The 115343-nt window shown below is 70.0% G+C and carries 88 protein-coding genes, 1 tRNA gene and 4 pseudogenes (1 of these 93 running past the window's edge); 52 read left to right on the top strand and 41 right to left on the bottom strand.

Features of this window, described 5'->3' with window-relative positions; translation table 11 throughout:
- The 5 genes from HND91_RS18685 to HND91_RS18665 form a co-directional block, all read left to right on the top strand.
- Nucleotides 1-985, top strand: partial view of a UxaA family hydrolase gene (locus tag HND91_RS18685; protein ID WP_181708119.1) — the 3' portion only. The gene continues 539 nt to the left of window position 1, outside the view; only the last 985 of its 1524 coding nucleotides appear in the window; the start codon falls outside the window, past its left edge; the stop codon is at nt 983-985.
- Between the two features lie 86 nt (nt 986-1071).
- The gene (locus HND91_RS18680) at nt 1072-1842 is read left to right on the top strand and encodes a FadR/GntR family transcriptional regulator (protein ID WP_181708118.1); all 771 of its coding nucleotides are present in this window, start codon (nt 1072-1074) and stop codon (nt 1840-1842) included.
- 210 nt (nt 1843-2052) lie between these two features.
- Entirely contained in the window at nt 2053-2889 is an 837-nt protein-coding gene (kduI, locus tag HND91_RS18675; protein WP_181708117.1) for a 5-dehydro-4-deoxy-D-glucuronate isomerase, read from the top strand.
- Nucleotides 2886-3650 (top strand): 2-dehydro-3-deoxy-D-gluconate 5-dehydrogenase KduD, encoded by a 765-nt coding sequence (gene kduD / locus HND91_RS18670; protein WP_181708116.1) that lies wholly within the window; start codon nt 2886-2888, stop codon nt 3648-3650. The genes kduI and kduD overlap by 4 nt, the downstream gene beginning before the upstream one ends.
- A 17-nt stretch (nt 3651-3667) precedes the next feature.
- Complete coding sequence (locus tag HND91_RS18665; protein ID WP_181708115.1) at nt 3668-4012, top strand: cupin domain-containing protein; 345 nt, start codon at nt 3668-3670, stop codon at nt 4010-4012.
- Nucleotides 4013-4093: 81 nt separating this feature from the next.
- On the opposite strand, the gene HND91_RS18660 is transcribed toward HND91_RS18665, so the two are convergent.
- Together HND91_RS18660 and HND91_RS18655 are read right to left on the bottom strand one after the other, a co-directional pair.
- Nucleotides 4094-6025, bottom strand: coding sequence for a DUF6030 family protein (locus HND91_RS18660; protein ID WP_181708114.1), 1932 nt, complete (start codon nt 6023-6025; stop codon nt 4094-4096).
- 167 nt (nt 6026-6192) lie between these two features.
- Nucleotides 6193-6618 carry an organic hydroperoxide resistance protein gene (locus HND91_RS18655; RefSeq protein ID WP_181708113.1) on the bottom strand — a complete coding sequence of 142 codons (426 nt, stop codon included), beginning with the start codon at nt 6616-6618 and terminating at the stop codon, nt 6193-6195.
- 195 nt (nt 6619-6813) lie between these two features.
- Between HND91_RS18655 and HND91_RS18650 the strand changes: the two genes are divergently transcribed.
- The 4 genes from HND91_RS18650 (at nt 6814) to HND91_RS18635 (ending at nt 11605) form a co-directional block, all read left to right on the top strand.
- Nucleotides 6814-7308, top strand: coding sequence for a MarR family winged helix-turn-helix transcriptional regulator (locus HND91_RS18650; RefSeq protein WP_181708112.1), 495 nt, complete (start codon nt 6814-6816; stop codon nt 7306-7308).
- A gap of 59 nt (nt 7309-7367) precedes the next feature.
- Nucleotides 7368-7928: a glutathione-regulated potassium-efflux system oxidoreductase KefF gene (gene kefF / locus HND91_RS18645; RefSeq protein WP_181708111.1), complete on the top strand. Its 561-nt coding sequence runs from the start codon at nt 7368-7370 to the stop codon at nt 7926-7928.
- 21 nt (nt 7929-7949) lie between these two features.
- The gene (locus HND91_RS18640) at nt 7950-9824 is read left to right on the top strand and encodes a monovalent cation:proton antiporter-2 (CPA2) family protein (protein ID WP_181708110.1); all 1875 of its coding nucleotides are present in this window, start codon (nt 7950-7952) and stop codon (nt 9822-9824) included.
- A gap of 272 nt (nt 9825-10096) precedes the next feature.
- Nucleotides 10097-11605 carry a DEAD/DEAH box helicase gene (locus HND91_RS18635; RefSeq protein WP_181708109.1) on the top strand — a complete coding sequence of 503 codons (1509 nt, stop codon included), beginning with the start codon at nt 10097-10099 and terminating at the stop codon, nt 11603-11605.
- Between the two features lie 89 nt (nt 11606-11694).
- On the opposite strand, the gene HND91_RS18630 is transcribed toward HND91_RS18635, so the two are convergent.
- Nucleotides 11695-13767 carry a methyl-accepting chemotaxis protein gene (locus HND91_RS18630; protein ID WP_181708108.1) on the bottom strand — a complete coding sequence of 691 codons (2073 nt, stop codon included), beginning with the start codon at nt 13765-13767 and terminating at the stop codon, nt 11695-11697.
- Between the two features lie 107 nt (nt 13768-13874).
- Nucleotides 13875-15347, bottom strand: a complete 1473-nt coding sequence (locus tag HND91_RS18625; RefSeq protein WP_181708107.1) for a helicase HerA domain-containing protein — start codon at nt 15345-15347, stop codon at nt 13875-13877.
- A gap of 366 nt (nt 15348-15713) precedes the next feature.
- Between HND91_RS18625 and HND91_RS18620 the strand changes: the two genes are divergently transcribed.
- Nucleotides 15714-16016: a hypothetical protein gene (locus HND91_RS18620; protein ID WP_181708106.1), complete on the top strand. Its 303-nt coding sequence runs from the start codon at nt 15714-15716 to the stop codon at nt 16014-16016.
- A gap of 93 nt (nt 16017-16109) precedes the next feature.
- On the opposite strand, the gene rhaI is transcribed toward HND91_RS18620, so the two are convergent.
- On the bottom strand, nt 16110-17402 hold the full coding sequence (rhaI, locus tag HND91_RS18615; protein ID WP_181708105.1) for an L-rhamnose catabolism isomerase: 1293 nt from the start codon (nt 17400-17402) through the stop codon (nt 16110-16112).
- A gap of 137 nt (nt 17403-17539) precedes the next feature.
- The gene (locus HND91_RS18610) at nt 17540-19642 is read right to left on the bottom strand and encodes a bifunctional rhamnulose-1-phosphate aldolase/short-chain dehydrogenase (RefSeq protein WP_181708104.1); all 2103 of its coding nucleotides are present in this window, start codon (nt 19640-19642) and stop codon (nt 17540-17542) included.
- 232 nt (nt 19643-19874) lie between these two features.
- Between HND91_RS18610 and HND91_RS18605 the strand changes: the two genes are divergently transcribed.
- From HND91_RS18605 to nagA, 10 genes are all read left to right on the top strand, one after another.
- Nucleotides 19875-20687, top strand: coding sequence for a DeoR/GlpR family DNA-binding transcription regulator (locus HND91_RS18605; RefSeq protein WP_181708103.1), 813 nt, complete (start codon nt 19875-19877; stop codon nt 20685-20687).
- 83 nt (nt 20688-20770) lie between these two features.
- A complete protein-coding gene (gene rhaS, locus HND91_RS18600; RefSeq protein WP_181708102.1) occupies nt 20771-21766 on the top strand; it encodes a rhamnose ABC transporter substrate-binding protein in 996 nt (331 codons plus the stop codon).
- Between the two features lie 135 nt (nt 21767-21901).
- A complete protein-coding gene (locus tag HND91_RS18595; protein ID WP_181708101.1) occupies nt 21902-23428 on the top strand; it encodes a sugar ABC transporter ATP-binding protein in 1527 nt (508 codons plus the stop codon).
- 235 nt (nt 23429-23663) lie between these two features.
- Entirely contained in the window at nt 23664-24659 is a 996-nt protein-coding gene (locus tag HND91_RS18590; RefSeq protein WP_181708100.1) for an ABC transporter permease, read from the top strand.
- A complete protein-coding gene (locus tag HND91_RS18585; RefSeq protein ID WP_181708099.1) occupies nt 24656-25681 on the top strand; it encodes an ABC transporter permease in 1026 nt (341 codons plus the stop codon). The genes HND91_RS18590 and HND91_RS18585 overlap by 4 nt, the downstream gene beginning before the upstream one ends.
- The gene (locus tag HND91_RS18580; protein WP_181708098.1) at nt 25681-26013 is read left to right on the top strand and encodes an L-rhamnose mutarotase; all 333 of its coding nucleotides are present in this window, start codon (nt 25681-25683) and stop codon (nt 26011-26013) included. The genes HND91_RS18585 and HND91_RS18580 overlap by 1 nt, the downstream gene beginning before the upstream one ends.
- Nucleotides 26014-26027: 14 nt before the next feature.
- Nucleotides 26028-27398 carry an FGGY-family carbohydrate kinase gene (locus HND91_RS18575; protein ID WP_181708097.1) on the top strand — a complete coding sequence of 457 codons (1371 nt, stop codon included), beginning with the start codon at nt 26028-26030 and terminating at the stop codon, nt 27396-27398.
- 119 nt (nt 27399-27517) lie between these two features.
- Nucleotides 27518-28390, top strand: a complete 873-nt coding sequence (locus HND91_RS18570) for a glucosamine kinase nucleotide-binding domain-containing protein (RefSeq protein WP_210272789.1) — start codon at nt 27518-27520, stop codon at nt 28388-28390.
- A 171-nt stretch (nt 28391-28561) separates the two neighbouring features.
- Nucleotides 28562-29593 carry an SIS domain-containing protein gene (locus HND91_RS18565; RefSeq protein WP_181708151.1) on the top strand — a complete coding sequence of 344 codons (1032 nt, stop codon included), beginning with the start codon at nt 28562-28564 and terminating at the stop codon, nt 29591-29593.
- Nucleotides 29593-30747 (top strand): N-acetylglucosamine-6-phosphate deacetylase, encoded by a 1155-nt coding sequence (gene nagA / locus HND91_RS18560; RefSeq protein WP_181708095.1) that lies wholly within the window; start codon nt 29593-29595, stop codon nt 30745-30747. Before HND91_RS18565 ends, nagA begins: the two co-directional genes overlap by 1 nt.
- Before the next feature lie 31 nt (nt 30748-30778).
- On the opposite strand, the gene HND91_RS18555 is transcribed toward nagA, so the two are convergent.
- The 5 genes from HND91_RS18555 to putA form a co-directional block, all read right to left on the bottom strand.
- Nucleotides 30779-31564, bottom strand: coding sequence for a ThuA domain-containing protein (locus HND91_RS18555; protein WP_181708094.1), 786 nt, complete (start codon nt 31562-31564; stop codon nt 30779-30781).
- Nucleotides 31565-31669: 105 nt separating this feature from the next.
- A complete protein-coding gene (mgrA, locus tag HND91_RS18550) occupies nt 31670-32713 on the bottom strand; it encodes an L-glyceraldehyde 3-phosphate reductase (protein WP_181708093.1) in 1044 nt (347 codons plus the stop codon).
- 149 nt (nt 32714-32862) lie between these two features.
- Nucleotides 32863-36600: a S8 family serine peptidase gene (locus HND91_RS22895; RefSeq protein ID WP_281379131.1), complete on the bottom strand. Its 3738-nt coding sequence runs from the start codon at nt 36598-36600 to the stop codon at nt 32863-32865.
- A 180-nt stretch (nt 36601-36780) separates the two neighbouring features.
- Nucleotides 36781-37743, bottom strand: coding sequence for an MBL fold metallo-hydrolase (locus HND91_RS18520; protein WP_181708149.1), 963 nt, complete (start codon nt 37741-37743; stop codon nt 36781-36783).
- 401 nt (nt 37744-38144) lie between these two features.
- Nucleotides 38145-42038, bottom strand: a complete 3894-nt coding sequence (gene putA / locus HND91_RS18515; RefSeq protein WP_181708092.1) for a trifunctional transcriptional regulator/proline dehydrogenase/L-glutamate gamma-semialdehyde dehydrogenase — start codon at nt 42036-42038, stop codon at nt 38145-38147.
- Between the two features lie 220 nt (nt 42039-42258).
- Here putA and HND91_RS18510 point away from each other — a divergent pair, with 220 nt between their 5' ends.
- Together HND91_RS18510 and HND91_RS18505 are read left to right on the top strand one after the other, a co-directional pair.
- Nucleotides 42259-42450, top strand: coding sequence for a CsbD family protein (locus HND91_RS18510; RefSeq protein WP_181708091.1), 192 nt, complete (start codon nt 42259-42261; stop codon nt 42448-42450).
- A gap of 243 nt (nt 42451-42693) precedes the next feature.
- Nucleotides 42694-43356 (top strand): hypothetical protein, encoded by a 663-nt coding sequence (locus HND91_RS18505; protein ID WP_181708090.1) that lies wholly within the window; start codon nt 42694-42696, stop codon nt 43354-43356.
- A 111-nt stretch (nt 43357-43467) separates the two neighbouring features.
- On the opposite strand, the gene HND91_RS18500 is transcribed toward HND91_RS18505, so the two are convergent.
- The gene (locus tag HND91_RS18500; protein WP_343057400.1) at nt 43468-44661 is read right to left on the bottom strand and encodes a benzoate/H(+) symporter BenE family transporter; all 1194 of its coding nucleotides are present in this window, start codon (nt 44659-44661) and stop codon (nt 43468-43470) included.
- 234 nt (nt 44662-44895) lie between these two features.
- On the opposite strand from HND91_RS18500, the gene HND91_RS18495 reads away from it, so the two are divergent.
- Entirely contained in the window at nt 44896-46638 is a 1743-nt protein-coding gene (locus tag HND91_RS18495; RefSeq protein ID WP_181708088.1) for an MFS transporter, read from the top strand.
- Here HND91_RS18495 and HND91_RS18490 read toward each other — a convergent pair.
- From HND91_RS18490 to chvE, 6 genes are all read right to left on the bottom strand, one after another.
- Nucleotides 46604-47638, bottom strand: coding sequence for an aldose epimerase family protein (locus tag HND91_RS18490; protein WP_181708087.1), 1035 nt, complete (start codon nt 47636-47638; stop codon nt 46604-46606). The two genes, HND91_RS18495 and HND91_RS18490, sit on opposite strands and share 35 nt — an antisense overlap.
- Before the next feature lie 284 nt (nt 47639-47922).
- A complete protein-coding gene (locus HND91_RS18485; protein WP_181708086.1) occupies nt 47923-49368 on the bottom strand; it encodes an aldehyde dehydrogenase family protein in 1446 nt (481 codons plus the stop codon).
- 11 nt (nt 49369-49379) lie between these two features.
- The gene (araD1, locus tag HND91_RS18480) at nt 49380-50372 is read right to left on the bottom strand and encodes an AraD1 family protein (protein ID WP_181708085.1); all 993 of its coding nucleotides are present in this window, start codon (nt 50370-50372) and stop codon (nt 49380-49382) included.
- A 504-nt stretch (nt 50373-50876) separates the two neighbouring features.
- Nucleotides 50877-52079, bottom strand: coding sequence for a multiple monosaccharide ABC transporter permease (gene mmsB / locus HND91_RS18475; protein WP_181708084.1), 1203 nt, complete (start codon nt 52077-52079; stop codon nt 50877-50879).
- A 5-nt stretch (nt 52080-52084) separates the two neighbouring features.
- Nucleotides 52085-53623: a multiple monosaccharide ABC transporter ATP-binding protein gene (gene mmsA / locus HND91_RS18470; protein WP_181708083.1), complete on the bottom strand. Its 1539-nt coding sequence runs from the start codon at nt 53621-53623 to the stop codon at nt 52085-52087.
- 197 nt (nt 53624-53820) lie between these two features.
- Nucleotides 53821-54885, bottom strand: a complete 1065-nt coding sequence (gene chvE / locus HND91_RS18465; RefSeq protein WP_181708082.1) for a multiple monosaccharide ABC transporter substrate-binding protein — start codon at nt 54883-54885, stop codon at nt 53821-53823.
- Nucleotides 54886-55209: 324 nt separating this feature from the next.
- Between chvE and HND91_RS18460 the strand changes: the two genes are divergently transcribed.
- Nucleotides 55210-56238 (top strand): LysR family transcriptional regulator, encoded by a 1029-nt coding sequence (locus HND91_RS18460; RefSeq protein ID WP_246329572.1) that lies wholly within the window; start codon nt 55210-55212, stop codon nt 56236-56238.
- A 79-nt stretch (nt 56239-56317) separates the two neighbouring features.
- Here the strand turns inward: HND91_RS18460 and HND91_RS18455 are convergent, their stop codons facing one another.
- Nucleotides 56318-58042: an IlvD/Edd family dehydratase gene (locus HND91_RS18455; RefSeq protein WP_181708081.1), complete on the bottom strand. Its 1725-nt coding sequence runs from the start codon at nt 58040-58042 to the stop codon at nt 56318-56320.
- A gap of 381 nt (nt 58043-58423) precedes the next feature.
- Between HND91_RS18455 and HND91_RS18450 the strand changes: the two genes are divergently transcribed.
- From HND91_RS18450 to HND91_RS18435, 4 genes are all read left to right on the top strand, one after another.
- Nucleotides 58424-59590 carry an ABC transporter permease gene (locus HND91_RS18450; RefSeq protein WP_181708080.1) on the top strand — a complete coding sequence of 389 codons (1167 nt, stop codon included), beginning with the start codon at nt 58424-58426 and terminating at the stop codon, nt 59588-59590.
- Entirely contained in the window at nt 59587-60522 is a 936-nt protein-coding gene (locus HND91_RS18445) for an ABC transporter ATP-binding protein (RefSeq protein ID WP_181708079.1), read from the top strand. Before HND91_RS18450 ends, HND91_RS18445 begins: the two co-directional genes overlap by 4 nt.
- Nucleotides 60522-61262: an ABC transporter permease gene (locus tag HND91_RS18440; RefSeq protein WP_181708078.1), complete on the top strand. Its 741-nt coding sequence runs from the start codon at nt 60522-60524 to the stop codon at nt 61260-61262. The genes HND91_RS18445 and HND91_RS18440 overlap by 1 nt, the downstream gene beginning before the upstream one ends.
- 77 nt (nt 61263-61339) lie before the next feature.
- The gene (locus tag HND91_RS18435; protein ID WP_181708147.1) at nt 61340-61498 is read left to right on the top strand and encodes a YqaE/Pmp3 family membrane protein; all 159 of its coding nucleotides are present in this window, start codon (nt 61340-61342) and stop codon (nt 61496-61498) included.
- A gap of 117 nt (nt 61499-61615) precedes the next feature.
- Here HND91_RS18435 and HND91_RS22890 read toward each other — a convergent pair.
- A pseudogene (locus HND91_RS22890) lies at nt 61616-62074 on the bottom strand (TVP38/TMEM64 family protein); the annotation flags it as partial.
- Nucleotides 62075-62310: 236 nt separating this feature from the next.
- On the opposite strand from HND91_RS22890, the gene HND91_RS18430 reads away from it, so the two are divergent.
- On the top strand, nt 62311-63966 hold the full coding sequence (locus HND91_RS18430) for an alpha-amylase family protein (protein ID WP_181708077.1): 1656 nt from the start codon (nt 62311-62313) through the stop codon (nt 63964-63966).
- A 205-nt stretch (nt 63967-64171) separates the two neighbouring features.
- Entirely contained in the window at nt 64172-66562 is a 2391-nt protein-coding gene (locus HND91_RS18425) for a methyl-accepting chemotaxis protein (RefSeq protein WP_181708076.1), read from the top strand.
- Between the two features lie 56 nt (nt 66563-66618).
- Here the strand turns inward: HND91_RS18425 and HND91_RS18420 are convergent, their stop codons facing one another.
- A complete protein-coding gene (locus HND91_RS18420; RefSeq protein WP_181708075.1) occupies nt 66619-67752 on the bottom strand; it encodes a PQQ-dependent sugar dehydrogenase in 1134 nt (377 codons plus the stop codon).
- Nucleotides 67753-68123: 371 nt separating this feature from the next.
- Here HND91_RS18420 and HND91_RS18415 point away from each other — a divergent pair, with 371 nt between their 5' ends.
- On the top strand, nt 68124-69719 hold the full coding sequence (locus HND91_RS18415) for a S10 family peptidase (RefSeq protein WP_181708074.1): 1596 nt from the start codon (nt 68124-68126) through the stop codon (nt 69717-69719).
- A 31-nt stretch (nt 69720-69750) separates the two neighbouring features.
- Here HND91_RS18415 and HND91_RS18410 read toward each other — a convergent pair whose 3' ends face one another.
- The 4 genes from HND91_RS18410 to mnmA form a co-directional block, all read right to left on the bottom strand.
- Nucleotides 69751-70170: a secondary thiamine-phosphate synthase enzyme YjbQ gene (locus tag HND91_RS18410; protein WP_181708073.1), complete on the bottom strand. Its 420-nt coding sequence runs from the start codon at nt 70168-70170 to the stop codon at nt 69751-69753.
- 125 nt (nt 70171-70295) lie between these two features.
- Nucleotides 70296-70372 (bottom strand) — tRNA-Met (locus HND91_RS18405).
- 136 nt (nt 70373-70508) lie between these two features.
- The gene (locus tag HND91_RS18400) at nt 70509-71183 is read right to left on the bottom strand and encodes a class I SAM-dependent methyltransferase (RefSeq protein ID WP_181708072.1); all 675 of its coding nucleotides are present in this window, start codon (nt 71181-71183) and stop codon (nt 70509-70511) included.
- Nucleotides 71184-71237: 54 nt separating this feature from the next.
- On the bottom strand, nt 71238-72425 hold the full coding sequence (gene mnmA / locus HND91_RS18395; RefSeq protein ID WP_181708146.1) for a tRNA 2-thiouridine(34) synthase MnmA: 1188 nt from the start codon (nt 72423-72425) through the stop codon (nt 71238-71240).
- 314 nt (nt 72426-72739) lie between these two features.
- On the opposite strand from mnmA, the gene HND91_RS18390 reads away from it, so the two are divergent.
- The 12 genes from HND91_RS18390 to HND91_RS18335 all read left to right on the top strand — a co-directional run bounded on the left by HND91_RS18390 (nt 72740) and on the right by HND91_RS18335 (nt 88427).
- Complete coding sequence (locus HND91_RS18390; protein WP_181708071.1) at nt 72740-75100, top strand: flagellar hook-length control protein FliK; 2361 nt, start codon at nt 72740-72742, stop codon at nt 75098-75100.
- An 18-nt stretch (nt 75101-75118) separates the two neighbouring features.
- Nucleotides 75119-75787 carry a flagellar hook assembly protein FlgD gene (locus HND91_RS18385; protein WP_181708070.1) on the top strand — a complete coding sequence of 223 codons (669 nt, stop codon included), beginning with the start codon at nt 75119-75121 and terminating at the stop codon, nt 75785-75787.
- A 347-nt stretch (nt 75788-76134) separates the two neighbouring features.
- Nucleotides 76135-76410, top strand: a complete 276-nt coding sequence (gene sciP / locus HND91_RS18380; RefSeq protein WP_075215430.1) for a CtrA inhibitor SciP — start codon at nt 76135-76137, stop codon at nt 76408-76410.
- Between the two features lie 391 nt (nt 76411-76801).
- Nucleotides 76802-78487 (top strand): flagellar basal-body MS-ring/collar protein FliF, encoded by a 1686-nt coding sequence (gene fliF / locus HND91_RS18375; protein ID WP_181708069.1) that lies wholly within the window; start codon nt 76802-76804, stop codon nt 78485-78487.
- 3 nt (nt 78488-78490) lie between these two features.
- Nucleotides 78491-79558 (top strand): flagellar motor switch protein FliG, encoded by a 1068-nt coding sequence (gene fliG, locus HND91_RS18370; protein WP_181708068.1) that lies wholly within the window; start codon nt 78491-78493, stop codon nt 79556-79558.
- A gap of 89 nt (nt 79559-79647) precedes the next feature.
- Nucleotides 79648-80313, top strand: coding sequence for a FliH/SctL family protein (locus HND91_RS18365; RefSeq protein ID WP_181708067.1), 666 nt, complete (start codon nt 79648-79650; stop codon nt 80311-80313).
- Nucleotides 80314-80317: 4 nt separating this feature from the next.
- The gene (fliN, locus tag HND91_RS18360) at nt 80318-80650 is read left to right on the top strand and encodes a flagellar motor switch protein FliN (protein WP_181708066.1); all 333 of its coding nucleotides are present in this window, start codon (nt 80318-80320) and stop codon (nt 80648-80650) included.
- Between the two features lie 10 nt (nt 80651-80660).
- Entirely contained in the window at nt 80661-82037 is a 1377-nt protein-coding gene (gene flbD / locus HND91_RS18355; RefSeq protein ID WP_181708065.1) for a sigma-54-dependent transcriptional regulator FlbD, read from the top strand.
- A gap of 165 nt (nt 82038-82202) precedes the next feature.
- Complete coding sequence (locus HND91_RS18350) at nt 82203-83345, top strand: HD domain-containing phosphohydrolase (RefSeq protein WP_181708064.1); 1143 nt, start codon at nt 82203-82205, stop codon at nt 83343-83345.
- Between the two features lie 187 nt (nt 83346-83532).
- Nucleotides 83533-85614 (top strand): flagellar biosynthesis protein FlhA, encoded by a 2082-nt coding sequence (gene flhA, locus HND91_RS18345; protein WP_246329577.1) that lies wholly within the window; start codon nt 83533-83535, stop codon nt 85612-85614.
- A 138-nt stretch (nt 85615-85752) separates the two neighbouring features.
- The gene (locus HND91_RS18340) at nt 85753-87198 is read left to right on the top strand and encodes a Tad domain-containing protein (protein ID WP_181708062.1); all 1446 of its coding nucleotides are present in this window, start codon (nt 85753-85755) and stop codon (nt 87196-87198) included.
- A 77-nt stretch (nt 87199-87275) separates the two neighbouring features.
- The gene (locus HND91_RS18335) at nt 87276-88427 is read left to right on the top strand and encodes an extensin-like domain-containing protein (RefSeq protein WP_181708061.1); all 1152 of its coding nucleotides are present in this window, start codon (nt 87276-87278) and stop codon (nt 88425-88427) included.
- Here the strand turns inward: HND91_RS18335 and HND91_RS18330 are convergent.
- From HND91_RS18330 to HND91_RS18295, 8 genes and pseudogenes are all read right to left on the bottom strand, one after another.
- On the bottom strand, nt 88412-89059 hold the full coding sequence (locus HND91_RS18330) for a cation efflux transmembrane domain-containing protein (RefSeq protein ID WP_181708060.1): 648 nt from the start codon (nt 89057-89059) through the stop codon (nt 88412-88414). The two genes, HND91_RS18335 and HND91_RS18330, sit on opposite strands and share 16 nt — an antisense overlap.
- A gap of 168 nt (nt 89060-89227) precedes the next feature.
- Nucleotides 89228-91890, bottom strand: a pseudogene (metH, locus tag HND91_RS18325) (methionine synthase); the annotation flags it as partial.
- 64 nt (nt 91891-91954) lie between these two features.
- A complete protein-coding gene (locus HND91_RS18320; RefSeq protein ID WP_181708058.1) occupies nt 91955-92407 on the bottom strand; it encodes a PIN domain-containing protein in 453 nt (150 codons plus the stop codon).
- Nucleotides 92404-92643, bottom strand: coding sequence for a hypothetical protein (locus HND91_RS18315; protein WP_181708057.1), 240 nt, complete (start codon nt 92641-92643; stop codon nt 92404-92406). The genes HND91_RS18320 and HND91_RS18315 overlap by 4 nt, the downstream gene beginning before the upstream one ends.
- A 46-nt stretch (nt 92644-92689) precedes the next feature.
- Nucleotides 92690-93742: pseudogene (locus HND91_RS18310) on the bottom strand (homocysteine S-methyltransferase family protein); the annotation flags it as partial.
- A 33-nt stretch (nt 93743-93775) separates the two neighbouring features.
- Entirely contained in the window at nt 93776-94684 is a 909-nt protein-coding gene (metF, locus tag HND91_RS18305) for a methylenetetrahydrofolate reductase [NAD(P)H] (RefSeq protein ID WP_181708056.1), read from the bottom strand.
- A gap of 49 nt (nt 94685-94733) precedes the next feature.
- Entirely contained in the window at nt 94734-95765 is a 1032-nt protein-coding gene (locus tag HND91_RS18300; RefSeq protein ID WP_246329571.1) for an ArsR/SmtB family transcription factor, read from the bottom strand.
- 173 nt (nt 95766-95938) lie between these two features.
- A complete protein-coding gene (locus HND91_RS18295; protein WP_181708055.1) occupies nt 95939-97021 on the bottom strand; it encodes a DUF2336 domain-containing protein in 1083 nt (360 codons plus the stop codon).
- Nucleotides 97022-97212: 191 nt separating this feature from the next.
- Between HND91_RS18295 and tsaA the strand changes: the two genes are divergently transcribed.
- Nucleotides 97213-97704 (top strand): tRNA (N6-threonylcarbamoyladenosine(37)-N6)-methyltransferase TrmO, encoded by a 492-nt coding sequence (gene tsaA / locus HND91_RS18290; RefSeq protein WP_181708054.1) that lies wholly within the window; start codon nt 97213-97215, stop codon nt 97702-97704.
- Here the strand turns inward: tsaA and HND91_RS18285 are convergent.
- From HND91_RS18285 to HND91_RS18260, 6 genes are all read right to left on the bottom strand, one after another.
- Entirely contained in the window at nt 97692-98297 is a 606-nt protein-coding gene (locus HND91_RS18285; protein WP_181708053.1) for an MOSC domain-containing protein, read from the bottom strand. The two genes, tsaA and HND91_RS18285, sit on opposite strands and share 13 nt — an antisense overlap.
- 124 nt (nt 98298-98421) lie before the next feature.
- Nucleotides 98422-98697: a hypothetical protein gene (locus HND91_RS18280; protein WP_181708052.1), complete on the bottom strand. Its 276-nt coding sequence runs from the start codon at nt 98695-98697 to the stop codon at nt 98422-98424.
- A complete protein-coding gene (gene tam, locus HND91_RS18275; RefSeq protein ID WP_181708051.1) occupies nt 98694-99473 on the bottom strand; it encodes a trans-aconitate 2-methyltransferase in 780 nt (259 codons plus the stop codon). Before tam ends, HND91_RS18280 begins: the two co-directional genes overlap by 4 nt.
- A 10-nt stretch (nt 99474-99483) precedes the next feature.
- Complete coding sequence (locus HND91_RS18270; protein ID WP_181708050.1) at nt 99484-100071, bottom strand: AAA family ATPase; 588 nt, start codon at nt 100069-100071, stop codon at nt 99484-99486.
- 11 nt (nt 100072-100082) lie between these two features.
- Nucleotides 100083-101738, bottom strand: coding sequence for an energy-dependent translational throttle protein EttA (gene ettA / locus HND91_RS18265; protein ID WP_181708049.1), 1656 nt, complete (start codon nt 101736-101738; stop codon nt 100083-100085).
- 201 nt (nt 101739-101939) lie between these two features.
- Entirely contained in the window at nt 101940-103277 is a 1338-nt protein-coding gene (locus tag HND91_RS18260) for a globin-coupled sensor protein (RefSeq protein WP_181708048.1), read from the bottom strand.
- 681 nt (nt 103278-103958) lie between these two features.
- On the opposite strand from HND91_RS18260, the gene HND91_RS18255 reads away from it, so the two are divergent.
- From HND91_RS18255 to HND91_RS18235, 5 genes are all read left to right on the top strand, one after another.
- Nucleotides 103959-104480, top strand: a complete 522-nt coding sequence (locus HND91_RS18255; protein ID WP_181708047.1) for a DUF1097 domain-containing protein — start codon at nt 103959-103961, stop codon at nt 104478-104480.
- Between the two features lie 300 nt (nt 104481-104780).
- A complete protein-coding gene (locus HND91_RS18250) occupies nt 104781-104972 on the top strand; it encodes a hypothetical protein (protein WP_181708046.1) in 192 nt (63 codons plus the stop codon).
- A 476-nt stretch (nt 104973-105448) separates the two neighbouring features.
- On the top strand, nt 105449-106144 hold the full coding sequence (locus HND91_RS18245; protein ID WP_246329569.1) for a TetR/AcrR family transcriptional regulator: 696 nt from the start codon (nt 105449-105451) through the stop codon (nt 106142-106144).
- A 66-nt stretch (nt 106145-106210) separates the two neighbouring features.
- Nucleotides 106211-107407: an efflux RND transporter periplasmic adaptor subunit gene (locus HND91_RS18240; protein WP_181708044.1), complete on the top strand. Its 1197-nt coding sequence runs from the start codon at nt 106211-106213 to the stop codon at nt 107405-107407.
- Nucleotides 107404-110601, top strand: coding sequence for an efflux RND transporter permease subunit (locus HND91_RS18235; RefSeq protein WP_181708043.1), 3198 nt, complete (start codon nt 107404-107406; stop codon nt 110599-110601). The genes HND91_RS18240 and HND91_RS18235 overlap by 4 nt, the downstream gene beginning before the upstream one ends.
- Before the next feature lie 145 nt (nt 110602-110746).
- On the opposite strand, the gene HND91_RS18230 is transcribed toward HND91_RS18235, so the two are convergent.
- A complete protein-coding gene (locus HND91_RS18230; RefSeq protein ID WP_181708042.1) occupies nt 110747-111562 on the bottom strand; it encodes a hypothetical protein in 816 nt (271 codons plus the stop codon).
- A gap of 53 nt (nt 111563-111615) precedes the next feature.
- Nucleotides 111616-111861 carry a hypothetical protein gene (locus HND91_RS18225; RefSeq protein WP_181708041.1) on the bottom strand — a complete coding sequence of 82 codons (246 nt, stop codon included), beginning with the start codon at nt 111859-111861 and terminating at the stop codon, nt 111616-111618.
- Nucleotides 111862-112093: 232 nt separating this feature from the next.
- Here HND91_RS18225 and HND91_RS18220 point away from each other — a divergent pair, with 232 nt between their 5' ends.
- From HND91_RS18220 to HND91_RS22885, 3 genes and pseudogenes are all read left to right on the top strand, one after another.
- On the top strand, nt 112094-113287 hold the full coding sequence (locus HND91_RS18220; RefSeq protein WP_181708040.1) for an OpgC family protein: 1194 nt from the start codon (nt 112094-112096) through the stop codon (nt 113285-113287).
- A 257-nt stretch (nt 113288-113544) separates the two neighbouring features.
- On the top strand, nt 113545-115059 hold the full coding sequence (gene glpD, locus HND91_RS18215) for a glycerol-3-phosphate dehydrogenase (RefSeq protein ID WP_181708039.1): 1515 nt from the start codon (nt 113545-113547) through the stop codon (nt 115057-115059).
- A gap of 146 nt (nt 115060-115205) precedes the next feature.
- Nucleotides 115206-115343: pseudogene (locus tag HND91_RS22885) on the top strand (ABC transporter ATP-binding protein); the annotation flags it as partial.

Below are 115343 nucleotides of genomic sequence, written 5' to 3'. Positions count from 1 at the left end.
TGTGATCGAGCGGACACAGTGGGGCTATGCCACGCACCCGAACTTCGGGGCGGTGCTCCTGGTCGGCCTCGGCTGCGAGGTGTTCCAGATCCCGCGCCTGAAGGAGCGCTACGGCCTCGTGGAGGGCCCGCACTTCCGCACCTTCACCATCCAGGAATCCGGCGGCACCCGCCGCTCGATCGAGATGGGCGTCGAGGCCGTGCGCGAGATGCTCAGCGTCGCCAACGCCTCCCGGCGCGAGACGGTGCCGGCGAGCGAGCTGACGGTCGGCCTCCAGTGCGGCGGCTCGGACGGCTATTCCAGCCTCACCGCCAACCCGGCGCTCGGCGTCGCCGCCGACCTCCTGGTCGCCCAGGGCGGCACCGCCATCCTGTCGGAGACGCCCGAGATCTACGGCGCCGAGCACCTGCTGACGGCCCGCGCCGAGACGCCGGAGATCGCCGAGAAGCTGATGGAGCGGATCCGCTGGTGGGAGGACTATGCCGCCCGCAACGACGGCGACATGAACAACAACCCCTCCCCCGGCAACAAGGCCGGCGGCATCACCACCATTCTGGAGAAGTCGCTGGGCGCGGCCGCCAAGGGCGGCACCTCGCCGCTCCGCGGCGTCTACAAGTATGCGGAGCCGGTGGACGAGCGCGGCTTCGTCTACATGGACAGCCCCGGCTACGACCCCGTGTCGGCCACGGGCCAGATCGCGTCCGGCGCCAACCTGATCGCCTTTACCACCGGCCGCGGCTCCGCCTTCGGCGCCAAGCCGGTGCCGTCGATCAAGATGGCCACCAACTCGGACCTCTACGCCCGGCAGACCGACGACATGGACATCAACTGCGGCGACGTGCTGGACGGCGTGTCGCTGGAGGACAAGGGCCGGGAGATCTTCCGGGCCATGCTCCGGGTGGCCTCCGGCGAGCCTTCCAAGTCGGAGGCTCTCGGCTATGGCGACGCGGAATTCGTGCCATGGCAGATCGGCGCGGTGATGTGAGGTCCGTATAAGGGACGGAGGACTGGGTTCGAATCGCGCGTTCATGCAGATTGACGCGAGGTCGATCCGGTGACCGGAGACACCGAATGAGCAAGGTCGCGGCCCCGAAAGCGAAACCGAAACGCGCCGAACGCGTGATCGACACCTTGCGCGCCCGCATCGCCAGCGGCGCGCTCGCGGCCGGGGGCAAACTGCCGACCGAGGTCGAGCTGATCAAGGAGTTCGGCGTCTCCCGCACCGTGGTGCGGGAGGCGGTCGCCGTCCTTTCCGCCGACGGACTGGTGCAGGCGCGCCAGGGCGCCGGCGTATTCGTGCTCGACAAGCCGAAGGACGGCCTCGGCCTGTTGCCGGACCTGCCCGGCCGGCTCACGGCGGTGCTCGATGTCCTGGAAGTCCGCATGGCGGTGGAGATCGAAGCCGCCGGTCTCGCCGCCCAGCGCCGGACGGGAGCGCAGGAGGCGGAGATCCGGGAGGCTTTCGAGCGCTTCAACCAGGACCTGGAGACCGGTCAGCCGACCGGCAACGCCGACTTCGCCTTCCACCGGGCGATCGCGGAGGCGACCAACAATCCCTATTACGTGGAGATCCTGGACGTGCTCGGCCGGCGGACGATCCCGCGCGACCTCGTCTCCATGGCGGCCCCTGAGTACGTGCTCTCCAAGCCGTACCTGGAGACCATGCAGGCCGAGCATGCCGCCATCCTGGAGGCGATCGCCCGTTCCGAGCCCGCCGCCGCGCGGGAAGCCATGCGCACGCACCTCGCCCAGAGCCAGCGGCGCTATCAGGTGCTCTTCCAGAAGACGGCCGGCAACCGGACCGTCACCACCGAGCGCGATCTCGCCGTCACGCTGAGCTGACCACCCTCCGTCCCCGGTTCGCCATCCGACCAGCCCCTGCCGTTGGCCGTCGCCACCGGACGGCAGCGCGCGCCCCGGCCGCTCTCCGGAACGCGCTGACGACCCATCCCGATTTCGCCGACCGCTCGCCAAGGCGCGGTTGCATGACGATGGCCCGTCGATTAGTATAACGACATTCAAAGTCATCATACGAATCTGGAGCGTTCCCGCATGCGCGTTGAAACCCGTCAGGCTGTCGATCCCGTCCGTGCCAAGTCCCTGGACACGGAGGGCCTGCGCCAGGCGTTCCTGGCCGAGACCCTGTTCCAGGCGGGTGAGATCCGGCTCGTCTACTCCCATTACGAGCGCCTGGTGGTCGGCGGCGTCGTGCCGTCCGCCGGCCCGCTGACGCTGTCCTCCGCGAAGGAGACCGGCACGGCCGGCTTCCTCGACCGGCGCGAGATGGCGGCGCTCAACATCGGCGGCCCGGGCCGGATCACGGTCGGCGGCAGCACCTATGAGGTGGGTCCGCGCGACGTGCTCTACATGGGCATGGGCGCCGGCGAGGTGACCTTCGAGAGCGCGGACACCGGCACCCCGGCGCGCTTCTACCTGGTCTCCACCCCGGCCCATACGTCCTATCCGGTGAAGCTTCTGAAGATCGCCGACGCGCGCAAGCTGGACCTCGGCAAGGCCGAGACGTCGAACGTGCGCTCGATCTACCAGATGGTGCACCCGGACGTGTGCCAGAGCTGCCAGCTGGTGCTCGGGGTCACCGAACTCGCGGCCGGCTCCGTCTGGAACACCATGCCGCCGCACGTGCACGATCGCCGGTCCGAGGTCTACCTCTACTTCGATCTCGCTCCGGGCTCGAAGGTGATCCACCTAATGGGCGAGCCGACCGAGACGCGCCACCTGGTGGTGGGCGAATCGGAAGTCATCCTGTCGCCGCCGTGGTCGATCCATTGCGGCGCCGGAACCGGCGCCTACACCTTCTGCTGGGCCATGGGCGGCGACAACATCGACTACACCGACATGGACGCCGTCAGCCTGGAGGTGCTGAAGTGACGGCTCCCGCCCTCTTCGACCTCGCCGGCACCCGGGCGGTCGTGACCGGCGCCAACACCGGCATCGGCCAGGGCATCGCCTTGGCGCTCGCCACGGCGGGCGCCGCGGTGATCGGCGTCGGCCGCTCGTCCATGGACGACACCGCCGCCCGGATCGCCGAGGCGGGCGGGCGCTTCGAGGCGGTCCAGGCCGACCTCTCCGCCCCGATGGCGGCCGCCGGCGTGATCGACGCGGTCTGGGCCGAACACGGCCCGATCGACGTGCTGGTCAACAACGCCGGCATCATCCGGCGGGCGGACGCGGTGGACTTCACCGAGGCGGACTGGGACGCGGTGATGGACCTCAACCTGAAGAGCGTCTTCTTCGCCGCCCAGGCGCTCGCCCGCCGCGCGCTCTCGGACGGCCGCCCGGCGAAGATCATCAACATCGCCTCCATGCTGTCCTTCCAGGGCGGCATCCGGGTGGCGAGCTACACCGCCTCCAAGAGCGGCGTCGCCGGCCTCACCAAGCTCCTCGCCTGCGAATGGGCCGGCAGGGGCATCAACGTGAACGCCATCGCGCCGGGCTACGTGGAGACCAACAACACCGAGGCGCTTCGCAAGGACCAGGAGCGCTCGTCCGACATCCTGAAGCGCATCCCCGCCGGCCGCTGGGCGCGGCCCGACGACATGGGCGGCGCCGCCGTCTTCCTCGCCTCCCGCGCCTCCGACTACATCCACGGCATCACCCTGCCGGTGGACGGCGGGTGGCTTGCGCGCTGATCCCTGGAGCATCTCCCATGGCCAAGTATCATGACGATCTCTTCACCGGCCCCGAGGGCACGGACTGGACCCCGACGGAGCCGGGCATCCGCCGCCAGATCCTTGTGCAGAACGACCAGATGATGATGGTGCGCGTGGACTTCCGGAAGGGCGCGGTCGGCAGCATGCACAACCATCCGCACATCCAGGCGAGCCTGGTGGAGCGCGGCGCGTTCGAGGTCACGATCGAGGGCCGGACAGTGCGGCTCGACCAGGGCGGCACCTTCATCGTGCCGGCGAACGCCATGCATGGCGTCGTGGCGCTGGAGGACGGCGCCCTCATCGACGTGTTCACGCCGCGCCGCGAGGAATTCCTCGGCTGACCGCATCGGCCCTGTCGGACCGCTGATCGTCGTCAAGGCGCTCCGGACGTGGGAGGACCCCTCCCCGTCCGGGGCGCCTTTTCAGTTTCCGACCGCCGGGTTGACGAGGCCGCTCGACGTCCGCACGCCCGGCAGCGACTCGTCGTCGAACTCCGGCTCGGCCGGCGCCGGATCCGGCGCGGCGGGCGCAGCCGGCGGAGGGGCGGCGGCGGTCGGCAGGAGGACCAGGGGTCCCTTCCGGCGGGCGGGCGCCGACTGCGCCGCGGGCGCGGCTTCGGCGACGGGGCGCGACTCGGCGGTCGCCGGAGCCGGCCGCTCGGCCACCGGCGCGACCGGAACCGGCGGACGGCGACGCGGCAGCGGCGGGAGCTCGGCCGGGGCCGCCGCAGGATCGACGGCCGCCGTCATGGCGTCCGCCGCGGTGGCCGCCGGGCCGGGTGGCGGCGTGACGGCGGTGGGCGGTTCGGCGGCGGCGGGTCCGGGCGGCGGCGCGGGAAGCGTCGGAGGCGCATCCGGGACAGGCGCTTCGGCGGACGGCAGCGCGGCGGTCCGCAACGGCGCGGACGCAAGGCCCGGCGGCGTCTCCGGCATGACGTCGGCCTGGGGGGGCGGCTCGGCAGGCGCGCTCTCGGGGCCGGCGGCGGTCGGCGCCGACTTGGGCGTGGAGGGTGTGGCGGACGGCAGGTATCCGGCGGCCGGAGAAGGTTGGGCGTCCGGCGCCGGGCCATCGGCGGGGGCCGCGGCGACCAGAGCACCGATCGGATCGGACCCGGGCGCTGCGCCCGGTTGACCGGCGACCTCCGGCTGACCGGGCGCTGCGCCCGGCTGACCGGCGACCTCCGGCTGGCCGGGCACCCCGCCCGGCTGACCGGCGGCGCCCGGCTGGCCGGCGACGTCCGGCTCCGGGAGCGGCGCGAGGTCCTTCAGCGGCATCAGGGTCCGCTGCACGCCCGTGCTCTGCGCGGCCTTGGCGGCGGCCAGTTCCGCCTCCACGGTCGGATCGACCGGAAGCGCCTGGTCGGCGGGCAGAAGGGCCGCGTTCGGGTTGGGCGCGAGGATCGGTTTCGGCCCTGGATAGGGCGTCAGCTTGTTGCCGGCGAGGATCGGGGCCTCCTCCATCAGGAGGAAGACCACGTTCACCCGGTCCGCGCCGGAGGTTTCCGGATGGATCTGGACCGTGACGCCGGCAGCGGAGCCGAGATAGCGCTCCCGCTTCCGGATCGCCTCGAAGCCGGCCTGCGGCACCGACCAGGACATCTGCTCGGCCGCCTTCTGGACGAAGGCGAACAGGCGCTTCTCCGCGTCGTCGCGGACGGAATCATCGTCGAGGTTGAGCTTGAACCGGATCGTCTCCAGCCGATCCTTGGTGCCCCGGGCGGAGAAGAAGAAGGTGGACGGCTGCGGTTCCGGCGCGATCACCTCCAGCCCGGCCTCCTGAAGGGCGTCCGGGTCCGTGATTTCCGCCACCGGCGCCGGGCGGGCCACCGGCTTGGAGCCGGGCACCGGGATCAGATCGGTCATGCACTGGTGGACCGGGCTGCCCTCGAACAGCGGCTTCCAACCGTCGTTCTTCAGGCCGGCGCCGTCCATCAGCTTGCAGAACCGGACCGGATCGACCGCCTGCTTCCACCGGAAGGCGCCGGCCGCCCCGCCGGGCTCCGGGCTGAGAAGCGTCTTGCGCACATCCGGCGGCAGCGCGGCGAGGCGGTCCTCGGGCCGCTTCACCGTCTCCTCCACGACGACCTTGGTGCGCTCCGTGAGGCCGTCCTGGACGATGCGCACCAGACCGTGGCCGACCGCCAGGATCGGGTCGATCCCGATCTTCAGCACCACGCCGGCAAGCACCACCACCGCGATGCCGGCCACGATCAGACCGCGCCGGTTCTGCCGCACCAGCGGGGATTCGTCATAGCCGAGATCGGAAACGGCGTCGGGATCCACCACGAAGAGGTCGTCGTCTTCGTCGTCGAGCGTGGTCCTGCTCGTCCGTGGAGTTCGGTCGTAGATCGACATCGGCAGTCACTCGGTACGCAAGCCGCACACGGCCAGGATGTGCGGCCTCGGTGAACGAGACCTTTCCGGCAGGTCGGAAACCACGGTCTTTATAGCATGAATAAGGCCGCGCGTGGGCTGACGCGCGGCCTTCGAATCGCTGGAACGGAGGCGCGTTGCCTGTCCGATCAGGCCACAGAGAGTTTCACATCCACGTTGCCGCGGGTGGCGTGGCTATAGGGGCAGACGATGTGGGCCTTCTGGACGAGGCTCTCGACCGTTTCGCGGTCGAGGCCCGGCACGTGGATGGCGAGTTCGGCGGTGATGCCGAACCCGGCGCCATCGTCCCGGGGGCCGATGCCGACCGTGGCGGTGACGGTCGCCTCCGCCGGGATCTGCACCTTCTCCTTGCCGGCCACGAAGCGGAGCGCTCCGAGGAAGCAGGCCGAGTAGCCGGTCGCGAACAGCTGCTCCGGGTTGGTGCCGTCGCCGCCGGGGCCGCCCATCTCCTTCGGCACGACCAGCCGGACCGCAAGATCGCCGTCCTCGACGCGGGCGAGACCGTCCCGGCCGCCGCCGGTCGCTGTGGCACGGGTGGTGTAGACGACTTTCATGACCGCTCCTTCGGGTGTTGATATGTCCAGCTGCTGATAGGTCCGGCCGCCAAAGGCCCACCGGGCAGCGGCAGAAATTTGATTGCACACAATCTAATCGGATGCAATATGATGGTCCGGAAACAAGATCGTGATCGAGACGGCGACCAGGCCATGCAGAACCGCGCGACCCCGCCCCCCACCACAGACCCGGCCATGGGAGATCCCGGCGACGCGCTCGCCTTGTCCGGCCAGCTCTGCTTCGCCGTCTATGCGGCCGCGCATGCGTTCAACCGGCTCTACCGGCCGCTGCTCGATCCGCTGGGGCTGACCTATCCGCAGTATCTCGTGATGCTGGCGCTCTGGGCCGAGGACGGGCGCACCGTCTCGTCGATCGGCAAGGCGATCGGGCTCGACTCGGGCACGCTGACGCCGCTCCTGAAGCGGCTGGAGGCGAGCGGGCTGGTGACGCGAGCCCGGTCCCGGTCCGACGAGCGGCAGGTGGTCGTCACCCTGACGGAGGCGGGCCGGACCCTGAAGACCCGGGCCGCCGGCATTCCGGCCGCCATCGCCTGCGCCATGGGTGGGGACCGCGACAGGATCGCGTCCTTGCGGCGCGAGCTCGAAGGCCTGCGCCGCACGCTGCTTGCCGCCGTGGAGGAAACGACCGCCGCCTTCCCCGCCGACACGCCCGGCCGGGCGGAGGGGTGACGGCCGCCACGGAACCCACTACCTTCCCGCGCCAACCCGCCACTGATGGACGCCTGCCCATGGCCCGACGGATTCTCATCCTCTTCGCCCATCCGGCCATCCGCCGCTCGCGGTTCAACCGCGTCCTGATCGAGACGGCGCGGATGGTGGAGGGCGTCACCGTCCACGACCTCTACGAGACCTACCCGGACTTCGCCGTCGATCCGGACCGGGAGCAGGCGCTCCTCCTGGAACACGACGTGATCGTGGCCCAGCATCCGCTGTTCTGGTACTCGGCGCCGGCGCTCCTGAAGGAGTGGCTGGACCTCGTCCTGGAGCACGGCTGGGCCTATGGGCGAGAGGGTCATCGCCTGGACGGAAAGCTCTGGATGCAGGCGGTGACGGCCGGGGGCAGCGAGCGCGCCTATTCGCCGGATGGCCTGAACCACTGGAGCATCGACGAACTGCTGCGCCCGTTCGAGGCCACGGCCAACCTCTGCCGGATGGTCTGGCAGCCGCCGTTCGTGCTCCACGGCGCCCACCTGGCGGACGCCCAGGAGATCGACCGCGCCGCCCGCGCCTACCAGGCCCGCCTGACCACACTCCGCGACGGAACGCCCGTGCGGGCCGTCACCCCCTGATCCTCTGAAAAGGAGAGACCCATGGCAGCCGACGGCTTCCTGGTGGAGAGCGCCACCTATCTGGCGGCGGCCGTGGCGTCGGTGCCGATCGCCAAGCGCCTGGGGCTCGGCTCCGTGCTCGGCTATCTCGTGGCCGGCCTCGTGGTCGGGCCGTCCGTGCTCGGACTGGTGAACGCCGACCCGGAGATGATGCACGTCGCCGAGTTCGGCGTGGTGATGATGCTCTTCCTGGTCGGCCTGGAACTGCAGCCGTCCCGCCTCTGGCAGATGCGCGGCGCCGTGTTCGGCCTCGGCGGCCTGCAGCTGGGCGTCACGGCCGTCGCGGTCGCGGCGGTCGCCCTCCTCTTCGGCCAGGGCTTCGGCCCGTCGGTCGCCATCGGCCTCATCCTCGCCATGTCGTCCACGGCGATCGTGCTCCAGGCCCTCGCCGAGAAGGGCCTGCTGAAAAGCCCGCCGGGCGAGGCGACGTTCGCGGTCCTTCTGTTCCAGGACATCGCCATCATTCCGATCCTCGCCGTCATGCCGCTCCTCGGCGGCGCCGGCGCGTCGGAAGCCGCCCATGCGGACCCGACCCTCATCGACCGGCTGCCCGGTTGGGCCGCGGCTCTCACGGTGCTGGCGGCCGTGGCGCTGATCGTGGTCGCGGGCCGGCTCGCCCTCCGCCCGGTGCTCGACTTCATGGCCACCACGCGGCTGAGGGAGATCTTCACCGCCACGGCGCTCCTGCTCGTGGCGTCCACGGCTCTCCTCATGCAGAGCGTCGGTCTCTCGCCGGCGCTCGGCGCCTTCCTCGCCGGCGTGGTGCTCGCCGACAGCGAATACCGCCACGAGATCGAGACCGATATCGAGCCCTTCAAGGGACTGCTGCTCGGCCTCTTCTTCATCTCGGTCGGCGCGTCGATCAACGTGTCGCTCGTGCTCGCCGAGCCCGTTCTCCTCGCGGCGCTCGTCGCCGGGATCGTGGCCCTGAAGGCGCTCGTCCTCTACCCGATCGCCCGGGCCGCGAAGCTCGCCCGGTCGGACGCCGCCCTGATGGCGATCGCGTTGTCGCAAATCGGCGAGTTCGCCTTCGTGCTCCTCTCCTTCGCCGGCCAGAACCGCATCCTCGACGGCGGCACCGGCAGCCTGCTGACGGCGGCGGTCGCCCTCTCCATGCTGACGACGCCGGTGCTCTTCATCCTGTTCGAGCGCCTGACCGCCGGCCGGGCCGACCGCCCGGACGACCGCGCGCCCGACACCATCGAGGAGCGCAACCGGGTGATCATCGCGGGGTTCGGCCGCGTCGGCCAGATCGTCGGCCGCATCCTGATCGGCCGGGGCATCAAGGTGACGGTGCTGGAGCACGACGCCGAACAGCTGGAGGCGCTGCGTCGGTTCGGCTTCAAGCTCTACTACGGCGACGCACGGCGCCACGATCTCCTCCACGCCGCGGGCGCGGACGAGGCCTCTATCCTGGTGGTCGCCACCGACGACAAGGACACCACCGCCGCCATCATCGAGATGGCCCGCCGAAACTTCCCGCACCTGAAGATCATCGCCCGCGCGTTCGACCGGCCGCACGCCTACGAGCTGGAAGCGCTCGGCGCCGATTCCGTGGTGCGCGAAACGTTCGCCGGCAGCATCGAGATGGGCACGGAGACCCTGAAGGCGCTCGGCCTGCCGGGGTTCGAATCGGAGCGGATCGGCCGCATCTTCCGCCGCCACGACACGGAGACCATGCGCATCCTGCGCGAGATCCGCGGCAAGGTGGACCGCGACGCCTACGGCCTCGCCTTCCGGGAGCGGCGCGAGATGCTGGCGAACGTGCTCCAGCGCGATTTCCAGACGCTGCACGAGGTGGAGGACGCCGGCTGGGACGCGGAAAGCCTGCGCGAGGAGGTGCGGGGCGCGCGCTGAGCGGAAATCCTGCCCGAAACCCGCGCATCTGGCCGCATGCGGCGGCCTGAACCTTGACTTCCGCTAGGAAACCGGCCATGTGAGGGACGCGATCACTGTGCATCGCAACATCAGATGGTCGCGTGAACGACCGCTTCGGCCAAGAGCCTGAGGCGTCGCCGGACCGATTTTCCTGAATGGCCCATTCACGCGGGGCGTTCGACACCCGCGATATCGTACCGCGCCCCGCTTGGGACGCAGCGGTCGCCGTCGCTTATTCGAAAGACGGTTGCTTGACCTCTTTTTCTGACCTCGGCCTGTCCGAGCTGCTTCTGAAGGCCCTCGAGGACGAGGGTTACACCACTCCCACCCCGATCCAGGCCCAGGCCATCCCCGAGCTCCTCAAGGGGCGTGACCTGCTCGGCATCGCCCAGACGGGCACCGGCAAGACCGCGGCCTTCGCTCTGCCGATCCTCAACCACCTCGCCAAGGGCCGTCTGGCCCAGCCCCGGCGCGTGCGCTGCCTCGTGCTGTCGCCGACCCGCGAGCTGGCGACCCAGATCGCCGACAGCTTCAAGTCCTACGGCCGCTACATCCCGAACATCTCGGTCGCGACCGTGTTCGGCGGCGTCGGCCACCGGCCGCAGGAAGATCGTCTGCGCCGCGGCGTGGACGTGCTGATCGCCACCCCGGGCCGCCTGATGGACCACCTGGAGTCCGGCGCCGTCTCGCTCGACCAGACCGAGGTCTTCGTCCTCGACGAGGCGGACCAGATGCTCGACATGGGCTTCGTCCACTCGGTGCGGAAGATCGTGCGCGGCCTGAAGAAGGAGCGCCAGAGCCTGTTCTTCTCGGCCACCATGCCGAAGGAGATCGGCCAGCTCGCCGGCGACCTCCTGACCAACCCGGCCACGGTGACGGTGGCGCCTGTCGCCACCACCGCCGAGCGGGTCGCCCAGAAGATCATCCACATCGAGACCGCCGCCAAGCGGACGCTCCTGCGCGACGTGATCGTGGAGGAGAAGCCGGACCGCGTGCTCGTCTTCACCCGCACCAAGCACGGCGCCGACCGCGTCGTCCGGTCGCTGGAGCAGGACGGCATTGCGGCCGTGGCCATCCACGGCAACAAGAGCCAGGCCCAGCGCGAGAAGGCCCTCGCGGGCTTCAAGTCCGGCGCGACGCCGATCCTGGTGGCGACCGACATCGCCGCCCGCGGCATCGACGTCGACGGCGTCAGCCACGTGATCAACTTCGACCTTCCGAACATCCCGGAAAGCTACGTGCACCGCATCGGCCGCACGGCGCGCGCCGGGGCGAGCGGCATCGCCATCTCCTTCTGCGACCAGGAGGAGCGGGCGTACCTGAAGGACATCGAGAAGCTGACCCGGCAGAAGATCCCGGCCGAGGATCGTCGCGGCACCGTGGAGGTGCGGCACATGCCGCGCGCCGAGACAGACCGCGACGAGCGTGCCGCCCAGGGCGCCCGCGGCCCGCATCGCGGACGCGACGACGCCCGCGGCTCCGGCCGCCCGGGCGGCAGCCGCCCCGGCCAGTCGCAGCAGCGGCGCGGGGGCAAGCCCTCCGGCGGCGAGCACGGCCACCACACCCACGCCCGCGACGGCCGTCCCCAGGACCGGCAGGGCGACCGGACCGGCAAGCCCGCCGGCCAGCCCCGTCCGCAGCACCGGGACACCGGCGCCGCCGAGGCGAGCCTCGGCCGCGTCGGCTTCCTCGCCCAGCCGAGCCGTCCGCGGGACGCCGGCGGCCAGCCGCGCGGCGACGGACGGCGCGGCCGCGGCTGACGCTTCGCCGCCTTGACGACCTGACGACGAAAAGGCCCGCCGGATCCGATCCGGCGGGCCTTCTTTCTTCTCCGGCTGCGGCGCGGCATTCAGGCCGCGGCGACGGACTTCAGGAAGCCGTCGATCTCACGGTCGAGGCTCTCGGTGGCGCGGCCCACGGTGCCGGCCGCCTCCAGCACGCGGGTCGCGGAGGCGCTGGTCTCGCGCACGGCGGTGTCCAGGTCCTCGATGTCGGACGCGACCGTCTGGGTGCGGTTCGCCGCGCTCTCGATGTTCTGGCTGATCTCGCCGGTCGCGGCCCCCTGCTCCTCGATGGCGGACGCCATGGCGGCGGAATAGTGGTCCACGTCCACCATCACGGCGGAGATGCCAGCGATCGCCTTCACGGCCTCGCCGGTGGCGGCCTGGATGGCGGACACCTGGGCGGCGATCTCCTCCGTGGCCTTGGCGGTCTGGCTGGCGAGCGACTTCACCTCGCTCGCCACCACGGCGAAGCCCTTGCCGGCCTCCCCGGCCCGCGCCGCCTCGATGGTGGCGTTGAGGGCGAGGAGGTTGGTCTGTTCGGCGATCGCCTGGATCAGCGACACCACCTGGCCGATCCGGTCGGCGGCGGTCGCCAGCGTGCCGACCTTCTCGCTCGACACGCGCGCTCCCTCGGTAGCCTGACTGATGATCCGCGTGGTCTTGGACACCTGGGCGGCGATCTCCCCGATGGAGGCGGAGAGTTCCTCCGCCGCCGAGGCGACCGAGTTCACGTTGGCCGACGCGAGGCTGGACGCCGACCGCGCGCTGCCTGCCCGGGTGGCGCTCTGGGTCGCCACGGCGGTCAGTTCGATGGAGACGCGGCTGAGGTCCTGGGTCGCCGCGGTGGCGCCGGCGATCAGCGACCGGGATACGTCGCGGAAGGAGGCGATCAGCCGATCCACCTGTTCCTGGCGGCGCAGGCGCGCGGTCTGTTCCTCGGCCGACAGCCCTTCCAGGCGAGCGCGCTCGATGGCGCTGAGGCGGAACACCTCCACGGCGCGGGCCATGGCGCCGATCTCGTCCTTGCGGTCCGCGCCTTCGGCCTGCGTGCTGGTGTCGCCCTCGGCGAGCAGCCGCATGCGGTCGGTGATGACCTGGATCGGCCGGGCGATGGCGCGCGCGCCGAGCCAGACCACCAGGAGAACCACCGCCAGCGTGCCGACGGCGGTCAGCGCCATCGCGTTGCGGGCGGAGACCGCGCCGGCGACGAGCACGCTTTCCGGAATGCTCATGATCAGCGTCCAGCGCTCGTCCATGCCCGGGAAGCTCACTGTGGTGGCGGCCGTGAAATGGTGCGCGCCGTCGGCGTCCTCCACCACCTCGGCGACGGGCCGGCCCGCTGCGGCCTCCTTCAGGATGCGGCCGGTCAGCGGGTCGTCGGCCTTCTTGCCGAGAAGGGCGGCATCGCCATGAGCGATCCAGAGCTCGTCGGTGCCGACGAGGCGAACCGAGCCGACCTCGAACGGCCGCAGGGTGGAGACGAACTTCGCCACGTCCGTGAGCGCCAGGTCGGCGGTCAGGATGCCGGCGGGCTTGCCGGACGCGTGGATGACCATGCTGGCCGTGGTCATCAGCACGTCCTTGCCCTCGACCGGATAGATGTAGGGCGCGGTCAGGAGCGAGCGGTTCTCCCGGAGCGGCCGGTCGTACCAGCCTTCCGTGCCCGCCTCCTTGGTCATGATCAGCTTCTCCGCGCCGATCGAGCCGTCGGCCTTGCGGAAGAAGTAGGGCACGAAGCGGCCGGCCGCGTCCGAATAGGCGTGGCCGACGAAGTCCTTGTCGCGGCCGTCGAGCGCGTTCGGCTCGAAGGCGAGCGTCATGCCGATGAAGGCGGGATTGCCGGCGACCGTGTGCTTGACGAGTTCACCCAGGCTGTCGCGGTTCGTCGCCCCGGCGGACAACAGGCCCTCGACGCCGAGGGCCGTGGCCCTGGCGGTCGTCACGGCGCGGCCGATCTCCTCGGAGATGATGGCGGAATACTGGTTCAGAAGCGCCTCGGCTTCCGACCGGGCCGACCGTTCGGCCGAGGACGTCATGATCGCCGTACCGGCCCAGGCGATCACGACGACGGAAAGCGTAAACAGAAGCCCGGTCGACGACACCAGCTTGGAGCGGATGGACAGATCGGCAATGCGCATGTGAATCACCCATATGTGATTGTGCGCACAGGAATGACACTGATCCTCTTAAGAAATTCTCTTTCCCAAGAGCAGATGCACGCCGCACGCAATCATGCGGCGGACGCCTATTCGGCCGCCACCGCGTCCGGGGCGCCCGGCGCCGTCTGCCATCCGAGGTCCGGCAGCATCACCAGCCGGTTCCCCCTGAGATCGCTGGCGCAGACCAGGAAGCCGCGCTCCTCCATGTAGGCGAGGAGCCGACGGGCGCGGCCGGGCGACCGGGTGCCGTAGGCCTTGGCGATCTCCGAATCGGACGGACAGGGCGCCTTCTGGAGCGCGGCCCGGGCGATCAGCAGGAAGACGCCGCGGATGTCCTCCGGCAGCGACGCGGCGACGAGCGTCGCCTGGTCCCAGTCGGAGCTCTCCATCGACCCCTGTTCGACGCCCGCCCGGGCGATCGCCAGCCGGCGACGGAACGTGGGCAGGTCCGGCGGATCGCCCGGCACCCGGGCGATCCGGCAGCGGACCAGGAAGTCCTGGTAGAGGATGGACACGGACTGGAAGGCCGCCTCCGGCTCGGCGAGGAGAGCCGTCATGACCTCGTCGATGGCGGCCTCGCGCTCCACGTCGGCGAACAGGTCCGGCGCTTCCGGCGGCGGCGTCGGCTCCGGGCGCGACCGGGCGAGCTGCATCAGCACGTCCGACGTGGACACCGGCTGGGCCGCCGCGCGCGGAAGGAGTTCGCCCTCCTGACGCTTGAAGATGAGGTCCGCCGCATCCTCTGCGGGCTGGCCGGGCAGCGGCACCAGCTTCGGGCTTCCGCCCCGGCCCGTGGTCTCCACCGGGCCGATCTTCACCGGCTCCGGCTTGCGGGTCATGGCCGGCCCGAGCGCCACGAACTGGCCCCGGTCGAGGTTGCGGAAGGTCTCCGCCTGTCGACGGTCCATGCCGAGGAGGTCGGCGGCGCGGGCCATGTCGATGTCCAGGAAGGTCCGGCCCATGAGGAAGTTGGAGGCCTCCGCCGCCACGTTCTTGGCGAGCTTGGCGAGCCGCTGGGTCGCGATCACGCCCGCGAGGCCGCGCTTGCGGCCGCGGCACATGAGGTCCGTCATGGCCGCGAGGGACAGGCGCCGGGCCTCGTCGCCCACGTCGCCGGCGGCCGCGGGCGCGAACAGTTGCGCCTCGTCCACGACGACGAGCATCGGATACCAGTGGTCCCGCTCCGCGTCGAAAAGGCCCTTCAGGAAGGCGGCGGCCGCCCGCATCTGCCGGTCGACCTCGAGGCTTTCCAGGTTGAGGACGACCGAGACGCGGTGCTGGCGCACCCGGTTGGCGATGAGCGCCAGGTCGCGCTCCGTTCCGGAGGCGTCGATCACCACATGGCCGAACTTGTCGGCCAGGGTCACGAAGTCCCCTTCCGGATCGACGATGCACTGCTGCACCCACGGGGCGCTCTGCTCCAGGAGACGGCGGAGCAGGTGCGACTTGCCGGACCCGGAATTGCCCTGGACCAGAAGTCGGGTGGCGAGGAGCTCCTCCAGATCGACGGCCGCCCTCTGGCCGCTCGTCTTGGTGCCGATATCCACGCTGACCGTCATGATCACCAAAACCTCAACGCCCGCACGCTCCCGGCCCAGGTGGGCTGACCCGTTCCGGGACAACGGACGACCCTTTCCGATTCGCCGGTCCGAGGAAAGCGCGGCAGCTCCACTTCTCCACCGGGAAGGCTGCTCGGCAGTTCTGCCCGGCTAAACGGATGCATGAACACGAATCTGTGAAAAACAGTTTATGTGCCTGTTACCATTCACTTTTTGGGTGACGGTGAGTTCAACGACGGCCGTCTTTTGCAACGCCCAAGCTGGGTATATCTCAACGTCACCGGCCCGGGACCGAACGTCCCCGAACGGACTGGGAGGCGACCGGACGCGTTATCCGGCTCCGCCGACGCATAAAGGAATACCACTATGTCCAAGAGCATCATTGCCGCCGCTGCCGCCGCCGTCATTGCCGTCACCGCCGCCGCCCCTGCTTTCGCGTGGGATCCGGCCTATTCGAGCCGCGATCGCCAGGTCGAGCGCCAGGCCAACCGCGGCGTGGCCGCCTCGGCCGTCGCCACCAACGACGCCGGCGCTCCGATCGCCGTGACCGGCGCCTGGGATCCGTCCGAGACCAGCCGCGACCGCAGCCTGCGTGAGCGCGCCGAGAAGGTGCCGGCCTACACGGGCCAGGCCTACATCCCGACCCGCGATGGCTTCCTGACGGACTGATTTCGCGTTCCCGTCCGGAAGAACGAAGAGGGCGCCGACCCGGCCGGGTCGACGCCCTTTTTCCGTTCGCAAGAAGCGCCGGGTTTTGCACCGTCAGACGATCCCGCCGCCGCCGGCCTGCGACGCCGGCCGCTCGGCGGAAACCTTGGCCCGGTACCCGCTCGCCCGGTAGGTGGCGATCGGATCGAGGGCGCCGCCGTCCCGGCGCCGAGCCTCCGCCAGGATCGGGCCGACGTCGGTGCGGAAGCCGCTCTTCAGCGTCTCGGAGGCCATGATGGCGTCATTCGCCTCCTGATGGGCGGCGAGGGCCTGCCGGTCCACCAGAAGCGCCTGGGCGTAGGCCCGGCGGATCTCGTCCGCTGACCGGATCAGGCTTTCGATCGGATCCGTCACGTTGTGCGACTGGTCGATCATGTGGGCGAGCGGCGGCAGGCCCGCTCCCAGCTCCACGTCGACGAGCTCGTTGAAGACGAGGAACAGTCGGAACGGATCGACCGAGCCGGCGTCCAGGTCGTCGTCGCCATACTTGGAGTCGTTGAAGTGGAAGCCGCCGAGCCGGCCGAACTGGAGGAGGCGAGCGACGATCATCTCGATGTTCACGTTCGGCGCGTGGTGTCCGAGGTCGACGAGGCACTTGGCCTTCGGCCCGAGGCTCGTCGCCGCCAGATAGCTGCTGCCCCAGTCCTGGATCACGGTGGAATAGAAGGCCGGCTCGTACATCTTGTGCTCGATGAAGAGCGTCCAGTCGTCGGGCACGCGGGCGTAGACGGCCTGCATGGCCTCCAGATAGCGCTCGAAGGCGCGCGTGAGATGGCTCTGACCGGGGAAGTTCGAGCCGTCGCCGATCCAGACCGTGAGCGCCTTGGAGCCGAGCGCCCGGCCGATCTCGATGCACTCGATGTTGTGCTCCACCGCCATGCGGCGGACCGCCGGATCGGTGTGCGACAGCGAGCCGTACTTGTAGGACGGGCTCTGCCCCGGCTGGTCCTGGAAGGTGTTGGAGTTCATGGCGTCGAAGCCGAGGCCGAGGCTGTCGCCCTTGGCCTTCAGCTCGGCGACGTTCGCCGGCCGGTCCCACGGAATGTGCAGCGACACGGTGGGCGTGGCCCGGCCGAGCTGCTGGATCACCGCGCAGTCGACGAGCTTCTCGTCGATGCCGCGCGGCTCGCCGCCGCCGGGAAAGCGGGCGAACCGCGTCCCGCCGGTGCCGACGCCCCAGGACGGGACCGCCACATGGAAGCCGCGGACCGCCTCGATCACCCCTTCGACGTCCACGCCCCGACGGGCGAGGCGCGACGAGAGCGCGTCGAGGTCGGCGGCGTGGTCGCGGGCCCGGCGGTCGTTCTCCACCGCGATCAGGTCTTCCGAGATGGGTAGTGCGGACACGTTTGCCTCCCCTTTTGTGCTTCTTGTCCGGGCGCGCCCAAGCCCAGCGATCGCCCGCCATCGCGTGCGGGCGGCTGATCTCGCGTGCGGGCGGCCGAGCGGGACCCCTCCCCCTCCGAGGGAGGGATCCCGTCCGGTCAGCGCGTGAAGCTCTGGGCGTTGCCGGCGTCCACGTTGATGATGTTGCCGGTGGACTTGGCGGCGAGATCCGACGCCAGGAAGTAGACCGCCTCGGCGATGTCCTCCGGGAAGACGGAGAGCTTCAGCATGGAGCGCTTGCGATAGTGCTCCTCCAGGTCATCCGGCTGCAGGTTGTAGGCGGCCGCGCGCTGCTCGCGCCATTCGCCGGTCCAGATCTTGGAGCCGCGCAGCACCGCGTCCGGGTTCACCACGTTCACCCGGATGCCGACGTCCGCTCCTTCCAGGGCGAGGCAGCGGGCGAGGTGGATTTCCGCCGCCTTGGCGGTGCAGTAGGCCGACGCGCCCGGCGAGGCCGCGAGGCCGTTCTTGGACGCGATGAACACAACCGAACCGCCCAGCTTCTGGCCGCGCATGAGGCGGAACGCCTCCCGCGCCACCAGGAAATAGCCCTTCGCCAGGATGTCGATGTTGCGGTCCCACATGGCGAGCGTGGTCTCCTCCACCGGAGCGGAGGACGAGATGCCGGCGTTGGAGACCAGGATGTCGAGCCCGCCGTAGTCCACCACCGCGCGGGTGAAGCCGTCGGCGACCGCCGCCTCGTCGGTGACGTCGAGCGGGACGGAGCGCACGTGGTCGGCCCCGTAGGCCTTGGCGAAGGTCGTTCGGGTCTCGTCGAGAGCGGCCGCGTCGATGTCGGTCAGCACCACGCAGGCGCCCTCCGACAGCAGCTTGGCGGCGATCGCCCGGCCGATGCCGCCGGCGGCGCCGGTGACGAGCGCGACCCGTCCGACGAGCGACTTCGGTTTCGGCATGCGCTGGAGCTTGGCCTCTTCCAGAAGCCAGTATTCGATGTTGAACGCCTCCTGCTCGGAGAGGCCCACATAGGTGTCCACGCTGGAGGCGCCGCGCATCACGTTGATGGCGTTGACGTAGAATTCGGCCGCGATCCGGGCCGTCGCCTTGTCGCGGGCGAAGGAGATCATGCCGACGCCGGGCACCAGATAGATGACCGCGTTCGGGTCGCGGATGGCCGGGCTGTCGGGATGTCTGCAGCGGTCGTAGTAGCCGGTGTAGTCGCCCCTGTAGGCGGCGATCGCGCCGTCGAGGCCGCCGAGCACCTCGTCGAGGTTGCCCTTGGCGGGGTCGAAGTCAAGGACCAGCGGCCGGATCTTGGTGCGCAGGAAATGGTCCGGGCAGGACGTGCCGAGAGCGGCGAGCGGCTTCAGGTTCCGGCTGTTCACGAACTCCAGCACCGCCGGGCTGTCGTCGAAGTGGCCCACCTTGCGCTCGGCCGCGCTGATCCGCTGGCGGATCGCCGGCAGCAGGCGTGCGGCGACCGCGCGGCGCTCCGCGTCGCCGAGCGACGACACCGACGCGCCGCCAAACGCCGCCTGCCCGCGGGTCCTGGTGTCGAAGTAGCGGATCGCCGTGTTGATGATCCGCAGCGTGGTCTCGTAGGACTCCTTCGCGGTGTCGCCCCAGGTGAAGAGCCCGTGGCTCTCCAGCACCACGCCCTTAGCGGTCGGGTTGTCGCGGGCGAACTCGGACAGGTCGAGGCCGAGCTGGAAGCCCGGGCGGCGCCACGGCAGCCAGCCGATCTCGTCGCCGAAGATCTCCTTCGTGAGCGCACGGGAGTTGGCGGTCGCCGCGATGGCGATCACCGCGTCGGGGTGCATGTGGTCCACGTGCCGGTAGGGCACATAGGCGTGGAGCGGCGTGTCGATGGACGCGGCGCGCGGGTTGAGGTTGAACGTGCAGTGGGGCAGGTAGCCCACCATCTCGTCCTCGTGCTCGACCCCGCGGTAGAGACCTTTCAGCTGCTCCAGCTTGTCCATGTAGAGGGTGGCGAACCCGTCCAGCTTCATGGTGCCGACGTCGCCGCCGGAGCCCTTGACCCAGAGGACGACCACGTCCTCGCCCGTCAGCGGATCCTTGTGCACGACCTTGGCGGAGGTGTTGCCGCCGCCGTAGTTGGTGATGCGCTTGTCGCCGCCGAGGAGGTTGGACCGGTAGAGGAGCCGGCCGGGCTCGTCGAGGGTCGCGGCATGGGCCTCGTCCCAGCGGTTCTCCAGGAGCTGGATATCGGCCACGTCGGCCATCGGCGCCTCCCAAACATCATGATTTCTTGGCGGTGGACGGACCGGCGACACGATAATCGTCGCCACTCCCGGCCCGTCGTTGGACGAGAGAAGATATCGCGCAGCCGGACACGGCCTGTCAATCGCAACCGGTCATTTTCGATCATTTTGCACCGCAGCATGACGTTTTTTGACTGAAGCTGATTGACAACGAACCACTCAACCGATTTGATCGCAGCCAAGGGAGGGGTGCATGCACGAACGTGAGCGCCAGCGGATCATCTTGAGCGCCGTCCAGGAACGGCCCGTCGCGACGGTGCAGGACATCGTCGAGCTGACGGGCGTATCGGAAGCGACGATCCGCCGGGACATCGCCGCCCTCGCCCTCCAGGGTCGCCTGCGCAAGGTGCGCGGCGGCGCCGAGGCCTTGCATCCGCCGCAGATCGGCACGCTGACCGCCCGCCCGTTCCGGGTCAGCGAATCCGTCAACATCGCTCAGAAGCGCGCAATCGCACGCGAGGCGGTGAAGCTCTGCCAGGACGGCGACAGCATCATCATCAACGGCGGCACGACCACCTTCCAGATGGTCCACCACCTCGCCGGCCGCCGCCTCCAGGTGCTGACCAACTCCTTCGCGATCGCCGAGCACCTGGTGAAGAACACCAAGTGCACCACCATCGTGCCGGCCGGCGCCGTCTACCGGGAGCAGAACATCATCCTGTCGCCGTTCGAGAACGACGGCACCGCGCACTTCTACGCCAAGCGCATGTTCATGGGCGCCCAGGGCGTCTCGCCGCTCGGCATCATGGAGAGCGACAGCCTGATCATCCAGTCCGAGCAGCGCCTGATGCGGCAGGCGGACGAGCTCGTGCTGCTCGTCGACAGCTCCAAGTTCCAGACCCGCTCCAGCCTGATCCTGTGCCCGCTGGAGCGGGCCACCACCATCGTCACCGACGACGCCGTCACGGACGAGGCGCGCCGGATGATCGAGACCGCCGGCATCACGCTCGTCATCGCGGAGATCGAGGGCGCCGCCGACCGGAAGAGATCTTCGTCCGTCGCCTGACCGCCGGAGGGAGAGCCGGGGACGAACCCGGTTCCGGCGCGATGAGGCGGGCGGGATGAAATGCACCACCAGGGAGGAAAGACATGTCGTTTCTGAAGACACTTGCCCTCGGCACGGCGCTCGCCGCCGCGCTCATCGCCGGCCCCGCGCAGGCGGAAAACGTCAAGGTGGCCCTCGTCGTGAAGGCGCTCGGCATCGGCTTCTTCGAAGCCGCCAAGAAGGGCGCCGAGGAGGCCGCCAAGGAAGTCGGTGACATGGAGATCATCTACACCGGCCCGACCTCCACCACCGCCGAAGGCCAGATCGAGGTGATCAACGCCCTGATCGCCCAGCGCGTGGACGCCATCGCGATCTCGGCCAACGACAAGGACGCGGTCGCGCCGGCCCTGAAGAAGGCCATGGACCGCGGCATCAAGGTGATCTCGTGGGATTCCGGCGTGGCGCCGGAAGGCCGCCTGGTGCACCTCAACCCGTCGTCCAACTCGCTGATCGGCAACCAGCTCCTGAAGCTCGCTCAGGCGGCCCTGCCCGAAGGCAAGGGCGACATCGCCATCCTGTCGGCGACCGCCACCTCCACCAACCAGAACACCTGGATCGAGGAGCTGAAGAAGGCCCAGCCGAACTATCCGGGCATCAACGTGGTGACGACCGTCTACGGCGACGACCTCGCCGACAAGTCGTATCGCGAGACCCAGGGCCTCCTGCAGACCTACCCGAACGTGAAGGTGATCGTGGCGCCGACCTCCGTCGGCATCGTGGCCGCCGCCCAGGCGGTCTCCGACGCCGGCAAGGTGGGCGAGGTCTTCGTCACCGGCCTCGGCCTGCCGTCCGAAATGGCCGGTCATGTGAAGTCGGGCGCGTCCAAGTCGTTCTCGATCTGGAACCCGATCGACCTCGGTTATTCCGCGGCCATGATCTCCTACCACATCGTCAAGGGCACCGCGAAGGGCGAGCCGGGCGAGACCATCCCGATCGGCCGCGTGGGTCAGGTCGCGTTCGACGGGAACGGCGAAGGCGCCATGGCGGACCCCTTCACCTACGACGCCAGCAACGTCGAGGAATTCGCCAAGATCTTCTGATCCTAGGCGATCTTGGCGGCCGGCGGCCGCCAGGCGTTCCGTCCGGCCTCGCGCCGGATCTGCCCGCCGGTGCGCCGTCCGCGCGCCGGCGGAGCAAGCCGCACCAGACGGCAGCCTTTTGAGAAGACGTCCCCCATGAACATGCTGAACCAGTCCGTCGCTCTTGCCGCGCCGATCCTGGAGATGCGCGGCATCTCCAAGAGCTTCCCAGGCGTGCAGGCCCTCGCCGACGTGGCGCTCACCCTGCGCCCCGGCCGGGTAACCGCGCTCATCGGCGAGAACGGCGCCGGCAAGTCGACGCTGGTGAAGATCCTCACGGGCATCTACCGGCCCGACGCCGGCGAGATCCTGATCGACGGGACGCCCACGCGCCTCGAGACCGCGGCCGACGCCCAGGCCGCCGGCATCACCGCCATCCACCAGGAGACGGTGCTCTTCGACGATCTGTCGGTGGCGGAGAACATCTGGCTCGGCCACGCGCCCAGGAACCGCCTCGGCCTCGTGGACTGGTCGGCCATGCGGGCCCGCTCGGCCGCCCTCCTCCACTCGGTGGACGCCGACATCGACCCGCGCACCCGCCTGAAGGACCTCTCCATCGGCCAGCGGCACCTCGTCGCCATCGCCCGCGCCCTCTCGGTGGAGAGCCGCGTGGTCATCATGGACGAGCCGACGGCCGCCCTCTCCCACAAGGAGGTGGAGGATCTGTTCCGGATCATCGGGCGGCTGAAGGCGAAGGGAAAGGCCATCCTCTTCATCAGCCACAAGTTCGAGGAGGTCTGGCGCATCGCCGACGACTTCGCCGTCTTCCGCGATGGCAAGGCGGTCGGCGCGGGCGGCCTCGCCGACGTGACCCACAGCGACCTCGTGCGCATGATGGTCGGCCGGTCCGTGGACCAGGTCTTTCCGAAGACGCCCGCGCGCATCGGCGAAACGATCCTCAAGGTGGAGGGCTACTGCCACCCGACGGAATTCGACGGCGTCTCCTTCGCGCTCCGTCGCGGCGAGATCCTGGGTCTCTACGGGCTTGTCGGCGCCGGCCGGTCGGAGCTCTGCCAGGCGCTCTTCGGCGTCACCCGGCCGAGCGCCGGCGCGCTGACGCTGGAGGGCCGGCCGATCACCGTCCGCTCGCCGGCGGAGGCGATCCGCGCCGGCATCGTCTACGTGCCCGAGGAGCGCGGGCGCCATGGCGCCATCCTGCCCATGGCGATCGTGGAGAACGTGTCTCTGCCCTCGCTTCACCGCACGGCGCGGCGCGGCTTCATCCGCATGGCCGAGGAGTTCGCCCTCGCGCGCACCTACGCGGAGCGGCTGGACCTGAGGGCCTCCTCGCTCAGCCAGCCCGTCGGCACTCTGTCCGGCGGCAACCAGCAGAAGGTGGTGATCGGCAAGTGGCTCGCCACCGGTCCGAAGGTCATCATTCTCGACGAGCCCACCAAGGGCATCGACATCGGCTCCAAGGCCGCCGTCCACGCCTTCATGAGCGAACTCGCCGGCGAGGGCCTCGCGGTCATCATGGTGTCGAGCGAGATCCCCGAAATCCTCGGCATGGCCGACCGGGTGGTCGTGATGCGCGAGGGCCGCATGGCCGGCGCCTTCGACCGGGAGGGCCTGACGCCGGAAGTCCTCGTCCGCGCCGCCACGGGCAACGAGGGAGGCGCGTGATGGGTGGTGGACCGGTCAAGCGCGCCGCGAAGTCGGTGCGGTGGGGAGAAAACAAAAGCGCTGAACGCCCACCCATCATGGTCCGAGCGGGGACTTGGCGCGACGGTGACCGTGAAGCCGTTCCGGCGAACATGGCCTCCACCTTCGCGGACCATGACGCTGGAGCGGTCGCCCTCCCCTCCGCCTTCGCCCTCCGCTCCGCGTCCGCCGCATTCGGCTCCGGGAACCTCCTGCCATGCTGAAATCGCTCTTCGCCCGGCGCGAGGCGCTGCTGCTCGTCGCGATGGCGCTGCTCCTCGTGGTCATCACGAGCCGCTTCCCGGCCTTCGCGAGGCCGGCGAACCTTGCGGCCGTGTTCAACGACACCGCCATCCTGATGATCCTCGCGCTCGGCCAGACGGCGGTGATCCTCACCCGGTCGATCGACCTTTCGGTCGCCGCCAACCTGGCCTTCACCGGCATGATCGTCGCCATGCTGAACGAGGCGAACCCGGACCTGCCGCTGGCCCTGCTGGTCCTCCTGTCGGCCGGCGTCGGCCTCCTGCTCGGCGCCTTCAACGGGCTGCTGGTCTGGAAGCTCGACATGCCGCCGATCGTCGTCACCCTCGGGACGCTCACCATCTACCGGGGCATGGCGTTCGTGGTCTCCGGCGGCGAGTGGGTGAACGCCCACGAGATGACGCCGGTGTTCCTGGAGACACCCCGCACGCTGGTGGCGGGCCTGCCGGTGCTGACGTGGGTGGCGCTCGCCGTGATCATCGGGGCGACCGTCCTCTTCACCCGCACCAACGTGGGCCGCGCCTTCTACGCCACCGGCGGCAACCCGACCGCCGCGATCTATGCCGGCGTCGACGTGGGGCGCACGCGCTTCCTGGCCTTCTGCCTGTCCGGCATGCTGGCCGGCCTCTCCGGCTATCTCTGGGTCGCCCGGTACGCGGTCGCCTACGTGGACATCGCGGCCGGGTTCGAGCTCGACGTGGTGGCCGCCTGCGTGATCGGCGGCGTCTCGATCGCGGGCGGCATCGGGTCGGTCGGCGGCGCGGTCCTCGGCGCGCTCTTCCTCGGCCTGATCAAGAACGCCCTGCCGGTCGTCAACGTGTCGCCCTTCTTCCAGATGGCCATCTCCGGCGCGGTCATCATCGCCGCCGTGGCGATCAACGCCCGGGCGGAGCGTCGCAAGGGCCGCATCATCCTGCGCCCGACCGGCGCCACCGCGGGAGCCGCCTCATGACCACCGCCGCCTCGCCCACCCGCCGGACGATCCCGGACCGGCTCGACGGCCGGATGTCGCGCGCGCTGAAGAGCTGGGAGGCGCTGCTTCTCGTCGTGGCCGTGGCGATCTTCATCGCCAACAGCCTGGCGTCCCCCTACTTCCTCGATCCCTGGAACCTGTCGGACGCCACGTTCAACTTCACCGAAAAGGCCGTCATCGCCGTCGCCATGGCCTTCCTGGTGATCGCCGGCGAGATCGACCTGTCGGTCGCCGCCATCATCGCGCTCGCCTCCACCGCCATGGGGGCGGCCGCCCAGATGGGCGTCGGCGCGCCGGGGCTGGTCGCCATCGGCCTCGGCGTGGGGCTTGCCTGCGGGGCGTTCAACGGCCTTCTGGTCACCCGCTTCGGCCTGCCGTCGATCGTCGTCACCATCGGCACCATGAGCCTCTTCAGGGGCATCGCCTACGTCACCCTGGGCGACCAGGTCTACAAGGGATACCCGGCCGACTTCGCCTGGTTCGGCCAGGGCTACGTGTGGTGGGTGATCTCGTTCGAGCTCGTCTTCTTCCTCGCCGTTGCGCTCGTCGGCGGCATCGTGCTCCACCGCACCACCTTCGGCCGCAAGGTCTACGCCATCGGCAACAACCCGCTCGGGGCCACCTTCTCGGGCATCCCGGTGGAGCGCATCAAGTTCACCCTGTTCCTGATGACGGGGCTTGCCGCCGGCGCCGCCGCCGTCATGCTGACCTCCCGGCTCGGGTCCACCCGGCCGTCGATCGCGTTCGGCTGGGAACTGGAGGTCGTCACCATGGTGGTGCTCGGCGGCGTCAGCATCCTCGGCGGGTCCGGCACCATCCCGGGCGTCGTCATCGCGGCCTTCGTGATGGGGCTCGTGACCTTCGGCCTCGGCCTTCTCAACGTGCCGGGCATCGTCATGTCCATCGTGATCGGCGCCATGCTGATCACCGTCATCGCGCTGCCGATCCTCGCCCGCCGGGTCGCCGCCCGTCGCCAGTCGTCCAACCGGGGAGCCGCCTGATGACCGATCGCTCCACCCACGAGAAATACGCCTTCAAGATGATGCTGAATCCCGGCATGGCCGAGGACTACCGGCAACGGCACGACGCGATCTGGCCGGAGCTCGCCGCCCTTCTCAGGGACGCCGGGGTGAGCGACTACTCCATCCACCTGGACGAGGAGACGAACATCCTGTTCGCCGTCCTCTGGCGCCGGCGCGACCACGCCATGGCCGACCTGCCGAACCACCCGGTGATGCGGCGCTGGTGGGCGCACATGCGGGACATCATGGCGGTGAAGCCCGACGACGAGCCCGTCGCCGTGCCGCTGCGCACCGTGTTCCACATGGACTGACGCCGGAGAGCCCGATGACCCGCCTCGTGGCCGTGCTCGACATCGGCAAGACCAACGCCAAGCTGGTGGTGCACGACGTCACGACCGGCGCGGACGTGTTCGTCCGCACCACGCCCAACAAGGTCCTGCCCGGCCCGCCCTATCCGCACTTCGACACGGACGGCCTCCACGCCTTCGCGCTCGCCTCCCTGAAGGCGGCCGCGGAGGAGCACCGGATCGACGCGGTTTCGATCACCACCCACGGCGCGTCGGCGGCCCTGATGGCGGGCGACGACCTCGCCCTGCCGGTGCTCGACTACGAGCATGACGGCCCGGACACCCTCGCCGACGCCTATGACGCGGCACGGCCGGCCTTCGCGGAGACCTATTCGCCGCGGCTCGCCTGCGGCCTCAACGTGGGCGCGCAGCTGTTCTGGCTGGAGCGGGCGTTTCCGGAGGCGTTCGCCAGGGTCACGGCCATCGTGCCCTATCCGCAGTACTGGGCCTTCCGGCTGACCGGCGTGCTCGCCGCGGAGGTGACGTCGCTCGGCTGCCACACGGACCTCTGGCGGCCCGCGACGGGCGCGCCCTCCTCGCTGGCGGACGCGATGGGCTGGGCCGGGCTGCTGCCGCCGGTCCGCTCCGCCTTCGACGCCCTCGGGCCCATCGCGCCGGCGATCGCGGCGCAGACCGGCCTGCGGCCGGGGACCCCGGTCCATTGCGGCATCCACGACAGCAACGCCTCGCTCCTCCCGCACCTCCTCACCCGCGAGACGCCCTTTTCGGTGGTGTCCACCGGCACCTGGGTGGTGATCTTCGCGGTCGGCGGCGAGCCGAACGGCCTCGACGCCGCGCGCGACACCCTCGCCAACGTGGACGCCTACGGGCGGCCGGTACCGGGCGCGCGCTTCATGGGCGGGCGCGAGATGGAGATGCTGACCGCCGGCAAGGCCGAGGCGCCGGACGCCGCGACCGTGGACCGGGTGATCGCCGACGGCGTCATGGCCCTGCCCACCTTCGTGCCGAAATCCGGCCCGTTCCCGTCGAAACCCGGCCGCTGGACACGCGACCCCGGCACCCTGTCGCCGGCCGAGCGGACGGCGGCAGCGAGCCTCTACGCCGCCCTGATGACCGCCACCGGCCTTTCGCTCGCCAACGCCGACGGGCCGATCGTCGTGGAAGGGCCATTCGCCCGGAACCGCCTGTTCGCCGCCGCGCTCTCCGCCGCGGCGGGGCGCCCTGTCCTGCCCTGCGAGGGCGCGACCGGCACCAGCGCCGGCGCCGCCCTCCTGGCGCTCGGCCCGGACGGACGGCCGGCGCGGCTGATGGAGCCGAACCCGGTCGAGCCGCTCGGCGGCGGCTTCCCTCAATACGCGGACCGCTGGCGGGCCGCCGTGGCGGGCTGAGACCGGGCGCGGCCCGATCTGCGCCTTGCCGCGTTCCCGGGCACGCCCGCCTTGCTCCGGCGGGCGGGCCGGCGTACCGGAACCGGATCGGACGAGCGTTCCAACGAAGGATGATTCGGGTGGCGGACGGGCTCTTTCTCGGGATCGACGGCGGCGGAACGGTCTGCCGGGCGCGGCTGGCCGACGCCTCCGGCCGGGTGCTCGGCGAAGGGGCCGGCGGCCCCGCCAACATCACCACGGCCTTCGACCTCGCGATCGAGAGCATCCTCACCGCCAGTCGCGCCGCCCTGGCGGCGGCCGGCCTTGGCGAGGAGGCCCTCGCCCGCACCAGCGGCGGATTCGGCCTCGCGGGCGGCAACGCGCCGGTGGCGGCGCGGCGATTCCTCGCCCATCCGCTGCCGTTCGCCCATGTGGCGGTGGCCTCCGACGCGGATATCGCCTGCCTCGGCGCCCACGGCGGCGGCGATGGCGGCATCCTGATCCTCGGCACCGGCAGCCAGGGCGTCGTCCGCGTGGGCGACCGCACCGCGACCGTGGGCGGCTGGGGCTTCATGGTGTCGGACACCGGGTCCGGCGCCACGCTCGGCCGCCGGGCCCTTCGCCGGGCGCTGCTCGGGTTCGAGGACGTGGAAAGCCGCTCGGCCTTCACCGACGCCCTGATGGCCGTCTTCGACGACGACCCGGCCGGCCTGCTCGCCTGGAGCCTGACGGCGCTGCCCCGCGACTGGGCGCGCCATGCCCCGCTGGTGTTCGAGCACGCCCGCGCCGGCGACCCGATCGCCCTCATGCTCGTGCGCCAGTCGGCCGACGACATCGGCCGCCTCCTGGACCGGATGATGCAGCTCGGCGCCCGCCGGATCTCGCTCATGGGCGGCGTCGCCGAGCCGCACCGGCCCTACCTCCACGCCCGGTTCGAAACCGTGCTGGTGCCCCCCCGCGGCGACGCCCTCGACGGTGCCCTGACGCTCGCGGGCTTGCCCAGGGCGACCTGAGGCGCTTCTTGGAGCATTCTCCGACCAAGGTGCACGACCTGATCGATGAGAGAATGCTGCAAGGTATTCACCTGGAGCGATTTCTTGTCGACCTGACGATTCCGTCCGGTCGGAAAGCGGTCTAGAGACGAGCGGGGGCGTTCGAGGCGACGCGACGAGGAGTTGCTGACAATCATGACCCACCAGACCGCCATGGCGCGCGAAACCGCCGAGGCCCCGGAGGCCGTCGCGCGGCTCATCGACCGCGAGCACGGCCGCATCGCGGACCTCGGCCGCCGCATCCGCGAACTCGATCCGCCGGTGGTGGCGACGTGCGCCCGCGGCTCGTCCGATCACGCAGCCGGCTATCTCAAATATGCCCTGGAACTGACCACGGGCGTTCCCGTCGCGTCCATCGGCCCGTCCGTCGCGTCGGTGTACGGCGCGCCGCTGCGCCTGACGGGCGGCGTGCTCGTCACCATCTCGCAGTCCGGCAAGAGCCCGGACGTGGTGGCCCTGCAGGCGGCGGCCAAGCGCTCCGGAGCCCTGACCGTGGCCTTCGTCAACGTGGAGGCGAGCCCGGTCGGCGAGGCGGCGGACGTCACAATCCCGCTTCACGCCGGGCCGGAGACGAGCGTGGCTGCCACCAAGTCCTTCATCGCCAGCGTGGCCGCCGCCGCCGCCCTGACGGCGGCCATCACGGGCGACGCGGCTCTCGAAGCCGCCGTGCGCCGGCTGCCGGAGACGCTGGCGGGCGCCCTCAAGACCGACTGGTCGGCCGCGGACGAGACCTTCCGTACCGCCGGTTCGCTGTTCGTGGTCGGCCGCGGACCGGGCTTTCCGATCGCCCAGGAGACCGCCCTCAAGGCCAAGGAGACCGCCGCCATCCATGCGGAGGCCTTCTCCACCGCCGAGGTGATGCACGGGCCGCTGCGTCTGGTGGAGAACCGCTTCCCGGTGCTCGCCCTGGCGCCAGACGACCGGGCCGCCGAGGCGAACCGCGACGGCATCGGGCGCCTGATCAAGGCGGGCGGCACCGTGTTCACCGCGACGGCCATCGACATGCCGGGCACCCGGCTGGCGACCATGCCCACCGGCCACGGCCTCACGGATCCGATCTCGATCGCCCTCTCCGTCTACAGGTTCATGGAGCGGGTCACCCGGGCGCGCGGCCTCGATCCGGACGCGCCGCTCAATCTCGCCAAAGTGACGGAGACCGTCTGATGGGCGTCGTGGAGGCGCTCGTCGGCGCGACCGTGTTCGACGGCGAGACGCGGCGGCACGGCGTCGCCGTGCTGGTCACCGACGGGCGCATCGCCGCCGTGCTGCCGGAGCACGCGGTGCCGGCCGGCGCCGTGGTCACCGACCTCGGCGGCGGGCTGCTGACGGCCGGCTTCATCGACGCCCAGGTCAACGGCGGCGGCGGCGTGATGCTGAATGACGGCCCGACCGCCGACGCCATGGCGGCCATCGCCCGCGCCCATCGGCCATACGGCACCACCGCCCTCCTGCCGACCCTCATCACCGACACGCCCGCCGCCACGGCGGCCGCCATCGCGGCGGCGATCGAGGCGGCGCCGACCCGTCCGGGAGTGATCGGCCTGCACCTGGAAGGCCCTCATCTCGCCCCGGCGCGCCGAGGCGCCCATGTGGCGGAGCTCATGCGGCCGCTGACCGAGGCCGACGCGGACCAGCTGGTCGCCGCCACCGAGGCGATCGGCGTCCTGATGGTGACGGTCGCGGTGGAGCAGGCCCCTCCCCGGCTGATCCGCCGGCTCGCCGACGGCGGCGTCGTCGTCAGCCTCGGCCACACGGACGCCACCTATGACGACGTCGTGCGCGCCGTGGACGCCGGCGCCCGAGGGGCGACCCATCTCTTCAACGCCATGAGCCCGCTCGGCCATCGCGCCCCCGGCATGGCCGGCGCGGCGCTCGACGCCGGATCGCTCTGGTGCGGGCTGATCGCCGACGGCCACCACGTGCATCCGGCGACGCTCGGCATCGCGATCCGGGGCAAGCGCGGACCGGGCCGGTGCTTCCTGGTGACCGACGCCATGTCGACCGTCGGGACCGAGGGCACGACCTTCCTGCTCAACGGCCGGACCGCCAGGCGGGAGAACGGCCGGCTGACCCTGGACGACGGGACCCTCGCCGGCGCCGACATCGACATGGCCGCCTCGGTCCGTCTGCTCGTGGAGCGGGTGGGAGTCGATGCGGACGAGGCGCTGCGGATGGCGAGCGCCTGGCCGGCCGACTACCTGGGCATCGCCGAGATGCGCGGCCGCATCCGCGCCGGGCTCCAGGCCGACCTCGTCCATCTGTCCGACAGGCTGGAGGTGAAGGCCACCTGGATCGCGGGGGAACGGGACGAGGCTTGAGGTCGTCCAGGATCACGCGGCTCTTCGTCTCCTACCGGTATCCCTGCTCGCCGGGCTTGTGGAGCTTCGGGCCGCGTTCCTCGATCTTCTCCGGCGCCAGATCCACCGGCACGTTCGGTGCCTCGGTGATGGTCGTCCAGCGCGGGGCCGGGTTGTAGGCCCACTTGACGGCGTTGCGGAGCACCTGCCGAACGTTCGGGTCGTAATAGGTCGGGTAGGTCTCGTGGCCGGGGCGGAAGTAGAACATCCTGCCGGCGCCGCGTTGCCAGGTGAGGCCGGAACGGAACACCTCGCCCCCCTGGAACCAGGACAGGAACACCGTCTCCATCGGCTCCGGCACCGAGAAGGGCTCGCCGTACATCTCCTCGTTCTCCAGGACGAAGCTCTCCGGCAGGCCGGCCGCGATCGGGTGGCCCGGATTGACGGTCCAGATGCGCTCGCGCTCTCCGGCCTCGCGCCACTTGAGGGCGCAGGGCGAGCCGGTGAGGCGCTTGAAGATCTTGGCGAAATGACCCGAGTGCAGGACGATCAGCCCCATGCCCTGCCAGACGTGGTGGGCGACCCGCTCCACCACATGGTCGGACACGTCGCCATGGGCCTTGTGCCCCCACCACAGAAGGACGTCGGTGACCGCGAGCCGCTCCTCGGTGCAGCCGTGTTCCGGATCCTGCAGGGTGACGGTGGTGGCCTCGATCACCTCGTCCTCGTTAAGGCCGGCCGCGATGGCGGTGTGCATGCCGTCCGGATAAATGGAGCGGACCGTCTCGTTGAGGGTCTCGTGGACGTTCTCGCCGAAGACGAGGGTGCGGATGGTCATGCGTCTCACCTCGACAGTCTCGGATCGGGGATCGCGGCCTCGCGGGCGGGCCGCTTCCAGGGAAACGGCACGCCCGCGGTTTTGTTCGCATCGCCAAGCAAGAGTTCAGCGCTGCGGTCCCTGACGCTCCGCGGAGGCGGCCCAGATGTTGACGCCGCCCTCCACCGCGTGGGTGTCGATCTCGGCCAGGTCCTCCGGCGAGAAGTCCGGGTTCTTCAGCGCGGCCACGCAGTCCACCACCTGCTCCGGCCGGCTCGCGCCGATGAGCGCCGACGTCACCCGGCCGCCGCGGAGCACCCACGCGATGGCCATCTGGGCGAGGGTCTGGCCCCGCCGCTCGGCGATGGCGTTGAGGGCCTTAATGCGGCGGAGGTTGTCCTCCGACAGGAAGCTCTGCTTCAGGCTGCCGTTCTTGGCGGCCCGGCTGTCTTCCGGCACCCCGCCGAGATACTTGGTGGTGAGCATGCCCTGGGCCAGCGGTGAGAACACGATGGAGCCGATGCCCTCGCCGTCCAGCGTGTCGAGGAGGCCGTCGTCCTCGATCCACCGGTTGATCATGGAATAGCTCGGCTGGTGGATGAGGCAGGGCGTGCCGAGCCGGCGCAGGATCGCGGCCGCCTCGCGGGTGCGCTGGGCGTTGTAGGACGAGATGCCGGCGTAGAGCGCCTTGCCGGACCGGACCGCGTGGTCGAGCGCGCCCATGGTCTCCTCGAGCGGCGTGTTCGGGTCGAACCGGTGCGAATAGAAGATGTCGACATAGTCGAGCTTCATCCGCCTAAGGCTCTGATCCAGCGAGGAAAGCAGGTACTTCCGGCTGCCCCATTCGCCATAGGGGCCCGGCCACATGCGATAGCCGGCTTTGGTCGAGATGACGAGTTCGTCGCGGTAACCGGCAAAGTCGGCCCTCAGGATCTCGCCGAACGCGGTCTCGGCGGAGCCCGGCGGCGGGCCGTAGTTGTTGGCGAGATCGAAATGGGTGATGCCGAGGTCGAAGGCGGTTCGGCAGATGTCGCGGGCGTTGGCGAACGACTTGTCCTCGCCGAAATTCTGCCAGAGGCCGAGGGAGACGGCGGGCAGGTGCAGGCCGCTGCGACCGACCCGGTTGTAGATCATCTCGCCATAGCGTTCGGGATTGGGCAGGTGGCTCACGGGGGCATGCTCCTCATCGGGACGGGCCGGCATGGCGGCCGGGGCCGGACTATGGAGCTTCCCCCTCCCGTCGCGCAATCGATGGTTCCGACGAGTTCCGGACAGGCGGTCCGACTGCCTCCGACGACCGGACCGCCTGCCAAGCTCTTTCAGGCAAACACGAAATCGGACGACGAGAGGACGAGCGCGTTGGCGCCCGTCAGCCGTATCGTGTCGTCGGTGCCGGCGACGCCGATCACCTGGTCGGAACCGGAGGTGGCGAAGGTGAGGGATCCGAAGCCGAGACCGAGGCCCTTGAAGCTGATCCGGTCGAGGCCCGCGACGAAGTCCGTGATGGTGTCGGAGCCGAAATTCGCCGCGAACCGGAACAGGTCGGAGCCGCTCCCACCCGTGAACATGTTGTCGGCGGTGTCGCCGGCGAGGATGTCGGCCGCGCCGGACCCGATCACGTTCTCGATGGAGGCGAGCACGTCCCCCTTGGCGTCGCCGTTCTTCTGGGCCGTGGTGCGGCTGAGGTCGACGTCGACGCCGGCGGCGGACGCCGAATAGTCCGCCGTGTCGATGCCGTCGCCGCCGAAAAGCCGGTCCGCACCGCCGCGCCCCGCCAGAATGTCGTCGCCGGCGCCCCCGACGAGGACGTTGGCGAGCGCCGAGCCGACGAGCCGGTCGGCGTGCCCGGACCCGGTGACGTTCTCGATCCCGACCAGGATGTCGCCCGCGGCGTCGCCGCCCGAACCGGTGCCGGCGGCGAGGTCGACCGTCACTCCCACCGATGTGGCCGTATAGTCGGCCGTATCGATTCCCTTGCCGCCATCCAGGCGGTCCGCTCCGGCGAGGCCCGCGAGGGTGTCGTTGCCGGCGCCGCCCGTCAGCACGTTGGCGTTCGCGTCGCCCGTCAGCGCGTCGTTCCGCCCCGAACCGACGATGGCCTCGATGCCGGAGAGGACGTCTCCGGCCGCGTCTCCGCCGCTGCCGAGGCCGGAGGACAGGTTCACCACGACGCCGGCGCCGGACCGCGTGTAGTCGGCAGTGTCGTGACCGTCGCCGCCGACCAGGTTGTCCCCGCCTCCAGCGCCGGTCAGACGGTCGTCGCCGGCCCCGCCGGTCAGCGTGTTCGCGGCCGCGTTGCCCGTGAGCACGTCGCCGAACGCGGACCCGATGGCGTTCTCGATCCCGGTGAGCTTGTCCCCCTGGGCGAAGCCGCCCGTCTGGGCCGCCTTGGCAAGGTCCACCCGGACGGCGGCGGTCGAGGCCGCGTAGTCGATGGTGTCCACCCCGGCGTCGCCGGCGATCTTGTCCGCGCCCGCGTCCCCCTTGATGATGTCGTCTCCGCCGCCGGCGGTGATCGCGTTGACGCCCGCCGTGCCGGCGAGAGTGTCCGCGTGGGCGGAGCCGGTGACGTTCTCCACCGCGATGACCGTGTCGCCGTCCGCGAAGCCGCCGGACTGGGAGCCGCGGGCGAGGTCCACGTCCACGCCGGCGCCGGAGGCCGAGTAGTCCACCGTGTCGATGCCGGCGCCGCCGTCGAGCTTGTCGGCGCCGGCGCTGCCCATGAGCCGGTCGTTGCCGGCGAGGCCGTAGAGTTCGTCCAGGAGGGCGACGCCGACCAGGGTTTCGGCCCTGGCGGTTCCGTTGCGGACGGTCGCGGGCAGACTGTCGGAGCCGCCGTCGTCTCCGCCCCCGTCCGCGGGGTCGTCGGCGACGGGGGACGGTGCGGTGCCGTCGAGGAGACGATCGGCGGCGAGCTGGCCGTCGGCGAAGCGGAACACTTCCACGTTGCGGACCGTGTCGGTGCCGTCCCCGGCCGCCGCCCCGGTGCCGACGACGGTGTAGACCACTACGCCGTCGCCGCCGGTCGCCTTGCCGATGGCGTAGTCCCTGAACGCGCCGGAGAAGACGACCGTGTCGGTTCCGGCGCGCCCGTCGATGACGTCGTCGCCGCCCCCGCCGGTGAGCCGGTTGGCGCCGGCATTGCCGGAGAGGGTGTCCGCGTGGGCGGAGCCGATGACGTTCTCGATCGAGATCAGGCTGTCGCCCTCGGCGTCGCCGCCGGACTGGGTGACGGTCGCGAGGTTGACGAGGACGGCGGCGGTGGACAGGGCGTAGGCGGCGGTGTCGATGCCCGTGCGGCCGTCCAGGATGTCGGCGCCGCCCCCGCCCGTCAGCGTGTCGTGGCCGCGCATGCCGACCAGGTGGTTGGCGCCGCCGTCGCCAGTGAGGCTGTCGGCGCCGTCGCCCGCGACCACGTTCTCGATCGTCGTGCCGGCCGCTATGGCGACCCGCTGGACGCCGCCCCAGTGGACGGTCCGGCCGGCGAGGCTGACGGTCACCGCCGCCGATTGGCCGGCGAGGTTGATCCAGTCGGTGCCGCCGTCGTCGTCGGCGAGGATGGCGCGCGAGGCCGAGAGCGCCAGCATCTCGGTGAACTCGTTGGTGTAGTGGTAGACGTCGCTGGCGCTCGGGGCCGAGCCGTAGGCGTCCAGCCGATAGCCGGCGATCGAGCCGGTCCTGCCGGCGCTGGTGTCGGTGATGCGGACCGTCCAGACCCCGGCGCTCGAGGAGCCGCGCAGCGCCTCGGAGCCGAAGGTCCAGGTCCAGTTGGTCTTGGCGATGTCGTCGCCCGCCATGGGGGAGAGGACCGTGGAGGCGGTACCGTCCGGGGCGATCAGCTCCACCCGGAGCTCGGTGACGTCCGCGTGGGTGAGCGTGAGCGTCAGGTCCGCGTGCTCCAGCACCACGTTGGTGCCGACCGCGACGGTGAATTCGGTGACGCCGTTGTCGGCGAGGGAACGGTTGAGGGTGCCGCTCGCGGTCGCGACCTGTTCGTTGGCCGACGTCTGGGCGGCCCCGAACAGCGCCCAGGCCTCCGCGTAGCGGACCGCCTCGTAGGCGTCGACGAGGCCGTAGCCGACGTCGTTGGAGACGTGCATGCCGCCGCCGTCCACGTTGCGGGCGCCGTTGATGGACCAGCCGAACCGCATCTGGCCGGAGGCGCCGCCGAACAGGCTGCCGGAGGTCTGGTCCGCCGTTGTGGCCAGGATAGTCTGGACGTCGCGCCAGCCGAGGCGATTGCCGGACGCCTCCAGCATCAGGGCGGTGACGCCGGCGACCACCGGCCCCGCCGCCGACGTGCCGGCGAAGGAGGAGGTGGTGTCGCCCCAGCCGTAGCCGGCGGAACCGGTCTCGTCGGTGGTGACGACGCCGGCCGATCCGGAGACGAGCACCGAAGCGCCCCGGTTGGAATAGGAGGCGACGTCGCCCGACTGGTGGATCGCCCCGACCGTGATGGTGTAGCGGCTCTGGTTGAAGCCGGAGTAGTTGGAGTCCGTGAAGCTTTCGCCGTCGTTGGCGGCGGAGTTGACGATGATCGTGCCGAGCCCGCCCCGGCCGGTGTCGGCCGACGACTTCAGGCCGCCGTGGAAGGTGGCGCCGAAGGCGGACGCCGGGGAGTCTGCGAAGCGGCCGGTCCACCCCCAGCTGTTGTTGACCACGTGGAACTGGCCCATCCAGGCGGTGGAGGTGGCGAGATGGGAATAGGCGCTGCCACCGCCGAGGATGTCGACGCCGGTGATCTTCGCCGAGGACGCGATGCCGGCGCCGCCCGAGCCGTTGTTCGCCACGGCCGCGATGATGCCCGACACCGCCGTGCCGTGGCTCTGGCTGCCGGAGGCGCCATGCGGGCTCAACCGCGTTCCGCCGACGGTGTATTCCTTCGACGCGTCGTAGTTGGCGGAAAGATCCGCGTGGGTGGTCTCCACCCCGTCGTCCCAGATGCCGACCGAAACGCCCGCGCCGCGGTACTCTCCATTCAGCTTGTCGAGGCGGATCTGGCGATGATGCCACTGATCGGACAGCAGCGGATCGTTCGACGTGTAAGTCGACGACATGAAAGGCAGGCCCCCGTCACATGCAAAGCACGAATACTGACGGTGTAGCGCCTGCGTCTTCAGGATCGGTTCGACGGCGGGTTCGCAATCGAGACGAGTTCGAGCGGCTGTCTTGAGGTGTTCTTAACGAACGCTGGCGCGAGCCGCCCCCTCGGGGAGAGGCTCGCGCCCGCCGGCTCGTCAGAGATCGAGCTGGTAGGTGGCCGGAACGTAGCGGAAGCCCTCGCCCATGGGCTCCACGTAACCGACCGCCGGGAAGGGCATGTGGTAGCCGATGAAGGGGATGCGGTCGGCCGCGATCTGGCCGAACACCGCCTTGCGGGTGGCGGCGGCCGCGGCCTTGTCGGCGTCGAACCGGACCTCCCAGTCGGGGCGCTGGAGCGAGACCACATAGTGGTTGGCGGTGTCGGCGGTCAGCATCAGGCGCCGGCCGCCGCTCTCCAGCTGGTAGACCATGTGGCCGGGCGTGTGGCCGAAGGCGGCCTCGGCGGTGATGCCGGACACCACGGAGCCGCCGTCCTCCAGGAAGGTCATCTTCTCGGCGAGCGGGACCACCTTGGCCTCAACCGCCTTGGCGGATTCGGCCGCCTGGGTGCCGGGCGCGGTCTTGGTCCAGAAGTCATATTCCCGGGCGCCGGTGACGTAGCGGGCGTTGGCGAAGGTGGGACCGTTCGGCCCCATCAGGCCGCCGATATGATCGCCGTGCAGGTGGGTGAGCACCACGACGGTGACCTGGTCGGCGCTGTAGCCGGCCTCCGCGATACGGTCCGCCAGCTGGCCGAGCCCTTCCGGCGCGCCGGCGCCGAACCCGGTGTCGAAGAGCACGAGGTCGCCGCCGGTGTTCACGAGCACGGGCGTGAAGGAGTTCACGAAACGCGTCTCGGGCAGGAAGTTGGCGCGCAGGAGCTCGCCGACGGCTTCCTGGCTCTGGTTCGCGCCGAAGATTGGATGCGGGCCGTCGCCCGGGCGCTGGCCGTCAAGAAGCGGCGTCACCTCGAAGGAACCGAGGGTGAAGCGATAGATGCCCGGCTTCCTCGGGCCGAGCATCTCGGGCGCGTCGGCGGCGGACTGGGCGGACGCGGATGGGGCGGATGCCATGAGCCCTCCGGAGGCGAGCGTGATCGAGGACAAGGCGCCAACCATGAGATTGCGGCGGTCGAGCGTATAGGTCTCGGCGGACATGCGGTCTCCGTATTCCGTCAGTGCGCCCCCACGCGCGCCGGACAGCTTACGGACGAAGAGTTGCATGCAGTGATCACGTGATGGTCACGATTGCGGGAGGGGGAATGAAGGGTGGGGCTTTTCCGGGCTGGCGGCGGAGGTTCACCCCTCTCTCCAACTCTCCCCCTCAAGGGGGGAGAGGGCGCGTTGGAGGTTCGGGTGGGAGATCACGATGCGTTGGCCTCCCTTCCACGCTCGGTCGTGATGGTCCGCGAAAGACCGCCCACGCCTTGCTGCGGGCGGCTACGAGGTGCGGCACGGGGACGAGGCGTGGACGGTCCGGATGGTCCGGACCGTCACGGCAAAGGGTCGGGTGAGCGGGTTCAGCCGATGGTCATGAGGCTGGCGTTGCCGCCGGCGGCGGCGGTGTTGGTGCTGATGGAGACCTCGCTGACGAGGAGGTCCAGGTCCCAGTCGTCGGTGCCGTCGGCGAGGGCGTGGGGGGATGCGCCCTGGACGGGGACGATGGCCCCTTCGCGGGCGGCGACCCGGGCGGCGAGGGCCTGGAGCGCGTCGGCGTCGCCCTCGAACAGGACGGCCGCGAGGTCCGGGCGGTCGAGGGCGTCCGCGGCGACGCGGATGCGGTCGGCGACCGGGCGCGGCAGGTCCTCCAGGAGGGACGCGGCCGGGCTGTCCGGGGCGATCAGCACCGGATCGCCGGCCGCGAGGGCCGCGCCGATCTGGATGAGCGCGCCGGCTTCCGTGCGGGCGTCGGCGAACACCGGGCCGCGCGGCTTCAGGGCGTAGACGTTGCGCTCGCCCACCGGGCCGGGCAGGTCCTCCGCCGCGCCGACGGCGGTGCGGGCGATGTAGCCGGCGACGCGGTCGGCGACGGCCGGCCGGCCGGACCGGGAGAGCCAGTCGCGGAAGGCCTCGGCGGGGGCGACGAGGGCGGCGTCGGCCTTCGCGTCGACGGGCCGGGCGGCCGGGCGGCGGGCGACGAGCCGGCCGAGGTAGAGCGGGCCGCCCGCCTTCGGGCCCGTGCCCGACAGGCCATGGCCGCCGAAGGGCTGCACGCCGACGACCGCCCCGATGACGTTGCGGTTGACGTAGACGTTGCCGGCGCCCGCCCGGCGGACGACGCGCGCGATGGTTTCGTCGAGCCGCGTGTGGAGGCCGAAGGTGAGGCCGTAGCCGGTGGCGTTGATCTGGTCGATGAGGGCGTCCAGGTCGTCGCGCCGGTAGCGGAGCACGTGGAGCACCGGGCCGAACACCTCGCGGCCGAGATCGGCGACGGAGCGGATCTCGATCAGGGTCGGGGGCACGAAGGTGCCGTGGCGGGTGGCCGGCGGCAGCGGAAGCTCCTCGACGGCGAAACCCTTCTGCCGCATGGCGGCGACGTGGGCGAGGATGCCGTCGCGGGCCTCGGCGGTGATCACCGGGCCGACGTCGGTGGAGAGCCGGTCCGGGTTGCCGACGGAGAGCTCGCGCAGGGCGCCGCGCAGCATGGCGAGCACCCGGTCGGCCACGTCCTCCTGGAGGCAGAGGACGCGGAGCGCCGAGCAGCGCTGGCCGGCGCTGTCGTAGGCGGACGCGATCACGTCGCCGACCACCTGCTCGGCGAGGGCGGAGCTATCCACCACGAGGGCGTTCTGGCCGCCGGTCTCGGCGATGAGCGGGATCGGGTGGCCGTCCGGGGTCAGCCGGTCGGCGAGGGTCTTCTGGATGAGGCGGGCGACCTCGGTGGAGCCCGTGAACATGACGCCGCGCACCCGCCGGTCGGCCACCAGGGCGGCGCCCACGTCGCCGGCGCCGGTGAGGAGCTGGACCGCGCCGCCGGGCACGCCGGCCTCGCGCAGGATGCGGATCGCCTCGGCGGCGATGAGCGGCGTCTCCTCGGCGGGCTTGGCGAGCACCGGGTTGCCGGCGGCGAGGGCCGCGGCGACCTGGCCGGTGAAGATGGCGAGCGGGAAGTTCCACGGGCTGATGCAGACCACCGGCCCGAGCGGGCGGTGGGTGTCGGCCGCGAAGCCCGCCCGGACCTCGGCGCCGTAGTAGCGCAGGAAGTCCACCGCCTCGCGAACCTCCGCGACGGCGTTCGGGATCGACTTGCCGGCCTCCCGGACGACGATGCCGATGAGGGTCGGCATGCGGGCCTCCATGAGGTCCGCCGCGCGGGCGAGCGCATCGGCCCGCTCCGCCGGCGGCGTGGCGGCCCAGATGGGCGCGGCGGCGAGGGCCTCGGCGAAGGCGGCGTCCACGTCGGCCGGGGTGGCGAGCACCACGCGGCCGACCACGTCGCGATTGTCGGCGGGGTTGCGGACGGCCTGCGCGTCGCCGTCCACGATCCGGTCGCCGATCATCGGGGCGGCCGTCCAGGCCATGTCGGCGCTGGTGAGGAGCGCGGCGGAGAGGGACGCGAGGCGCTGCTCGTTCGAAAGGTCGAGGCCGAGGGAGTTCGGCCGCACGTCGCCGAAGATCTCGCGCGGGTGGGCGATCTTCGGGTGCCTGGCGCCGACCGGCTGGATGGCCTTCGCCTCGGCGACCGGATCCTTGATGAGGTCGTCGATCGGCACGGTTTCGTCGGCGATGCGGTTGACGAAGGACGTGTTGGCGCCGTTCTCCAGGAGACGGCGGACCAGGTAGGCGAGCAGGGTCTCGTGGGTGCCGACGGGGGCGTAGATGCGGCAGGGGCGGTTCAGCTTGTCCTTGCCGACCACCTCCTCGTAGAGCGGCTCGCCCATGCCGTGGAGGCACTGGAACTCGTACTGGCCGGCGTAGAAGTTCTCGCCGGCCATCGCCATGATGGTGGCGAGCGTCTGGGCGTTGTGGGTGGCGAACTGCGGGAACACCGCGTCGGGGGCGGCCAGGAGCTTGCGGGCTGAGGCCAGATAGGACACGTCCGTGTGCACCTTGCGGGTGAACACCGGGAAGCCCTCCAGGCCCTCCACCTGGGCGCGCTTGATCTCGCTGTCCCAGTAGGCGCCCTTGACGAGGCGGATCATCAGCCGGTGGCCGGAGCGGCGGGCGAGGTCGACCACGAAGTCGATCACGAACGGGCAGCGCTTCTGGTAGGCCTGGACGACGAAGCCGATGCCGTTCCAGCCCTTCAGGTCCGGATCGAAGCAGAGCGCCTCCAGGAGATCGAGGGAGATCTCCAGGCGATCGGCCTCTTCGGCGTCGATGTTGAGGCCGATGTCGTAGGAGCGGGCGAGGACCGCGAGGCTCTTCAGCCGGGGCAGGAGCTCGCCCATGACGCGCTCGCTCTGGGCGCGCGAATAGCGGGGGTGGAGCGCGGACAGCTTCACCGAGATGCCCGGACCCTCGTAGATGCCGCGCCGGCCGGCGGCCTTGCCGATGGCGTGGATGGCCTGCTCGTAGTCGCGATAGTAGCGGGCGGCGTCCTCGGCGGTGGTCGCCGCCTCGCCGAGCATGTCGTAGGAATAACGGAAGCCCTTGGCCTCCATGCGGCGGCTGTTGGCGAGCGCCTCGCCGATGGTCTGCCCGGTGACGAACTGCTCGCCCATCATCCGCATGGCGATGTCGACGCCCTTGCGGATGACCGGCTCGCCGGAGCGGCCGATGAGGCGGGTGAGCGCGGACGAGAGGCCCTGCTCGCTGGACGTGGCGGTGAGCTTGCCGGTGACCACGAGGCCCCAGGTGGCGGCGTTCACGAACAGGGACGGGCTATGGCCCACGTGGGCGTGCCAGTCGCCGTTTGCGATCTTGTCGCGGATGAGCGCGTCCCGGGTCGGCCGGTCGGGAATGCGCAGGAGCGCTTCGGCGAGGCACATGAGGGCGACGCCCTCCTGGCTCGACAGGGAATATTCCTGGATGAGGCCTTCGACCGCCGAGCCGCCGTTCCGCTTCTTGTCGCGGAGCGCCGTGACGAGATCGCGGGCGAGCGCGCGGGCGCGCTCCACCACCGCCGGCGGCAGGGTCGCCTCGGACAGGAGAAGCGGCAGGCACTCGGTCTCCGGCCGGCGGTAGGCGGCGGTGATCTTGGCGCGGAGGACGCTCTGCGGCTGGACGCCCTGGGCGAACTCCAGGAACGGCCGCGGGTGGGACGGGTCGGCCTCGCCGTTCTCCACCAAGTCCACCGGGGCGGCGTCGTCGGCCTCGAAGGCGACGGTCTCGCCGCGCTCGATCCGCTCCAGGACGGAGAGGAGCGCGTGCTTGACGAGCCAGTGCGGCGAGCGGCCGATCCGGTCGGCGGCAAGCTTCAATCGCGCGCGGAGATCGTCGTTCACTTTGACGCCGATGGTGGTGGCGGCCATGGGATCACCTCGGAAGGGTGGAAGTCCGGATCGCAGGTTTATCGCTGAAAAACCCCCAAGGTGCAACCCGGTTTCAGAGTGGTTGCACCTTGCGGAGAACCCGCGATCGACGACCGTGCATCCGATGCGCGAGCAGGACCGGAGCGGAACCCGCTCGGGGCGGGACTCGTTGTTCAGGGGACTCAGGGCCGATCCTGAGAACTGACAAGGGGAGACTCCCATGGGCAGCACCGGCGACAAGATGAAGGGCATGGCCGAAGAGGCCAAGGGCAACATCAAGCAGGGCATCGCCGAGGTGACCGGCGATCCGAACCTTCACGCGGAAGGCGTGCAGGACGAGCGGCGCGGCGAGGCCCGCCAGACCGTCGGCAAGGCCAAGGACGCGGTCAAGCGGACGGTCGACCGCATCTGATCCGGGACCGCACGACGACCGCGCGACCGGTCCGGCGCAAGCTGAACCTCAAGCGAACGGACGCACTGGCGCCGCCTCGGCCGAGGCGGCGCCAGTGTCGTTTCGGCATCCGGCATCGAAAGCCAAAACCGCTGAAAATGGGTCCAGATCGCTTAACCGGCGGGTAACCACAGCAACCTTTGCGCGAAACCCATGTGACGAGGCGTCCGTTGACGGTCCGCGGACCTGAGAAGGAGGCCACTCATGAGGAAAGACATGATCGCTCTGGCGGCCCTGGTGCTGCCCCTCACATGCACCGCCGCCGAGGCGGATGGGCGTGGGCTGTGTTCCATGACTGCCGGGCAGCTGACGTCGACGGAACTGGCCCAGCTGGCCGCCACCGGCTGCGGACCGGTGACGGCGGTTTCGGTCGACCAGTCCGGCACGGCCACGGCCGGCGCGGCGGTCGCCCCGGCGGCGCCGGCACCCGGTGGCCGGCCCGCCGCCAACGGCGGTAGCACCGTCGGCGAAATCGGTGGAACCGGCGGCCTCGGCGTGAGCGCCGGCGGCGGAACCGAGATCGCCATCGGCGCCGGCGATGGGGCCGCCGCCGGCTCCAGCGGCGTCAACGTGGGCGTCGGCGACGCGGCGGCGGCCGGCAACGGCGGCGGGATCAACGCCGGGCTGGGCGACGCGGCGGCGGCCGGCAACACCGGCGGCGTGAACGTGGGCCTCGGCGACGGCGCCGCCACGGGCAACACCGGCGGCGTCAACGTGGACCTCGCCGGGTCTGGCCGCGGCAGCGGCAACGACGGCGGGATCAACGTGGGTCTCGGCTCGCTGGGCGGGGTCAGCATCGGCTCCGACGGCGTGGACGCGACCCTCGGCGGCGGCGACGGCCCGTCCAACGGGCGAAGCGGCGGCTGACGACGGGGCGGACAGCGGGGCGGACGGCGCCGGGGTGCGGACGCACTCCGGCGCTTTCCGTGGAGGGCGATCCCGTCGGGACGGGGCGATCCTGTCGGGCGTGCGGCCCCGTCAGGTGGGGCGGCCGACGCGGAGGAGCAGCATCACCAGCCCTCCCGCGACAAGGCCCCAGAAGGCGGCGCCGATGCCGAAGAAGGAGAGGCCCGAGGCCGTCGTCACGAAGGTCAGGATGGCCGGGACGCGGTCCTCCTCGCGGGCGAGCGCGGTGGAGAGCGCCCCCGCGAGGCTGCCGAGGAGGGCGAGACCGGCCACGGCCTGGATGAGGAGCGGCGGCGAGGCGGCGATGAAGGCGGCCGCCGCGGGGGCGAGGACGGCGATGACCCCGTAGGCGCAGCCGGCCGCCACGCCGGCGATCCACCGCCGCGCCGGATCCGGATGCGCCTCCGGGCCGGCGCAGAGGGCGGCGGTGATGGCGGCGAGGTTGACCGTGTGGCCGCCGAACGGCGCCGTCATCGCGCTGACGAGACCGGTGGCGACGAAGATCGGCGGCACGTCCGGGCGGTAGCCGTTGGCCCTCAACACGGCGAGACCCGGCACGTTCTGGGATGCCATGGTGACGATGAAGAGCGGGATCGCGATGCCGATGACGGCGTCGAGGGTGAAGACGGGGGCGACCAGCACGGGCTTCGGCCAGACGTCCGCGAGGGCGCCGTCGGGAAGCGGAGTGGCCATGACGATGATCGCCGCCGTGACCACGGTGGCGATCGGCACCGCCCAGAGCCGGGCGAAGCGCAGCGCCAGGGCCCAGGTGAGCACGATCGGCAGCGCGAGCGCCGGCATGGCGCCGACCGCCCGCATGGGGGCGAGGCAGAGATCGAGGAGGACGCCGGCAAGCATCGCCCCGGCGAGCGGCATCGGGATGGCGGCGACCGCCCGGCCGAAAGGCTTCACCACGCCGGCGGCGACGATGAGGGCGGCCGTGACCAGGAAGGCCCCGACCGCCACCGGAAAGCCGCCCGCGGGCGCGCCGGTGGCGACGAGGAGCGCGGCGCCCGGGGTGGACCAGGCGATGGCGATCGGCATGCGGGTGCGCAGGCTGAGAACGGCCGAGAGGCCCATGGCGAGGCTGACGGCCATCAGGCCGCTGGCGGCCTCGGCCGGCGACGCGCCCACGGCCGCATAGCCGGCGAGCACGATGGTGAAGGAACTCGCGAAGCCCACGACGGCGGCGAGAAGACCGGCGGAGACCGGCTGGACGAGCGAGCCGCGGACGGCTTCGCCGCTGTCGGATGCGGAGGACGTCACGGGAGCGGGTTTCCTGGACAGGGGGAACGCCGCGGGACTCGGCGCGAAGTGGGCGTCCATCTTCCTAGCGGGTGCCGGACCGGGGCGCCAGACCCGGCCGCCGTGGGCCCGGCCGCCAGGAGGAGCCGAAAGGGCGGCGGCGGGCCCGACCGGAGCGGGCGGCGGGGCCGGCCGGAACCCTGTCCACCGGCAAGGGGTTGCTGGCGAGAGGCCCGCCAAAGGACGCCCGCCCCCATGAGCATCGCCACGCCCGAGCGGGCCGCCGCCGCCGGTCCGCTCGCCCCGTTTCGCCAGAAGATCTTCCTGGCCGTCTGGACCGCGAGTCTCGCGTCCAACTTCGGCAGCCTGATCCAGGGCGTCGGCGCCTCCTGGCTGATGACGTCGATCGCGCCGTCGGCCGACATGGTGGCGCTGGTGCAGGCCTCCACGGCCCTTCCGATCATGCTGTTTTCGCTGGTGGCCGGCGCGGTGGCGGACGTGTTCGACCGGCGGATCGTGATGCTGGCGGCGCAGGTGCTGATGCTGGCGGTGTCGGCGCTCCTCTACGCGGTCACCGCCTATGGGCTGATCTCGCCGTGGCTGCTGCTGACGCTGACGTTTCTGCTCGGCTGCGGCGCCGCGCTCTACGGACCGGCGTGGCAGTCGTCCGTCGGCGACCTGGTGCCGAGGTCGGACCTGCCGCAGGCGGTGGCGCTGAACAGCCTGGGCTTCAACATCGCCCGCACGGTGGGGCCGGCGATCGGCGGTTTCGTGGTGGCGGCGGCGGGGCCGGAGGCGGCGTTTCTCCTCAACGCCTGCACCTATGTGGGACTGATCGTGGTGCTGGCCGCCTGGCGCCGGCCGGGGGCGGACACCAGCCTTCCCCGCGAGAGCGTGGGCGCCGCCATGCTGGCGGGCGTCCGCTACACGGCACTGTCGCCGGGAATTCGGGTGGTGCTCGGCCGCTCGCTGGCGTTCGGCCTGTTCGCGAGCGCCATCTGGGCGCTGATGCCGCTGATCGCTCGCGACCGGATCGGCGGCGGGCCGCTGACCTACGGCCTCCTTCTCGGCGCCTTCGGGGCGGGCGCGGTGATCAGCGCCCTCTTCTCCCACGCGATCCGCACCCGGTTCAGGACGGAGACCGTGGTGGCGGGCGCGACGCTCGGCTATGCGGCAGCGAGCCTGATCGCGGCCCTGAGCGCGTCGCTGCCGATCACCATGGCGGGGCTGCTCGCCGGCGGCGCCGGCTGGGTGCTGGCGCTTTCCACGTTCAACGTCAGCGTCCAGCTCTCCACGCCGCGCTGGGTGGTGGGACGGGCGATGGCGATCTACCAGACGGTGACCTTCGGCGCGATGGCCGTGGGCAGCTGGGCCTTCGGCCTGCTCGCCCATGCGGAGGGGCTGTCCACGGCGCTCGCGGCGGCTGGCGTGGGGCTCGCCGTTTCGGCCGCGCTCGGCCGCCTGTTGCCGCTCGACCGGAACGCCGCCGGCAACATGGAGCCGCACCGGGACTGGCCGGAGCCGACCGTGCGGCTGGACCTCCGCCCGACGAGCGGGCCGGTGGTGGTCACGGTGGAATACCGGGTGGACCCGGCCGACGAGGCCGCCTTCGTGACGGCCATGCGGGAGGTGCGCCGGATCCGCCGCCGGGACGGCGGCCACCGCTGGACGCTGCTGCGCGATGTGGCCGAGCCGCAGGTGTGGATCGAGCGGTTCCAGACCGCCACCTGGGTCGACCACCTGCGCCAGCACCGGCGGAGCACGGTGGCGGACCTCGACGCGGAGACCCGCGCCCGCGCCTATCACCGGGGGCCGGAGCCGCCGCGGGTGCGCCACTTCCTGGAACGGCCGACCGCCGGCCTGGAGCCGCAGCCGGACGTGCACCCGCCCCGGCAGGCGCCGATGGGCGTGACCATCGACCCGCGGCTGCCGCCGACGCGGATGGGCGCAGACGTGGATGGCGTCAGCCCGTCGGGCCGGCCGTCTCGGGCAGGATGAAGCGGTAGAGGGTGTGCTGCCGGTAGGTTTCGCCCGGCCGGAGCACGACGCTGGGGAACTGCGGGTGGTGCGGCGCATCCGGGAAGCGCTGGGGCTCCAGGCAGAAGCCGTCGTGCGTCTGCGGCACCCTGCCGGAGAGGGACGCCGCCTTCGTGTCGATCATGTTGCCGTCGTAGACCTGAAGGCCCGGCTCGGTGGAGTGAACCTCCAGGACGAGCCCGGTCCTCGGGCCGCGCACCCGCGCCATCAGGCGCGGCTCGGGGGCGATCGTGTCGGCGATCGCGAAATTGTGGTCGTAGGACGCCGACAGACCCGGCGCGTGGAACGGCCGCGGGTGGCGGAAGTCGAACGGCGTGCCGGCGACGGGCGCGAGTTCGCCGGTGGGGATGAGGTCGGCGTCCACGGGCGTGTAGCGTTCCGCCGGGATCATCACCTCGTGGCGGCGGATGTCGCCCGCGTCGTCGAGGTCGAAATAGCTGTGGCCGGCGAGGTTGACGAGCGTCGGCCGGTCCGTGGCGGCGGAGAATTCCAGGTGGGCCGTCCGGTCGGCGAGACGGTAGGTGGCGGCGGCGGTGAGCGTGCCGGGATAGCCCTGGTCGCCGTCCGGGGAGACGAGGGTGAGGCGGACCTCGGACGGGTTGGCGCCGTCGAGGGTCCAGAGCCGCTGGTCGAAGCCCTCGACCCCGCCGTGGAGATGGGTGCGGCCCTTCTCGTTGAGGCTCAGCTGGTGCTCGACGCCATCGAGAGTGAAGCGACCGTCGCGGATGCGGTTGGCGCAGCGGCCGGCGACGCAGCCGAAATAGTTGGAATAGGCGAGATAGTCCTCAAGGCGCGGATAGCCGAGGACGACCCGCCGCCAGCCCGTGGCGGTCTCCACCTCCAGGTCGCGGAGGATCGCCCCGTAGGTGAGGACGGATGCGCGGATGCCGTCCCCGACGAGGCGGATCTCGTGGACGGCACGGCCGTCCGGGAGGGTGCCGAAGGGGCGGACGTCGGACATGGGAGCCTCGTGGGGATGGGGAGGAAGGAAGGCGTGGGTGGTCCGCCTGCGCGGACCATGACGAGGTTAGGTGCGTGACGTCGAGGCCGGGCGGATGAGATCGGCCGGTGTGACGCGCAGATGACGACCGCCGCGACCGCCATGGTCCGCTTCAGGCAGACCACCCACGCAGTCGCCTACGGGCGGGGAAATGCGTGGGTGGTCCGCGTTCGCGGTCCATGACGGCGGAGGGCGGGATCGGGCGTTTGGAACGGCCCTCCCGTCGGTTGGAACGACCCTTCGTTTCAGGCCAGCGTGTAGGCGGTCTTCACCTGGGTGAAGAACTCGCGGGCGTAGCTGCCTTGTTCCCTCGGGCCGTAGCTGGAGCCCTTGCGGCCGCCGAAGGGGACGTGGAAGTCGACGCCGGCGGTGGGCAGGTTGACCATCACCATGCCGGCGTCGGCGTTGCGCTTGAAGTGGGTGGCGTGCTTCAGGCTGGTGGTGCAGATGCCGGACGACAGGCCGAACGGCGTGTCGTTGGCGACGGCGAGCGCCTCGTCGTAGTCCTTCACCCGGATGACGGCGGCTACGGGGCCGAAGATCTCCTCGCGGGCGATGCGCATGCTGTTGGTCGCCTCGGTGAAGAGCGCCGGCTGCAGGTAGAAGCCTTCGGCGTCGCGGTCGAGGAGCTCGCCGCCGAAGGCCAGCCGGGCGCCTTCCGAGCGGCCGATCTCGATGTAGCGCATGTCCTGGTCGAGCTGGCCCTCGTCGACCACCGGGCCGATGTGGGTGCCGGCCTTGAGGGCGTCGTCCACCACGAGGCCCTTCAGCCGCTCGGTGACGGCGGCGACGAAGCGGTCGTGGATGCCCTCGGTCACGATCAGGCGGGAGGACGCGGTGCAGCGCTGGCCGGTGGAGAAGTAGGCGCCGTTGACGGCGGTCTCCACCGCAATGGCGAGGTCGGCGTCGTCGAGGACCACGAGCGGGTTCTTGCCGCCCATCTCCAGCTGGATCTTCTTCATGGTCTCGCCGCCGATCGCCGCGGCGGCGACGCGCCGGCCGGTCGGGACAGAGCCGGTGAACGTGATGGCGTGGACGTCCGGATGGTCGAGGAGGCGCTGGCCGACCACGGAGCCCTTGCCCATGACGAGGTTCATGACGCCCGCCGGCACGCCGGCCCTGACGATGATGTCGACGAGCGCGTGGGCGGAGCCGGGCACCAGTTCGGCCGGCTTGAACACGACGCAGTTGCCGTAGGCGAGCGCCGGGGCGATCTTCCAGGCCGGGATGGCGATGGGGAAGTTCCAGGGCGTGATCATGCCGATGACGCCGAGCGGCTCGCGCGTCACCTCCGCACCGACGCCGGGGCGGACGGACGGCAGCGTCTCGCCGGCGAGGCGCACGGTCTCGGCGGCGAAGAACTCGAAGATCTGGCCGGCGCGGGTGACCTCGCCGATGCCCTCGGCGAGGGTCTTGCCCTCCTCGCGGGAGAGAAGCCGGCCGAGTTCCTCCTTGCGGGCGAAGATCTCGGCCGCGACCGTCTTCAGGATCTCGTGGCGCGCGTAGGGGACCGTGCGCGACCAGGCCGGGAAGGCCGCCTTGGCGGCCGCCACGGCGGCGTCCACGTCGGCGGCCGAGCCGCGGGCGAAGTCGCCGACCACGTCGGCGACGTTGGACGGGTTGACGTTCGGGGCGGCCTCGGCGGCGGCGACCCACTCGCCGGCGATGAAGTTGCGGAACGGGGCGGTCATGGGAGGCTCCTTCAAAGGGCGCGAACGGCGGGCGTGCCACCATGCGCGGGCGTCCAGGCGTTGCGCAGCGGCAGCCCGAACGGCGGGGCGGCGATCTCGAACACGTCACCGGCCTCGGTCTTCACCCCGTCGGAGAAGGACAGGGTGGCGGTGCCGAAATAGTGGACGTGCACGTCGCCGGGGCGGCGGAACAGGCCGTATTTGAAGTGATGGTGCTCAAGATTGGCGATCGAATGGCACATGTTGTCCTCGCCGGAGACGAACGGCTTCTGCCAGAGGATGCCGCCGTCCCGCAAGATGCGCGAGAAGCCGCTCACATGCGCCGGCAGCGGCCCGACCAGGATCTCCGGCCCGAAGGACGACGCGCGCAGCTTGGAATGGGCGAGGTAGAGATAGTTCTCCCGCTCGGTCACATGGTCGGAGAACTCGTTGCCGAGGGCGAATCCGACCCGGTGGGGCGTGCCGTCCGGCCCGATCACGTAGAGGCCGACGATCTCCGGCTCCTCGCCGGCGTCGAGGGCGAAGGACGGCGACGGCAGGGTGCCGCCCGGCGGCACGACCGTGGAGCCGTCGCCCTTGTAGAACCACTCCGGCGCGACGCCGGTCTGGCCCGGCGCCGGTTTGCCGCCGTCGATGCCCTTCTTGAACATGCGCATGCTGTCGGTGAGTTTGGCCGGATCGGCGAGGTCCTTGTGCATCTTGTCCCGCCCTTCGGCGCTGCCGAGGTGGGTGAGGCCCGTGCCGGTCACGTAGATGTGGGCGGGGTCCGGATGGTCGAGCGGCGTCAGCATCCGGCCGTCGCGATAGATCGCCTCCAGGTCCACCGGCTCGGCGCCACCGGCGCGGGCGGACACGGCGGCCGCCAGGTTCTGTCCGGCCGCGATGGCCTCCAGGGCAAGCGCGTAGACGGAGGCGACGCCGGGGACGACGACGGCCGACCCGTCATCGAGCACGGCGGCGACCCGGCGCTCGCCGGCGTGGGTGCGGAATTGGGAGAGACGCATGGGGGTATCCTTGGCATGAGGTTGGAAAGGGCGGCGGCGAGGGCGCGAGGGCGGAAGGGGCGACGGGTAAGACGCGTCATGTGCGGGCCGGGAAAACGCGCTCAGTCTTCGGCTGAAAAGACGACCCCTCCCCCGGCTTCGCCGGACCCCGCTTCGCAGTCACGGGCCCGCTCCGCCTTGGCCACCGACCAACCCCCCTCAGTGGGGGGATTGTGGGTGGCGCATGTGATCCTTCCCCTCAGGGGAAGGTGGCCCGGAGGGCCGGAAGGGGTTGTCTTCGGCTGACGGGAAAGTCGCGCGCCATGCCCGGCGGGGAAAACGCGCTCAGTCTCCGGCTGAGAAAGACGACCCCTCCCCCGGCTTCGCCGGACCCTCCCCTGAGGGGAGGGATTTAGAAATACCGTGTAGGATCCTTCCCCTCACGGGACGGTGGCCCGGAAGGCCGCAAGGGGTCTTGTTCGGCGGGCGGCGAGCGTCTCGGGCCAGGGCCCTTCCCGCCTCGCCTCACTTGTTCTTGTTGTAGACGTCCAGGAACACGGCGGCGAGAAGCACCAGGCCCTTGATGACCTGCTGGTAGTCGATGCCGACGCCGAGGATCGACATGCCGTTGTTCATGACGCCCATCACGAAGGCGCCGATGACCGCGCCGATCACCTTGCCGACACCGCCGGAGGCGGAGGCGCCGCCGATGAAGCAGGCGGCGATCACGTCGAGCTCGAAGCCGAGACCCGCCTTCGGCGTCGCGGTGTTGAGGCGCGCCGCGAAGATGAGGCCGGCGAGACCGGCCAGCAGCCCCATGTTGACGAAGGTCAGAAAGGTGAGCCGCTCGGTCTTGATGCCGGAGAGACGCGCCGCCTTCTCGTTGCCGCCGAGGGCGTAGATGCGCCGGCCGATCGTCGTGCGGTTGGTCACGAAGGTGTAGAGGCCGATGAGGAGCGCCATCACGATGAGGACGTTCGGCAGGCCCTTGTAGGAGGAGAGCAGGTAGGCGAAGTAGACGATGAGCCCGGCGAAGATGGCGTTCTTGGCCACGAAGAAGCCGAACGGTTCGTTCTCCACCCCGTGCTTCACCTGTGTGGCGCGCCCCTTCACGTTGACCATCACCATGACGGCGGCGAGCGCGAGGCCGATGACGAGCGAGGTGACCTTCAGACCCTGGACGGAGAAGAGATCCGGAATGAAGCCGGACGACAGGAGCTGGAACTCCTTCGGGAACGGGCCGACCGACTGGCCGGCGAGAAGCGCCAGCGTGAGGCCCTTGAACACCAGCATGCCGGCGAGCGTGACGATGAAGGACGGGATCTTGAAGAAGGCCACCCAGTAGCCCTGGGCCGCCCCGATGAGCGCCCCGACGGCGAGGCACGCGATGGTGGCCGGCACGTAGTGGATGTCCCACTGCACCATCATGACGGCGGCGAGCGCGCCCACGAAGCCGACCACGGACCCGACCGACAGGTCGATGTGGCCGGCCACGATGACGAGCAGCATGCCGAGCGCCATGATGACGATGTAGCTGTTCTGCAGGATGAGGTTGGTGAGGTTCAGCGGCTTCAGGAGCGTGCCGTTGGTCAGCACCTCGAACAGCACCATGATGACGAACAGCGACAGCATCATGCCGTATTCGCGGATGTTGCTCTGCAGGAAGCCGGCGCCGGAGGGGCGCGACGGGGGCGGCTGGAGGGCCTGGGCGGGTGCGCGCTGGTCCATGGGGATCATCCCGTCTTCTTCATGGTCGACTGCATGATGGACCGCATGATGGCCTCCTGCGAGGCCTCGGCGGCCGTGAACTCGCCCACGAAGGCGCCCTCGTTCATCACGAGGATCCGGTCGCACATGCCGAGCAGTTCCGGCATCTCCGACGAGATCATGACGACGGCCTTCCCATCGTCGGCGAGCTTGTTGATGATCGAGTAGATCTCGTACTTGGCCCCGACGTCGATGCCCCGGGTGGGCTCGTCCAGGATGAGGACCTTCGGGCCGGAGAAGAGCCACTTCGACAGCACCACCTTCTGCTGGTTGCCGCCGGAGAGGTTCACCGTCTGCTGATAGACGCTGGAACAGCGGATCGCGAGGCTCTGGCGGTAGCTGTTGGCGACCTTCAGCTCCTGCATGTCGTCGATCACCGTGCCCCGGGAGACGCCCGGCAGATTGGCCAGAGTGACGTTCTTGACGATGTCCTCGGCAAGCACGAGGCCGAGGGTCTTGCGGTCCTCGGTCACGTAGGCGAGGCCGGCGTCCACCGCCTTCTCGATGGTGGAGACGTCCACCGGGCGGCCCTCCATCTCGACGGACCCGCTGATGCGCTTGCCATAGGCCTTGCCGAACAGGCTCATGGCGAGCTCGGTGCGGCCGGCGCCCATGAGGCCGGCGATGCCCAGCACCTCGCCCCGGCGCACGTGGAAGCTGACGCCCTTGATGACGACCCGGTCCTGGTGGATCGGGTGGTGGACGCGCCAGTCGCGGACGGAGAGGATGGGCTCGCCGATCTTCGGCGTGCGCGGCGGGTAGCGGTCCGCCAGCGGCCGGCCCACCATGGCGCGGATGATGCGGTCCTCGCTGATCGCCTCGGCCCGGCAGTCGAGCGTGTCGACGGTGGCGCCGTCGCGGATGACGGTGATGCGGTCGGCGACCTTGGAGATCTCGTTCAGCTTGTGGCTGATCAGGATGGACGCGATGCCGTGGGCCTTGAACTCGAGGAGAAGATCGAGCAGCGCGGCGCTGTCGGTCTCGTTGAGGCTGGCCGTCGGCTCGTCCAGGATGAGGAGGCGCACCTCCTTGGAGAGGGCCTTGGCGATCTCGACGAGCTGCTGCTTGCCGACACCGAGGTTGGTGATGAGCGTGTCCGGGCTTTCCTTCAGGCCGACCTTGCGCAGGAGCTCCTGGGTGCGGCGGAACACGAAGGACCGGTCGATGACGCCGAAGCGCGCCGGCTCGTTGCCGAGGAAGATGTTCTCGGCGATGGAGAGGAGCGGCACCAGCGCCAGCTCCTGGTGGATGATGATGATGCCGATCTTCTCGCTGTCGGCGATGGTCCTGAACCGGCGCTCCTCGCCGTCGAACACGATGTCGCCCTCGTAGGAGCCGTGCGGGTAGACGCCCGACAGAACTTTCATGAGGGTGGACTTGCCGGCGCCGTTCTCGCCGACGACCGCGTGGATCTCCCCCGCCTCGACGGTGAGGTTCACGTTGCTCAGCGCCTTCACGCCCGGGAAGGACTTGCTGATCCCGCGCATTTCCAGGATGGCGCCCATCGGATCCGCTGCTCTTCGTTCAAGGTTGCGTCTGGCCGGGGTGGCGTGGGTTCGGGTGGTTCGGTCGCGACGACGGGCGGCGTTGGCCGCCGCCCGCGTTCTTCGAAGGTCCGGCACGGTGAGCGTCCGGCGCCCTGCCGCGCGGCCCGCGTAGGCCGGGCGGTCCGGACCGGACCGCCCGCCGAGGTGACCACCGGTCAGTTGATCTGGGCTTCCTCGTAGTAGCCGCTGCCGACGAGGATTTCCTTCCAGTTGGACTTGTCCACGGACACCGGCTTCAGGAGGTAGGACGGCACGACCTTGACGCCGTTGTCGTAGGTCTTGGTGTCGTTGATCTCCGGCTGGCCGCCGCCGAGGAGCGCGTCGACCATGCCGACCGTCACCTTGGCGAGCTCGCGGGTGTCCTTGAAGATCGTGGAGCGCTGCTCGCCGGCGAGGATGGACTTCACCGACGGGATCTCGGCGTCCTGGCCGGTGACGACCGGGAACGGCTGGTCGGACGAGCCGTAGCCGACGCCCTTCAGCGACGACAGGATGCCGATGGACAGGCCGTCATAGGGGGAGAGGACCGCGTCGACCCGCTTGTCCGTGTAGAAGGCCGACAGGATGTTGTCCATGCGGGCCTGGGCGACCGCGCCGTCCCAGCGCAGGGTGCCGACCTTGTCCATGCCCATCTGGCCGGACTGCACGACGAGCTTGCCGCTGTCGATGTAGGGCTGCAGCACGCTCATGGCGCCGTCGTAGAAGAAGAAGGCGTTGTTGTCGTCCGGCGAACCGCCGAAGAGCTCGATGTTGAACGGCCCGGCGGCGTTCTTCAGGTCGAGCTCCTTCTCGATCGACTGGGCCTGCAGGACGCCGACCTGGAAGTTGTCGAACGTGGCGTAGTAGTCGACGTTGGCCGAGTCGCGGATCAGGCGGTCGTAGGCGATCACCTTGATGCCCTGGTCGGCGGCCTGCTGCAGGGCGTCCGACAGGGTGGTGCCGTCGATGGCCGCGATGACCAGGACCTTCACGCCCTTGGTGATCATGTTCTCGATCTGGGCGAGCTGGTTCGGGATGTCGTCCTCCGCGTACTGCAGGTCGGGCGTGTAGCCCTTCGCGGTGAACTCCTTGACCATGCTGTCGCCGTCCGAGATCCAGCGGGCGGACGACTTGGTGGGCATCGAGATGCCGACGGCGCCCTTGTCCTGGGCGAACGCGCCTCCGGTCAGCGTCATGGCGCCGAGCGCCAGGGCCGTGACGAGCATTTTCAGTGATTTCATTGGGTTCCCTCCCGTACCGACTCGCGTCTTGTTTCGTACCGGCGGCGGCCATCTGCGGGCGCCACCCTCAGCCGGGCGGACGGGCGGGCGCCGGCACACGGTGCCGTCCCGCCGCCTCCCGCCTGAATCTCCCCGGTCTCGCGCCCGGCTCCGTCGCCTCCGCCGAACCTGGACCCGTCCCGTCGACCTGCGGCCTCCTCCGATAGGCCGATAGGACGACCTGACCATAGGAGCGGCGACGCATAACCGTCTAATGATAATTCGGGCTCTTGCTATGCCATTTTGGTTATGAGCTAATCGGTTTGGCATGGGGGAACATGGACGATGGGCGCGAAGGACGCTGGCAAAGACGACGACGGCCTCGCCGGGCCGCCCCGGGGCGTGCAGGCGACGGGCCGGGGCATCCACGGCGAACGGCTGCTGCGCACCGGGCTGAAGCTGCGGCACCTGAACCTTCTGGTGGCGCTCGACGACCACCGCAAGCTGCACCGGGCCGCCATGGCGCTGAACCTGTCGCAGCCGGCCGCCTCCAAGATGCTGGGCGAGATCGAGAAGATCGTCGGCGTGCCGCTGTTCGAGCGCCTCGCCCGGGGCGTGGAGCCGACCTGGTACGGCGAGGCGCTGATCCGGCGGACCCGCACCGTGCTCGCCGAACTCGGGCAGGCGGGCGAGGAGATCGCAGCGCTGCGGGCGGGCGAAGGCGGCACGGTGGCGATCGGCTCGGTGATGGCGCCGGCGGTGGACGCGGTGGTTTCCGCCATCCAGTCGGTGCGCCGCAGGCTGCCGCAGCTGCAGGTGTCCGTGGACGTGGAGACGTCGGACGTGCTCGCCGAACGGCTGCTCGCCTCGCGGCTCGATTTCGCCATCGCCCGGATTCCGAACGGCATCGACCCGGAGCCGTTCGACTATCGCGAGGTAGGGCCGGAGGAGGCCTGCCTGCTGGTGCGCGCGGACCATCCGCTCGCCGGCAAGGACGTGGTCTCGGCGGCCGACCTCCACGACCGGGAATGGGTGCTGCAGCCGCGCGGATCGCTGCTCCGGCGGTCGATCGAGGTGATGATGCGCCGCCACGGCGTGCCGCCGCCGACGCGGGTGGTTGTGACCGGATCGATCCTGATGACGCTGGTGATGGCCGGCCGCACGGACGCCATCGCGCCGCTCGCCATTCCGGTGGCCGAGATGTTCCTGTCGGCCGGCAGCTTCAAGATCCTGCGGCTGGAGGAGCGCGTGACCGTGGAGCCGTTCGGCCTCATCAAGGTCAAGGGCCGCCCGCTCTCGCCGGCGGCGGCGGTGCTCTACGCGGCGATCGAGGAGGAGGTGTTCGGCGGCGGAGAAGTGCGGGCGGCGGAGTGAGGGCCGGGCGTCGCGCCGCCCCGGCCGGCACGGGTCCGGAGCATGCGGGCCAGCCGCGCCTCTTCCGCCTTACCTCCCCTCAGTGGCTGTCGCGGAGCACGGGGGTGCCGCTCTTGCCGACGAGGAAGTCGAGGTCGGCGCCTTTGTCGGCGCCCATGACGTGTTCCACATAGAGGCGGACGTAGCCGCGCTCCGGGAGCGGCGGGGCGGTCCAGTCCTTCAGGCGGGTGGCGAGCTCGGCGTCGGTGATCTCCAGCGTCAGCGTGCGGTTGGGCACGTCGAGGGAGATGATGTCGCCGTCGCGCACCACGGCGAGCGGCCCGCCGGCGGCGGCTTCCGGAGCGGTGTGGAGCACGACGGTGCCGTAGGCGGTGCCGCTCATGCGCGCGTCGGAGATGCGCACCATGTCGGTGATGCCCTTGCGCAGGACCTTCGGCGGCAGCGGCATGTTGCCGACCTCGGCCATGCCGGGATAGCCCTTCGGCCCGCAGTTCTGGAGCACCATGATGCAGGTCTCGTCGATGTCGAGCGCCTCGTCGTTGATGCGGGCGCGGAAATCCTCGATGGACGAGAAGACGACCGCCCGGCCCCGGTGGACGAGGAGGTGCGGGCTGGCGGCGGACGGCTTGATGACGGCGCCGTTGGGGGCGAGGTTGCCTTTGAGGACCGCGATGCCGGAGGCCGGCTTGAACGGCTTGTCATAGGGGAAGATCACGTCGCGGTTCCAGCACTCGGCGTCCTTGACGGCCTCGCCGATGGTCTCGCCGGAGACGGTGAGCGCGCCGGTGTCGAGGAGACCGGCGTCGTGGAGCTCCTTCATGACGGCCGGGAGCCCGCCGGCGTAGTAGAAGTCCTCCATCAGGTGCCGGCCGGAGGGCTGCATGTCGACGATGCAGGAGATCTCGCTGCCGATGCGGTCCCAGTCGGCGAGGTCGAGCTCGACGCCCATGCGGCCCGCGATGGCGAGCAGGTGGATGACCGCGTTGGTGGAGCCGCCGATGGCCGCGTTGGTGCGGATGGCGTTCTCGAACGCGCCGCGGGTGAGGATCTTCGACATGACGAGATCCTCCTTCACCATCTGGACGATCCGCCGGCCGGTGAGCTGGGCGTAGGTGTTGCGCCGGGCGTCCACCGCCGGAATGGCCGCGCAGCCGGTGAGGCTCATGCCGAGGGCCTCCACCATGGATGCCATGGTGGAGGCGGTGCCCATGGTCATGCAGTGGCCCTTGGACCGGTGCATGCAGCTTTCCGTGGCGGTGAACTCCTCGTAGGACATGCGGCCGGCACGCATCTCCTCGGTCATCTGCCAGATGCCGGTGCCGGAGCCGAGCTCCTTGCCCTTGTAGCGGCCGGTCAGCATGGGGCCGCCGGAGAGCCCGATAGTGGGCAGGTCGCAGGAGGCAGCACCCATGAGAAGCGACGGAGTGGTCTTGTCGCAGCCCATGAGGAGCACGATGCCGTCGAGCGGGTTCGCCCGGATGCTCTCCTCCACGTCCATGGCAGCGAGATTGCGGAACAGCATGGCGGTCGGGCGCATCTGGCTTTCGCCGGTGGAGAGCACCGGGAATTCCAGCGGGAAGCCGCCCGCCTCGTAGACGCCGCGCTTCACCCACTCGGCGAGCTCGCGGAAATGGCCGTTGCAGGGGGTGAGGTCGGACCAGGTGTTGCAGATGCCGATGACCGGGCGGCCGTCGAACATGTCCGCGGGCGTGCCCTGGTTCTTCATCCAGGTGCGGTACATGTAGCCGTTCTTGTCCCGGCGGCCGAACCACTGGGTGCTGCGGAGCGTCTTGTTTTCGGCCATGACCCGTTCCCTTACCAGCCGCGCAACGTCACGGCCCTCGTCGGCCGAAACGGTACGACGGCTGAGCTATAACCGTCCAATTCGGTTTCGGCGTAATGTCATATCTAATCTCATATAGATGTGATGCATAGTGAGGCTGTGCGGCCGCGGGACGGATCCGGCACCGGATCCCCGCCGCCGGTGGCACTCTGCTGACGTCTCCGGTCACGGCGGCGGTGCATCGAAAAAAGCCGGTGGCGCGGGGGCGGCGGCGCCGCCAGACTGGACTGGACTGGACTGGACTGGACCGGATTTGACTTGTCTGGACGCCGATCGCCGAAACCGGACCGGGGGCTTGGCCGTTGAACCACAGCCGGCGCGCCACAACGACGACGAGGCCTGATGCGAGACAGAGACGATCAGCGCCGCATCGACCGCCTCGGCGCGCTTCTGGCGGGGATCGGAGCCCTCGCGGCGGTCCTCCTGCCCTTCGTGATCGCCAAGCCGAATCGGATCGTGGCCGGCGAGCCATTAGGCCTCGTCGCGGCCCTGCCGGGCGCGGCGGGATGGCCGGTCGCGGCCGTCCTCCTGTTGGCGGGCGTGCTCACGATCTTGGACCGGCGGCCGGGGGTCCGGCTGGCGGTGGCGGGGGCGGCGCTCGCCGCCGTCTGCCTGGCGGTGGGCGTCGCCGCCGACGGGCTGACGCCCGAGGGCGACCGCTACGGGCGGGTGTCGCCCGGCGGTGCCTTCTGGCTCCTGGCGGCGGTGTCGCTGCTCGCCGCCACCGACGCGCTCGCCCGGATGAGCCTGCGGCCGGCCGGCCGGATCGGCGCGCTCGTGATCGCGGCCGGCGCGACGGCGGCGCTGCTGGCCTCCGGGGCCTGGGCGGACCTTTCCTTCATGCGCGAATACGCGGCCCGGGCGGACGTGTTCTGGCGCGAGGCGGCGCGCCACGGGGTGCTGGCGGTCGGGTCGCTGGCGGCGGCCATCGCGATGGGGCTGCCGCTCGGCATCCTCTGCCACCGGTCGGCGCGGCTCCGGCAGGCGCTGATGCCCACGCTGACGCTGATCCAGACCATCCCGAGCATGGCGCTGTTCGGCATCCTGATGGCGCCGCTCGGCGCACTGGCGGCGGCCCTGCCGCTGGCGCACGACCTCGGCATCCGCGGCATCGGCCTCGCCCCGGCGCTCCTGGCGCTCTTTCTCTATGCCCTGCTGCCCGTGGTGGCGAACACGGCCGTCGGGCTCGCCGACGTGCCGGCGGCCGTGACGGACGCAGGGCGCGGCATGGGGCTGACGGACCGCCAGCTGCTGACGCGGGTGGAACTGCCCCTCGCCTTCCCGGTGATCCTCACCGGCATCCGGATCGTTCTCGTTCAGAACATCGGCCTTGCCACGGTGGCGGCGCTGATCGGCGGCGGCGGCTTCGGCACCTTCGTGTTCCAGGGCATCGGCCAGACGGCCATGGACCTGGTGCTCCTCGGGGCCGTGCCGACCATCGCCCTCGCCTTCGCGTCCGCCGTGATCCTCGACGCAGCCGCCGAGGCGGCCCGGAGACGCCCCGCATGATCGAACTCGACCACGTGACCAAGCGCTACGGCGACGCCGCCGTGGTGGACGACGTGAGCCTGACGGTGGAGCGCGGCACCATCATGGTGATCGTGGGCACGTCCGGCTCGGGCAAGTCCACGCTCCTGAGGATGATCAACCGGCTGGTGGCGCCGACCAAAGGCCGCATCCTGATCGACGGACGGGACACGGCCGGCCTGCCGGAGCACGACCTGCGGCGCGGCATCGGCTACGCGATCCAGGGGCACGGCCTGTTTCCGCACCGGACCGTGGCGGAGAACATCGCCACCGTGCCGCGGCTCCTGAAGTGGGAGAAGGACCGGGTCGACGAGCGGATCGACGCGCTTCTGGCGGCGTTCGCGCTGGAGCCCGGGCTCTTTCGCGACAAGTATCCGCACCAGCTTTCGGGCGGCGAGCAGCAGCGGGTGGGCGTGGCGCGGGCGCTGGCGGCCGACCCGGCGGTGCTCCTGATGGACGAACCATTCGGGGCGCTCGATCCCATCATCCGCGACAAGGCGCAGGAGGATCTCCTGGCGGTGCAGCGGCGGCTGGGCACCACCGTGGTGCTCGTCACCCACGACATGGACGAGGCGTTCCGGCTGGGCCATCGGGTGGCCGTGATGGCGGACGGGCGCGTGCGGCAGGTGGGGACGCCCGCCGACCTGCTGACCCGGCCGGCGGACGCCTTCGTGTCGCGCCTGACCGGCACGAACGACCGGGCGTTGAAGCTCCTCTCGGTCCGGCCCGTCGGCAGCGTGGTCTCGCCGGGGCCGGCGGACGGGCCGCCGCTGCCCGAGACGGCGAGCCTGCGGGACGCCCTGTCGGCGCTTCTGTGGAGCGGCGCGCGGGCGCTGCCGGTGGCGGACGCGAGCGGCCGCCCGCTCGGCCGGGTGACCCTCGACGCGGTGCTCGCGTCGGGGCGGGTCGGCTGATGCGGGTCGCGACGGCCCTGAGGCTAGCCCTGGTGGCGCTGCTGGCGGCCTTCCTGGCGGCGCCGGACTGGTTCGAGCCGGTGTTCGCGCCGTTGACGGAGAACGGCGCGCCGGCGATCTACCGGCAGGCGAGCCTCCTGCAGCTGACGATCGCGCACCTCGGCACGGTGGCCGTGGCTTCGCTGGCCGCGACCGTGGTGGCGGTGGGGCTCGGCATCTTCGTCAGCCGCCCGGCGGGAGCCGACTTCCTGCCGCTCTCCCGCGCCATCGTGAACGTGGGCCAGACCTTTCCGCCGGTGGCGGTGCTGGCGCTCGCCGTTCCGGCGGTCGGCTTCGGAACCGCCCCGACCCTGATCGCGCTCTTCCTCTACGGCCTGCTGCCGATCTTCGAGAACACGCTGGCGGGCCTGCGGCAGGTGCCGGCGGCGGTTCTCGACAGCGCGCGCGGCATGGGGCTGACCGGCCGACAGCGGCTGGTCGAGGTGGAACTGCCGCTCGCCTTGCCGGTGATCCTGGCCGGCGTGCGCTATTCGGTGGTGGTCAGCATCGGGACGGCGACGATCGGCTCCACGGTGGCGGCGCGCGGTCTCGGCGAGGTGATCATCGCGGGGCTGACGTCGGGCAACACGGCCTTCGTGCTCCAGGGCGGTCTGGTGGTGGGCGTGACCGCCGTGCTCATCCACGACGGGCTTCTGGCGGCCGAACGACGCGCCATGGCGGCGCGGGCTTCAAAAGCGTGAGCGCGGGCACGACATCAAGGATGGGATCGCACGGACCGCCTGCCGCGTTGTCCTGGCGAACCAACCGGAGTTTTCTGATGGACATCCTTCGCATCCTCATCGCCATCCTGCTGCCGCCGCTCGGCGTGTTCCTGCAGGTGGGCATCGGCCTGCACTTCTGGCTGAACATCCTCCTGACGATCCTCGGCTACATCCCGGGCATCATCCACGCGATCTGGGTGATCGTCCGGAAGTGACCCGCGCCGGCGCCGAAAGGCGCCGACCACGAACGGGGCCGCGCTCGTCGCCGCGAGGACGATGAGGAGCGCGGCCGCGATCCAGGGATTTGAGGCGATCAGCTCCGCGCCGGCGTAGTTGAGCGCGAAGGCGACCGGCACGACGCCCGCGAGGGTCGCGACCGCGAAGCGCCAGAAGGCGAGCGGCGTGAGGCCGGCCGCGTAGCTGACCGCGTCGAAGGACAGGAAGGGGACGAGGCGCGAGGCGAACACAACCGCCATCAGCCAGCCCTGCGATTCCCCCTTCTCCAGGCGCTCGAAGAATCCGCCCTTCGGCACGAGCCGGCGCACGGTGTCGCGGCCGAGGGTGCGGGCGATCAGGAAGGCCGCGATGGAGCCGAGTTCGGCGCCGGCCACCGTGTAGACCGTGCCCCAGAGCGGGCCGAAGACGGCACCGGCCGCGACCGCGATCGGGGCGCTCGGGACAGGCGCCAGCACCACCGCCAACGCCTCGACGACGATGACGAGAATCGGACCGAGGGCGCCCTTCTCCTCCACCCAGCGGCGGACGGCGCCCTCGTCGGACACGTCGGGCATCAGGCCGAGCTTGCCGACGGCGAACCAGACGCCGGCGAGGCCGACGAGCACCAACCCGACCACCACGAGGCGGCGGATCTTCGCGGGAGGCTGGTCCTCTGGCGTCACGGGCGATCCTTCTCGTCGGCGGCGACGGCTCCACACGACCGGCCGGGCGGCGTCCATGAGAGAACGATCCCGCGCCGGTCGCGTTCGACCTTGGACATCATACTCCCTGAAGAACGGGACCTGCCCGGATGATCGAGGACCTCTGGTACAAGAACGCCGTCTTCTACTGCCTGTCGGTGGAGACCTTCATGGACTCCAACGGGGACGGGGTGGGCGATTTCGAAGGGCTCACCCGGCGGCTGGACTATCTGCACGGCCTCGGCATCACGGCCATCTGGCTGATGCCGTTCCAGCCCTCGCCCGGCAAGGACGACGGCTACGACGTGACGGACTATTACGACGTGGACCCGCGCTACGGCACGCTCGGCGACTTCGTGGAGTTCGCCCACGGCGCCAAGCAGCGCGGCATGCGCGTGATCATCGACCTCGTAGTGAACCACACGTCCGACCAGCATCCGTGGTTCCAGTCGGCCCGGTCGGACCCGAAATCACCCTACCGCGACTGGTACGTCTGGTCGAAGAAGAAACCGGCGAACGCGGACGAGGGCATGGTCTTCCCGGGCGTCCAGAAGACCACCTGGACCCGCGACGCGAAGGCGGGAGAATACTACTTCCACCGGTTCTACGAGCACCAGCCGGACCTCAACACGGCCAATCCGCACGTGCAGGCCGAAATCCTGAAGATCATGGGCTTCTGGCTGCAGCTCGGCGTGTCCGGCTTCCGCATGGACGCGGTGCCGTTCGTGATCGCCGAGAAGGGCGCGGCGGTGACCGAGCCGAAGCAGCAGTTCGGGATGCTGCGGCTGTTCCGCCAGTTCATCCAGTGGCGCCAGGGCGACAGCATCGTGCTCGCGGAAGCGAACGTGACGCCGGAGGAGAACATCAACTACTTCGGCGACGACGGCGACCGGCTGCAGATGATGTTCAATTTCCACGTCAACCAGCAGCTCTTTCTGGCGCTCGCCCAGGAGCGGGCCGAGCCCATCGTCAAGGCGCTCGACGACACGCGCCATCTGCCGGACGGGGCCCAGTGGGGCCTGCACCTGCGCAACCACGACGAACTGGACCTCGGGCGCCTCGGCGAGGAGGAGCGCGAGCAGGTGTTCGCGGCCTTCGGCCCGGAGGAGACGCACCAGCTCTATCACCGCGGCATCCGCCGACGCCTGGCGCCCATGATGGACGGGGACCTGCGGCGGCTGAAGCTCGCCTACTCGCTGATGTTCACCCTGCCGGGCGTGCCGGTGGTGCGCTACGGCGACGAGATCGGCATGGGCGACGACCTGTCCCTGCCGGAGCGCTATTGCGCGCGCACGCCGATGCAGTGGTCGGACGAGCCGCAGGGCGGGTTCACAAAGTCGGACAAGCCGGTGATGCCGGTGATCGCCGACGGGCCGTACGGATACCGCTACCTCAACGCCGCGGACCAGCGCCGGGACGCGGACAGCCTTCTCAACTGGCTGGAGCGGCTGATCCGGATGCGCAAGGAGATGCCGGAGGTGGCCTGGGGCGCCCACACGGCGCTCGACACCGGCACCCCGGAGGTGCTGGCCCTGCGCTACGACTGGCGCAACAACAGCGTGCTGTTCCTGCACAATCTGTCCAACTCCCCCCGGGAGATCGCCTTCCGGACCGGGCGCGACGGCGCGCCGCTCATCGACCTCCTCGGCCACGACCACCGTGAGGTTGAGAAGGGCGAGGCCTTCCGGGTGCTGATGGAGCCCTACGGCCTGCGCTGGTACCGGGTCGGCGGGCTCGACTACCTGCTGAGGCGCACCGAGATCTGACAAAACCCCCAACGTCGGGCGAGCGTGCAACGACAATCTATATGCGAACGGCATGCATGAGAATTTCCAGATTCGGTCAGTAATGGATGCCGCTTATTTGTCTGATGTTTGGTACACTGTTTCAAGAATAACCATGTATTAACCATTTCAGTCTCTACAATACTTCCCGTCAGGCTCGGGCACCGAGCCGAACGGGAGGTGGGGCATGGGACTGAAGTTGAAACTGGCGCACAAGATCGCGGCGATGTTCGCCGGGGTGACGCTGATGTCGGGCGTCGTGGCGCTGATGGTTTTCCAGTTGCATCACCGTCCCATGCTGGAGGCCGCGCTGGACCAGACCAACCTGGAGATCGCCGAGGCCATCGGAGACACGATCGACCGCAACCTTTTCGAGCGCTACGGCGACGCGCAGGCCTTCGGGCTCAACGAGGCGGCCCGGCTCGCGGCCAACCACCGCAATCCGCAGGAGACCAATCCGCTGGTGGCCGCCATGAACGGCTACATGCACCTCTACGGGATCTACCGGCTGGTGCTCCTGGTGGACACCCAGGGCAACGTCCTCGCGGTCAACAGCCGCGACGCTTCCGAACGCCCGATCCCGACCGCCACCTTCTACGGTCGGTCGTTCGCGGACGCCGCCTGGTTCAGGGACGCCATGGCGGGACGGTTCCTGGAGGGAACCGGCGGCCTGACCGGCACCGCCGTGCAGCAACCCGTGTTCGACCCGGAGGTGGCGCGCCTCTACGGCGACGACGGCATGGTGATCGTCTATTCCGCGCCGGTGCGGGACGAGACCGGGGCCGTCGTGGGCGTATGGGCGAACTTCGCCGACTTCCGCCTGGTGGACCAGATCGTCCAGTCGTTCAGCGCCAAGTTCGCCGAGAAGTACGACATGACCCACGTGGAGGTGGTCAACCAGGACGGGTTGATGCTCGTGGACATGGAGACCCGCGGCGGCGAGCCGATCACGGACTACACGCACGACCCGGACGTGATCCTGAAGCAGAGCATCGCGGAGGAGAGCGGCTTCCGGCTTTCCGACCTGCCGAACCGCGGCACGATCTCGAACGACGACCCGGAGACCGGCGCGCCCATCCAGATCTCCCACGTCCGCTCGGACGGCGCCTACGACTATCCGGGGCTCGGCTGGACCATCCTCGTGCGCATCCCCCTGAAGAGCGCCTATCCGGTGTTCGACGCCATGGAGCGGGAGGTCTCCGCGGCGGTCGGCTTCGTGGTTCTGGGCGTCACCGGGCTCGGCCTCGCCATCGGCCATCTGTTCGCGACGCCCATCAGCCGGACGGCCGCGACCCTCACCGGGCTCGCCTCCGGGACGGCGGAGGACCTGCCGTTCCAGAACAGGGCGGACGAGATCGGCGACATGGCCCGGGCCTATACGGCCTTGCGCGGCGAGGTTCTGGAGGCGTTCAAGCTGCGGCAGATCGTGGACGAGATGCCGCTGCCGATCATGCTGGTGGACACGATCCGGGGCGGCACGGTGACCTACACGAACCGGGCCTTCGACCTGGCGATCGCGCCCCACCGGGAAGCGCTGCCGGCCGAGATCGTGGGTGGCCGCGTGGCGGCGCTGCACCCGGACCTCGCCCAGGAGGACGCCCGCTTCTCCGGCGGCGCGCCCCTTTCGGGCACGGTGCGGCTCCGCCTGCGCTCGGCCCGCTTCGCCCTGCAGTTCTCGCCGGTGAGGGGCCGCGACGGCACGGTGACGGCGGCCCTCGTCGCCTGGATCGACGAGACGGAGCGCGCCGCGCTCGCCGACGACTTCCAGGCGCGGGTGAAGAGCGTGATCGACAGCCTGACCGAGACGTCCTTCGCCGTCGCCGGCAAGGCCGACGTGCTCGACAAGTCCACGGCGGCGTCGAGCCGCCAGTCCGCCTCGGTGAACACGGCGGCGGAGGCCGCGACCAGCGGCGTGGAGGCCGTGGCGGCGGCCTCCGAGGAGATGGTGTCGTCCATCTCCGAGATCGGCCGGCAGGTGGTCACCGCGCGGGACGTGACCTCCGGCGCCGTCACCCAGGTGGCGGAATCGGACCGGATCATCCGGGGCCTCGCGGAGTCCGCGCGCAAGATCGGCAGCGTCGTGTCGCTGATCAGCGACATCGCCGCCCAGACCAACCTGCTCGCCCTCAACGCCACGATCGAAGCCGCGCGGGCCGGCGACGCCGGACGGGGATTCGCGGTGGTCGCCACGGAGGTGAAGACCCTCGCCGAGCAGACGGCGCGGGCGACCGACGAGATCATCGTGCAGGTGCAGGAGATCCAGTCGGCGACCGGCGCGGCGGTGCAGTCGGTGGGGTCGATCTCGCAGGTGATCGGGACGGTGTCGGAGATCGCCGCGGGCATCGCCGCCGCCGTGGAGGAGCAGAGCGCCGCCACCCGGGAGATCACCCAGAGCATGGGACGATCGTTCGACGCCATCCGGTCGGTGTCGACCAGCATGGGCGACGTGAACCGGGCCGTGGCGGAGACCGCCACGGTGTCCGGCGAGCTCGGCCGGTCGGCCAAGGTGCTCGGCAACGAGACGAGCGAACTGGGCAGCGCGGTGAAGAACTTCCTCGACCGCCTGCGGCGGACCTGACGACGGGGGCCGGGGGGCCGGAGCCGCCGACGGGCGGCTCCGCGACCGGCCGGGCGTCAGTCGGCCCCGGCGATGCGCAGCACCGAGGCGTCGGACTCGTCGGTGATCACGTAGAGGGCGCCGTCCGGGCCCTGCGCCACGTCGCGGATGCGCTTGCCGAGGTCGGTGAGGAGCCGCTCCTCGTGCACCACCTTGCCGCCGTCGAGCTCCAGGCGGACGAGCGCCTGGGACCGCAGGCCGCCGACGAACAGGTCGCCCTTCCACTCCGGCACGGCGTCGCCGGAGTAGAACAGCATGCCGGACGGGGCGATCACGGGCGTCCACTGGTAGATCGGATCGACCATGCCCTCGGCGCGGGCCTCGCCCGTGCCGACCGGCGACCCGTTGTAGTTCACGCCGAACGACACCTTCGGCCAGCCGTAGTTCTTGCCGGGCTCGGCGATGTTGATCTCGTCGCCGCCCCTCGGGCCGTGTTCGACGACCCAGAGCTGGCCGGTGGCCGGGTTGATGGCCGCCGACTGGATGTTGCGGTGGCCGTAGGACCAGATCTCCGGCAGCCCGCCCTCGCCGGACGCGAACGGGTTGTCCGGCGGCACGGAACCGTCCTCGTTGATGCGGACGACCTTGCCGAGATGGGACTTGAGATCCTGAGCCTGGCCGCGGAACTGCTCGTCCGACCGCTCGCCGAGGCCGACGAAGATGCGGCCGTCGCCGTCGAACACGATGCGCGAGCCATAGTGCTTGGTGCTCGCCACCTTGGGCTTCTGCGAGAAGATCACCACCACGTCGGAAAGGCCGCGGCCGTCTTCCGAGAGCTTTCCGCGGGCGAGCGCGGTGGAATTGACGCGACCCTGGCCCGGCTCGGAGAAGGTGAAATAGACGAGCCGGTTGCGGGCGAAGTCCGGGTGCACGGCGATGTCGAGAAGACCGCCCTGGTCGCGGGCGTCCACGTCCGGCACCCCGGCGATCGGATCGGAGAGGGTGCCGTCGGGCGAAACGGTGCGCAGGGTGCCGCCCTTCTCGGTGATCAGCATGGAGCCGTCGGGCAGGAAGTCGATGCCCCACGGGTCGGCGAGGCCCTCGGCCACAGGCGTCACCTCGATCGCGCCACGCTCGGTCTCGTAGGTTTCGGCCAGGGCCGGCCCCGACATCAGGGCTGCGACACCGGCGGCGAGAACGAAGCGTTTCATGGGATCCTCCATCAGCGACAAGGCTCGTCTCCGCGCGCCGGGAGGCGCGCGCCTGCACGGGAGATGGCGACGCCCCCTTCCAGTTCCAGCCCCCGGCCGGGCGACCGGTTGGCCGGGAGAGCCGGGACAGGAGAGGCAACGTGCCGGAACCCGGCGAAACCGTGCGATCCCGGCCCTGGAGACGGCGCGCGCCTCGGCCATCAAAAGGCCCATCACTTCCCTGTGACTGGCGGCTCAGCCGACGGTCGCGCCCGTCCGTTCGCACCGTGGGCCCTGTCGCGCGCCGGTCGCGCAGGAACCGCGGTCGGGGGCGCGGGGTTGGCGGACGTCGGGCGCGGCCCGGCTCGGACCTGATGGGAGGACCACCCGCCATGACGCCTGCAACGCCCGGCACCGACCGGACGGCCGACCCGCGGCTGCGTCTCGTCTCCCGCCTCCTTTTGGCGGCGGCGCTGACGATCGCCACGCCCGCGATCGCGCAAGGACCGGCGGATGCGCCGCCGCCCGCCGCCGAGGCCCCGGCCCAGCCGCAGCAGGAGCCCCGCCCGACGAGCGGCATCCTCAGCCTGCTGCCCCAGGGCACCACCACCCGCCACAGCCTGAAGGCCGGCGACGTGGTGCTCGACTACATGGTGACGGCCGGCACCCAGTCGCTGCGCGACGGGACCGGCACGGTGACCGCCGACATCTTCCACGTGGCCTACCGGCTGGCGGACGGCGCCAAGGACCGGCCGGTGACCTTCGTGTTCAACGGCGGACCGGGAGCGGCGTCCGCCTACCTGCATCTGGGGGCGCTCGGGCCGCGGGTGATCGACACCTCGGCGGCGGGCGACTTCCTGCCGCCGCCCCAGCGGCTGATCGACAACCCGGACACGTGGCTGGACCTGACCGACCTGGTGTTCGTGGATCCGCCGGGCACCGGCTACAGCCGCGGCGCGGACCAGGACCAGGAGGCGCGCTTCTGGTCGGTGGACCGGGACGCGGAGGCGATGGCGGCCTTCATCCGGCTCTATCTGCAGTCGAACGACCGCATGGGCGCGCCGGTGTATCTGGCCGGCGAGAGCTATGGCGGCTTCCGGGCGGCGCGGCTGGCCAAGACCCTGCAGGAGACCGCCGGCATCGCGCCGAGCGGGGCCATCCTGATCTCGCCGGCCCTTGAGTTCTCGCTCCTCTACGGGGAGGACTACGAGCCGCTGACCTGGGCGCTGACCCTGCCTTCCCTCGCCGCCGTGCGCCTGGAGAAGGAGGGCGTGCGCGGCGGCGGCGCCCTCAGGGAGCGCCTCGCCGAGGTGGAGCGCTACGCCCTGTCCGACTACCTGGTCGCGCTCGCCGCGGGCGCCGAGGCCGCGGCCGAGCGGGCGGGCGAGACCGTGGCGCGCTACACCGGCCTGCCGGTCGAGGAGGTTCGGCGGCGCTATGCCCGGGTGCCCGTGTCGGTCTTCATCAAGCAGTTCGACAAAGGCCGGCTGCTCAGCCGCTACGACGGCTCGATCGCCGGGCCGGACGTGGCGCCGGAGGCGAACAACCCGCTGGGGCCGGATCCGATCCTGGACCGGAGCGTGCCGGCGCTGACCTCCGCGTTCGTCGCCTATGCGCGGGACGAACTGGGCTACCGGACCGACATCACCTACCGGCTTCTGAACAGCGACATCGCCGGCCGGTGGGATTATGGCGGCGGCGGCTCGCGCCAGGGCTATGCGGGCGTCCTCGGCGACCTGCAGGAGGCGCGCGCGCTCAATCCGGCGCTCGAGGTGCTGATCGTGCACGGCTACACGGACCTCGTCACGCCCTACATGGCGTCGGAATACCTGGTCCGGCAGCTGCCGCCGCTGATCGGCGCCCGGCCGATCCGCACCCGCGTCTACGAAGGCGGCCACATGATGTACCTGAGGGCGGACGCCCGGCGGGCGCTGAAGGAGGACGTGCGCTCGGTCTACGCCGCCGGCGGCTCGCCCGGCGAGCCGTGAGCGCCCGAGGCGACCGCGACGGACGGCCCGCTCAGGCGCCGATCAGGTGGAGGACCACCTCGCGCCGGTGCGGGCGGCTGCGGTGCTCGAAGAGGTAGATCCCCTGCCAGGTGCCGAGCACCGGGCGGCCGTTCGCGACCGGAATGGAGAGCTGGACGGTGGTGAGCGCGGTGCGCAGGTGGGCCGGCATGTCGTCCGGACCCTCGTCCGCGTGCACATAGCGGTGCGGGTCCTCCGGCGCGATCGTCTCGAAGAAAGCCTGGAGGTCGGTCCTGACGTCCGGGTCGGCGTTCTCCTGGATCAGGAGGGACGCGGACGTGTGCCGGCAGAAGACCGTGAGGAGGCCCGTGCCGATCCCCTCCCCGGCCACCCAGTCGACCACCGGTCGGGTGATCTCCACGAGGCCCTTGCCGCGCGTGCCGATGGTGAGGGTGTGGAGGGACTGGCGCATGGGACGCGTCCGGGGGTGGCCGATCAGGCGGCGGATCGACACGGGTGTCCGGATCGCGCGGACCGCGCCGTGACGATAGAAGCCGTGACGATGAGGGCCGTGACGGTGAGGATCGATGGAGGGAGTGGTAGCAGAGGGCGGATTCGAACCGCCGACCTACGGGTTATGAGTCCGTCGCTCTAACCACCTGAGCTACTCTGCTATCGCCGGGGCGGCGCGGCCGTGCCGTCCGCCCGAAGCGCTGTCGGTATAGTGTCCCCCGCGCCGGCCTGTCAAGCGAGAGCGAGCGGATCGAGCGGACCCGGTCGCGACGCCGCTCGGCAAGGTCCGGGCGGCCGTCACTTCACCACTTCGAACTCCAGCAGGCGGTAGAAGCCGCCGAGACCCGCCGCCTTGTTCGAGAGCAGGCGCACGCCCGGCAGGGCCGCCAGGGTGGAGACGCGGATGGTGGTGTTCCAGCCGAGGAGCCGGCCCATGGGGGACAGGAGGCCGCCCACCTTGGCCCGCAGCCCGTCCTCCGGCGCGAAGTGGCTGACCGCCAGGATACGGCCGCCGGGGCGGACGATGCGCCGCATCTCGGCCATGACGCGCGCCGGGTCGGGCACGACGGTCATGACGTACATGGCCATGGCGCAGTCGAACGAATCGTCGGCGAATTCGAGGCGCGCGGCGTCCATCTCCAGGATGGCCTCCACGTTGGACAGCTTCTTCGCGGCGATCCGCTCGCGGGCCTTCGCCAGCATGTCCGGCGACAGGTCGATGCCGGTGACGCGCATGGAGGACGGATAGTCCGGCAGCGAGATGCCAGTGCCGACGCCCACCTCCAGGACGCGCCGGGTGTCCGGCTTTAGGGCCGCCACGGCGGCGCGGCGGGAGGATTCCATGATCAGGCCGAACACCAGATCGTAGACCGGCGCCCACCGCGCGTAGGCCGAGATGACGTCCGTCGCCCGCATGGCGGTCTCGATCGCGGTTTCCCCCTCGCGCGCCGCGCGTGCCCGATCCTGCGTCATCGCTCCGTCCCTTCGATGAGTGTTGCCGGCGGTGAATGGTGCCGGCTGGCCCGCTCAACCGGCGGCCAGGGCCTTCTGTTCCGTGGACGCACGGCCGGACGCCGTGATGGCATCCGTGCGTGTCGCCCTGATGAACCCGCCGCCGAGCACCCGGGCATCGTCGCCCGGACCGTCGTAGAAGACGCAGGCCTGGCCGGGCGCCACGCCGAACTCGCCCTCCAGGAGGTCGACGGAGATCTCCCCGCCGTCCGCATGGAGCGTCGCCGGCTGCGGCGGGCGGCTGGAGCGCACCTTGGCGTAGATGGCGAGCCCGCCCGCCGGCAGATCGGCGAGCGCGCCGTCGCCGATCCAGTTCACGTCCCGGAGCGCCAGCCGCCGGGTCATGAGCGCCTCGCGCGGGCCGACCACGACGCGGCGGGTGGCCGCATCGAGCCGGATCACGAAGAGCGGCTCGCCGGTGGCGACGCCGAGGCCGCGCCGCTGGCCGACCGTGTAGTGGATGATGCCGTCGTGCCGGCCGAGCACCCGGCCGTCCACATGGACGATCTCGCCGCCCGAGGCCGACTCCGGCTTCAGCTTCTCGATCACGTCCGCATACTTGCCCTGGGGGACGAAGCAGATGTCCTGGCTGTCGTGCTTGTCGGCCACCACGAGGCCGAACGCGCGGGCGAGCTCGCGCACCTCCGGCTTGGAGAGGCCGCCGAGGGGGAAGCGCAGATAGTCCAGCTGCTCCGGCGTGGTGGCGAACAGGAAATAGCTCTGGTCCCGGTCGAGATCGACCGGCCGGTAGAGCGCCCGCCGGCCGGACGGAGCAAGGCCGGAGCGCACGTAGTGGCCGGTCGCGAGGGCGGCGGCGCCGAGCTGGCGGGCGGTGTCGAGGAGGTCGGAGAACTTGACCGTCTGGTTGCAGGACACGCACGGGATCGGCGTCTCGCCGGCGATGTAGCTCTCGGCGAACCGGTCGATCACCTGGTCGCGGAAGCGGGACTCGTAGTCGAGCACATAGTGCGGGATGCCGAGGCTGGCGGCCACCTGGCGGGCGTCGTGGATGTCCTGGCCGGCGCAGCAGGCGCCCTTGCGGTGGGTCGCCTCGCCATGGTCGTAGAGCTGCAGGGTGACGCCAACCACGTCGTAGCCTTCGCGCTTCAGGAGGCCGGCGACCACGGACGAATCCACGCCGCCCGACATCGCCACGACGACGCGGGTGTCTTCGGGCCTGCCCGGAAGATCGAGGGAATTCAACATCGGTCGCTTCTCGCTTCTGGCCGCCTCGGCCGTCTTGACTGGAACGCGGGCGCGCCGCCCGCGCGTTCCCCCGCACGTCTCCTCCGGTCGGTCGCCTCGCGGTTCCCTGCCTTGTCGCCGAGCCGCGCCCGATCCGGCCGCCCCGGCAAGCTTTGCCGGGCTCCCGGCACCCGATGCCGGGTCCGGCCCGCGCCGGTTCTGGGCCGACAGCTCTCAGCTGGGCGGAACCTAGCCAAAAATCAAGCGCTTGTCACCGCGCGCGGCCGTGGCCCGCTCCTTGCTGAGCCTCGGGCGGTCAGTAGGGTTGAGTCATGTCCGAAACCGCGTTTCCCGCGTTCCTGCCCGTCGCGCCCGTGATGCCGCACCCGTCTCCGCCGGTCTCGGCCGAAGGACCGGCCGAAACGACCCTGTTCTCCGGCCTCCTGAAGGCCGTGTCCACGACCGCGTCCGCCGACGCGGACGGCGGGCCGACCGCCGACGGCGCCGCTGCGACGACCACACGCCGCACCGGCGTGTTCGCCGCCTTCGCGCTGCTGACCGAAGAGGTGCTGCCCGCCGGAGCGCCGACGCCCGCGCCGCAGACGGCCGGCGAGACCTTGGCCGACACCCTCGTTCCGGGCGGCGCGGCCGGCTCCGGCGAAAGCGAGGGCGAGGGCGAGGGCGAGGGCGAGGGCGAGGAGATCAGTTCGCTATTTGCCGGGCTCAAGGCCGGCGCAACGGATGCGGCGGAGACGATCGCGCCTCCCGTGGGCGACCCCGAGACGGAAGCCGCCGATGTCCAGGGCGCGACGGACGGCGTGCGGGCCGATGGCGTGGACGAGACGGCGGCGGTCATCCCGCAGGTGCAGACGAGTCCGCCGCCGGCGCAACCGGTGTACCCGGCCGCCGGCCTCGAGGCGGGCGAGCCGATCGACGAGAGCACCGTCGCGGTCCCGCCGGCCGGGACCGCGGTGACGGGCACGCCGTCCGGCGGCGCCGCCAGCGGCGCCTATTCGTCCGCCGCCGAAGCCTTCGCGGCCGCGCTCCTCGGCGCCCTGGAGGAGGTGACCAAGGCGGTTCCGGACCCGGAGACGATTGACGAGACGGGCGACGAGACGACCGGGGACCAGGACGGGACGCCGACGCCCGCCGGCGCCTCGACCGCGACCGGTTCCGCGACTGCCGTGACGGCGACCCTGCCCGGCGAGGCGAGCGCGGCTGCCGCGCCGGACCCGGCCGACGCGCCGGTGACGGCGGCCCTATCGCACGCGCCGCCGAGCGCGTCGGGCATCCCCTCCGCCGACGCGGATCTGGCGGCCTTGCTGGCGGCCCTGCAGCTGGCCGGCACGGACGAGACCGACGGGCGGACGTCGCCTCCGGCGACACCCTCCGGACCGGCGACGGCGACCGGAACGCCCGCCTCCGACGCGCCCGGCCGTCCGGCCGTCGATCAGCCGGCCGTGCCACCCGGCTTGACCCGCGCGGCTACCGAGGTGGCGGAGGCGCTCGCCAGGCTCGCCGCCAAGAGCGGGGCCGAGATCACCGTGACGACAACGCCGGCGACGCCGGCGACCGCGGCCGAGGTCCAGCCGGCGACCGTGCAGCAGCCGGTCGAGAGCGATCCGACCGGTGAACCGGCGGTCGTCGAAGCCGTGGCGCAGGCCGCGGTGAAGTCGCCGTCGTCGGCGGACGGACAGGCGCAGGCGGCGGGCGGCCCGTTCGCCACCTTGCCGACGCCTGGTGCTCCGGCCGGCGCTGGTCCGGCCGGCATGACGCCGGACACGGCCGCGGCGGCCGCGACGGTCTTCGCACCTGAAGCCGACCCGGTCGTCGAGGCCGCTGAGCTTTCGGCCGAGACCGGCCCGGAGGCGGCCGAACCCGGCGAGCCGGACGCCCTCGCCGCCCTGGATGCCTCCGACGACGGCCTCGGGACGTCCGATGACGGCGGCGACGGAGCCGGCGACCCGGAACCCGGCCCGGAGGCCAAGGCCGACGCGAAGGAGCCCGCCGCACCTGACGCCGAGCCCTTCCTGGTGGATCCCGGCCGCCAGGACATGGCCGCCCAGCGGACCGCCTCCCCGCTCGCGGCGGCCGCACTCGCCTTCGCGGCCCGGCTGAAGGGCGAGCCCATGGGGCTAGACCGGGCCGAGGCCAATCAGGCGGGCCTTACTCCGCTCTCCGGAGCGCCCGGACTTCACGCCGGCCAATCCGCCGCTCCGGCAATGGGATCGGCCTTCATGCCATCGCAGCCGACGGTGCCGATGGGGCAGCTCGGCATGGAGATCGCCCGGCAGGCGCTGGCCGGGGAGACGAGCTTCCAGATCCGGCTCGATCCCGCCGATCTCGGCCGAGTGGACGTGCGCCTGGAGCTTTCGGAGAGCGGCGAGGCCAAGGCCCACCTGACCGTGGAGCGGCGCGACACGCTGGATCTCCTCAGCCGCGACCAGCGCGCCCTGGAGCGGGCGCTGCGGGAAGCGGGCTTCGAGGCCAAGGACGGTTCGGTCTCCCTGTCGCTGCGCCAGAACGGCTCGGGCGACGGCCAGGCCCGCCACGGCCAGCCGGACGAACCGCCGAACGGCCGCGGCCGGTCGGGCTGGACCTCCGACGACACCGGGAGCGACGAGCGATCAGCCCGTCCCGCCCTCGACCTCTACCGTCCCCGCAGGGACTCGCTTCTCGACGTCCGGATCTAAGGGCAAGGACCGCATCTGATGGCCACCGTCGGCAGTTCCACCGGCTCGACCGGCACCACGACCCAGACGTCCTCGAGCGCGTCGGCCACCCAGAAGGTGCTGGCCAACTACGACACCTTCCTGTCGCTGCTGACCACCCAGCTTCGGGTCCAGAATCCGCTGGAGCCCATGGACGCGGAGAAGTTCACCGAGCAGCTGGTGCAGTTCTCCGCCGTGGAGCAGCAGATCCAGACCAACAAGAACCTGGAGGCCATGCTGTCGGCGCTGGTGTCCGGGTCGGCGCTCAACCTCGTGAACTACATCGGCAAGACCATCGAGGCGGAATCGAGCACCACCAAGCTGGAGAACGGCCAGGCGCTGTGGAAGGTGAGCGCCGCCTCGGCGGCCCCGCGCAGTACCGCGACCATCCGCAACAGCGCCGGCGCCGTGGTCTTCTCCGGTCCCGTGGATCTGACCTCGGGCGAGAACACCTACGCGTGGGACGGCAAGACGGCCACCGGCGCCACGGCTCCGGACGGCAACTACACGATCACGTTCGATGCCCGGTCGGGGACGGACGCCACGGTGGCGGTGACGACCCGAGTCTCCGGGACGGTGACGGCCATCGACACCTCCACCAGCGAGCCGTTCCTGACGGTGAACGGCGCCAAGGTGCCGCTGTCGGAAATCCTGTCCGTGCGGATGTGAGGCGCCTCCCGCCGCAGGTTCGGGCCGGGGGCCCGGCGACGTGCGCCCGGTGACGTCGGATCGAGGTCAGGCCGCGGCAAAATGTTCGGCCGCGAGTCTTCCCGAGTAAAAGCCAAGTGCTGCAGGAGTCATATCGAATAACGGCCGGAATCGGCGATTCCGATCCGGGGAGAGCGGCAGGGGTTAATGGGTATTAACCGGATTGATCGATTGCAAATTGCGCTTCGTTCACCCAAATCGCCCGCCACATCAAGTTCTTACCTAATTGTTTCCAGGCGATTAGCCGATTTTTAAAAGCCGTCGCGTATTGTCCAACACTGACAGGTCAAGTTCAGTGTGAGAGTACGATGACCGAGCAGATGCGTCCCCGCGTAAAATATGTGATCGGCCCGGATGGGAGTCCCCTGACGATCGCCGATCTCCCCCCGGAGGACACCAAGCGTTGGGTAATCCGGCGGAAAGCCGAGGTCGTCGCAGCGGTCCGTGGTGGTCTTCTTTCCCTCGAAGAGGCTTGCAAGCGCTACACCCTCACGGTTGAAGAATTCCTGTCCTGGCAGCAATCGATCGACAAGCACGGGCTTGCCGGTCTGCGCGCCACCCGCGTTCAGCAGTATCGCCCTTGAGGCGAATCGCCCGACCGACGACCCTCTCTTGCAAAGGCCGGCTCCGCCGGCCTTTTTCTTTGGCTGGAGCATCGCCGGAGACGGCGGTCGGGCGTGGCCGCCCGGCACAATTTGCCCAGTCGCTGTGGCGAAAAGCTCACCATGTCCGGCAGAAAGCCCCAGGCGCTTCCCCGGGCGGACAGACCGTTAATCAGTTGTTTACCAACACATGCGGAAATTCCTGCCTATCAAGCGCAAGGCGGTCCGGGGGTGGATCGCCGCTCACCGGCAGCGATCGCGGACCACACCGACCGTGGCTCCTTCTCCCCGAAGGGCGGACGGCGGGCGGACCGGCTTCGGCGGTCGGATCCGGTGAGGCGACCATGGACGGCGGACCGGAGACGACGGACAAGTGAACGGGCTGGCGGAACTCGTCAAATCGCTGGGACCCGCCCGGATCGCGGCCATGGGCGCCGTCGCGCTCGGCCTCGTCGGCTTCTTCGCCTACATCATGCTGCGCTACAACGAGGTGAGCGAGGCGCCCCTCTACACCAGCCTCGGCCTGGAGGACTCCGCCGCCATCGTGCGCGAGCTGGAGGCCGCCAACATCCCCTTCACCCTGCGCCAGGACGGATCGGCCATCTTCGTGCCGGAGACCGAGGTGACGCGGCTCAGGATGCGCTTCGCCGAGGAAGGCCTGCCGGCGGGCGGCGGCGTCGGCTACGAGATCTTCGACAAGACGGACGCGCTCGGGACCACGAGCTTCGTCCAGAACGTGAACGCCCTCCGGGCGCTGGAGGGCGAGCTCGCCCGCACGATCCGGGCGATCAACCGGGTGGAGCAGGCGCGCGTGCACCTGGTGCTGCCGGAACGGCAGCTGTTCCGCCAGGAGACCCAGAAGCCGACCGCCTCGATCGTCCTGAAGACCCGCGGCGTGCTGGAGACGGCGCAGATCCGGGCCATCCAGCACCTCGTCGCCTCGGCGGTGAACGGCCTGGAGCCGACGAGGATCTCGATTGTGGACGAAGCCGGCCGGCTGCTCGCCGAAGGGACCGGCGACGACACCTCGGCCACCTTCCTCGCCTCCAGCGCCGACGAGCGGACGCTCGCCTTCCAGCGCCAGGTGGAGGACCGGGTCCGCGACATCGTGGAGAGCGTCGTCGGCGCCGGACGGGCCCGGGTGAAGGTGGCCGCGGAGCTGGACTTCAACCGCGTTTCGGAAACGCGCGACCTGTTCGACCCGAACGGCCAGGTGGTGCGCTCCACCCAGACGCGGGAGGAGAGCTCCTCGTCGCGGGAGGCGGCCGACGGCCAGGTGACCGCCGCCAACCAGGTGCCGAACGCCGGGCCGAACGCCCCGGCGGGCGACCAGCCCCAGAGCCAGGACCAAAGCTCGGTCGCCGAGGAGACGATCAACTACGAGATCTCGAAGACCACCCGCACCGAAGTGACCGAGATGGGCGGCGTGAAGCGCCTGTCGGTGGCCGTGGTGGTGGACGGGCGCTGGCAGACCGGCGACGACGGGGTCCAGACCTACGTTCCGCGCGCCGACGATGAGCTGCAGCAGATCCAGGCGCTGGTGCGCACCGCCATGGGCTTCGACCAGAACCGGGGCGACCAGGTGGAGGTGGTGAACCTGCAGTTCGCCGACGGCCCGCCCAAGGTGGCCACCGACGGGGCCGAGGCCGGCCTGTTCGACTTCAGCCGCCAGGACCTGATGCGCTTCGCCGAGATGGGCGTGATGCTGGTGCTCACCATCCTGGTGCTGCTGTTCGCCGTGCGGCCGCTGATCCGCCGCATCCTGTCGCCGGAGGTGGTGACCGAGCACCGGGAGATCACCGCCCAGATCACCGGGCCCGACGGCCAGCCCGTCACCATGGTGCTGAACGCCAGCGGCGAACTGGTTCCGGCGGAGCCGGGCCAGGCGCCCGCGACCCCGCTCCTGGAGGCGCCGACGGGCAACCAGGCGCGCATCGAGGAGGCCAAGGCCCAGGGCGCCGCCCAGATGGACCAGATCCGCCGTGTCGGCAACCTCGTCGGCGAGAACCCCAACGAGGCCGCCATCATCATCCGTACCTGGCTTTCGGAGGCCGCGTAGTCCATGGCCGCAGTATCCGGACAACTGACCGCCAGAGGCGGCACCCTCACCCTCTCGACGACCGAAGGCATCCAGCGCGAGCTGACCGGGCCGGAAAAGGCGGCCGTCATGATGCTGGCGCTCGGCGACCGCTTCGGGGCGCCGGTGTGGAAGTCGCTCGACGAGATCGAGATCAAGCACCTGTCGCTCGCCATGTCGAAGCTGGGGCCGATCACGCCGACCATGCTGGACGACCTGCTCGTCGAGTTCGTCACCAAGGTGTCGTCGTCCGGAGCCCTGATGGGCAACTTCGACACGACGGAACGCCTGCTCCTCTCCGTGCTGCCCGGCGACAAGGTGGCGGCCATCATGGAGGAGATCCGCGGACCGGCGGGCCGCAACATGTGGGAGAAGCTCTCCAACGTCCAGGAGAACATCCTCGCCAACTACCTGAAGAACGAATACCCGCAGACGGTCGCGGTGGTGCTGTCCAAGATCAAGGCGGACCATGCCGCCCGGGTGCTGTCGATCCTGCCGGACGAGTTCGCCCTGGAGGTGGTGAACCGCATGCTGAAGATGGAGGCGGTGCAGAAGGACGTGCTCGACAAGGTGGAGCAGACGCTCCGGGTGGAGTTCATGTCCAACCTCACCAACACCCAGCGGCGCGACAGCCACGAACTGATGGCGGAGATCTTCAACAACTTCGACCGCACCACCGAGGCTCGCTTCCTGACCTCGCTGGAGGAGGAGAACCGGGACGCCGCGGACCGCATCAAGGCGCTGATGTTCACCTTCGACGACCTCGGCAAGCTGGACAGCGCCGCCATCCAGACGCTGCTGCGCAACGTGGAGAAGGACAAGCTCGGCCTCGCCCTCAAGGGCGCGAAGGAAAGCGTGCGCGACTTCTTCTTCTCCAACATGTCCCAGCGCGCCGCCGCGCTCCTGCGCGAGGATATGGAGGCCATGGGCCCGGTGCGCCTTCGCGACGTGGACGAGGCCCAGGCCACGATGATCAACATCGCCAAGGACCTCGCCGCCAAGGGCGAGATCATGATCAGCAAGAACAAGGGCGAGGACGACCTCGTCATCTGACCCCTGCCGGTTGAGGACCGCCCCGACGGGGCACCGGTTGCGGCGCCCCTTTCGGCGGACCTGGAAAGAGAATGCGACGGATCAACGACATGGCATCGCCCGCCCGCTTCCTGTTCGACACGGACTTCGCGGCGCCGCCTCCGGCCCCGGAGCCGGCGGCGCCGGCGGTGCCGACCATCGAGGTGTCCGCCCACGAGGCGCTGCTGGCCGCCGCCGAAGCGGCCGCGTTCGACCGCGGCTTCGCGGCTGGCCGCGGGGCCGAGGAGGCGCGCCAGACGACCCGTCTCGCCGAGGAGGCGACGCGCCTCGTCAGCGTCGCCCAGTCGATCCTGGCGGTGCTCGACGCCGACCGGGCGCGGGTTGAGGCGGACGCCGCCCGCGTGGCGACGATGGTGGGGACGCGGATCGCCGGCCGGCTGATCGAGCTCCACCCGGAGGAGCGCATCCTCGCGCTCGTGTCCGAGGCGCTCGCGCCGCTGCGCAAGGCTCCGCACCTCGTCATCCGCATGGCCGCGGAGGACGCCGGCTCGATCCGCGGCGCGCTCGACCGCATCGTCCAGGAGCGCGGCTTCGAGGGCCGGCTCGTGGTGCTGGGCGAGCCGGACATCGCCCGGGGCGACTGCCGCATCGAATGGGCCGACGGCGGGATCGTGCTCGACCGGGCCGCCACCGAGGCGGCGATCGCCCAGGCCCTCGACACCCATCTGGCCCTGATCGCGCCGGCCCCGGCCGACGATCCGGCCGAGCGGAGCTGACCCCATGGCCGACGAGACCGACGGCATTCCTTTCGACACCCACACGGCCGGCCCGCGGCGCGAGGAGGACGAGGATCCGAACCTCGCCCACTCGGCCGCCGAACTGGAGGCCGTGTTCGACGTGCCCGTGCGGGTCTCGGCCATCCTCGGCCGGGCCCGCATGCAGGTGCACGACCTTCTGAAGCTCTCGCCCGGCAACGTGCTGGAGCTCGACCGCAAGGTCGGCGAGGCCATCGACGTCTACGTGAACGACCGGCTCGTCGCCCGCGGCGAGGTGGTGCTCGTGGACAACAAGCTCGGCGTCACCATGACCGAGATCATCAAGACCGAGCGGTGAGGACGAAACCATGCGGCTCCTGATCGTCGGAACATTGGAAGGCCAGTTGACCGTCGCCACCCGGATGGCGATGGACAAGGGCGCCTCGGTGATCCACGCCGACACCCTGGACATGGCGCTGAGGACCCTGCGCTCCGGGCGCGGCGCCGACCTCGTGATGATCGACGTGGCGCTGCCGATCGCCAGCCTGATCGCCGACCTGGAGGCGGAGCGCATCCATGTGCCGGTCGTCGCCTGCGGGACGGCGACGGACGCGCGGGCGGCGGTGGCGGCCATCCGGGCGGGCGCGAAGGAATACATTCCCCTGCCGCCGGATGCGGACCTGATCGCCGCCATCCTGTCGGCGGTCACGGCCGGCGGCCACGACCTGATCGTGCGCGACGACCTGATGGCGGCGGTGGTGAAGCTCGCCGACCAGGTGGCGCCGTCGGAGGCCTCCATCCTGATCACCGGCGAGAGCGGCACCGGCAAGGAGGTGCTGGCCCGCCACGTGCACCGGCGCTCCAACCGGGCGGACAAGCCGTTCGTGTCGGTGAACTGCGCCGCCATTCCGGAGAACCTCCTGGAATCGGAGCTGTTCGGCCACGAGAAGGGCGCCTTCACCGGCGCGGTCGCGCGGCGCGTGGGCAAGTTCGAGGAGGCGAGCGGCGGAACGCTGCTCCTCGACGAGATTTCCGAGATGGACGTGCGGCTGCAGGCCAAGCTCCTGCGCGCCATCCAGGAGCGGGTGATCGACCGGGTCGGCGGATCGAAGCCGGTGCCGGTGGACATCCGCATCATCGCGACGTCCAACCGCGTGCTGGCGGACGCGGTGCGCGAGGGCACGTTCCGCGAGGATCTTCTCTACCGGCTGAACGTCGTGAACCTGAAGATTCCGCCGCTCCGCGACCGGCCGGCCGACATCGTGGCCCTCGCCGAGCACTTCGCCCGCAAGTACGCGGAGGTGAACGGGGTGCCGGTGCGGTCCATCGCGGTGGACGCCAAGCGCGAACTGGTGGCCGCCCGCTGGCCGGGGAACGTGCGCGAACTGGAGAACACGCTGCACCGCGCGGTGCTGCTGGCCACCGGGCCTGAGATCGGCGTGGACGCGATCCGCTCGCCGGACGGGGCGAGGCTCGATCCGCGGATGGAGAGCCGGCCGCACGACGCCGCGAGCCGGGCCGCCCAGACCGCGGAGGCGATCACCCGCGCGCTGGTCGGGCGGACGGTCGCGACCGTGGAACGCGACCTGATCCTGGACACGCTCGACCACTGCCTCGGCAACCGGACGCACGCCGCGAAGATCCTCGGGATCTCCATTCGGACACTCCGCAACAAGCTGAACGAGTATGCGGCGGACGGAATTGCGGTTCCCGAACCCGGGACGGCGCGAACCCAGATCGCTTGATTCTGATGACGGAGTGCCATTATAACGTACGGTAATCGGTGACGGAGCCACTACGCATTTAGTGTTTTGGATACAAGAAGTGCGTATAAGAATCTGGAGCCGGCCGCATGACTCGGGGAGGACGGGCGCGACTCGGCGAAAAGACCCACTGGTGAGGAGCCGGGGATGGTCGCTCAAGTCTGGGTGGTGGCTCCGTCCACCGATGCCGCCAATCGCGTCGCGGGCTTCATCGCCCCGATCGGGGACGCCATCGCGCTCGTCAGCGCGGCGGTCGCCGACTACAACTTCCCGCCTCAGCCGGTGATCGTGTTCGACGTGGATCTTCAGGATCCGGCCGTCATCAAGCTGGTGCGCGAAGCCCTTCGGCGCATGACCGATCCGATCAGCATCTTCTGCGTCAACGAGAAGAACCGCCAGCAGGCCGTGCAGACCAACGCCCTCGGGGCGGCCGCGGTGATCACCCGCCCGATCAATCCGGACCGGCTGGTGCGCACCATCCGCGACTGCCTGCCGGTCCGGCGCGGACCGTCCCGCGCCGCCGCGCGGCCGGCCCCGGTCGCCCCGGCGCCGAAGGTGGATCCGAAGGACCCGTCCCAGTCCGTCTCGATCGGCTCGGGCGTGCTCACGCATTTCTTCGAGGGCATGGCGTCCGGGCGGGCGGTGAACGGCAGCGTGGTGACCAACGCGGTGACGGCCATCCAGGCGAGCATCGACGTGGTGGGCCTGGACCAGTGGCTGGAGGACGTGCGGCGCTATCACACCGGGACGTTCCAGCACTGCCTGCTCGTCACCGGAATCTCGGCCGCGTTCGCCCGCCGCCTGGGCCTCGACGACAAGGCCCGCGCCGCCCTCACCACGGCCGCCATCCTGCACGACATCGGCAAGGCGAAGATCCCGCTGCAGATCCTCGACAAGGCCGGCAAGCTGACGGAAGCCGAATTCCACATCATGAAGCGGCACGCGGCGGCCGGAGCCGCCTATCTGGAGAGCCACAAGGTGGTGTCGCCGGACATCATCGCCATGGTGCGCCACCACCATGAGCAGTTGGACGGCTCCGGCTATCCGGATGGCCTGACCGGGGCCCAGATCTCCCCCCTCACCCGCATGCTGACCATCGCCGACGTGTTCGCCGCCCTCATCGAGGTGCGGAACTACAAGCTGCCGCTGACGGCCGAAAAGGCCTACGGCCTGCTCCAGGAGATGGCGCGCGCCGGCAAGCTGGACACGACCCTGGTGGCCGCCTTCGCGCCCGTCGCCAAGGAGATCACCGTGGCGGCCGCGGGCGCGCTGCAGCGGAAGGCGTTCTGACCACCTCCCCCTCCGCTCCGCCGTCCCGACCGACGCCGTCGCGCCCCTCGCGCCCGCGCACGACGGACCCTTAACCGCCCGTTAACCATGGACCCGGCATTTTCTGCCTACTCATAGGACAGATTGCATAAAACCGGAGTCCGCTTCCGTGACCGACACCAGTTCGTCTCTCGGCCAACGCTTCGGACTGCGCCTTCCCACCGGACTGGAGCTGAAGTCGACGGTCCTGCGCGGCGACGTGGGCTTCGCCGTCGGCATCATGGCGATCCTGGTCGTCCTGATCCTGCCGCTGCCGTCGGTCCTCCTGGACCTCTTTCTCGCCGTCTCGATCATCTTCTCCATCCTGATCCTGATGACGGCGCTGTTCATCCAGACGCCGCTGGAGTTCTCCGCCTTCCCGACCGTGCTCCTGATCGCCACCATGCTGCGGCTGGCGCTGAATCTCGCCTCCACCCGCCTGATCCTGTCCGACGGGCATGAGGGCACCGATGCCGCCGGCCACGTGATCGAGGCGTTCGGCAACTTCGTCATGGGCGGCAACTTCGTGATCGGGATCATCGTGTTCGCGATCCTGATCATCGTGAACTTCATCGTCATCACCAAGGGTTCGGGCCGTATCGCCGAGGTGGCGGCCCGCTTCACCCTGGACGCCATGCCCGGCAAGCAGATGGCCATCGACGCCGATCTCTCGTCGGGCATGATCGACGAGGCAACCGCGCGCGAGCGCCGCAAGAACCTGGAGGAGGAGAGCGCCTTCTTCGGCGCCATGGACGGCGCCTCGAAGTTCGTGCGCGGCGACGCCATCGCGGGCCTCCTGATCACCTTCATCAACGTGATCGGCGGCATCGTCATCGGCGTGCTGCAGATGGGCATCAGCCTGTCCGAGGCGGCGCACTCCTACACGGTGCTGACCGTCGGCGACGGTCTCGTCAGCCAGATCCCGGCGCTGATCGTCTCCACGGCCGCCGGCCTGCTCGTCTCCAAGGCGGGCGTCTCCGGAGCGGCCGACAAGGCGCTGGTGCGCCAGCTTTCCGGATATCCGACCGCGCTCGGCATGTCGGCGGCCGTGATGGGGCTCCTCTCCATTCTGCCGGGCATGCCCTTCGTGCCCTTCATGGCGCTCGCCCTCGGCGCCGGGACCATGGCCTTCTACGCCAGCCGCCGGAACGTGAAGCGCGAGGTGGACGCCGCGATGGCGAAGGCCGTGGCCGAGAAGCCGCCCGCGCCGACGGAGGAGCCGATCCAGACCGCCCTGAAGATGGACGACCTGCGGGTGGAGCTCGGCTACGGCCTCCTGCCGCTCATCAACGACCCCCAGGGCGGGGACAAGCTGTCGGACCAGATCAAGGCGCTGCGCCGGCAGATCGCCTCGGAGATGGGCTTCGTCATGCCGCCGGTGCGGCTGCTCGACAACGTGCAGCTCCAGGCCAACGAGTACGTCATCAAGATCAAGGAGGTGGAGGCCGGCAAGGGCCAGCTCTACCCGGGCCAGTTCATGGTGATGGACCCCATGGGCGGGAAGGTCTCCATACCCGGAACCCAGACGACCGAGCCCACCTTCGGCCTGCCGGCCACGTGGGTGGAGGCGCGCCTGCGCGAGGAGGCGGCGATCCGCGGCTACACGGTGGTGGACCCGGCGACGGTGCTGTCCACGCACCTGTCGGAGACCCTGAAGGCGAACGTGGCCGAGATCCTCTCCTACGCGGACGTGAAGAAGCTGCTCGCCGAGCTGCCGGCCGAACAGGGCAAGCTGGTGGACGACCTGGTGCCCGGCCAGATCACCATCTCGGGCATCCAGCGCGTGCTGCAGGCGCTGCTCACCGAGCGCATCTCCATCCGGGACCTGTCCACCATCCTGGAGGGCATCGCCGAGGCGGTCGGCCATTCGCGCTCGACCCAGACCATAGCCGAGCACGTTCGCGCACGTCTCGCCCGCCAGATCTGCGCCCAGAACACCGCGCCGGGCGGCTACCTGCCGCTGATCAGCCTGTCGCCCGCCTGGGAGCAGGCGTTCCTGGAGTCGATCGTCGGCGACGGCGACGACCGCCGGCTGGCCATGGCGCCCTCCAAGCTGCAGGAGTTCGTGATCCTGGTCCGCGACGCCTTCGAGGACGCCGCCCGCAAGGGCGAACTGCCGGTGCTGATGACGAGCCCGATGGCCCGGCCCTTCGTGCGTTCGATCGTGGAACGCTTCCGAGCGCACACCAACGTGATGAGCCAGGCCGAGGTTCACCCGCGCGCGCGCCTGAAGACCGTCGGGTCGATCTGACCACGACCAGACCGGCGAATCCGAGAATGGCATGAAGGTTTCGGCCGATGATGCCGTAATTCTGCTATAGAAGAAATCATCGATTAATCCGCAGGGAATACTTTTCAACCCATGCTAGCTGGCATATGGAGGCCATGCATGGGTATCCGGTCATTCTGGTCCGAACGATCAGGCGTCGTGGTCATCGCATTCGCCCTCGCTATGGGGCCTGTGGTCCTGGCGCTCGGGGCGGGCGTCGACCTCACGCGCCAGGTCAACGCGAATTCACACGCCCAGCAGGTGCTGGACGGTGCGCTTCTCTCCGCGGTGTCGTCGAAAGCCAAATCCGAAGACGAGATGGCCGCGATGGTGGAGGCCTATGTGGCCGCCAACCTGGATAGCGAGACCATCGAAGGAGCGGTCGTAAAGGACATCCGCTACGACGAGGAGGCCGACCGGCTCACCGCCAAGCTCGACGGGCAGATGCCGACGATCGTCATCAACCTCGCGGCCGTGCCGACCCTCGGCGTGGCGGTGGAGTCCTCGGTCATCCGCGGCATCGCCGGAACCTTGGAAGTGGCGCTCGTGCTCGACAACACGTGGTCCATGTCCGAGTTCGACGCCAGCGGCGTGCGCAAGATCGACGCCCTGAAGACCTCGGCGCGGGCGCTTGTGGACGCGATCACGGAAGACCCGCTCGCGGACGTGAGGATCGGCGTGGTGCCCTACGCGGACTACGTCAATGTCGGGACCGCGAACCGGAACGCGTCGTGGCTGGCCATTCCGACCGAAACCAAGACGGTTCGCGACCGGGTGTGCACGAAATCGACGGTGCGGACGACCTGCACGCGGAAGACCTGCACCCGCACGGTGGACGGGATGTTGGAATCGTACGCCTGCAACGACGTCTGCACCTCGGTGCCGGTCGCCGAGTACGAGACCTGCACCGGCGGCACGACCACCATCAACCGCTGGCATGGCTGCGTGATGTCGCGCAAGACCGGCAAGCTCCGGCTGAACGACAGCCAGCCCGGCACGCCCTATCCGGGCATGCTTGGCACCAGCCAGACCTGCCTGAACCCGATCCTGCCGCTGACCAGCTCCAAATCCGCGGTGACCAGCGCGATCAACAACCTGATCATCAATATCGGGACCGGATACCGGCCCGACACCTACATCCCCGCCGGCATGATCTGGGGCGTGAACGTTCTGTCGCCGAGCGAGCCCTTCACCGAAGGGCTGAACTATGACGAGCGGAACGTGCGCCCGCGCAAGGTGCTCGTGCTCATGACGGACGGCGAGAACACGCGCCGCTTCCACAACGGCGACGGGTCGCACCCGAGGTTCAGTTCCGACCCGGCCGCCCAGAACGCCCAGATAAAGGCCGTGAACGACGACACGCTGGCGATCTGCGAATATGCGAAATCGCAGCGGATGGAGGTCTACACCGTGGCTCTCGCCGTCGACGATCCGGCGGCGCGGACCATGCTGGACCGCTGCGCGACGGACGCAAGCCGTGCCTACAAGGCGGCGAGCGCCGCCCAGATGGCGAGCGCCTTCGCGGACATCGTGGGGAACCTGAAGGAGATCCGGCTGGAACGGTGACGGCCTCGGCGGCGGTCGTCGTCGCTCCGCCAGCGTCAACGATCGCTTAAGCCCTCGGGCGCAATCTGACGGACATCATGGCCCTCCGTCTCGCGTCCCGGCTCGTCATCCTGATCACCCTGTCGTCGAGCCTCGCCGGGTGCGGGCTCTTCGACTGGGAGGAGCGCGAGCCCTGGCGTGCCCAGGCGGAGGCGGCCTGCTTCGCCCGCAAGGAGGTGAGGCTCTCCACCCTGATCAAGCCCGTCGACGCCATCGAGGGCAAGGGCATCTGCGGTCTCGACCGGCCGCTGCGGGTGACGGCCGTGGCGGACGGGACCGTCCGGATCGGCAGCCGCTCGGTGGTGATGTCCTGCCCGATGACGGCCGCCCTGGAGCGCTGGGTCGCCCAGGCGGTTATGCCGGCGGCATACGAGCGCTACGGCGTGCCGGTGGTGGAGATCCGCTCCATGGGCACCTACAACTGCCGCTCGCGCAACAACGTGCCGGGAGCCCGCCTTTCCGAGCACGCCTTCGCCAACGCCTTCGACGTGGGCGGCTTCGTGCTCGCCAACGGCTATACGGTGACGATCCGGAAGGGCTGGCGCGGCGCCGAGGCGGACCGCGCCTTCCTGCGCCAGGTGCACGCCGGGGCCTGCAACCACTTCACCACCGTGCTCGGCCCGGGATCCGACGGCAAGCACGAGGACCATCTCCACCTCGACCTCGCGCGCCACAACGCCAAGGGCACCTATCGCTACTGCAAGCCGAAGCCGACCATGCCGCCTCCGGGCGTGCCGCAGTGGCAGATGGCGCCCCAGGGCGAGGTGCCGGTGGCCGCGCTGCCGTCCCTGCCGGACACGGACTGGCCGAAGATCCTGCCCCGGAGCGTGGAGGCCCAGCGTCGCGCCGACGCGGCCGCAGGCTACGACACGCCGCTGCCGCCGGCGCCCGTTCCCTCCGGCGGCTGGTCGCCGCCCGCCGGCGGCGGCCCGCTGCCGCCGGGCTCGGTCGGAGGCGCGCCGCTGCCGCCGGCGTCCTACCCGGCGTCGCCGCAGTATGGCGCGCCCGACTACGGCGCGGCGCAGCCGCCCGGCTGTCCGCCGGGCTACATCTGCCAGCCGGCCGCCGCGCAACCCTATCCGGACCTGCCGCCGGGCTGGAACGTCGGCCCGCAGCCCATCCAGGGCTACATGGCCGACGGCGTTCCGGCGGACGACGTCACCGGGTCGCTGGACTATTCGGACGAGTGACCGCGGGCGGTCGGACGCGCCGTCATCTCGGCGCGGGCGCTCGACAGGATCTCCCGCGCGGCCCAGAGATTGACGCCGGCGATGACGAGGCCCGCGACGATGTCCGGCCAGGCCGCCATTCGGCTCGCGACGAGCACGCCCGCCACGATGGTCAGCAGGTTGAGGACGGCGTCGTTGCGGGTCGACAGCCAGATCGACCGCATGGAACTGTCGCCGGTGCGATAAGGGATGAGGCGCACGGCAACGAACACGTTCACCGAAAGGGCGACCGCGGCCGTGAGCGAGATGCCGACCGCCGACGGCACGCCGCCGTACCAGAGCCGGACGAACACCTGGCCGAGCGCCACCAGGCCGACGGCGACCATGGCGAGCCCCATGACGAAGCCCGCGCGCGCCCGGTTCAGGAGCGACCAGCCGATCGCCACCACGCCGAGCATGTAGATCCCGGTGTCCTCCAGGAAGTCGACCGCGTCGGCGACGAGGGCCGCCGAGCCGATCCACAGGCCGACGATTCCCTCCGCGACGAACATCGACCCGTTGAGAAGAGCCGCCTGGACGAGCACCCGCCGATAGGCCGGGTCCTTGTGGAGGGGCGCGTCGGGCGCGTGGAGGAAATCGTCATCGTCGTCCATGAGGGACCGATAGCACGGCGGGAAGGACCGCGCGAAGGCCGGCGTGCGAGGCCTTCGATGCATGGCAGGCGTGATCCGCAGCCGGATTGTCACGACCCACGAACGGGGCCCATGACGGTGGACGGCGCGTGCGCAGAGCGATAGGCCGCTGGGCGCCCTCTCCCCGTCTCATTCGGCCGCGGCGCTCTCCGTCACCTTCGCGGGGTCTAGTTGAGGATGGGCGCCAGCCAGCGTTCGGCTTCGGCCAGACTCATGCCCTTGCGGCGCGCGTAGTCCTCCACCTGGTCGCGCTCGATCTTGCCGACGCCGAAATAGTGGCTGTCCGGGTGCGAGAAGTAGAGGCCGGAAACGGCGGCGCCGGGCCACATGGCGTAGCTCTCGGTGAGCGTGATGCCGGCATTGGCCGTGGCGTCGAGCAGGCGGAAGAGCGTTGCCTTCTCGGTGTGGTCCGGCTGGGCCGGATAGCCGGGGGCCGGGCGGATGCCCTGGTAGGTCTCGGCGATCAGCTCCTGCGGGCTGAAGGACTCGTCCTCGGCATAGCCCCAGAACTCCTTGCGGACCCGCTCGTGCAGCCGTTCCGCGAAGGCTTCCGCGAGGCGGTCGGCGAGGGCCTGGGAGAGGATCTTGGAATAGTCGTCGTTGGCCCGGGCGAAGCGCGCCGCGACCGCGTCCTCGCCGATGCCGGCAGTGACCGCGAAGCCGCCCACGTAGTCGGCGACGCCGCTTTCCCTGGGGGCCACGAAGTCGGAGATGGACAGGTTGGCGCGCCCGGAATCCCGGGCGATCTGCTGGCGCAGGCCATGGAGCACGGCGAGCCGCGTGCCGCGCGTGTCGTCGGTGTAGAGCTCGATGTCGTCACCGACCGCGTTCGCCGGCCAGAAGCCGATGACGCCGCGCGCGGTGAGCCACTTCTCGTCGATCATCTGGCGGAGCATCGCCTGGGCATCGGCGAAGAGCGCGCGGGCGGCGACGCCGTAGCGGTCGTCGTCGAGGATCATCGGATAGGTGCCCTTCATCTCCCAGGTGGAGAAGAACGGCGTCCAGTCGATATAGGCGGCGAGTTCGCCGAGATCGTAGGAGTCGAAGGCCTTCACGCCGAGGAAGCTCGGCTTCCGCGCCCGGTGGTCGGCCCAGTCCACGTCGAGACGGTTCGCCCGCGCCTCCGCGAGGCTGAGCCGGCGCTTGTCGTCCCGGCCGCGCGCGTGCGCCTCGGCGATGCGGGCGTATTCGCGCCGGACCTCGTCCACATAGGCGTGGCGCTTCTCGCCGAGGAGCGCCGACGCGACGCCGACGGCCCGGCTGGCGTCGGTCACGTAGACCGCCTGGCCGGCCTTGTACTGCGGGTGGATCTTCACCGCCGTGTGGATGCGGCTGGTGGTGGCGCCACCGATGAGAAGCGGCAGGTCGAGGCCCTGGCGCTCCATCTCGGAAGCGACCAGCACCATCTCGTCGAGCGACGGGGTGATGAGGCCGGAAAGGCCGATGATGTCCACCTTCTCGGCGCGGGCGGTGTCGAGGATCTTCTGCATCGGCACCATGACGCCGAGGTCGATCACCTCGAAGTTGTTGCAGGCGAGCACGACGCCGACGATGTTCTTGCCGATGTCGTGCACGTCGCCCTTTACGGTCGCCATCAGGATCTTGCCGGCCGAGGACGACTGGGTGGAGCCGTTGGCGGCCTTCTCGGCCTCCATGTAGGGCATCAGGTAGGCGACCGCCTGCTTCATGACGCGGGCGGACTTGACCACCTGGGGCAGGAACATCTTTCCGGCGCCGAAGAGGTCGCCGACCACGTTCATGCCGGCCATCAGCGGGCCTTCAATCACGTGGAGCGGCCGCTCGGCCCGCAGGCGGGCCTCCTCGGTGTCCTCGGTGATGAATTCGGTTATGCCATGGACGAGCGCGTGCTCCAGGCGCTTCTCCACGGGCCAGGAGCGCCAGGCGAGATCGGCGACCTTCTCCCTAGCCGACCCGTCGCCCTTGAAGCGGGGGGCGGCATCGACGAGGCGCTCGGTGGCGTCCGGACGGCGGTTGAGGACCACGTCCTCGCAGAGCTCGCGCAGCTCCGGGTCGATGTCGTCGTAGACGCCGAGCTGGCCGGCGTTGACGATGCCGAAGTCCATGCCGGCCTGGATGGCGTGGTAGAGGAAGACCGTGTGCATGGCCTCGCGCACGGGCTCGTTGCCGCGGAACGAGAAGGACAGGTTGGAGACGCCGCCGGACACGTGGGCGCCCTTCAGGTTCCGGCGGATCCAGCGCGTCGCCTCGATGAAGTCGACGCCGTAGTTGTTGTGCTCCTCGATGCCGGTGGCGACCGCGAAGATGTTCGGGTCGAAGATGATGTCCTCGGGCGGGAAGCCCACCTCGTCGACGAGGATGTCGTAGGAGCGCTTGCAGATCTCGGTCTTGCGCTGGAAGGTGTCGGCCTGGCCGACCTCGTCGAAGGCCATCACGACCACGGCCGCGCCGTAGCGCTTGACGAGCTTCGCCTGGGCGATGAAAGCGTCCCTGCCCTCCTTCATGGAGATGGAGTTGACGATGCCTTTGCCCTGCAGGCACTTCAGCCCCGCCTCGATGACGGTCCACTTGGAACTGTCCACCATCACCGGGATGCGGGCGATGTCCGGCTCGGCGGCGAGGAGGTTCAGGAAGGTGACCATGGCCTTCTCACTGTCGAGAAGGCCCTCGTCCATGTTCACGTCGAGGACGACCGCGCCGCCCTCCACCTGCTCGCGCGCCACCTCGAGCGCGGCCGCGTAATCGCCCTCCTTGATGAGCTTGCGGAAGCGGGCCGAGCCGGTGACGTTCGTCCGCTCGCCGACGACGACGAAGTTGGCGAAGGCGGCGGAGGGTGTGGTCTGGGCCGAGGTGGAGGTCATCAGGTGAGCGTACTCGTCAAAGGGAGAGCAGAGCGCGAGCGCGCTCGGACAGCGCGTCGCCGGAGAATGGGTTCACGATTTCCAGGCGGCCGATTCTAACGCCATCCCCCATGTCCTCGGAGATCAGGTGAGTGCAACCGGCGGCTTCGGCGGCCGAGACCAAATTGGCATCACAGAACGAAAACGTGCCGCTGGCGGCAAGGTCGATGGCTCGGTCGGTAGACTGCTGTGTCGCGCCAAAGCTGCGGTGCAACAGCAGGAGTTCGCGTGCGTGAACCGCGACTTCTTTCGGCGGGGTTCTGTATTTCCTCGACGCGACGTGCAAGAACTCGCTGACCACCTGAAGCGAAAGCGGCGCTCTTTCAGTACGGAGCGCGTTGACGATCGTTAAAGCTATGTCCTGTTTGGCGCCAGCTTTCTCGTCTACGGCATAGATCAAAACGTTGGTGTCGACAGAAACGATCGTCATTTGGACCGCTCGTCGATCATCTCGTCGTACCACTCGTCCCGGGTTCCGAAAGGATGAGCCCAACCGGTTCCTCGCCCCGGCTCCTTCGCCGCGCGGGCAAACGTCAGGAAGGACCGCCAAGCAGCATCCCTCGCCGCCGGATCGGCTTCCGCTTCTTCGATCGGAATCGCAACAATCGGCGTGAGCGGAACGTAGATACTGAACTCGCGATCGTCGGACTTCACAGGGTTCGTCATCCTACCATCTCCAGTTCGCCCGATCCTATCACGCGGCGATCACCGCCGGCTCCAGTCCGCTCAGCCGCATGCGCGGCTCGATCGCCGGCAGCGCGCGCGGCGGTACGCCGGCGACCGCTTCCGCGATGGCGCGGATGTGGTCGGGGGTGGTGCCGCAGCAGCCGCCGACCACGTTGACGAGGCCGGCGCGGGCGAACTCGCCGATGAGGGCCGCCATCGCCTCCGGACTCTCGTCATACTCGCCGAACTCGTTCGGCAGGCCGGCGTTCGGATAGGCGCAGACGAGCGTGTCCGACACCCTCGCCAGATCGGCGATGTGGGCGCGCATCTCCTTGGCGCCGAGGGCGCAGTTGAGCCCGATGGAGAACAGGCCCGCGTGGCGGACCGAATACCAGAAGGCCTCGGCGGTCTGGCCCGAGAGGGTCCGGCCGGACAGGTCCGTGATGGTGCCGGAGACGGAGATCGGCAGGCGGACGCCCTTCTCCTCGAACACCTCGTCGGTGGCGAACAGCGCCGCCTTGGCGTTCAGCGTGTCGAACACGGTCTCGATCAGGATGATGTCGGCGCCGCCGTCGATCAGGCCGCGCACCGCCTCCGCGTAGGCGATCCGCAGGTCGTCGAAGCTGACGGCGCGGAAGCCGGGGTTGTTCACGTCCGGCGAGATGGACGCGGTGCGGTTGGTCGGCCCGACGGCGCCGGCGACGAAGCGCGGCCGCGACGGATCCCGCGCCTCCACCTCGCGACAGGCCTCCTTGGCGACCCGGGCGCTCTCCAGGTTGAGCTCGTAGGCGAGCGCCTCCATGCCATAGTCGGCCTGGGCGATGGTGGTGGACGAGAAGGTGTTCGTCTCCAGAATGTCCGCGCCCGCCTCCAGGTACTGGAGATGGATGCCCTTGATGACGTCGGGCCGGGTGATCGACAGGAGGTCGTTGTTGCCCTTCAGGTCGCGGCCCCAGTCCTTGAAGCGCTCGCCCCGGAAGTCCTCTTCGCTGAGGCGGTGACGCTGGATCATGGTGCCCATGGCGCCGTCGAGCACGAGGATGCGATCCTTGGCGAGGGCGCGGAGCGTCGCTTCGGTCTTCGAGATCGGCTGGGTCATCTCTTCACGTCCTGACGTCTGGGGCGGGTCTCGTCACGCGGCCTTGACGCCCTCGGCGGGCGCGGGCTGCTGCGGGCGCAGGCCCATCATGTAGCAGATGGCATAGACCAGATCGGCCCGGTTCATGGTGTAGAAGTGGAAGTCGCGGTAGCCGCGATCCACAAGATCCATCACCTGCTCGGCCGCCACGGCGGCGGCGACGAGCTGGCGGGTGGCGGGATCGTTCTCCAGGCCCTCGAAGCGCTGGGCGAGCCAGCCGGGCACGGACGCGCCTGCCCTGCGGGCGAACTGCGCGGTCTGGGCGAAGTTCGCCACCGGCACGAGGCCCGGGATGATCGGGATGTCGATGCCGGCCGCGCGGACGCGCTCCACGTAGCGCTCGAACAGGTCGTTGTCGAAGAAGAACTGGGTGATGGCCCGGGTCGCGCCCGCCTCCACCTTGCGCTTCAGGATCGCGATGTCGGCCGGCACGTCCGGGCTTTCCGGGTGCTTCTCCGGATAGGCCGATACGGTGATGTCGAAGTCGCCAATGGCTCGGATGCCCTGGATCAGGTCCGGCGTGGACGCGTAGCCGTCGCCGTGCGGCTGGTAGCGCGCGCCGACGCCGCCGGCCGGGTCGCCGCGCAGCGCCACAATGTGGCGCACGCCCGCGGCCCAGTAGCCGCGCACCACGTCGTCGACCTCGGCGCGGGTCGCGTCCACGCAGGTGAGGTGCGCCGCCGGCTTCAGGCTGGTCTCCCGGATGATGCGCGCGACGGTGTTGTGGGTGCGCTCCCGGGTGGAGCCGCCGGCGCCGTAGGTGACCGACACAAAGCGCGGCGCCAGCGGCGCCAGGCGCTCGATGGACGCCCACAGCGTCTCTTCCATCTTCTCGGTCTTCGGCGGGAAGAACTCGAACGAGACGCCGAGGTCGAGGGCATTCACGTTGCGGGAGAAGCGCATGGGGGTCGTCCTTGATGGATTGTTCTTCGGTGGGTCGTTCGAGCGCCGATCAGGCGGACTGGAGGAGGCGCGGCTCGTCGGCCATCTGGATGCGTCGGTCGGCGGCCAGCCACACCGTCACGGTCAGGCGCTCCTCGGCCGAGGTCTCGGCCGGCAGGTCGCGGACGAGATCGAGGTCGAGACCGGCCGCCTCGATCCAGGCGCGCATCTGCTCGTGGCCGAAGCCGAGTCGGCGGTGGGCGTGTTCGGTGCGCAGGAACTCCAGCCCGTGCGGGGCGAAGTCCACGATCAGGAGCCGGCCGCCCGGGGCGACGGCGCGCGCCGCCTCGCGGATGGCCCGGGCCGGATCGTCGAGATAGTGGAGCACCTGGTGGATGACGACCACATCGAAGGCGCCGGTGCCGACCGACAGGGCCGTCACGTCACCCTGGCGCACATGGGCGTTGTCCAACCCGGCGGCGGCGAGATTGGCCCGGGCGACCGACAGCATGTCGTGGCTCATGTCGACCCCGACGGCGCGGGTGTAGCGGTCCGCCAGCAGGGTGAGGATGCGCCCGGTGCCCGTGCCGATGTCGAGGAGCGCGTGGATCGGCCGGCTGCCCACGGCCTCGCGGATCGCCGCCTCCACGGCCGCCTCGGGCACATGGAGGGAGCGCAGCCGGTCCCACCCCGCCGCGTTGGCGGCGAAATAAGCCTGGGCGTCGGCCGCGTGGGCCGCCTTCAAGGCGTCGAGCCGCTGGCGGTCGCGGACGAGAACCGGATCGTCGAGGTCGAGCCGATCGAGGAGCGCCCGGACCGTGGCGGCGCCGGCGCCCTCCTCCGCGAGCCGGTAGTAGGCCCAGGAGCCCTCGGGCAGCCGGGCGATCAGGCCCGCCTCGGTGAGGAGCTTCAGGTGACGCGAAACGCGCGGCTGACTCTGGGCGAGCACCTCGGTCAGGTCCTTCACCGTCGCCTCGCCGCTGGCCAGGAGCGCCAGGAGACGGAGGCGGGTCGGCTCGCCGGCGCTTTTCAGCGCCGTCACCAGACCATCGAGGTTGGAGCGGACATCGGGCATGCTGGCGTGCACTCGCGCAAAGGACATAAAGATATCTTTATGCCTTGTATGAGCGGATCGCAAGAGCCTTCCCGGTGGCCGGGTCGAAAAAGATCGACGCCCGTGGTGCGGGCACCACGGGCGTCGGATCCTGTTCGCGCGGACTGACTGACGAAAAAAAATCAGAAGGAAAAACGAAAAAGGCAGGGAACGATGAGAGGTCAGGTCGTGGCGCGTGTGTCGCGCCAGACCTGCATGCGCGCGCGCGCCTGGCGCGGATCGAGCTCGGTGAAGGCGTTGAGGGCGTCCCGCCGCTGGTTGGGCGAGAGCCGGTGCTTCCACGGGCCGGACTTGAGGAGGATCTGCACCGTCGTGATCTTGAAGCCGAGGGCGCGGGCGCTGGTGATGAAGGGGTCGACGTCCGTCCGCACCATCCAGTGCTTGGCTTCTTCCAGCGACAGGTCGGCGAGCACGGCGTAGACGGCGACCACGTCGGCGAACCGGTCCTCCATGGCGTACTGGAACAGGAGCGGCTCGGAGGCGACGCGCCGGCCGCCCTGGTTCATGAGCTTTTCCCAGGCGCTCTCGAAATCGTAGAGGCCGAGCCAGTAGGTGTTGCTCATGCGCTCGGCGGCGCGCCGGGCGGCCTCCTGCAGTTCGGCGACCGGCCGATCGGACCCGTGGGCCTTCAGCGCCCGCTGGACCTCCTCGGCGGCGCGCTCGCTGAGCGCATCGATCACGGCGTCCGGGGTGTCGGGCCGGGTGCCGAGGGCGGTGGCGGTCGCCACGTCGAACATGGCCTGGCGGACGATCTCGGACAGCGCCTGCTCGCCGAGAACCGCGCCATGGTTGCCGGCGACGGTCCGGCGGACCTCGGCGTCGCCGCGGCGGACCACGCTCTCGGTCACCGCCTCGGACAGATAGGAGCGGTGGGCGATGGCCTGGAGATGGCCGTTGCCCTTGGTCTCCGCGACGCCGAGGAGATCCCGCTCGTTCAGCACGGGCGATTTCTCCAGGATCGGCCCCGCCACGGTGAGATCGTCGTGGGCCGCGAAACGGCGCACCACATTCTCCGGCGCGCGGCGCAGGGGCGCGATCTTCTCGGCCGCGAAGACAAGCGCCTCGCGCTCCACCATGTCGGCGAGGCGGGACATCACGTCGTCATAGATCTCGATCTGCTCCAGCGTGCAACGCTCGGATGCGAAGGCGAACAGGGAGGCGACGCCCCGCATCAGTTCGTTCCGGCGCGTGGAGGAGGTGTCGAGATCCAGGCTGCGGAAGTCGACGAGATTGGTTTCGATCATGAACGATCCGAACGGCTGGCAATGAAAAGCACGAGTCACGCTATCAGGGCTGTATTGGCGAACCCGTTTCAGAACTTGTAAAAATTTGAATGAATGTATCTTTCGACTTGCACCAACGAAGAGCGCACCGGCTCTCGCCAAGGATGACAGCCTGGTCTACTGAGGGCAAGCCGCAGACGAGAAAACGCGCCATGATCGACAGTCCAACCTCTCCGCCGACCCCGCCCGACCAGGAGGTGACGTTCATCGGAACCGTGTGGACGCCCTGGGAAACCCGGGCGGACTGCCCGCGAAACGTGCTGGAGGCCCGCGCGCGGGGCGGGCATGCGACCGTGGAGCTGGAACCCTTCTACCGCGCCGGCCTGATGGGCCTGGAGCGGTACAGCCATGTGATCCTGCTCTACTGGATGGACGAGGCCGAGCGGGACGTGCTGGTGCAGTTTCCCCGGCATGTGAGCGGGGCGCGCGGGGTGTTCTCCATCCGCTCACCCGCGCGGCCGAACCCCATCGCCCTCGCGGTGGCGCGCATCCTGGACATCGACGCCGAGATCGGCCGGATCGCGGTGGAGCAGCTCGACTGCCGGAACGGCACGCCGCTGATCGACATCAAGCCCTACTTCCCGTCGATCGATTCCGCGCCCGACGCGGTCGTCGAGCCGCGCGGCACCGATCAGGCCTGGTAGACCCACTGCTCCGGCAGGCGAACCTTGACGGTCCCCGGCGCCATCAGGCCGGCGCGCTCCACGCTGGCGAGCACGCCGCGCCGGCGGGCGCCCGCCTTCGCGAAGCCGAGCTCCAGGTCGTCACGGCCCGGATGGGCGTCGGCGAGCGAGCGGCCCGAGAAGCGGCACGGCGCATTCTGCCCTTCGATGACGAGGCTGGCGCCGCTCTCGAAGACGATCAGCGTGCCGGCCGGCAGGAAGGAGAAGTGCGCGAGCCCTTCCAGCACAAGGTTCGCGCCGATCAGCCCAGGGTCGACCGCGGGCAGCTGGAGGTCGGCGGCGATGAGCGCCAGATCCTCCGCCGACACGGCGGTGAGCTGGCGGCCGGAGCGGATCTCGGTGCCGCGCGGATACCAGGGCTCGCGCCCGCCGGCCTTTCGGGTGAAGCCCTGGTGGCGGTCTCCCGGGATGCCCTCCAGGGTGGCGTCCACGGACGGCACGGAGCGGGTGCGGAACCCCTCCCCGTCCGCGATCAGCACGTCCACGACCCGCATCGCGAGGGTCCGGCCGGGATGCACGGTCGGCTGCGGGATGAGGGGCGTGAGGAGGTCCATGGGCGGCGGGCTCGCGTGTGGGAGGATGGCACGGCGCGACCATAGCGGACGGCGCGCGGGGGCGAAAGCGGCCGGAACTAGCCGGACGGGCGGGAGCGGAGAGCGACGGACCGGCGGGGTCCGGTCAGCCGCCGGCGTCCGACCATGCCCACGGCCCGTTCGCCGTGACGATGCGCTTGGAGGCGGCCTTCAGAGCCTTCTCGCTCGTCTCCGCGAAGGCTTCCGGCAGCGCCTGTTCGAGCACGATCCGCAGCGCCTCCAGGGCCCAGACGTCCGCGTCGGTCTCCACCGTGTCGGCGATCCCGTCCGCGTTCTCTTCGTCGACCACGCGCGCCAGCCATTCGTGAAGGACGAGCGCCTCGTCTCGGGAGAGCGCGATGCGGACGGGGTCGGCGGTCATGGCGAGGATCCTTGTCGTTCGGCGACGATAAAGAGGCGCGGATAGCGCAGGAGCACCCGGCCATCGGCCGCCGGCGGATAGGCACGGCGGATCCGGGCCAGATAGTCCGCCAGGAAGGCGCTGCGCTCGCCCGGGTCGAGCGGATCGAGGTAGGGTTTCAGGCCGGTGGACGAGACCCATTCAACGACGGCGTCCGGCCCGTCGAGCGGGTGCACATAGGTCGTGCGCCAGAGGTCGACGCGCCCCGCCGCGGGGGAGAGACGGTCGTAGTAGCCGTCGAGCGTCAGAAGCGGCGGTCGGCCGGCCCCCGCCATCTTGGACGCGAACGGCATGGCGGCGGCGGTCTCGTCCATCAACCGGTGGCTCGGCTCGCCGAGCGTGTCCGGCATCTGCACGGCGAGACAGCCGCCGGGCGCCAGGAGACCGAGGAGCCGGACCAGCACCGAGGGGTGGTCCGGCACCCACTGCATCACGGCGTTTGCGAAGACGAGGTCGGGTGGCCGGTCCGGCGCGACCGTGGCGGCGTCGGCGACCTGGAAGCGGGCGCCCGGCACACGGGCGCGAGCGGCCTCGATCATGGCCGGCGACGTGTCCACCCCGACCACCTCCGCGTCCGGGAAGCGGGCGAGGAGGAGTTCGGTGCTGTTCCCGGGACCGCAGCCGACATCGAGGATATGCCGCGCCGTCGCCAGCGGCACAGCCGCCAGCAGGTCCCGCGCCGGGCGGGTGCGTTCGTCGGCGAAGCGCAAGTAGGTGGCGGGGGACCAGTCGGACATGGGCGGCTCGTCAGGGCAGAGGACCCGCGAGGGCGCGCATGGCCGGATGGAGGCGGTCCATGGCGTCGGAATCCACGAAGGAGACTGTCTGGTGGGTGCCTTCGACGGCAAGGCGTGGCGGTGCCACCGAACCATCGAACAGGCGCCACAGCGCGCAACGAGGAGCGAACTCGGCCAGATGACGAAGGCTTCGATCGAAGCGCCGGCGCACCACTGCCTCGGCCACGTCGTGGCCGCCTTCGGCGACCCGGCGGCGGATGCGCTCCAGGCACATCTCCGGCGTCGGCACGCTGAAGTATTGCAGGTGGACGGCGATGCCACTGGCCGCCGCCTCGTCCGCCAGGTGGAAATGGGTCCTGCCGGAGAGCGTCGTCTCCATGGCGAAGGACACGCCCTCGGCGAGGAAGGCCCTCGCCCGCTCCAGCCCGACCCGCGCAGCATCCCGCTCGGCGAGCGAGGGATCGAGCGGAGAGAGCCCCCGCGCGATCTCGTCCAGATTGACGAAATGAACGGTGCCGGCAGCGCGCTGAAGATTGCGGAAGGCGTAGGTGGTCTTGCCCACGCCGTTCGGACCCGCGATCACCCAGAAGACGCCCACGGCCCCTCCCCTCACCGCGTCAGCGGCTTGTACTTGATCCGGCGCGGGTTCACCGCGTCGGCGCCGAGGCGGCGCTTCTTGTCCTCCTCGTAGGACTCGAAGTTGCCCTCGAACCATTCCACGTGGCTGTTGCCCTCGAAGGCGAGGATGTGTGTGGCGAGCCGGTCGAGGAACATGCGATCGTGGCTGATGACCACGGCGCAGCCGGCGAAATCCTCCAGCGCGTCTTCGAGCGCCGACAGGGTCTCGGTGTCGAGGTCGTTGGTGGGCTCGTCGAGGAGGAGGACGTTGGCGCCGGACTTCAGCATCTTGGCGAGGTGGACGCGGTTGCGCTGGCCGCCGGAGAGCGAGCCCACCTTCTGCTGCTGGTCGCCGCCCTTGAAGTTGAACGACGAGCAGTAGGCGCGCGAGTTCACGTCCTTCTTGCCGAGGGTGATCACGTCGAGCCCGCCGGAGATCTCCTCCCAGACGGTCTTGTTCGGATCGAGCGTGTCGCGGCTCTGGTCCACGTAGCCGAGCTGCACCGTGTCGCCGAGGCGGAACGAGCCGTTGTCGGGCTGCTCCTGCCCGGTGATCATGCGGAACAGCGTGGTCTTGCCGGCGCCGTTCGGCCCGATGATGCCGACGATGCCGCCCGGCGGCAGCTGGAACGACAGGTCGTCGATCAGGAGCCGGTCGCCATAGCCCTTGGAGAGGCCGTCCACCTCCAGGACCACGTCGCCGAGGCGCGGGCCCGGCGGGATGACGATCTGGGCGGTGCCGGTGGTCTGGCGCTCCTCGTTGCGCCGGAGAAGTTCGTCGTAGCTCTTGATGCGGGCCTTCGACTTGGCCTGGCGAGCCTTCGGGCTCGCCCCGATCCACTCGCGCTCGCGCTCCAGGGCGCGCTGGCGGGCGGCCTCCTCGCGGCCCTCCTGCTCCAGGCGCTTGGCCTTCTTCTCAAGGTAGGCCGAGTAGTTGCCCTCGTAGGGAATGCCGCGGCCGCGGTCGAGCTCTAGGATCCAGCCGGTGACGTTGTCGAGGAAGTAGCGGTCGTGGGTGATGATCAGCACGGCGCCGGGGAATTCGCGCAGGTGCTTCTCCAGCCACGCCACGGACTCCGCGTCCAGGTGGTTGGTCGGCTCGTCGAGGAGGATGAGGTCGGGCGCCTCCAGGAGAAGGCGGCAGAGCGCCACGCGGCGCTTCTCGCCGCCCGACAGCTTGGTGACGTCCGCGTCGCCCGGCGGACAGCGCAGGGCGTCCATCGCCATCTCGACCTTGCTGTCCAGGTCCCAGAGGTTCTTGCTGTCGATGATGTCCTGGAGCTTGGCGGCCTTCTCGGCGTTCTCCTCCGAGTAGTCCATCATCAGCTCGTTGTACTGGTCGATCAGCGCCTTGTCCTTGGCGACGCCGTCCATGACGTTGCCGAGCACGTCCTTCGACGGGTCGAGCTGCGGCTCCTGGGCGAGGTAGCCGACCGTCGCGCCCTTGGCGAGCCAGGCCTCGCCGGTGAACTCCTTGTCCATCCCGGCCATGATGCGCAGGAGCGTGGACTTGCCCGAGCCGTTCGGGCCGAGCACGCCGATCTTGGCGTCCGGGTAGAACTGCAGATGGATGTTGTCGAGCACCTTCTTGCCGCCACCATAGGACTTGGTGAGGCCGTGCATGTAGTAGATGAATTCGCGCGCCATGGGAGATCCGTCGGCCGGTTCTTCAGGAGGGGATGAGCTTGGCGCGCTTTCTATCCCGCACCGGCCGCGGATGAAAGGGAAAAGGCGTCCGGCGCCCCGCCTTCCACCGGCGGCCCCGGGACGAAGAACGGGGGCGCCGGGAGGCTTTCAGCCCCCGCGACGCCCCCGTCGAACAGGCTCCGGCGGACGCCGGGCGGACGCTCAGGCGGCCGTGTTCAACCGGTCCACGAAGGACCTCAGGCTCGCCTCCAGGGAGCGCGCCTGCGCGGCGAGGTTGGCCGAGAGGCTCGTCACCTCGCGGGCGACCCGCTCGGACTCCCCGGCCCCGTCGCGCACCACATCGAGCGAGGCGGTGACCTGGTCGGTGTTGCGGGCCGCCGCCTGGACGCTGGTGGCGATCTCGCGCGTGGCCGCGCCCTGCTGCTCCACCGCCGCCGCGATGGCGGAGCCGATCTTCTGGATGTCGTCGATGGTCCGGGAGATGGACTGGATGTCCTCCACCGACTGCCGGGTGGCCTCCTGGATGGCGGAGATCTGGGTGGTGATGTCCGCCGTCGCCTTGGTGGTCTGGGAGGCGAGCGTCTTCACCTCGGCGGCCACGACCGCGAAGCCGCGGCCCGCCTCGCCGGCCCGGGCCGCCTCGATGGTGGCGTTGAGGGCGAGAAGGTTGGTCTGGTCGGCGATGTCCGAGATGAGCTCGATCACCGAGCCGATCCGCTCGGCGGCGCCCGACAGCCGGACCACCGATTCGTGGGTTCGGCGGGCGCCGGCCACCGCCTCGTCGGACACGGACCGGCTGGTCGCCGCCTGTCGGCCGATCTCGCCGATGGAGGCGTGCAGTTCCTCGGTGGCGGACGCGGACGTGTTGATGCCGGTCGCGGTCTCGTGCTGGAGGTGGCCCATGCCGACGATCTGCTCGGAGGTCCGGGTCGCCTGGGAGTTCATGGCGCTGGCGGTCTTCTCCAGCCGAACCGTGGCGTCGTGAAGGGCGGACAGCATGGACCGGGCGGCCGTGTCGAAGTCGGCGACCGCCTTCTCCACCACCTCCTGGCGGTCCCGCACGCGGGTGATCAGCGTGGTCTGGTAGACAGAGACGGCGAAGTCCATGTCGAGCATGAGGGCGCGGGTCACGGCGCTGATCCGCCGCGCCGCCTTGGCGCCCGACCAGCGGCTGTCGGCGCCGAGGATCTCGGTCATCCGGCCGAGCACGTCGTTGTAGCCTGCGATGTACCAGTGCGGCTCCAGGCCGATGCGCACGTGCGCGGCGCCGATCCGCTGGACGCTCGCCACATAGGCCTCGTCGAAGCGGCCGGAGAAGAGCTGCTCCCAGTGCCGGCTCTGGGCGCCGACGAGGTGCTCGCGGCGGTCGCCGATCATCCTGGCGAGGTGCGGGACCGCCGTCCACCTGTCATAGAACGCCTTCAGGATCGCAGGCAGGTGCGGCTTTATGGTGGACCAGCTCTCCTTGAGGTCCGTCCTGATCGCGTCCGTAAGCCCGTATGCCGCCGGATAGCCCGAGTAGTCCGCCAAATCCGCCATGGAGCCCCCGCACCGATGGGTGTTCATCCTTTTGCAAGACTAATCACCGGAGCGCTTAACAGATCGTTGAAACGCTGATGAGATTCCGAAGAACTAAAATTATTTTATACAAGCGTGATGCGTACACATACTGATGCTGCGATCCATAAGAGCAGTCACCGCCCATCCAAGTCCGGAGGCCCGACGGCGGTTGAGGCCAGCGCGTCCGCGAACGATGAGCGCGGCCCTGGGTCGACCGATGCGAGAGCACTGCACAATGGCGGGATAGAAGGGACAACCACCGTCAAAATCGGCGAAAAGCTGCTGATTGCTCTGCCACAGCCTCCGCTTCGGGCGAAACATGGCCACGACGGTTGAAGTATATGGTACGTCTTCGTTGCAGTGCAGTGACGCTTTCCCAGAACGGCATAAGTTGTCCTGACGGCGTGAGCTGCGCAGAAATCCGGGGTCTACACACCTCCATCTGGGTAATGATCAGTCGAATACACGACAAAAACAGGTAAAAGGCCATCATGCCGCACCTCGCGGTGGTGACAGCGCATCGGGCGTTCTCCATAGTCGGGTGGTCGCGGGGAGGTTCGGAGGGAAGGACCGGGGGGTCCGTTGCCACCGTCGGCGGTTGGCCGGAAAGGCGCGCATCGAGACATATCCCCTCCCCGTTTCGCTCTGAGGGAGGAAAACATGAATCTTGTCACCGCACTTGCCGTCGTCATCGGCGCTCTCGGCGCCGTCGCCACCTATCTGTATCTCGGCCCGCTGGGCGGGCTCGGCCTGGTCATCTGGGCCACGTTCGTCGCCTGGGCGGCGTTCTTCCACAGCGGCGGCGGCGAAGGCGCGCTGAAGAGCAACATCCCGGCCCATGTCTGGGGCTCGCTCATGGCCACCATCGCGTTCCTGCTCATCACCAACGTGTCGATCATCGATCTTCCGACGACCGCCGCGATCTGGGTGGGCGTGACCGTCGCCATCATGATCGCCGGCGCGCACGTGTCGCTGCTGTCCCAGATCCCGTCGGCCGTCTACGGCTACGCGACGACCGCCGCCTATTGCATTCACAAGGGCGTCGATCTGCAGGACGGCCTCGCCTCGCTCGCCGCCGGCGGCCTCGGCGTGAACCCGTTCCTGACGATCTCGGCCTCGCTGATCCTCGGCTCGCTGTTCGGCTACCTGTCCGGCAAGATCGCCGGCGCCCTGGCCAAGTAAGCCGGATCGCTCACACCTCGGCGGAGGGCTGGCGGGAGACCGCCAGCCCTCGGTTGGACTGCTTTTGGCATGGGCAGTTTGCCCGGATTTGAGGCAACCGACCGGACAGAATACATGCGTCGCACGATAGTAATCGACTCGTTCATATTGCGGCGCACAGTGCCTCGGAGAGGCCAACCCCTTGCGGTAAGCGCCCCTCAGTGGAAAAAACGGCGTAAAACCGATTAGATTCTGCCAGGGTTGAATCTGGCCCTTCTTGTGCATTGCGGCATGAGGTCCGCATCACAAGGAGCGCGCCCCATGATCGAGTTGGTCCTGACCGTCTGCCTGATGACCGCCCCCGAAGAATGCCGCCAGGAGCGGATGCCGTTCGAGGGCCCGCTGATCTCCTGCGCGATGGCGGGTCAGTTCGCCGCCGCCGAATGGCTGCAGACCCATCCGAAGTGGTCCCTGTCGCGCTGGCGGTGCGGCCCCCAGGAAATCCGGACCTGAGGGATCGATCCGGACCTATGTGTTCGATAGGGACTTGTGGGTCCGATCCGGACTGACGGGTCCGGCCCATGTCCGACCCGGCGTGTGTCCGTCGCACCCCCTCTCACGGAGGGCGCGGCGTCCGGGCTGGATGCCCACCAGGGCGTGGCGCTCGAACGGAACCGGCGGCCCACGACCGGCGGGACGCGCGAATGCGCCGATTGCAAGCCCGGGCCTGGCCTGCTTGTCGCGATCTCCTTTCGCGGGTCGACACAGACGTCCCGGGCGGAGGCGCCGACCCGGGCCTCCCGCCCCATCCCGTCGGGGTTGAGCATCTCGCGGCCCCGCCCGCATGACGGCCGGACCTCCGTCCGGCTCCTTCCGCCACACGCATGTCATACTTCACAATCGCGTGCGCCGCACCACGGGTCTTGACTCCCGATCACCCATGACGACATATGCGAATGAACGTTCGCTCCACATCCGGAGCGACCTGGATGTCGATCATGCCCCTGTCCGCCACGCCCTCCCCGACCGGCGCCACCTCCCTCCAGGACGAGCGGCGCAACCAGATCCTGGAAGCCGCGCGGGTCTGCTTCGCGCGATCCGGCTTCCACGGCGCCAGCATGGGGCAGATCTGCGCCGAGGCGCGCATGAGCCCGGGGGCGCTCTACCGCTACTTCCCCTCAAAGGACGCCATCATCGAGGCCATCGCGGAGGACGAGCGCGAGCGCGCCAAGTCCACCATGTCGGTGTTCGCGGTGCCCGGAACCCTGGTGGATCGCATCACCAACGTGGGCATGGAATACCTCCGGTCGAGCCGGACCTCCCTCTGCGGCGGCCTGATGGTGGAAGTCTGCTCGGAGAGCATCCGCAATTCCAGCATCGGCGACCGCTTCCACCAGATCGAGGAGGACGTGCGGACGACCTTCGTCTCCGCCCTGCGGGCCAGCCAGGCCGCGGGCGAGATCGATGCGCAGATCGACGTGGAGACCACCGTCATGGTGCTCCTCTCCATCGGCGACGGCCTGATGCTGCGGCTGCAGCTGGAGCCGGAGACCGACATCGACAAGCTGGAACCCTACCTGCGCCGGCTGGTGGAAGGCCTGCTGCTGGCGCGGCCTGACAGGAGCATGCCCGATCATCGACCTGTGACCGGGCCGGATCGGTCCAAATCCGAGCAGCGGGCGTAAGACCCGCAAATTCCACTCCAGTGAAAACGGACGCCACCGCGTCCCCTTCGTTCGAGGCACCTGCCGATGTCCCGCTCACCCATCCTGTCCGCGCTGCTGGGAGCGACGATCCTGATCGCCGCCCCCGCCGCCCCCGCCGCCGCGGCCGATCCGGCGCCCGCCGCCGCGACCGCGCCGAAGCCGCCGGCCATTTCCGTCGTGACCGCATCGCGCCAGGAGATCGTCGCCGAGGCGGTCGTCACCGGCAGCCTCGTTCCGCGCGACGAGGTGGCTGTCGGCGTCGATCTCGACGGCCTTCGCATCGAGGCCTACACGGCCGAGGAAGGCGACACGGTCGCGGCCGGGGACGTGCTCGTCCGGCTGGCCACCGACACGATCGAGATCCAGCTCGCCCAGAACACCTCCCAGGTCGCCCGCGCCGAGGCCGCCATCGCGCAGGCGAAGGCGCAGATCGCCGAGGTGGAGGCGAGCGAGGCCGAGGCCGCCGCCGCGCTGGTCCGCGCCCGCTCGCTGAACGAGAAGGGCTTCACCAGCCAGGAGGTCCTCGACCAGCGGGTCGCGGCCGCCGAGAGCGCCAAGGCACGGCTTTCGAGCGCCCGTCAGGGCCTGATGCTGGCGGAGGCGGACCTCGCGCTCACCCGGGCGCAGCGCGCCGAGCTGGAGCTGCGCCGGTCGAAGACCGAGATCAGGGCGCCGGCCGGCGGCCTCGTGCTGACCCGGTCCGCCAAGGTGGGGTCGATCGTCTCGCCGGGCGGCGGCGCCCTCTACACCATCGCGCGCGACGGCCTCATCGAACTCGACGCGGATGTGACCGAGACGGCGTTGAGCCGGATCGCCGTCGGCATGAAGACGGCGGTCACGCCGGCCGGCTTCGGCGAGCCCGTGGAGGGAAGCATCCGCCTCATCTCCCCGCAGGTCGATCCGGCCACGCGGCTCGGCCGCGTGCGGATCGCCCTGCCGAGGCACGACGCCTTGAAGACCGGCGCGTTCGCGCGCGGCGTCGTGGAGATCGCCCGGTCCACCGGCGTGGTGGTGCCGGTGTCGGCGGTCCTCATCGACGGGAAGAGTGCCACCGTCCAGGTGGTCAAGGACGGCAGGATCGAAACACGGACCGTGACGCTCGGCCTCTCAGGCGACGGCGTCCTGGAGATCCGCGACGGCGTGGCCGAGGGCGAAACCATTGTGGCGCGCGCCGGCACGTTCGTGCGGGACGGTGACCTCGTCACCCCGGTTGCGGCCGTGAACGAAGGGGCGAAGGGATGAACTGGAACATTTCCGCCTGGGCGATCCGGAATCCGGTCTTCTCCGTCCTGATGTTCGTGGTGTTCATGGCGCTCGGCTACGTCTCCTTCATGGGGCTGCCGATCACGCGTTTTCCGAACATCGACGTGCCCGTCGTGGCGGTCACCGTCACGGACAACGGTTCGGCGCCGGCCGAACTGGAGACGCAGATCACCAAGAAGATCGAGGACACGGTCGCCGGCGTCACCGGCGTCAAGCACGTGACCTCCACCATCACCGACGGCCAGTCGACGACGGCGGTGGAATTCCGCCTGGAGATCGACACCGATCGCGCCGTCAACGACGTGAAGGACGCGATCGCCAAGATCCGCGGCGACCTGCCACGCACCATCGACGAGCCCATCATCCAGCGCATCGACGTGGAGAACCAGGCGATCGTCACCTATGGCGTCGCCTCGCCGGGCAAGACGCTGGAGGAGTTGTCCTGGTACGTGGACGACACGGTGGTGCGCGCCATCCAGGGCCTCAAGGGCGTCGGCCGGGTGGAGCGCATCGGCGGCGTGGAGCGCGAGATCCACGTGTCCCTCGATCCGGACAGGCTGCTGTCGCTCGGCATCTCGGCCGCGGCGGTGAACGAGCAGCTGCGCGCCACCAACGTGGACCTGTCCGGCGGCCGCGGCGAAGTGGGCGGCCAGGAGCAGGCGATCCGCACCCTGGCGGGCGCCCGCACCGTGGACGACCTCGCCAACACCCGCATCATCCTGCCGGGCGGGCGCGAGGTGCGCCTCTCCGACCTCGGCACCGTGTCGGACAGCTGGGAGGAGCCGCGCTCCTTCGCGCGGCTGGACGGCGAGCCGGTGGTCTCCTTCTCGGTCTACCGGGCCAAGGGCGCGAGCGACGCCACCGTGGCCGACCTCGTGGCCGCCAAGGTGCAGGAGCTGGAGGCCGCCAATCCCACCGTCGGCTTCAGCCTGATCGACGACAGCGTCCGCTACACCTACGGCAACTACGAAAGCGCCATGCACACCCTCATCGAGGGCGCGCTCCTGGCGGTGCTCGTGGTGTTCATCTTCCTGCGCGATTTCCGCGCCACCATCATCGCGGCGGTCGCCATGCCGCTCGCGGCCATCCCCACATTCTGGGCGATGGACATGATGGGCTTCTCGCTCAACCTCGTGAGCCTCCTCGCCATCACGCTCGTCACCGGCATCCTGGTGGACGACGCGATCGTGGAGATCGAGAACATCGTCCGCCACATCCGCATGGGCAAGAAGCCCTACAAGGCGGCCATCGAGGCGGCGGACGAGATCGGCCTCGCGGTGATCGCCATCACGATGACGATCATCGCGGTGTTCGCCCCGGTGAGCTTCATGGGCGGCGTGGCCGGCCAGTACTTCAAGCAGTTCGGCCTAACGGTCGCGGTGGCGGTGTTCTTCTCGCTTCTGGTGGCGCGCCTCATCACGCCCATCATGGCGGCCTACTTCCTGCGCGACCACGGCCACAGGGAAGAGCGCGACGGCCTCGTGATGCGCGGCTACACCGCCTTCCTGCGCGGCACGCTGCGCTTCCGCTGGCTGACGCTGGTGGTCGGCCTGGGCCTGTTCGGCACATCGATCTGGAGCATGCAGTTCCTGCCGACCGGCTTCATCCCCGCCGAGGACGCCTCGCGCATCGTCGCCTCGGTGGAGCTGCCGCCGGGGTCCAGCCTGGACGACACCCGCGCCACCACGGACGACATCAAGGCGAGCATCGCCGACCTGCCGGAGGTGGACAGCGTGTTCGTGATGGGCGGCACCTCGCCGACCGGCACGCTGGAGGTGCGCCGCGCGGCGGTGATCATCAACCTCGTCCGCAAGGGCGAGCGCGAGCGCAGCCAGCAGGTGATGGAGGACGTGATCGCCGAGCGGTTCGCCGCCATCCCGGACATCCGCTGGTCGTGGGTGAACGAGCGCGGCGAGCGCGAACTCGCCATCGGCATCATGAGCCGGGACGGCGAGGCGCTGTCGGAGGTGTCAGCGGCCCTGGAGGCGGACATGCGGCGCGATCCCATGTTCTCCAACCCGTCTGCGTCGGCCGCCCTGGACCGGCCCGAGATCCGCATCGTGCCCGACCTCGACAAGGCGGCCGACCTCGGCGTCTCGCCCGAGGCCATCTCGCAGACCGTTTCGGTGGCGACCGTGGGCGCCCAGGGCTCCAACCTCGCCAAGTTCACCGTGGGCGACCGGCAGATCCCGATCCGGGTGGAACTCGTCCGTGACTCGCGCGCGGATCTCGCGGTGATCGAGAGCCTGCGCGTGCCGACCGACCGGGGCACCACGGTGCCGCTGTCGGCGGTGGCGGACGTGACGTTCGGCCAGGGTCCGTCGTCCATCAACCGCTACGACCGGGAGCGCCGGGTGGTGCTGGGAGCCGACATGGCGCCCGGATACCAGCTCGGCCAGGGCCTCGAGCGGGTGAAGGAGCTGCCGACGGCGGTCAACATGCCGGCCGGCGTGCGGATCCAGGAGACCGGCGACGCGGAGATCATGGGCGAGGTCTTCTCCGGCTTCGCGGCGGCCATGGGCGCCGGCATCATGATGGTGCTGGTCGTGTTGATCCTGCTGTTCGCCAGCGTGTTCCAGCCGCTCACCATCCTGGCGTCCCTGCCGCTGTCCGTCGGCGGCGTGGTGGCGGCGCTCCTCGTGACGCAGAACGCCGTCTCCATGCCGGTGGTCATCGGCATCCTGATGCTGATGGGCATCGTGACGAAAAACGCCATCATGCTGGTCGACTTCGCCGTCGAGCAGGAGAAGCACGGCGTGCCGCAGTTCGACGCCATCGTGGACGCGGGCCGCAAGCGCGCCCGGCCGATCATCATGACCACGCTCGCCATGACGGCCGGCATGGTGCCGGCGGCCATGGCCACCGGCGAGGGCGGCGAGTTCCGCGCCCCGATGGCGATCGCGGTGATCGGCGGCCTCATCGTGTCGACCGTGCTGTCGCTGATCTTCATCCCGACCGTCTACACCATGATGGACGACCTCGGCCGGCTGGTGGGGCGGATCTTCGCCTGGATCCTCCGTCCGAACGCCGCGGACGAGGACGAACCGGTGGTCGTCGCGCCCCACGGCCCGGCCGTCGCGGCCTTCGACGCGCGGGTGACGCCGCTGCCGGTCCGCCCGCTGCCACACCCGGAAGCGGCGACGCCGATGGAGATGCGTCAGGCGGCGGAGTAAGACGCTCGCTCCGCCTGGCGGAAAACGACGCAGGCCCCCGCGGGCCGACCGGTCGAGCAGACGGCGAAAGGGGCAGCGATGCCCCTTTCGTCGTTTTCAGGCAATGAAAGCCCGGCGCCGTTCGAACAGCGTCGCCCGAGCGGGGTCAGAAGGTCTTGGTCGGGCGCAGCGCCGGCGGCGGCTCCGGGGGCCTGGCGGCTGTGGCGGGGGACCTCGGCGGCTCGGCCCGTTCGCCGGCGCCCGTTTCGCTTCTGGTGGCGCTGTCCGGGCCGGAATTGGCGTTCGGCTGCACTGACGGCTGCGTGGACGGCGCGGTGGTCTGCCGCTCCGAAGCCACGGGCGCGTTCGCCGGATCCGCGCCCTTCCGGGACGGGCCGGCCTGAGGCGCACGGGTCGGCGCGGCGGCGAGAGGCGGCGGCTCCGCAGCCTTGGCGGGCTCGGCCGCGGGCAACGAACCGGTGACGAGTTCGACGTCAGCCCCGGCGCGGGCGTCGGCGATCGCCTTCAGGTCGCGGTCGAGATCCTTGTCCTTGAAGCGGCGGGCGTAGGCCAGGCAGTCGTCCACGATCGGGGTGCAGAGCGTGTCGCGCCCGCGCGGGCCGTCGTTGTCGCCCGCATAGGCGATCCGGTCCACCCGGCCGTTCTGGAACCGGAACTGCACCCGGCACGAACCGGCGGACGACATGTTGAGAGCGGTGTTCGCCGCCCCGAACAGGACCGGCGTCGAGACGGTGAGGCCGTTGCCCTTGGTCTGCTGTTCGTAGCTCCAGACCGTGACGCCGTCCTCCGACGAGGTCCGGTCGGGAAAGCCGGCGCACATGCGTACGTCCTGCTCCCTGAGGCCGACGAGGGCGGTGCGGGCGATCTCGACCGTGTTGAAGTCGTAGTTCGCCGCGCATCCGGCAAGCGCCGCCACGGCGACCGCCAGGGTCACCGCCGGCCGGGCGAAGGGAGGAGGCATGGGTCCTCGGTCCGTCTTTCTCGTTCGACGGCCCGGCGCGTGGCCGGTCGGGCTCAAGGTCCCGTGAAGCCGTCCTCGATCAGCCGATAGGCCCCATAGGCCGTCATCGGCGCCAAAGCGATCAGAGCCATGCTCTGATGGAGCGTCAGGAACACGGCAGCTCCCGTCGCCGCATAGGCGGTCAGCACCGCGAGACTACCGAAGACCACGAAGGCGGTCCACCACAGGCCAAGCAGGGCAACCGTCAACGCGCCGCGGATCACGACCGGCACGACCTCGTCTTTCACGACGTTGATCATGGTGTCCTCGCATTCGATCTCGGGGTGGATCTCGGGGTTGGACAGGCGTCGCGGCACTGGTTTTTGTGCACCGCAACCAAGACGTCAACGACGAACCTAGCGCCGGGTTCCTTCGAAAATTCGGCGGAAATGCGGCTTTTTTGGACTCCCTCGGTCACCGTGCTGAAGCGGAACCGCATCCTTCGTCGCTCGTTCTCGGAACGGGCGGGCGGCGAACGATGGAGGCAACCACATGCGTCGCCTGGAAGCTCTGGACGGTCTTCGGGGGTATTTCCTCGTCTTCATGATGCTGAACCACCTGGTGTTCACCGGGGGGTACCTGCTCGTGAAGGTGAACCACGGCGAACTCGGGTTCGTGCAGGACGCCCAGGGCTTCGTGTTCCTGTCCGGCCTCCTGGTCGGCATGGTCTATGCCGGACAGATGAAGAAGCGCGGCTACGCGGCCGGCGCCGCGAAGATCCGCCACCGGGCGCGGGAGCTCTACGGCTGGGAGCTGTTCTGCCTCGCCGCCATCATGGCGCTCGGCGCCGTTCTCAGCCAGAGCGCCGTGTTCTGGGAGCCTTGGCTCTGGCAGCTCGCCAAGAACGACTGGCACTTCGCCCTGGCGACCGCGACGCTCCTCTACCAGCCGACCTACATGGACATCCTGCCCCAGTACATCGTGTACATGCTGGCGGCGCCGCCGCTCGTCTGGCTCTGCGTCACCGGCCGGTGGCACCTGGTGGCGGTCGGCTCCTTCCTCCTGTGGATGATGGTGCAGTTCGGCGCCCATCTGCCGCTGGCGGACGCGGTCGACGGCGCCATGAAGCGGGTGGATCCGGAGCTTGCCCTGCGCGCGCACTTCAACGTGTTCGCCTGGCAGGTGGTATTCATGAGCGGCCTCGTGCTCGGCGCCCTCACCACCACGCGGCAGATCGACTGGGGCAAGGTGATGGATCCGGCGAAGACCGCCCTCCTCTGGTGCGCCGTCGGCATCCTGGTCTTCTTCCTGGCCTGGCGGCTCGGCCGGACGTTCGAGATCCTGCCTCAGAGCATCGTGGAGCGGATCTCCGCGACCGAGATCCGCGGCGAGTTCAGCCTGCTGTTTGTGCTGAACTTCGCCGGCCTCGCCTACACGGTGGCCTGGCTGATGATCGCCGGCGTGCGGTCCGAGCACGTGGTGCCGCGCAGGATCGGCGAGGGACTGCACGCGCTGTTCAACCTGTCCTTCCTGCGCCTGCTCGGCCGGCATTCGCTGCAGGTCTACGTCTTCCACGTGATCGTGGTCTATCTCCTGAAGGGATTCGACCATCACTTCGGCCCCTTCAACGAGGCGACCAAGACCGCGATCGCGCTCCTGGCCATCGCCTCCATGGCGATCCCGGCGCTCTGGCGAGAGGCCCGCGCCGCCCGCGCGACCGCCACGCCGGCCGGCCGCCTGGCCTGATCGGCGCCGCCGCCGTCAAGGCTTCGCGTGAAGGCCCGCAGCCCGCCCCGGCTGCGGGCCTTCTCGCGTCCGAGCGGCCGTCCGAACCTTTTCATGGACTTAGCGGTGGTCACCCCGCCCCATCCCGGCGATTCGCCGGGAGTTTCGACTTAATCGAGTTATGTTTCGCTTGACCTTCGTTTCCTTTCACTTATGCTCCCACCCAAGCAGCAAACAGAAAGCAATATGCTGCAGCGCAAAAAGGGGAGCCGGCGGCGATGGCCGACGTGGACGTTCTCATCATCGGAGGCGGCATCAACGGCTGCGGCATCGCCCGCGACGCGGCCGGCCGAGGCTACTCGGTGATGCTCGCCGAGAAGGACGACCTCGCCTCCGGCACGTCCTCCTGGTCGACCAAGCTCATCCACGGCGGGCTGCGCTACCTGGAGCACTACGAGTTCCGCCTGGTGCGCGAGGCGCTTCAGGAGCGCGAGGTGCTGTGGCGCATGGCGCCGCACATCATCTGGCCGCTGCGCTTCGTGCTGCCGCACGCCAAGGGCCTGCGCCCGGCGTGGCTGCTGCGGACCGGGCTGTTCCTCTACGACCACCTGGGCGGCCGCAAGCTGCTGCCGCCGACCCGCACCCTCGACCTCACGAGCGATCGCACGGGCAAGCCCCTGAAGGGCGGCCTGCGCCGCGGGTTCGAGTATTCGGACTGCTGGGTGGAGGACAGCCGCCTCGTCGCGCTGAACGCCCGCGACGCGGCCGATCGCGGCGCCACCATCCTGACCCGCACCCGTGTCGCCGGTCTCGCCCGCGCCGGCGAAGGCTGGCGCGCGACCCTGCAGGGGCCGGACGGCAGCCGCACCGTGACGGCGCGCCTCGTCGTGAACGCGGCCGGACCGTGGGTCGACGACGTGCTGCGCACGGCCGCCGGCCGCAACGACGCCCGCAACGTGCGCCTCGTCCAGGGCTCGCACATCGTGGTGCGCAAGGTGTTCGACCACGACCGGGCCTACATCTTCCAGAACGCGGACGGGCGGATCATCTTCGCCATCCCGTACGAGACCGACTTCACCCTGATCGGCACCACGGACAGGGACTACACCGGCGATCCCGGCAAGGTGGCCATCACCGAGGAGGAGACGGCCTACCTGCTGGCGGCCGCGAGCGAGTACTTCGTCAAGGAGATCCGCCGCGAGGACATCGTCTGGACCTACTCGGGCGTGCGGCCGCTGTTCGATGACGGCGCCTCGAAGGCCCAGGAGGCGACTCGCGACTACGTCCTCAAGGTGGACGGCGAGGACCAGGCGGCGAAGCTGGTGAACATCTTCGGTGGCAAGATCACCACCTATCGGCGGCTCGCCGAAAGCGTGATGGAGAAGATCGAGGCGGTGCTCGGCGCCCGGGGCAAGCCCTGGACCGGCACCGTGCCGCTGCCGGGCGGCGACTTTCCGGTGGAGGGCTTCGACGGCCTCGTCGGCGCGCTCCGGGCGGCCCACCCGGGAGTCTCTCCGGGGATCGTCCGGCGACTCGCCCGTGCCTACGGGACCAAGGCGCGCGACATTCTCGGGACCGCGCGCACGGACGCCGACCTCGGCCGGGCCTTCGGGGCCGGGCTGAGCGAGGCGGAGGTCCGCTACCTGGTCGGGCGCGAGTTCGCGGTGTCCGCCGACGACATCCTGTGGAGGCGCTCCAAGCTGGGCTTGCGCTTCGACCGGACCGGCATCAAGGCCCTGGACGACTACCTGTCCGGCGCGGCGGCCGGACACGCGGCCCACGCCGCGCAATAGCCAAAAGGCGCGGGAGCGGTTTTCGAGTCTTCCGTGACTGATGGATGCAAGTAGATAAATGAGAGAATGATCGGTCTCGCGGGACCGTGAGAACAGACCGGACCCGGGCTTCGAGGAGGAAGCCGGAACCGGCCGAGGGGAGGACGATGCTGGAACTCGTCGACGTCACCAAGGTGGTGGGCGCGGAGACCCATATCGACAGCGTCTCGATGACGCTGTCGAAGGGGTCGATCAACGTCCTCCTCGGACCGACGCTGTCGGGCAAGACGAGCCTGATGCGGCTG

Origin of the sequence: Chthonobacter rhizosphaerae (genome assembly GCF_013839525.1) — a bacterium.
Lineage (GTDB): Bacteria > Pseudomonadota > Alphaproteobacteria > Rhizobiales > Pleomorphomonadaceae > Chthonobacter > Chthonobacter rhizosphaerae.
This window is presented reverse-complemented; position numbering and strand designations above follow the sequence as displayed.

Bases quoted from the DNA above. Each gene is read 5' to 3' on its own strand.
- HND91_RS18680 (WP_181708118.1), top strand. From the start codon at position 1,072: ATGAGCAAGGTCGCGGCCCCGAAAGCGAAACCGAAACGCGCCGAACGC.
- kduI (WP_181708117.1), top strand. From the start codon at position 2,053: ATGCGCGTTGAAACCCGTCAGGCTGTCGATCCCGTCCGTGCCAAGTCC.
- HND91_RS18665 (WP_181708115.1), top strand. From the start codon at position 3,668: ATGGCCAAGTATCATGACGATCTCTTCACCGGCCCCGAGGGCACGGAC.
- HND91_RS18660 (WP_181708114.1), bottom strand. From the start codon at position 6,025: ATGTCGATCTACGACCGAACTCCACGGACGAGCAGGACCACGCTCGAC.
- HND91_RS18655 (WP_181708113.1), bottom strand. From the start codon at position 6,618: ATGAAAGTCGTCTACACCACCCGTGCCACAGCGACCGGCGGCGGCCGG.
- HND91_RS18650 (WP_181708112.1), top strand. From the start codon at position 6,814: ATGGGAGATCCCGGCGACGCGCTCGCCTTGTCCGGCCAGCTCTGCTTC.
- kefF (WP_181708111.1), top strand. From the start codon at position 7,368: ATGGCCCGACGGATTCTCATCCTCTTCGCCCATCCGGCCATCCGCCGC.
- HND91_RS18640 (WP_181708110.1), top strand. From the start codon at position 7,950: ATGGCAGCCGACGGCTTCCTGGTGGAGAGCGCCACCTATCTGGCGGCG.
- HND91_RS18630 (WP_181708108.1), bottom strand. From the start codon at position 13,767: ATGCGCATTGCCGATCTGTCCATCCGCTCCAAGCTGGTGTCGTCGACC.
- HND91_RS18625 (WP_181708107.1), bottom strand. From the start codon at position 15,347: ATGACGGTCAGCGTGGATATCGGCACCAAGACGAGCGGCCAGAGGGCG.
- HND91_RS18620 (WP_181708106.1), top strand. From the start codon at position 15,714: ATGTCCAAGAGCATCATTGCCGCCGCTGCCGCCGCCGTCATTGCCGTC.
- HND91_RS18610 (WP_181708104.1), bottom strand. From the start codon at position 19,642: ATGGCCGACGTGGCCGATATCCAGCTCCTGGAGAACCGCTGGGACGAG.
- HND91_RS18605 (WP_181708103.1), top strand. From the start codon at position 19,875: ATGCACGAACGTGAGCGCCAGCGGATCATCTTGAGCGCCGTCCAGGAA.
- rhaS (WP_181708102.1), top strand. From the start codon at position 20,771: ATGTCGTTTCTGAAGACACTTGCCCTCGGCACGGCGCTCGCCGCCGCG.
- HND91_RS18595 (WP_181708101.1), top strand. From the start codon at position 21,902: ATGAACATGCTGAACCAGTCCGTCGCTCTTGCCGCGCCGATCCTGGAG.
- HND91_RS18590 (WP_181708100.1), top strand. From the start codon at position 23,664: ATGCTGAAATCGCTCTTCGCCCGGCGCGAGGCGCTGCTGCTCGTCGCG.
- HND91_RS18585 (WP_181708099.1), top strand. From the start codon at position 24,656: ATGACCACCGCCGCCTCGCCCACCCGCCGGACGATCCCGGACCGGCTC.
- HND91_RS18580 (WP_181708098.1), top strand. From the start codon at position 25,681: ATGACCGATCGCTCCACCCACGAGAAATACGCCTTCAAGATGATGCTG.
- HND91_RS18575 (WP_181708097.1), top strand. From the start codon at position 26,028: ATGACCCGCCTCGTGGCCGTGCTCGACATCGGCAAGACCAACGCCAAG.
- nagA (WP_181708095.1), top strand. From the start codon at position 29,593: ATGGGCGTCGTGGAGGCGCTCGTCGGCGCGACCGTGTTCGACGGCGAG.
- HND91_RS18555 (WP_181708094.1), bottom strand. From the start codon at position 31,564: ATGACCATCCGCACCCTCGTCTTCGGCGAGAACGTCCACGAGACCCTC.
- HND91_RS22895 (WP_281379131.1), bottom strand. From the start codon at position 36,600: ATGTCGTCGACTTACACGTCGAACGATCCGCTGCTGTCCGATCAGTGG.
- HND91_RS18520 (WP_181708149.1), bottom strand. From the start codon at position 37,743: ATGGTTGGCGCCTTGTCCTCGATCACGCTCGCCTCCGGAGGGCTCATG.
- putA (WP_181708092.1), bottom strand. From the start codon at position 42,038: ATGGCCGCCACCACCATCGGCGTCAAAGTGAACGACGATCTCCGCGCG.
- HND91_RS18510 (WP_181708091.1), top strand. From the start codon at position 42,259: ATGGGCAGCACCGGCGACAAGATGAAGGGCATGGCCGAAGAGGCCAAG.
- HND91_RS18505 (WP_181708090.1), top strand. From the start codon at position 42,694: ATGAGGAAAGACATGATCGCTCTGGCGGCCCTGGTGCTGCCCCTCACA.
- HND91_RS18495 (WP_181708088.1), top strand. From the start codon at position 44,896: ATGAGCATCGCCACGCCCGAGCGGGCCGCCGCCGCCGGTCCGCTCGCC.
- HND91_RS18490 (WP_181708087.1), bottom strand. From the start codon at position 47,638: ATGTCCGACGTCCGCCCCTTCGGCACCCTCCCGGACGGCCGTGCCGTC.
- HND91_RS18485 (WP_181708086.1), bottom strand. From the start codon at position 49,368: ATGACCGCCCCGTTCCGCAACTTCATCGCCGGCGAGTGGGTCGCCGCC.
- araD1 (WP_181708085.1), bottom strand. From the start codon at position 50,372: ATGCGTCTCTCCCAATTCCGCACCCACGCCGGCGAGCGCCGGGTCGCC.
- mmsB (WP_181708084.1), bottom strand. From the start codon at position 52,079: ATGGACCAGCGCGCACCCGCCCAGGCCCTCCAGCCGCCCCCGTCGCGC.
- mmsA (WP_181708083.1), bottom strand. From the start codon at position 53,623: ATGGGCGCCATCCTGGAAATGCGCGGGATCAGCAAGTCCTTCCCGGGC.
- chvE (WP_181708082.1), bottom strand. From the start codon at position 54,885: ATGAAATCACTGAAAATGCTCGTCACGGCCCTGGCGCTCGGCGCCATG.
- HND91_RS18460 (WP_246329572.1), top strand. From the start codon at position 55,210: ATGGGCGCGAAGGACGCTGGCAAAGACGACGACGGCCTCGCCGGGCCG.
- HND91_RS18455 (WP_181708081.1), bottom strand. From the start codon at position 58,042: ATGGCCGAAAACAAGACGCTCCGCAGCACCCAGTGGTTCGGCCGCCGG.
- HND91_RS18450 (WP_181708080.1), top strand. From the start codon at position 58,424: ATGCGAGACAGAGACGATCAGCGCCGCATCGACCGCCTCGGCGCGCTT.
- HND91_RS18445 (WP_181708079.1), top strand. From the start codon at position 59,587: ATGATCGAACTCGACCACGTGACCAAGCGCTACGGCGACGCCGCCGTG.
- HND91_RS18440 (WP_181708078.1), top strand. From the start codon at position 60,522: ATGCGGGTCGCGACGGCCCTGAGGCTAGCCCTGGTGGCGCTGCTGGCG.
- HND91_RS18435 (WP_181708147.1), top strand. From the start codon at position 61,340: ATGGACATCCTTCGCATCCTCATCGCCATCCTGCTGCCGCCGCTCGGC.
- HND91_RS18430 (WP_181708077.1), top strand. From the start codon at position 62,311: ATGATCGAGGACCTCTGGTACAAGAACGCCGTCTTCTACTGCCTGTCG.
- HND91_RS18425 (WP_181708076.1), top strand. From the start codon at position 64,172: ATGGGACTGAAGTTGAAACTGGCGCACAAGATCGCGGCGATGTTCGCC.
- HND91_RS18420 (WP_181708075.1), bottom strand. From the start codon at position 67,752: ATGAAACGCTTCGTTCTCGCCGCCGGTGTCGCAGCCCTGATGTCGGGG.
- HND91_RS18415 (WP_181708074.1), top strand. From the start codon at position 68,124: ATGACGCCTGCAACGCCCGGCACCGACCGGACGGCCGACCCGCGGCTG.
- HND91_RS18410 (WP_181708073.1), bottom strand. From the start codon at position 70,170: ATGCGCCAGTCCCTCCACACCCTCACCATCGGCACGCGCGGCAAGGGC.
- HND91_RS18400 (WP_181708072.1), bottom strand. From the start codon at position 71,183: ATGACGCAGGATCGGGCACGCGCGGCGCGCGAGGGGGAAACCGCGATC.
- HND91_RS18390 (WP_181708071.1), top strand. From the start codon at position 72,740: ATGTCCGAAACCGCGTTTCCCGCGTTCCTGCCCGTCGCGCCCGTGATG.
- HND91_RS18385 (WP_181708070.1), top strand. From the start codon at position 75,119: ATGGCCACCGTCGGCAGTTCCACCGGCTCGACCGGCACCACGACCCAG.
- sciP (WP_075215430.1), top strand. From the start codon at position 76,135: ATGACCGAGCAGATGCGTCCCCGCGTAAAATATGTGATCGGCCCGGAT.
- fliG (WP_181708068.1), top strand. From the start codon at position 78,491: ATGGCCGCAGTATCCGGACAACTGACCGCCAGAGGCGGCACCCTCACC.
- HND91_RS18365 (WP_181708067.1), top strand. From the start codon at position 79,648: ATGGCATCGCCCGCCCGCTTCCTGTTCGACACGGACTTCGCGGCGCCG.
- fliN (WP_181708066.1), top strand. From the start codon at position 80,318: ATGGCCGACGAGACCGACGGCATTCCTTTCGACACCCACACGGCCGGC.
- flbD (WP_181708065.1), top strand. From the start codon at position 80,661: ATGCGGCTCCTGATCGTCGGAACATTGGAAGGCCAGTTGACCGTCGCC.
- HND91_RS18350 (WP_181708064.1), top strand. From the start codon at position 82,203: ATGGTCGCTCAAGTCTGGGTGGTGGCTCCGTCCACCGATGCCGCCAAT.
- HND91_RS18340 (WP_181708062.1), top strand. From the start codon at position 85,753: ATGGGTATCCGGTCATTCTGGTCCGAACGATCAGGCGTCGTGGTCATC.
- HND91_RS18335 (WP_181708061.1), top strand. From the start codon at position 87,276: ATGGCCCTCCGTCTCGCGTCCCGGCTCGTCATCCTGATCACCCTGTCG.
- HND91_RS18330 (WP_181708060.1), bottom strand. From the start codon at position 89,059: ATGGACGACGATGACGATTTCCTCCACGCGCCCGACGCGCCCCTCCAC.
- HND91_RS18320 (WP_181708058.1), bottom strand. From the start codon at position 92,407: ATGACGATCGTTTCTGTCGACACCAACGTTTTGATCTATGCCGTAGAC.
- HND91_RS18315 (WP_181708057.1), bottom strand. From the start codon at position 92,643: ATGACGAACCCTGTGAAGTCCGACGATCGCGAGTTCAGTATCTACGTT.
- metF (WP_181708056.1), bottom strand. From the start codon at position 94,684: ATGCGCTTCTCCCGCAACGTGAATGCCCTCGACCTCGGCGTCTCGTTC.
- HND91_RS18300 (WP_246329571.1), bottom strand. From the start codon at position 95,765: ATGTCCTTTGCGCGAGTGCACGCCAGCATGCCCGATGTCCGCTCCAAC.
- HND91_RS18295 (WP_181708055.1), bottom strand. From the start codon at position 97,021: ATGATCGAAACCAATCTCGTCGACTTCCGCAGCCTGGATCTCGACACC.
- tsaA (WP_181708054.1), top strand. From the start codon at position 97,213: ATGATCGACAGTCCAACCTCTCCGCCGACCCCGCCCGACCAGGAGGTG.
- HND91_RS18285 (WP_181708053.1), bottom strand. From the start codon at position 98,297: ATGGACCTCCTCACGCCCCTCATCCCGCAGCCGACCGTGCATCCCGGC.
- HND91_RS18280 (WP_181708052.1), bottom strand. From the start codon at position 98,697: ATGACCGCCGACCCCGTCCGCATCGCGCTCTCCCGAGACGAGGCGCTC.
- tam (WP_181708051.1), bottom strand. From the start codon at position 99,473: ATGTCCGACTGGTCCCCCGCCACCTACTTGCGCTTCGCCGACGAACGC.
- ettA (WP_181708049.1), bottom strand. From the start codon at position 101,738: ATGGCGCGCGAATTCATCTACTACATGCACGGCCTCACCAAGTCCTAT.
- HND91_RS18260 (WP_181708048.1), bottom strand. From the start codon at position 103,277: ATGGCGGATTTGGCGGACTACTCGGGCTATCCGGCGGCATACGGGCTT.
- HND91_RS18255 (WP_181708047.1), top strand. From the start codon at position 103,959: ATGAATCTTGTCACCGCACTTGCCGTCGTCATCGGCGCTCTCGGCGCC.
- HND91_RS18250 (WP_181708046.1), top strand. From the start codon at position 104,781: ATGATCGAGTTGGTCCTGACCGTCTGCCTGATGACCGCCCCCGAAGAA.
- HND91_RS18245 (WP_246329569.1), top strand. From the start codon at position 105,449: ATGTCGATCATGCCCCTGTCCGCCACGCCCTCCCCGACCGGCGCCACC.
- HND91_RS18240 (WP_181708044.1), top strand. From the start codon at position 106,211: ATGTCCCGCTCACCCATCCTGTCCGCGCTGCTGGGAGCGACGATCCTG.
- HND91_RS18235 (WP_181708043.1), top strand. From the start codon at position 107,404: ATGAACTGGAACATTTCCGCCTGGGCGATCCGGAATCCGGTCTTCTCC.
- HND91_RS18230 (WP_181708042.1), bottom strand. From the start codon at position 111,562: ATGCCTCCTCCCTTCGCCCGGCCGGCGGTGACCCTGGCGGTCGCCGTG.
- HND91_RS18225 (WP_181708041.1), bottom strand. From the start codon at position 111,861: ATGATCAACGTCGTGAAAGACGAGGTCGTGCCGGTCGTGATCCGCGGC.
- HND91_RS18220 (WP_181708040.1), top strand. From the start codon at position 112,094: ATGCGTCGCCTGGAAGCTCTGGACGGTCTTCGGGGGTATTTCCTCGTC.
- glpD (WP_181708039.1), top strand. From the start codon at position 113,545: ATGGCCGACGTGGACGTTCTCATCATCGGAGGCGGCATCAACGGCTGC.